The organism is Prevotella bivia DSM 20514, assembly GCF_000262545.1.
GTDB classification, from domain to species: domain Bacteria; phylum Bacteroidota; class Bacteroidia; order Bacteroidales; family Bacteroidaceae; genus Prevotella; species Prevotella bivia.
In genome coordinates this window covers 101500-216842 of record NZ_JH660660.1, presented here as the reverse complement: position 1 = coordinate 216842, position 115343 = coordinate 101500, and the positions used below count along the sequence as shown (strand labels likewise).

General features: G+C 39.1%; 98 protein-coding genes, 5 tRNA genes and 3 pseudogenes (1 of these 106 running past the window's edge). 53 read left to right on the top strand and 53 right to left on the bottom strand.

The window, feature by feature from the left end; translation table 11 throughout:
- Together PREBIDRAFT_RS03335 and PREBIDRAFT_RS03330 are read left to right on the top strand one after the other, a co-directional pair.
- Nucleotides 1-182, top strand: partial view of a bifunctional 3-deoxy-7-phosphoheptulonate synthase/chorismate mutase type II gene (locus PREBIDRAFT_RS03335; protein ID WP_004337708.1) — the final stretch only. The gene continues 886 nt to the left of window position 1, outside the view; the window shows 182 of its 1068 coding nt (coding positions 887-1068); its start codon lies beyond the left edge, outside the window; its stop codon occupies nucleotides 180-182.
- Between the two features lie 31 nt (nucleotides 183-213).
- Entirely contained in the window at nucleotides 214-1194 is a 981-nt protein-coding gene (locus PREBIDRAFT_RS03330; protein ID WP_004337709.1) for an endonuclease/exonuclease/phosphatase family protein, read from the top strand.
- On the opposite strand, the gene PREBIDRAFT_RS03325 is transcribed toward PREBIDRAFT_RS03330, so the two are convergent.
- Nucleotides 1187-1996 carry a DUF4359 domain-containing protein gene (locus PREBIDRAFT_RS03325; RefSeq protein ID WP_004337711.1) on the bottom strand — a complete coding sequence of 270 codons (810 nt, stop codon included), beginning with the start codon at nucleotides 1994-1996 and terminating at the stop codon, nucleotides 1187-1189. The two genes, PREBIDRAFT_RS03330 and PREBIDRAFT_RS03325, sit on opposite strands and share 8 nt — an antisense overlap.
- A gap of 357 nt (nucleotides 1997-2353) precedes the next feature.
- Between PREBIDRAFT_RS03325 and ffh the strand changes: the two genes are divergently transcribed.
- The 8 genes from ffh to PREBIDRAFT_RS03285 all read left to right on the top strand — a co-directional run bounded on the left by ffh (nucleotide 2354) and on the right by PREBIDRAFT_RS03285 (nucleotide 8970).
- Nucleotides 2354-3715, top strand: a complete 1362-nt coding sequence (gene ffh, locus PREBIDRAFT_RS03320; protein ID WP_004337712.1) for a signal recognition particle protein — start codon at nucleotides 2354-2356, stop codon at nucleotides 3713-3715.
- 23 nt (nucleotides 3716-3738) lie between these two features.
- Nucleotides 3739-4623: a bifunctional methylenetetrahydrofolate dehydrogenase/methenyltetrahydrofolate cyclohydrolase FolD gene (folD, locus tag PREBIDRAFT_RS03315; RefSeq protein WP_004337714.1), complete on the top strand. Its 885-nt coding sequence runs from the start codon at nucleotides 3739-3741 to the stop codon at nucleotides 4621-4623.
- A gap of 18 nt (nucleotides 4624-4641) precedes the next feature.
- Entirely contained in the window at nucleotides 4642-4821 is a 180-nt protein-coding gene (locus PREBIDRAFT_RS03310; RefSeq protein ID WP_004337715.1) for a tetratricopeptide repeat protein, read from the top strand.
- 12 nt (nucleotides 4822-4833) lie between these two features.
- On the top strand, nucleotides 4834-5067 hold the full coding sequence (locus PREBIDRAFT_RS03305) for a 4Fe-4S dicluster domain-containing protein (protein ID WP_036863003.1): 234 nt from the start codon (nucleotides 4834-4836) through the stop codon (nucleotides 5065-5067).
- Nucleotides 5068-5069: 2 nt separating this feature from the next.
- Nucleotides 5070-6158 carry a 3-methyl-2-oxobutanoate dehydrogenase subunit VorB gene (locus PREBIDRAFT_RS03300; RefSeq protein ID WP_004337719.1) on the top strand — a complete coding sequence of 363 codons (1089 nt, stop codon included), beginning with the start codon at nucleotides 5070-5072 and terminating at the stop codon, nucleotides 6156-6158.
- Nucleotides 6159-6166: 8 nt separating this feature from the next.
- On the top strand, nucleotides 6167-6934 hold the full coding sequence (locus tag PREBIDRAFT_RS03295) for a thiamine pyrophosphate-dependent enzyme (RefSeq protein ID WP_004337720.1): 768 nt from the start codon (nucleotides 6167-6169) through the stop codon (nucleotides 6932-6934).
- Nucleotides 6935-7018: 84 nt separating this feature from the next.
- A complete protein-coding gene (locus tag PREBIDRAFT_RS03290) occupies nucleotides 7019-7561 on the top strand; it encodes a 2-oxoacid:acceptor oxidoreductase family protein (protein ID WP_004337722.1) in 543 nt (180 codons plus the stop codon).
- Nucleotides 7562-7857: 296 nt separating this feature from the next.
- Nucleotides 7858-8970, top strand: coding sequence for an OmpA family protein (locus PREBIDRAFT_RS03285; protein ID WP_036875444.1), 1113 nt, complete (start codon nucleotides 7858-7860; stop codon nucleotides 8968-8970).
- Nucleotides 8971-9308: 338 nt separating this feature from the next.
- On the opposite strand, the gene tnpC is transcribed toward PREBIDRAFT_RS03285, so the two are convergent.
- From tnpC to rfbA, 5 genes are all read right to left on the bottom strand, one after another.
- Entirely contained in the window at nucleotides 9309-10733 is a 1425-nt protein-coding gene (tnpC, locus tag PREBIDRAFT_RS03280) for an IS66 family transposase (protein WP_244864321.1), read from the bottom strand.
- A 149-nt stretch (nucleotides 10734-10882) separates the two neighbouring features.
- On the bottom strand, nucleotides 10883-11290 hold the full coding sequence (gene tnpB / locus PREBIDRAFT_RS03275; RefSeq protein WP_004339191.1) for an IS66 family insertion sequence element accessory protein TnpB: 408 nt from the start codon (nucleotides 11288-11290) through the stop codon (nucleotides 10883-10885).
- A gap of 249 nt (nucleotides 11291-11539) precedes the next feature.
- A complete protein-coding gene (locus PREBIDRAFT_RS03270; protein ID WP_004336528.1) occupies nucleotides 11540-11965 on the bottom strand; it encodes a BT0820 family HAD-type phosphatase in 426 nt (141 codons plus the stop codon).
- 6 nt (nucleotides 11966-11971) lie between these two features.
- The gene (locus tag PREBIDRAFT_RS03265; RefSeq protein WP_004336527.1) at nucleotides 11972-14470 is read right to left on the bottom strand and encodes a GumC family protein; all 2499 of its coding nucleotides are present in this window, start codon (nucleotides 14468-14470) and stop codon (nucleotides 11972-11974) included.
- Nucleotides 14471-14504: 34 nt separating this feature from the next.
- Nucleotides 14505-15383, bottom strand: a complete 879-nt coding sequence (rfbA, locus tag PREBIDRAFT_RS03260; RefSeq protein ID WP_004336526.1) for a glucose-1-phosphate thymidylyltransferase RfbA — start codon at nucleotides 15381-15383, stop codon at nucleotides 14505-14507.
- A gap of 290 nt (nucleotides 15384-15673) precedes the next feature.
- Here rfbA and PREBIDRAFT_RS03255 point away from each other — a divergent pair, with 290 nt between their 5' ends.
- From PREBIDRAFT_RS03255 to rny, 4 genes are all read left to right on the top strand, one after another.
- Nucleotides 15674-16306 carry a hypothetical protein gene (locus PREBIDRAFT_RS03255; protein ID WP_004336525.1) on the top strand — a complete coding sequence of 211 codons (633 nt, stop codon included), beginning with the start codon at nucleotides 15674-15676 and terminating at the stop codon, nucleotides 16304-16306.
- 65 nt (nucleotides 16307-16371) lie between these two features.
- Nucleotides 16372-16665 carry a hypothetical protein gene (locus PREBIDRAFT_RS03250; RefSeq protein ID WP_004336524.1) on the top strand — a complete coding sequence of 98 codons (294 nt, stop codon included), beginning with the start codon at nucleotides 16372-16374 and terminating at the stop codon, nucleotides 16663-16665.
- 18 nt (nucleotides 16666-16683) lie between these two features.
- On the top strand, nucleotides 16684-16974 hold the full coding sequence (locus PREBIDRAFT_RS03245) for a cell division protein ZapA (protein WP_004336523.1): 291 nt from the start codon (nucleotides 16684-16686) through the stop codon (nucleotides 16972-16974).
- Nucleotides 16975-17011: 37 nt separating this feature from the next.
- Nucleotides 17012-18553, top strand: coding sequence for a ribonuclease Y (gene rny / locus PREBIDRAFT_RS03240; protein WP_004336522.1), 1542 nt, complete (start codon nucleotides 17012-17014; stop codon nucleotides 18551-18553).
- A 150-nt stretch (nucleotides 18554-18703) separates the two neighbouring features.
- On the opposite strand, the gene PREBIDRAFT_RS03235 is transcribed toward rny, so the two are convergent.
- The 4 genes from PREBIDRAFT_RS03235 to PREBIDRAFT_RS03220 all read right to left on the bottom strand — a co-directional run bounded on the left by PREBIDRAFT_RS03235 (nucleotide 18704) and on the right by PREBIDRAFT_RS03220 (nucleotide 23607).
- Nucleotides 18704-19879: an ABC transporter permease gene (locus PREBIDRAFT_RS03235; protein ID WP_004336521.1), complete on the bottom strand. Its 1176-nt coding sequence runs from the start codon at nucleotides 19877-19879 to the stop codon at nucleotides 18704-18706.
- 4 nt (nucleotides 19880-19883) lie between these two features.
- Complete coding sequence (locus tag PREBIDRAFT_RS03230) at nucleotides 19884-21056, bottom strand: ABC transporter permease (protein WP_004336520.1); 1173 nt, start codon at nucleotides 21054-21056, stop codon at nucleotides 19884-19886.
- 7 nt (nucleotides 21057-21063) lie between these two features.
- Nucleotides 21064-22047: an HlyD family secretion protein gene (locus PREBIDRAFT_RS03225; protein WP_004336519.1), complete on the bottom strand. Its 984-nt coding sequence runs from the start codon at nucleotides 22045-22047 to the stop codon at nucleotides 21064-21066.
- Between the two features lie 63 nt (nucleotides 22048-22110).
- Nucleotides 22111-23607 (bottom strand): TolC family protein, encoded by a 1497-nt coding sequence (locus PREBIDRAFT_RS03220; protein WP_004336518.1) that lies wholly within the window; start codon nucleotides 23605-23607, stop codon nucleotides 22111-22113.
- A 188-nt stretch (nucleotides 23608-23795) separates the two neighbouring features.
- On the opposite strand from PREBIDRAFT_RS03220, the gene PREBIDRAFT_RS03210 reads away from it, so the two are divergent.
- The 3 genes from PREBIDRAFT_RS03210 to PREBIDRAFT_RS03200 all read left to right on the top strand — a co-directional run bounded on the left by PREBIDRAFT_RS03210 (nucleotide 23796) and on the right by PREBIDRAFT_RS03200 (nucleotide 26776).
- The gene (locus PREBIDRAFT_RS03210; RefSeq protein WP_004339184.1) at nucleotides 23796-24014 is read left to right on the top strand and encodes a DUF4492 domain-containing protein; all 219 of its coding nucleotides are present in this window, start codon (nucleotides 23796-23798) and stop codon (nucleotides 24012-24014) included.
- A gap of 87 nt (nucleotides 24015-24101) precedes the next feature.
- Nucleotides 24102-25637: a cytochrome ubiquinol oxidase subunit I gene (locus PREBIDRAFT_RS03205; protein ID WP_004336516.1), complete on the top strand. Its 1536-nt coding sequence runs from the start codon at nucleotides 24102-24104 to the stop codon at nucleotides 25635-25637.
- On the top strand, nucleotides 25634-26776 hold the full coding sequence (locus PREBIDRAFT_RS03200; RefSeq protein ID WP_004336515.1) for a cytochrome d ubiquinol oxidase subunit II: 1143 nt from the start codon (nucleotides 25634-25636) through the stop codon (nucleotides 26774-26776). The genes PREBIDRAFT_RS03205 and PREBIDRAFT_RS03200 overlap by 4 nt, the downstream gene beginning before the upstream one ends.
- A 304-nt stretch (nucleotides 26777-27080) precedes the next feature.
- Here the strand turns inward: PREBIDRAFT_RS03200 and PREBIDRAFT_RS03195 are convergent, their stop codons facing one another.
- The 5 genes from PREBIDRAFT_RS03195 to PREBIDRAFT_RS03175 form a co-directional block, all read right to left on the bottom strand.
- Complete coding sequence (locus PREBIDRAFT_RS03195; RefSeq protein WP_004339183.1) at nucleotides 27081-28382, bottom strand: IS1380 family transposase; 1302 nt, start codon at nucleotides 28380-28382, stop codon at nucleotides 27081-27083.
- A 489-nt stretch (nucleotides 28383-28871) separates the two neighbouring features.
- Nucleotides 28872-29210: a hypothetical protein gene (locus PREBIDRAFT_RS03190; RefSeq protein ID WP_004337283.1), complete on the bottom strand. Its 339-nt coding sequence runs from the start codon at nucleotides 29208-29210 to the stop codon at nucleotides 28872-28874.
- Nucleotides 29211-29275: 65 nt separating this feature from the next.
- Complete coding sequence (locus PREBIDRAFT_RS03185; RefSeq protein ID WP_004337285.1) at nucleotides 29276-31858, bottom strand: golvesin C-terminal-like domain-containing protein; 2583 nt, start codon at nucleotides 31856-31858, stop codon at nucleotides 29276-29278.
- A 1-nt stretch (nucleotide 31859) separates the two neighbouring features.
- Nucleotides 31860-32405, bottom strand: a complete 546-nt coding sequence (locus PREBIDRAFT_RS03180; protein ID WP_004337286.1) for a 1-acyl-sn-glycerol-3-phosphate acyltransferase — start codon at nucleotides 32403-32405, stop codon at nucleotides 31860-31862.
- 18 nt (nucleotides 32406-32423) lie between these two features.
- Nucleotides 32424-32696 carry a hypothetical protein gene (locus tag PREBIDRAFT_RS03175; RefSeq protein WP_004337288.1) on the bottom strand — a complete coding sequence of 91 codons (273 nt, stop codon included), beginning with the start codon at nucleotides 32694-32696 and terminating at the stop codon, nucleotides 32424-32426.
- Nucleotides 32697-32896: 200 nt separating this feature from the next.
- Between PREBIDRAFT_RS03175 and PREBIDRAFT_RS03170 the strand changes: the two genes are divergently transcribed.
- Nucleotides 32897-34540 (top strand): diphosphate--fructose-6-phosphate 1-phosphotransferase, encoded by a 1644-nt coding sequence (locus PREBIDRAFT_RS03170; protein ID WP_004337289.1) that lies wholly within the window; start codon nucleotides 32897-32899, stop codon nucleotides 34538-34540.
- 166 nt (nucleotides 34541-34706) lie between these two features.
- Entirely contained in the window at nucleotides 34707-35594 is an 888-nt protein-coding gene (locus tag PREBIDRAFT_RS03165) for a glycoside hydrolase family 25 protein (RefSeq protein WP_004339181.1), read from the top strand.
- Here the strand turns inward: PREBIDRAFT_RS03165 and prmA are convergent.
- Nucleotides 35518-36387 carry a 50S ribosomal protein L11 methyltransferase gene (gene prmA, locus PREBIDRAFT_RS03160; protein ID WP_004337291.1) on the bottom strand — a complete coding sequence of 290 codons (870 nt, stop codon included), beginning with the start codon at nucleotides 36385-36387 and terminating at the stop codon, nucleotides 35518-35520. The genes PREBIDRAFT_RS03165 and prmA overlap by 77 nt on opposite strands.
- Before the next feature lie 163 nt (nucleotides 36388-36550).
- On the opposite strand from prmA, the gene PREBIDRAFT_RS03155 reads away from it, so the two are divergent.
- The gene (locus PREBIDRAFT_RS03155; protein WP_004337292.1) at nucleotides 36551-37543 is read left to right on the top strand and encodes a hypothetical protein; all 993 of its coding nucleotides are present in this window, start codon (nucleotides 36551-36553) and stop codon (nucleotides 37541-37543) included.
- Between the two features lie 91 nt (nucleotides 37544-37634).
- Nucleotides 37635-39278 carry an OmpP1/FadL family transporter gene (locus tag PREBIDRAFT_RS03150; RefSeq protein WP_004337294.1) on the top strand — a complete coding sequence of 548 codons (1644 nt, stop codon included), beginning with the start codon at nucleotides 37635-37637 and terminating at the stop codon, nucleotides 39276-39278.
- Nucleotides 39279-39660: 382 nt separating this feature from the next.
- Here PREBIDRAFT_RS03150 and PREBIDRAFT_RS03145 read toward each other — a convergent pair whose 3' ends face one another.
- Nucleotides 39661-40053, bottom strand: coding sequence for a hypothetical protein (locus PREBIDRAFT_RS03145; protein WP_004337296.1), 393 nt, complete (start codon nucleotides 40051-40053; stop codon nucleotides 39661-39663).
- Nucleotides 40054-40167: 114 nt separating this feature from the next.
- Between PREBIDRAFT_RS03145 and lepA the strand changes: the two genes are divergently transcribed.
- Nucleotides 40168-41949, top strand: coding sequence for a translation elongation factor 4 (gene lepA / locus PREBIDRAFT_RS03140; protein ID WP_004337298.1), 1782 nt, complete (start codon nucleotides 40168-40170; stop codon nucleotides 41947-41949).
- A 45-nt stretch (nucleotides 41950-41994) separates the two neighbouring features.
- The gene (locus tag PREBIDRAFT_RS03135; protein ID WP_004339180.1) at nucleotides 41995-42594 is read left to right on the top strand and encodes a Crp/Fnr family transcriptional regulator; all 600 of its coding nucleotides are present in this window, start codon (nucleotides 41995-41997) and stop codon (nucleotides 42592-42594) included.
- 126 nt (nucleotides 42595-42720) lie between these two features.
- Here the strand turns inward: PREBIDRAFT_RS03135 and PREBIDRAFT_RS03130 are convergent, their stop codons facing one another.
- From PREBIDRAFT_RS03130 to PREBIDRAFT_RS03120, 3 genes are all read right to left on the bottom strand, one after another.
- Nucleotides 42721-44382: an AMP-binding protein gene (locus PREBIDRAFT_RS03130; RefSeq protein ID WP_004337301.1), complete on the bottom strand. Its 1662-nt coding sequence runs from the start codon at nucleotides 44380-44382 to the stop codon at nucleotides 42721-42723.
- Between the two features lie 227 nt (nucleotides 44383-44609).
- On the bottom strand, nucleotides 44610-45857 hold the full coding sequence (locus PREBIDRAFT_RS03125) for an ABC transporter permease (protein WP_004337303.1): 1248 nt from the start codon (nucleotides 45855-45857) through the stop codon (nucleotides 44610-44612).
- Between the two features lie 72 nt (nucleotides 45858-45929).
- A complete protein-coding gene (locus PREBIDRAFT_RS03120; protein ID WP_004337305.1) occupies nucleotides 45930-47132 on the bottom strand; it encodes a pyridoxal phosphate-dependent aminotransferase in 1203 nt (400 codons plus the stop codon).
- A 219-nt stretch (nucleotides 47133-47351) separates the two neighbouring features.
- On the opposite strand from PREBIDRAFT_RS03120, the gene PREBIDRAFT_RS03115 reads away from it, so the two are divergent.
- The 3 genes from PREBIDRAFT_RS03115 to PREBIDRAFT_RS11365 are packed head-to-tail and all read left to right on the top strand — an operon-like array spanning nucleotide 47352 to nucleotide 48699.
- The gene (locus tag PREBIDRAFT_RS03115; RefSeq protein WP_004337307.1) at nucleotides 47352-47831 is read left to right on the top strand and encodes a DUF4494 domain-containing protein; all 480 of its coding nucleotides are present in this window, start codon (nucleotides 47352-47354) and stop codon (nucleotides 47829-47831) included.
- Between the two features lie 36 nt (nucleotides 47832-47867).
- On the top strand, nucleotides 47868-48539 hold the full coding sequence (locus tag PREBIDRAFT_RS03110) for a YggS family pyridoxal phosphate-dependent enzyme (RefSeq protein WP_004339176.1): 672 nt from the start codon (nucleotides 47868-47870) through the stop codon (nucleotides 48537-48539).
- Nucleotides 48540-48552: 13 nt separating this feature from the next.
- On the top strand, nucleotides 48553-48699 hold the full coding sequence (locus tag PREBIDRAFT_RS11365; RefSeq protein WP_004337312.1) for a GNAT family protein: 147 nt from the start codon (nucleotides 48553-48555) through the stop codon (nucleotides 48697-48699).
- Nucleotides 48700-48754: 55 nt separating this feature from the next.
- On the opposite strand, the gene aroC is transcribed toward PREBIDRAFT_RS11365, so the two are convergent.
- Nucleotides 48755-49840: a chorismate synthase gene (aroC, locus tag PREBIDRAFT_RS03105; protein WP_004337314.1), complete on the bottom strand. Its 1086-nt coding sequence runs from the start codon at nucleotides 49838-49840 to the stop codon at nucleotides 48755-48757.
- 13 nt (nucleotides 49841-49853) lie between these two features.
- Complete coding sequence (locus PREBIDRAFT_RS03100) at nucleotides 49854-50459, bottom strand: FKBP-type peptidyl-prolyl cis-trans isomerase (protein ID WP_004337315.1); 606 nt, start codon at nucleotides 50457-50459, stop codon at nucleotides 49854-49856.
- A 149-nt stretch (nucleotides 50460-50608) separates the two neighbouring features.
- On the opposite strand from PREBIDRAFT_RS03100, the gene PREBIDRAFT_RS03095 reads away from it, so the two are divergent.
- The gene (locus PREBIDRAFT_RS03095; RefSeq protein ID WP_004339174.1) at nucleotides 50609-51910 is read left to right on the top strand and encodes an IS1380 family transposase; all 1302 of its coding nucleotides are present in this window, start codon (nucleotides 50609-50611) and stop codon (nucleotides 51908-51910) included.
- 277 nt (nucleotides 51911-52187) lie between these two features.
- On the opposite strand, the pseudogene PREBIDRAFT_RS11870 reads toward PREBIDRAFT_RS03095, so the two are convergent.
- A pseudogene (locus tag PREBIDRAFT_RS11870) lies at nucleotides 52188-52445 on the bottom strand (helicase); the annotation flags it as partial.
- 531 nt (nucleotides 52446-52976) lie between these two features.
- Here PREBIDRAFT_RS11870 and PREBIDRAFT_RS03090 point away from each other — a divergent pair.
- The 4 genes and pseudogenes from PREBIDRAFT_RS03090 to PREBIDRAFT_RS03070 all read left to right on the top strand — a co-directional run.
- Nucleotides 52977-54497, top strand: coding sequence for a hypothetical protein (locus tag PREBIDRAFT_RS03090; protein WP_004336974.1), 1521 nt, complete (start codon nucleotides 52977-52979; stop codon nucleotides 54495-54497).
- A gap of 888 nt (nucleotides 54498-55385) precedes the next feature.
- Complete coding sequence (locus tag PREBIDRAFT_RS03080) at nucleotides 55386-57518, top strand: RHS repeat domain-containing protein (RefSeq protein WP_004336972.1); 2133 nt, start codon at nucleotides 55386-55388, stop codon at nucleotides 57516-57518.
- A gap of 4 nt (nucleotides 57519-57522) precedes the next feature.
- Nucleotides 57523-58038: a hypothetical protein gene (locus tag PREBIDRAFT_RS03075; protein ID WP_004336970.1), complete on the top strand. Its 516-nt coding sequence runs from the start codon at nucleotides 57523-57525 to the stop codon at nucleotides 58036-58038.
- Nucleotides 58039-58218: 180 nt separating this feature from the next.
- A pseudogene (locus tag PREBIDRAFT_RS03070) lies at nucleotides 58219-59526 on the top strand (RHS repeat domain-containing protein); the annotation flags it as partial.
- A 638-nt stretch (nucleotides 59527-60164) separates the two neighbouring features.
- Here the strand turns inward: PREBIDRAFT_RS03070 and PREBIDRAFT_RS03060 are convergent.
- Entirely contained in the window at nucleotides 60165-61466 is a 1302-nt protein-coding gene (locus PREBIDRAFT_RS03060) for an IS1380 family transposase (protein WP_004339170.1), read from the bottom strand.
- A 175-nt stretch (nucleotides 61467-61641) separates the two neighbouring features.
- Between PREBIDRAFT_RS03060 and PREBIDRAFT_RS03055 the strand changes: the two are divergent.
- Together PREBIDRAFT_RS03055 and PREBIDRAFT_RS03050 are read left to right on the top strand one after the other, a co-directional pair.
- Nucleotides 61642-62226 (top strand): annotated as a pseudogene (locus PREBIDRAFT_RS03055) (RHS repeat domain-containing protein); the annotation flags it as partial.
- Between the two features lie 577 nt (nucleotides 62227-62803).
- Nucleotides 62804-63538 (top strand): hypothetical protein, encoded by a 735-nt coding sequence (locus tag PREBIDRAFT_RS03050; RefSeq protein ID WP_004339169.1) that lies wholly within the window; start codon nucleotides 62804-62806, stop codon nucleotides 63536-63538.
- Between the two features lie 136 nt (nucleotides 63539-63674).
- Here PREBIDRAFT_RS03050 and PREBIDRAFT_RS11865 read toward each other — a convergent pair whose 3' ends face one another.
- Nucleotides 63675-63818: a transposase gene (locus PREBIDRAFT_RS11865; RefSeq protein WP_021668843.1), complete on the bottom strand. Its 144-nt coding sequence runs from the start codon at nucleotides 63816-63818 to the stop codon at nucleotides 63675-63677.
- On the opposite strand from PREBIDRAFT_RS11865, the gene PREBIDRAFT_RS11570 reads away from it, so the two are divergent.
- The 3 genes from PREBIDRAFT_RS11570 (at nucleotide 63765) to PREBIDRAFT_RS03030 (ending at nucleotide 66474) form a co-directional block, all read left to right on the top strand.
- Nucleotides 63765-64202 (top strand): hypothetical protein, encoded by a 438-nt coding sequence (locus PREBIDRAFT_RS11570; RefSeq protein ID WP_004339168.1) that lies wholly within the window; start codon nucleotides 63765-63767, stop codon nucleotides 64200-64202. The two genes, PREBIDRAFT_RS11865 and PREBIDRAFT_RS11570, sit on opposite strands and share 54 nt — an antisense overlap.
- Nucleotides 64203-64581: 379 nt before the next feature.
- On the top strand, nucleotides 64582-65883 hold the full coding sequence (locus PREBIDRAFT_RS03035) for an IS1380 family transposase (protein ID WP_004339166.1): 1302 nt from the start codon (nucleotides 64582-64584) through the stop codon (nucleotides 65881-65883).
- A 180-nt stretch (nucleotides 65884-66063) separates the two neighbouring features.
- Complete coding sequence (locus tag PREBIDRAFT_RS03030) at nucleotides 66064-66474, top strand: OsmC family protein (protein WP_004338446.1); 411 nt, start codon at nucleotides 66064-66066, stop codon at nucleotides 66472-66474.
- 165 nt (nucleotides 66475-66639) lie between these two features.
- Here the strand turns inward: PREBIDRAFT_RS03030 and PREBIDRAFT_RS03025 are convergent, their stop codons facing one another.
- A complete protein-coding gene (locus tag PREBIDRAFT_RS03025; RefSeq protein ID WP_004338445.1) occupies nucleotides 66640-68001 on the bottom strand; it encodes a dipeptidase in 1362 nt (453 codons plus the stop codon).
- A gap of 367 nt (nucleotides 68002-68368) precedes the next feature.
- Between PREBIDRAFT_RS03025 and fabD the strand changes: the two genes are divergently transcribed.
- The 3 genes from fabD (at nucleotide 68369) to PREBIDRAFT_RS03010 (ending at nucleotide 71413) form a co-directional block, all read left to right on the top strand.
- On the top strand, nucleotides 68369-69253 hold the full coding sequence (gene fabD / locus PREBIDRAFT_RS03020; RefSeq protein WP_004338443.1) for an ACP S-malonyltransferase: 885 nt from the start codon (nucleotides 68369-68371) through the stop codon (nucleotides 69251-69253).
- 67 nt (nucleotides 69254-69320) lie between these two features.
- The gene (locus tag PREBIDRAFT_RS03015; RefSeq protein ID WP_004338440.1) at nucleotides 69321-70991 is read left to right on the top strand and encodes an alpha-amylase family glycosyl hydrolase; all 1671 of its coding nucleotides are present in this window, start codon (nucleotides 69321-69323) and stop codon (nucleotides 70989-70991) included.
- The gene (locus PREBIDRAFT_RS03010) at nucleotides 70991-71413 is read left to right on the top strand and encodes an alanyl-tRNA editing protein (protein ID WP_004338438.1); all 423 of its coding nucleotides are present in this window, start codon (nucleotides 70991-70993) and stop codon (nucleotides 71411-71413) included. Before PREBIDRAFT_RS03015 ends, PREBIDRAFT_RS03010 begins: the two co-directional genes overlap by 1 nt.
- A gap of 609 nt (nucleotides 71414-72022) precedes the next feature.
- On the opposite strand, the gene PREBIDRAFT_RS03005 is transcribed toward PREBIDRAFT_RS03010, so the two are convergent.
- Together PREBIDRAFT_RS03005 and PREBIDRAFT_RS03000 are read right to left on the bottom strand one after the other, a co-directional pair.
- A complete protein-coding gene (locus PREBIDRAFT_RS03005) occupies nucleotides 72023-73597 on the bottom strand; it encodes an Rne/Rng family ribonuclease (RefSeq protein WP_004338436.1) in 1575 nt (524 codons plus the stop codon).
- A 289-nt stretch (nucleotides 73598-73886) separates the two neighbouring features.
- Complete coding sequence (locus PREBIDRAFT_RS03000; protein ID WP_004338435.1) at nucleotides 73887-74165, bottom strand: HU family DNA-binding protein; 279 nt, start codon at nucleotides 74163-74165, stop codon at nucleotides 73887-73889.
- Nucleotides 74166-74347: 182 nt separating this feature from the next.
- On the opposite strand from PREBIDRAFT_RS03000, the gene coaW reads away from it, so the two are divergent.
- A complete protein-coding gene (gene coaW / locus PREBIDRAFT_RS02995) occupies nucleotides 74348-75196 on the top strand; it encodes a type II pantothenate kinase (RefSeq protein WP_004338432.1) in 849 nt (282 codons plus the stop codon).
- A 68-nt stretch (nucleotides 75197-75264) separates the two neighbouring features.
- On the opposite strand, the gene PREBIDRAFT_RS02990 is transcribed toward coaW, so the two are convergent.
- The 6 genes from PREBIDRAFT_RS02990 to PREBIDRAFT_RS02965 form a co-directional block, all read right to left on the bottom strand.
- Nucleotides 75265-77034, bottom strand: a complete 1770-nt coding sequence (locus PREBIDRAFT_RS02990; protein ID WP_004338430.1) for a DEAD/DEAH box helicase — start codon at nucleotides 77032-77034, stop codon at nucleotides 75265-75267.
- Nucleotides 77035-77110: 76 nt separating this feature from the next.
- Nucleotides 77111-78328 (bottom strand): LptF/LptG family permease, encoded by a 1218-nt coding sequence (locus PREBIDRAFT_RS02985; RefSeq protein ID WP_004338428.1) that lies wholly within the window; start codon nucleotides 78326-78328, stop codon nucleotides 77111-77113.
- A 19-nt stretch (nucleotides 78329-78347) separates the two neighbouring features.
- Nucleotides 78348-79475 carry a tRNA guanosine(34) transglycosylase Tgt gene (tgt, locus tag PREBIDRAFT_RS02980; protein ID WP_004338426.1) on the bottom strand — a complete coding sequence of 376 codons (1128 nt, stop codon included), beginning with the start codon at nucleotides 79473-79475 and terminating at the stop codon, nucleotides 78348-78350.
- Entirely contained in the window at nucleotides 79476-81944 is a 2469-nt protein-coding gene (gene lon, locus PREBIDRAFT_RS02975; RefSeq protein ID WP_004338424.1) for an endopeptidase La, read from the bottom strand.
- 82 nt (nucleotides 81945-82026) lie between these two features.
- Nucleotides 82027-82731 (bottom strand): tRNA1(Val) (adenine(37)-N6)-methyltransferase, encoded by a 705-nt coding sequence (locus tag PREBIDRAFT_RS02970; protein WP_004338422.1) that lies wholly within the window; start codon nucleotides 82729-82731, stop codon nucleotides 82027-82029.
- Between the two features lie 5 nt (nucleotides 82732-82736).
- On the bottom strand, nucleotides 82737-83765 hold the full coding sequence (locus PREBIDRAFT_RS02965; RefSeq protein WP_004338419.1) for a diacylglycerol/lipid kinase family protein: 1029 nt from the start codon (nucleotides 83763-83765) through the stop codon (nucleotides 82737-82739).
- A gap of 207 nt (nucleotides 83766-83972) precedes the next feature.
- Between PREBIDRAFT_RS02965 and spt the strand changes: the two genes are divergently transcribed.
- From spt to PREBIDRAFT_RS02950, 3 genes are all read left to right on the top strand, one after another.
- Complete coding sequence (gene spt, locus PREBIDRAFT_RS02960) at nucleotides 83973-85163, top strand: serine palmitoyltransferase (protein ID WP_004338417.1); 1191 nt, start codon at nucleotides 83973-83975, stop codon at nucleotides 85161-85163.
- Between the two features lie 256 nt (nucleotides 85164-85419).
- Entirely contained in the window at nucleotides 85420-86577 is a 1158-nt protein-coding gene (locus PREBIDRAFT_RS02955) for a penicillin-binding transpeptidase domain-containing protein (protein ID WP_004338416.1), read from the top strand.
- A 57-nt stretch (nucleotides 86578-86634) separates the two neighbouring features.
- The gene (locus tag PREBIDRAFT_RS02950) at nucleotides 86635-87855 is read left to right on the top strand and encodes an L-serine ammonia-lyase (protein WP_004338414.1); all 1221 of its coding nucleotides are present in this window, start codon (nucleotides 86635-86637) and stop codon (nucleotides 87853-87855) included.
- Between the two features lie 124 nt (nucleotides 87856-87979).
- Here the strand turns inward: PREBIDRAFT_RS02950 and pncB are convergent, their stop codons facing one another.
- From pncB to PREBIDRAFT_RS02925, 5 genes are all read right to left on the bottom strand, one after another.
- Nucleotides 87980-89185: a nicotinate phosphoribosyltransferase gene (pncB, locus tag PREBIDRAFT_RS02945; RefSeq protein ID WP_004339146.1), complete on the bottom strand. Its 1206-nt coding sequence runs from the start codon at nucleotides 89183-89185 to the stop codon at nucleotides 87980-87982.
- A 38-nt stretch (nucleotides 89186-89223) separates the two neighbouring features.
- Nucleotides 89224-90237: a methionyl-tRNA formyltransferase gene (fmt, locus tag PREBIDRAFT_RS02940; RefSeq protein WP_004338410.1), complete on the bottom strand. Its 1014-nt coding sequence runs from the start codon at nucleotides 90235-90237 to the stop codon at nucleotides 89224-89226.
- A gap of 47 nt (nucleotides 90238-90284) precedes the next feature.
- The gene (locus PREBIDRAFT_RS02935) at nucleotides 90285-92099 is read right to left on the bottom strand and encodes a chloride channel protein (protein ID WP_004338408.1); all 1815 of its coding nucleotides are present in this window, start codon (nucleotides 92097-92099) and stop codon (nucleotides 90285-90287) included.
- Between the two features lie 21 nt (nucleotides 92100-92120).
- Nucleotides 92121-92690 carry an L-threonylcarbamoyladenylate synthase gene (locus PREBIDRAFT_RS02930; RefSeq protein ID WP_004338407.1) on the bottom strand — a complete coding sequence of 190 codons (570 nt, stop codon included), beginning with the start codon at nucleotides 92688-92690 and terminating at the stop codon, nucleotides 92121-92123.
- Between the two features lie 151 nt (nucleotides 92691-92841).
- Nucleotides 92842-93819, bottom strand: coding sequence for an ROK family protein (locus tag PREBIDRAFT_RS02925; RefSeq protein ID WP_004338405.1), 978 nt, complete (start codon nucleotides 93817-93819; stop codon nucleotides 92842-92844).
- Between the two features lie 131 nt (nucleotides 93820-93950).
- Here PREBIDRAFT_RS02925 and PREBIDRAFT_RS02920 point away from each other — a divergent pair, with 131 nt between their 5' ends.
- The 10 genes from PREBIDRAFT_RS02920 to PREBIDRAFT_RS02875 all read left to right on the top strand — a co-directional run bounded on the left by PREBIDRAFT_RS02920 (nucleotide 93951) and on the right by PREBIDRAFT_RS02875 (nucleotide 105144).
- On the top strand, nucleotides 93951-94625 hold the full coding sequence (locus tag PREBIDRAFT_RS02920) for a LysE family translocator (RefSeq protein WP_004338404.1): 675 nt from the start codon (nucleotides 93951-93953) through the stop codon (nucleotides 94623-94625).
- A 28-nt stretch (nucleotides 94626-94653) separates the two neighbouring features.
- Complete coding sequence (locus PREBIDRAFT_RS02915) at nucleotides 94654-95265, top strand: DUF4924 family protein (protein WP_004338402.1); 612 nt, start codon at nucleotides 94654-94656, stop codon at nucleotides 95263-95265.
- A gap of 33 nt (nucleotides 95266-95298) precedes the next feature.
- Complete coding sequence (gene rfbD / locus PREBIDRAFT_RS02910; RefSeq protein ID WP_004338400.1) at nucleotides 95299-96171, top strand: dTDP-4-dehydrorhamnose reductase; 873 nt, start codon at nucleotides 95299-95301, stop codon at nucleotides 96169-96171.
- 1 nt (nucleotide 96172) lies between these two features.
- The gene (locus PREBIDRAFT_RS02905; RefSeq protein ID WP_004338398.1) at nucleotides 96173-97741 is read left to right on the top strand and encodes a peptide chain release factor 3; all 1569 of its coding nucleotides are present in this window, start codon (nucleotides 96173-96175) and stop codon (nucleotides 97739-97741) included.
- Nucleotides 97742-98785: 1044 nt separating this feature from the next.
- Nucleotides 98786-99031: a hypothetical protein gene (locus PREBIDRAFT_RS02900; protein ID WP_004339139.1), complete on the top strand. Its 246-nt coding sequence runs from the start codon at nucleotides 98786-98788 to the stop codon at nucleotides 99029-99031.
- A 93-nt stretch (nucleotides 99032-99124) separates the two neighbouring features.
- Nucleotides 99125-100744, top strand: coding sequence for a hypothetical protein (locus PREBIDRAFT_RS02895; RefSeq protein WP_004339136.1), 1620 nt, complete (start codon nucleotides 99125-99127; stop codon nucleotides 100742-100744).
- A 420-nt stretch (nucleotides 100745-101164) separates the two neighbouring features.
- The gene (locus tag PREBIDRAFT_RS02890) at nucleotides 101165-101623 is read left to right on the top strand and encodes an NfeD family protein (protein WP_036864288.1); all 459 of its coding nucleotides are present in this window, start codon (nucleotides 101165-101167) and stop codon (nucleotides 101621-101623) included.
- A 16-nt stretch (nucleotides 101624-101639) separates the two neighbouring features.
- Entirely contained in the window at nucleotides 101640-102593 is a 954-nt protein-coding gene (locus PREBIDRAFT_RS02885) for an SPFH domain-containing protein (protein ID WP_004338260.1), read from the top strand.
- An 8-nt stretch (nucleotides 102594-102601) separates the two neighbouring features.
- Entirely contained in the window at nucleotides 102602-103726 is a 1125-nt protein-coding gene (locus PREBIDRAFT_RS02880; protein WP_004338261.1) for a UDP-N-acetyl glucosamine 2-epimerase, read from the top strand.
- A gap of 26 nt (nucleotides 103727-103752) precedes the next feature.
- Nucleotides 103753-105144: an MATE family efflux transporter gene (locus tag PREBIDRAFT_RS02875; RefSeq protein WP_004338262.1), complete on the top strand. Its 1392-nt coding sequence runs from the start codon at nucleotides 103753-103755 to the stop codon at nucleotides 105142-105144.
- A gap of 131 nt (nucleotides 105145-105275) precedes the next feature.
- Here the strand turns inward: PREBIDRAFT_RS02875 and PREBIDRAFT_RS02870 are convergent, their stop codons facing one another.
- The 14 genes from PREBIDRAFT_RS02870 to PREBIDRAFT_RS02805 all read right to left on the bottom strand — a co-directional run bounded on the left by PREBIDRAFT_RS02870 (nucleotide 105276) and on the right by PREBIDRAFT_RS02805 (nucleotide 114976).
- A complete protein-coding gene (locus PREBIDRAFT_RS02870; protein ID WP_004338263.1) occupies nucleotides 105276-106154 on the bottom strand; it encodes a M48 family metallopeptidase in 879 nt (292 codons plus the stop codon).
- A 137-nt stretch (nucleotides 106155-106291) separates the two neighbouring features.
- Nucleotides 106292-107650 carry an MFS transporter gene (locus PREBIDRAFT_RS02865; RefSeq protein WP_004338264.1) on the bottom strand — a complete coding sequence of 453 codons (1359 nt, stop codon included), beginning with the start codon at nucleotides 107648-107650 and terminating at the stop codon, nucleotides 106292-106294.
- Between the two features lie 15 nt (nucleotides 107651-107665).
- Complete coding sequence (locus tag PREBIDRAFT_RS02860; protein ID WP_004338265.1) at nucleotides 107666-108988, bottom strand: SpoIID/LytB domain-containing protein; 1323 nt, start codon at nucleotides 108986-108988, stop codon at nucleotides 107666-107668.
- 15 nt (nucleotides 108989-109003) lie between these two features.
- A complete protein-coding gene (locus PREBIDRAFT_RS02855) occupies nucleotides 109004-109924 on the bottom strand; it encodes a DUF4922 domain-containing protein (protein ID WP_004338267.1) in 921 nt (306 codons plus the stop codon).
- A gap of 20 nt (nucleotides 109925-109944) precedes the next feature.
- The gene (locus PREBIDRAFT_RS02850; protein WP_004338268.1) at nucleotides 109945-111429 is read right to left on the bottom strand and encodes a glycosyltransferase family 2 protein; all 1485 of its coding nucleotides are present in this window, start codon (nucleotides 111427-111429) and stop codon (nucleotides 109945-109947) included.
- Between the two features lie 102 nt (nucleotides 111430-111531).
- The gene (locus tag PREBIDRAFT_RS02845; protein WP_004339130.1) at nucleotides 111532-112053 is read right to left on the bottom strand and encodes a 4'-phosphopantetheinyl transferase family protein; all 522 of its coding nucleotides are present in this window, start codon (nucleotides 112051-112053) and stop codon (nucleotides 111532-111534) included.
- Nucleotides 112040-113365: a gliding motility-associated protein GldE gene (gene gldE, locus PREBIDRAFT_RS02840; RefSeq protein WP_004338270.1), complete on the bottom strand. Its 1326-nt coding sequence runs from the start codon at nucleotides 113363-113365 to the stop codon at nucleotides 112040-112042. The genes PREBIDRAFT_RS02845 and gldE overlap by 14 nt, the downstream gene beginning before the upstream one ends.
- Nucleotides 113365-113778: a single-stranded DNA-binding protein gene (locus PREBIDRAFT_RS02835; RefSeq protein ID WP_004338272.1), complete on the bottom strand. Its 414-nt coding sequence runs from the start codon at nucleotides 113776-113778 to the stop codon at nucleotides 113365-113367. The genes gldE and PREBIDRAFT_RS02835 overlap by 1 nt, the downstream gene beginning before the upstream one ends.
- A gap of 64 nt (nucleotides 113779-113842) precedes the next feature.
- The gene (locus tag PREBIDRAFT_RS02830; RefSeq protein WP_004338273.1) at nucleotides 113843-114382 is read right to left on the bottom strand and encodes a hypothetical protein; all 540 of its coding nucleotides are present in this window, start codon (nucleotides 114380-114382) and stop codon (nucleotides 113843-113845) included.
- A 33-nt stretch (nucleotides 114383-114415) separates the two neighbouring features.
- Nucleotides 114416-114488, bottom strand: a tRNA-Gly gene (locus PREBIDRAFT_RS02825).
- 45 nt (nucleotides 114489-114533) lie between these two features.
- Nucleotides 114534-114616, bottom strand: a tRNA-Leu gene (locus tag PREBIDRAFT_RS02820).
- A 43-nt stretch (nucleotides 114617-114659) separates the two neighbouring features.
- A tRNA-Leu gene (locus PREBIDRAFT_RS02815) sits at nucleotides 114660-114739 on the bottom strand.
- A gap of 45 nt (nucleotides 114740-114784) precedes the next feature.
- Nucleotides 114785-114857, bottom strand: a tRNA-Gly gene (locus PREBIDRAFT_RS02810).
- A 45-nt stretch (nucleotides 114858-114902) separates the two neighbouring features.
- Nucleotides 114903-114976, bottom strand: a tRNA-Pro gene (locus PREBIDRAFT_RS02805).
- Between the last annotated feature and the right edge of the window lie 367 nt (nucleotides 114977-115343).

Below are 115343 nucleotides of genomic sequence, written 5' to 3'. Positions count from 1 at the left end.
GTACTTACAAGAAAGAGCATAATATGACGGTGTTACAGTCGAATAGATACAAGGAAATATTAGAAAAGCGTGGAGCGCAAGCCAGTCTTTGTGGTATGGACGGGCAGTTTGCAGCACAGGTTTTCGAGTTAATCCATGAAGAAAGTATTCGCCAACAATTAGCCATTATCAATCAGAGATAAGGCTGGAAGTAGCAAAAAAATATGGGGATAAATGAAACTTCTTTTATACATACTGTTATACCTACTCTTCCCGCTGGGCGGTATTGCTCAAACACGGTTTACTATTGTAGAGTTGAACACGGAAAATATGTTTGACGTGCGGCATGATACTTTGAAGCACGATGAAGAGTTTTTACCCGATGGCTTGCGCCATTGGAGTAAGGCTAAATATTGGGAAAAACTTAACAATATAGGAAAAACCATTCTCTCGTGCGGAAAGGATAGCACAAGATGGTCAGTACCTGACGTGGTGGGCTTGTGTGAAGTGGAAAACGATACTGTATTGTTCGATCTTACCAAACGTTCGCTACTTAGAAAAGCACGCTATGAATATGTAATGACGCAGTCGGCCGATGAGCGTGGCATAGATGTAGCTTTGCTTTATTCCCCTTTCTCCTTTCGATTGCTGAAGGCGGATACCATTCGCATAATTCCTATGAAAGGTATGAAGCCCACGCGCGACATCTTGCATGTAATGGGGGAGATACCTAGCAGCGACACGCTACATGTGTTTTTGGTACATGCGCCAAGCAGGTCGGGTGGGGAATTACAGACGCGCCCATACAGGTTGCATATAGCAAAGCAATTAGCATGCTCCATAGATTCCATTAAAGCTATAGATGTTCATGCTAAGATGTTGATAATGGGCGACTTTAATGACTATTCCGATTCGCCTTCTTTACAGAAACTCTATGTACATAATATGCTAGATGTTTCAGCCAACGCACAAGGCACACATGGTGCGAAAGCCACTTATCGTTATCAAGGCGAGTGGGGTAGCTTGGATCATATCTTAGTGTCGGGCAACTTGCTCTCTAACGTTAAGGACTGCTATATCAATGATGCACCTTTCCTTTTAGAGCCTGATACGAAATACGGCGGTGTTAAGCCACGTCGCAATTATAATGGTATGCGTTATAATCATGGCTTCAGCGATCATTTGCCGTTGGTACTAAAGTTAGTGTTTAAATAGAATTGATCAAGCCTTTGATCGTTTGTTTTATTTTATCATCGGTTTGAATATCTGTTTCGCCTTGGACGCGCTTGCTAATCTCTTGTTCTATATCTTGCTTATCTATCGTAAAAACATGGGTTAGAATGCCTACTGAAATGATCTTTTCCTGCCCATCAATATTGATTTTACCAATAGAGCAAATACCGTAGTTATCTACCTGTAGTAAGTGATCAATAGACGACTGAATGGTTCTTTCTATAGTCGACAATAGCATTGTAGCAAAGGCTTGCCCAATATCGCCAAAGCTAGAAGTCTTATCTATCTGGTTTGTAGCATCGTTCATGGTTTGCGTTACCACATTCGCTAATGCTTGTTTATGGTCGTCCTTGGTAGGGCAAGTGAAGCATAGCAGTAGGATCATAACTACAAGTACCACGAGCGAGATAAGACACCCGTGCGTTTGCTTCTTTTTAGGAGCATTATAAGGGGCTTCGTATGCGCTACTCCTGTTGCTTTTATATACGGGCTTAGCTTTCACAAAAGGGACTTCTTCTTGGATAGCTTCTGCTTCTATTGTTTGTAAAGGTTCTCCTATGAACTGTTGGCTAGTAGTATCCTCTGTACTACTACTTTCTCTTGCTGTGTTTTCGGCTATTGTAGCTTCGAGAAGAGGGCGTAATTCTTCAACTTGCCAAGCTGGTATCCACGTTTCGCCATTGGTAGGCATTACTAGTGTGGTAGTATCAAGGTTGCGCTCTTTTAGTTCGTTGAGTGTGTAAGGTCCTCGCTTTTCGTTTTTAATGCTTATGTAGTATTCCATTTTTCTTTGCTTTTTTGCTTGCAAATTTATTAATTTTTTGGCAGTTGCTATGAGGTTTTTGCTTATTTATTGACTTACGTATCAAATATCAAAACGTTTTTGGGATAGTACGCTGTTTTCTTATTTTACATAAAAAGTACCTTAACTTTGTAATGAGAGTTGCTAGTGCAGGCGAATTTATGCCACTAAAGCTGATTAAAGAGAAATATTTAGAGCTGCTATAGACTGTGTACGTATTTCAATCATGGTATAGAATTAAAATATATAAAAAAGGTGGGAATGTATTTGAATTTTGCTTCTGTTTTTATTATCTTTGCGAATATATTTTCGAAATAAATAAGTATACTTTTAAAAACAATGTTTGAAAATCTAAGTGACCGTCTTGAACGCTCGTTTAAAATCCTTAAAGGTGAAGGTAAAATTACAGAGATAAATGTAGCAGAAACATTAAAGGATGTGCGCAGAGCACTACTTGATGCCGATGTGAACTATAAAGTAGCAAAGTCGTTTACAGATACCGTAAAAACTAAAGCACTTGGAATGAATGTGCTTACGGCTGTGAAGCCTGGACAGTTGATGGTGAAGTTGGTACACGACGAGCTGGCAGATTTGATGGGTGGAGAGGCTGTAGGCTTAAAGCTTACAAGTCGTCCTGCTATTATTTTGATGAGTGGCTTGCAAGGTTCGGGTAAGACAACTTTTACAGGTAAACTTGCAAACATGCTCAAAGCTAAGGAGCATAAGACCCCATTGCTTGTGGCATGTGATGTTTATCGTCCAGCAGCTATTGAGCAGTTGAAAGTAGTGGGTGAGCAGGTGAATGTACCTGTATATAGCGAACCTGAAAATAAAAATGTGAATGAGATCGCTACTCATGCGATAGCAGAAGCAAAGGCTAAGGGGAATGATGTTGTAATCATTGATACGGCTGGTCGTTTGGCTATTGATGAGGACATGATGAACGAGATAGAAAGCTTGAAAAATCATGTTAATCCTGATGAAACCTTGTTTGTTGTTGACTCAATGACAGGTCAGGATGCAGTAAATACAGCAAAGGAATTTAATGATCGCTTAGACTTTAATGGTGTTGTTCTTACCAAGCTTGATGGTGATACTCGTGGTGGTGCTGCGCTCTCTATTAGAACAGTCGTAACAAAGCCTATCAAGTTTATCGGAACAGGCGAAAAGATGGAGGCTATAGATGTGTTCCATCCTGAGCGTATGGCTGACCGTATTTTGGGTATGGGAGATGTTGTTTCGCTTGTTGAACGTGCGCAAGAGCAGTTTGATGAGGAAGAAGCAAAACGCTTGCAAAAGAAGATACAAAAGAATAAGTTCGACTTTAACGACTTCTACAACCAGATACAACAGATTAAGAAGATGGGTAACTTGAAAGACTTAGCTGCTATGATTCCTGGGGTAGGTAAAGCAATTAGAGACGTTGATATAGATGATAATGCATTTAAAGGCATTGAAGCCATTATACAGAGTATGACTCCTAAAGAGCGTACCAACCCTGAAATATTAAACAATGTGCGTAAACAGCGTATTGCAAAGGGGTCGGGTACGAATCTTCAAGAGGTGAACCGCTTAGTAAAACAGTTTGACCAGACTCGTAAAATGATGAAGATGGTCACTGGATCGAAAATGGCTGGCATGATGAGTAAGATGAAAGACTTAAAGAATATGCCTAATATGCCAAATATGCCTAAACTATAAATCTTTAAATAAAATATAACTATATGGGATATCAATTGATCGATGGCAAGGCTACAGCTACCGCCATTAAACAACAAATTGCCGAGGAGGTGAAAGGCATCTTATCCAAAGGTGGTAAGCAGCCTCATTTGGCAGCAGTCCTTGTAGGACATGATGGAGGTAGTGAGACTTATGTTAAAAACAAGGTGCTCGCATGTGAACAATGTGGATTTAAATCTACTTTAATTCGATTTGAAGCAGATGTAACCGAAGAGGAGCTTCTAGCTTGTGTCGGTCAGTTGAATAAGGACAATGATGTCGATGGCTTTATTGTTCAGTTGCCTTTACCAAAGCATATTGATGAGCAAAAGATCATTATGGCTATCGACTATCGCAAAGATGTAGATGGGTTTCATCCTATCAATGTGGGTAGAATGGCAATAGGTCTCCCATGTTTTATTTCAGCAACACCATTGGGTATCCTCACATTACTACAACATTACAATATTCCTACTTCTGGAAAGAAGTGTGTGATATTGGGCAGAAGTAATATTGTGGGTAAGCCAATGGCACAGCTTATGATACAGAAACATTTAGGTGATGCTACCGTTACGGTGTGTCATTCACGTTCAAAAACATTAAAGGAGGAATGTCGAGAGGCAGATATTATTATTGCTGCTATCGGTGTTCCTAATTTTGTAACAGAAGATATGGTGAAGGAGGGTGCAGTAGTAATTGATGTGGGTACAACAAGAGTGCCTGATGCTACGGCAAAGAATGGATTTAAACTAACAGGTGATGTTAAGTTTGATGAGGTTGCACCTCATTGTTCTTACATTACTCCAGTGCCTGGTGGAGTAGGTCCGATGACAATTTGCTCTCTAATGAAAAACACTTTATCGGCTGGAAAGAAAGAATTTTATCAATAAAAAAACACGAGCGAACTTATGACAGCAGAAGAATATTATCAGCAAGGCAATGATTACCGAAGACGTGGTGATTGGCAAAACGCAATGAATAGCTATATGGAAGCTATTGAGTTGGATCCTAAATCGCCAGCGGTGGAGGCTAAGCAAATGTTGGAAGATATGTTCAACTTCTATAATAAGGACGCTTATAATCCTTAAATTTTAAAAACAATGAGCAAGATGAAAGGTGCTATCGTAATCGATACTGACCGCTGTAAAGGTTGTCAGCTCTGTCTTGTGGCTTGTCCTAAAGATGTCATTGCGGTAGTTAAGAAAAAAGTGAATGCGCATGGTTATGCATACATGGTTTCGGAGAGGCCAGATGATTGCATAGGTTGCACAACGTGTGCTGTGGTGTGTCCAGATGGTTGTATCACAGTTTATAGAAAAAAAGTGGAGGAATAATTATGGCAGAAAAAGAAATTAAATTGATGAAGGGTAATGAAGCCATTGCACATGCTGCCATAAGATGTGGTGCTGATGCGTATTTCGGCTATCCTATTACCCCACAAAGTGAAGTTATTGAGACACTTGCAGCTTTAAAGCCTTGGGAAACAACTGGTATGGTTGTATTGCAAGCTGAGAGCGAAGTGGCTTCTATTAATATGGTATATGGTGGTGCAGGTGCAGGTAAGCGTGTGCTAACATCATCATCATCGCCAGGTATTGCTTTGATGCAAGAGGGTATTAGCTATTTGGCTGGTGCTGAGCTTCCTGGTGTTTTTGTGAATGTTATGCGCGGTGGTCCTGGTCTAGGTACTATTCAGCCAAGTCAGAGCGATTATTTCCAAGCAACTCGTGGTGGTGGTAATGGCGACTATTATGTTATCGTGTTAGCTCCTAACTCTGTGCAGGAAATGGCAGACTTTGTTGACTTAGCATTCGAACTTGCATTTAAGTATCGCAACCCTGCTATGATATTGTCTGATGGTGTAATCGGTCAGATGATGGAAAAAGTAGTTTTGCCTCCTATAAAGCCTCGTCGTACAGAGGAAGAAGTAATAAAGGAGTGTCCATGGGCTACATTTGGTAAAGCTAAGGGGCGTACTCCTAACATCATTACTTCTTTGGAACTGAAGCCAGAGGTAATGGAAGTTAGAAACATTCATCTTCAGAATAAATACAAAGAAATTCAAGAAAATGAATGTCGCTATGAAACTTATAATTGCGAAGATGCTGATTACATCATCGTAAGTTTTGGTAGTGCTGCACGTATTGGTGAGAAAGCTATGAGCATTGCTCGTAAGCAAGGTATTAAGGTAGGATTGTTCCGTCCTATTACATTGTGGCCTTTCCCAACTAAGCAATTGGTGGAAGTAGCTAAGAATGCTAAGGGTATTCTTGTGAATGAAATCAATGCTGGTCAGATGGTAGAGGATGTACGTTTAGCAATTAATGGTGCTATCCCAGTGGAACACTTTGGACGTCTTGGCGGTATTGTACCAGATCCAGAAGAAGTAGTAGCAGCACTAAAAGAAAAGTTGATTAAAGAATAGGAGGTATTATGGCTGAAAATATTATTGCACCAGAGAACTTGGTGTATAAGAAACCAACATTGATGAACAATGAAACTATGCATTATTGTCCAGGTTGTTCACATGGTGTTGTACATAAATTGGTAGCAGAAGTTATTGAGGAAATGGGTATGGCAGAGAAAACTATTGGTGTTTCACCTGTAGGTTGTGCTGTATTTGCTTATAGATACTTAGATATTGATTGGCAGGAGGCTCCTCATGGTCGTGCTCCTGCGTTGGCTACAGGTATTAAGCGTGTATGGCCAGATCGCTTGGTATTTACCTATCAAGGTGATGGCGACTTAGCTTGTATTGGTACAGCAGAAACTATTCACGCTTTGAATCGTGGTGAAAATATCACGATTATCTTTATTAACAATGCTATTTATGGTATGACAGGTGGTCAGATGGCACCAACAACTTTGATTGGTCAGAAGACTGCAACATGTCCTTATGGGCGTGATCCTGAAATCCATGGATACCCATTGAATATGACACAAATTGCTAGTCAGCTAGAAGGAACTTGTTATGTTTCACGTCAAAGCGTAGATAACATGGCTTCTATCAATAAGGCTAAGAAGGCTATTCGTAAAGCATTCGAGGCTAGTATGCAAGGAAAAGGTAGTTCATTAGTAGAGATTGTTTCTACATGTAATAGTGGATGGAAACTTTCTCCAGCTAAGGCTAACGAATGGATGCGCGAGAATATGTTCCCTAAGTATGTAAAAGGCGACCTTAAAGATACAACAGGTCTTTAATATTATTAGAAGAATGGAATCCATTTATAATTTTACTATAGATGGTGATATTCTTAATATACAAAAGATTAAAAAAGAAAAAATATGAAGACTGAAATCATAATAAGTGGATTTGGAGGACAGGGTGTTTTATCCATGGGTAAAATTCTTGCTTATTCAGGTCTGATGGAAGGTAAAGAAGTTACTTGGATGCCAGCTTATGGGCCAGAGCAACGTGGCGGTACTGCCAATGTTACTGTTATTGTAAGCGACCAACGTATTTCTTCTCCAATTTTAAGTAAATATGATGTGGCTATTGTTCTCAATCAGCCATCACTAGATAAGTTTGAAGAAAAAGTTAAACCAGGTGGTATTCTCATTTATGAGGGCAATGGTATTATTAATCCACCAAAACGTACTGATATTCAAATTTATCGTATAAACGCAGTGGAGAAAGCTGCAGAGTTGAAAAACTCAAAAGTTTTCAATATGATAGTTCTTGGTGGCTTACTTGGGGTTTGCCCAGTGGTAAGCAATGACGGACTACAGAAAGCTCTATATAAAACTCTTCCAGAGCGCCATCATGGATTAATTCCATTGAATATGGAGGCTGTAGAAGCAGGAAAGAGTATTATGAAGAAGCAATAAACTAGATTTTTTATAACTCTCTAATTTGTTGAAGGACCTTAAGCTGTGAAGCTATGAGGTCCTTTTTATGTATATGTATAATACGTGATTTGTATATATATAATGTAACTATACGTGTGTATGAATGTGAATATTTTACGTTTTTTTTATTCTATAATTCCTTATAATATGGCATTTTTAGCGGATATACATAAACTTTTGTTATAATAATTTGGCTGTCTCATTAATTTTTTATTCCTTTGTGGAATATTTTAAATAGGCAAACAAATTATAAATATAAATTAATTCAGAGAAACATGAAAAAATTAAGTTTAATGTTAGCTGCTTTATCTATGGCAGCTTCAGTTTCTGCACAGACTGTAGCAGAAAGTAAAACTTTTGACAACTGGTACATTGGTATCAATGGTGGTGTTGCTACCAAGACAACACAGAATAGCTGGTTGAAGAATTTGAACCCAAATGCAGGTCTTCGCATTGGTCGTTATTTCACTCCAGTATTTGGCTTGGCTTTAGAAAGCAATGCATACTTCTCAAACAAGCCATTTGAATCTAATGGTACTGTTGTTCGTTTTATCAATACATCATTGTTAGGTACAACAAACTTGACTAACTGGATTGCAGGCTACAAGGGTGAGCCACGTGCTTTTGAAGTGAGTGCAGTTTATGGTCTTGGTTGGGGTCATACTTTTAATAGTCATAAGCTAGCTAATTCTAATGTAGCAACATCTAAACTCGCACTTGACTTTGCATTTAACTTTGGCAAAAATAAAGAGTGGCAAGTATACATTGAACCATCAATTGTTTATGCGTTAAATGGTTCTGTAGATAGCTACAAAGGTTGGAATGAAGTAACAGTAGGTACGACTAAGATTAGTACCCCAGCATCTACACCTTTCTATGGTAATGAGAAGGTTCAGTACAATATCAACCGCTCTATGGTTCAGTTGAATGCTGGTTTGATCTACAAGTTTAAGAACTCTAACGGTACTCACAACTTTACTATCGTAACTCCACGTGATCAGGCTGAGATCGATGCTTTGAACGCACAGATTAACGAACTACGTAACCGTAAGCCAGAAGTTATCACTAAGGAGATTGTTAAGGAAGTTCCTGCTGTTAAGGAATTCACAGTATCTGACTTAGTATTCGTAACATTCGCTCAGGGCAAGTCTATTTTGACTAAGGAAGCTAAGGCTGCTCTCGGTAACATCAAGGAAGGTGTACACGTACAGGTTGTTGGTACAGCTTCTCCAGAAGGTTCAGCAGAAATTAACCAAAAGATTTCTCAAAATCGTGCTAATGTTGTTGCTGATTACCTACGTGGTCGTGGTGTTATCGTTGATGAAGCAACAGGTAAGGGCGTACAGGGTACAACTTCTAACCGTCTTGCTGTAGTTTACGTTAAGTAAATTAAGATATACCAAGCAAAAATCTGTAATAAGTAATTATTACATTAAAAATAAAGTCCTCAGTGCTCGTTGCATTGAGGACTTTTTATTTACCTTTTTTTCTTTTTATTGCTTCTATATGAAAAACTTGTTTTTATATTCGTGTCTTGTTTGCTAATAGGCAATGAGGACTGTCCGCTAAAACGCTCTCATACTTTAGTTATTAACCACTCTAACTCTGAGGAGAAAGATGAAAATAGTAGGAAAAAAGCTGGGATAATATGTAAGCATCCAATATTAGCCGACTTTCACACCAACAAATAACCCTTATACGTCTGGCAGCATATAAGGGTTATTTGTTATTTGAAGTTTGAAGGTAGCATTTTCGTGAGTTCCTCCTCCGTCATATCGGGCAGGGGCTTTGAAAGGATTTCCTTCATCCATTTGTATGGCTCTATGTCTGCTTCCCTGCAACATGCCATGAAGGTATAGAAGATGGCGTTGTTCTCCGCTCCCTCATTGTTACCACAGAACAGGTAGTTCTTTCTTCCAAGCGTGATGGGCCTAATGGCCTGTTCCATAAGGTTGTTGTCTATGTTGAAGCGTCCGTCCTGCACATACCTACCTATGCGTATCCATACGGCGAAGGCATAACGCAGCGCCTTCTCCATAGCTTCGCCTGGGGTGTACTGTTTGTGTACATCCAACATATAGGTCTCCAAATACTTAAGAATGGGGTAAGCTTTAGCCTTTCGTTCTGTCTCCACTTCCTCGGGTGGTGCTTTCTTGTGTTTGAGGTTTTCCTCCAACTCATAAAGCGTGGCTATCGTTTCGATGATATGGGCGGCGTTCTTATCGTCAGTCGCCAGATGTTCGAACTTACGTCTCACATGTGCCATACATCCTAACAGCACGATGCCCTGAACGTTCTCAAACCTGCTGTAGACCTCATACCCATCAGACTGTATGGCACCCTGGTAGCCCTTGAAGAGTTCATTTGCCACAGCGCCCGACCGCGCCCCGTCCTTCCAATGGAAGAACACACCCTGGGAGTGCATGGCGTCACGCACGCCCCACAGGTATCCCTTGCGCGTCTTTCCCTTGCGGTCGGCAACCTGCACGCTGGTCTCGTCAACCTGAAGGTAAGAACTTTGCAGGATCTGTCTTACTTGAAGTTTGTAAAGTGGATAAAGTGCATCGGCGGCATTGTGAACCCAGCTGTTGACGGTTGAGGTGGGGATGTTCACGCCCAGTTCCTTCCATCTTTCACATTGCCTATACTCGGGCTGGTGATAGGCGAACTTGGCGGTGATGATTTCGGCGAGCAGGGAAGCGTCGGCAAAACAATCCACTGCTTGCTTTTTCAAGGGGGCGTTCAGGATGTCGACCTTCGCATCCGTTGGCCGGGCTTCCTTTAGGCGGCAGATGACACGATCTTCTACCCTGACATAAAAGGATGAGGGACGCAGACACAGATGCTCACTTCTGTCATGTCCGATGATAGCCATGCGCTCAGCATCATAATCCTCTGGGTATATCTCCGTCACCTGTCGCTCTATGTTCTCGGGAACATAGGAGGCGTAGGCCGTACCCTTTCTGGAAGGGCGGCTCACACGGCGTGATGACCTGCGTTGTCCGGACTGCTGTTTTATCTCCTTGATGATGGGAAGGGCTTCTACCCGAGCCAGAGAACCCTCTTTGGCCCACTGCTCGTCAAAAAGCGTACCCGTCCAGTCGCTTGCACTCTCAGGCAGGCGTTTCTCGCTGCGCCTGCCAAATACCATGCGCTCAAGTTCAAGAATACGACGGGACTTTTGTTCCAGCTCAGCATCCTTAACCTTAAGCTCAGCATCCCTTTGCTCAAGAAGTTTAACAACAGCTTCCCGAGTGAGAGAATGGTAGTCAGATGTCATTGTGCAATAAGGCATATCCATTACATTATCAGTTCTTTATACAATGTAAAGGTGCGAAAAATATCTGACACTGGCAAGAAAATACTAAGATTTGTTGTATCTTTTCTTCGGTAGCAATTAGGATTTATACCTTCAATATAGAGTACCAGTTCGTCCCAGCGAAGTTCATAAAATCCAGTTCTCGCCCGTATGATTTTAGGACTCAGGCAACCCTGTACCATCTGTTTATGATAGACGACAAAACCACAGCGTTCCCAGTGCAGCAATTTGATTCGGTTACGGGATCGATTGTAGAAAACGTAGACAACACCATCAGAAGGATTGAAGTCATTGCTACGTACCAATTGGGACAGGCGAAGAATACCCTGACGCATATCCACAGGAGTGCAACAAGCCCGAAAAACATTTGTTTCGTTGAGTACAAACATAAGTTTTTCGGGCAAAGGTAGTAAAGCAAGAATGCTACACAAAGGCGGCTAATATTGGATGCTTACGATAATATCTCTGCTAACAGGAGCGTAGGATAGTATCTATAAAAGAGACTGGTGCTATATGATTTCCAAGAACAAAGCTATAAAAAAGGGTTCGGTGTTAAAACCAAACCCTTTTAGGTGCTATTTAAAGTCCAACAAGTAGAGTAATATAGCTTATCTTTCTACTTATACTTTATTGCTTTTTTATAATTGCCACCAATGTTTTTTCTTTGGTGTATTGTAATTCTGAATGTTCAATGGCGACATTTGTCTAGTTGCCCAAGTCTCATGATTTTTAATCATGTGATAGATAGTTCCCCAATCAGGTAATCCTCCAAAATTTCTGTCATCTATAAACAGGTCAGCCTTTAGTTTACGAGAGAAATGATTATTATTATGCTGCTCTTCTTCTGGATAATCCTTATTAACAGCATAAAACTCTACACCTCTTTCACGACACCAATCTACAGCCTCTTGCAATAGTTCCCCCTCTCTTACTGTCCACAAGATAAGGCGATGTCCATCTTTAATTAGTTCCTTAAGCGTTTCGGTAGCGAAAGGAATTTCGCTACCGATTTTAGGATATTTATGTTCTACAACTGTTCCATCAAAATCTATTGCTATGACCATAAAATGTTATTTTTTAATAGAATCATCGTTCTTATTACTGTAATGGCTATTACTATAGTTTCCATAGCTACCATAGTTTCCATAGCTACTATATTGTTTAGAACCATATTTCCCATAACGCCCATACTTACCGTAACCATATTCGTAGCCATACTTTTTCTTAGAAAAGTCTATGCCATTAAGAACAAGCGATATCTTTGGTAATTTTTTATTTTCAGCAAATTCGTTGATCATACCAAAGGTAGACTTAGGAGTATAGTCGGCACGACATAGGTAAACCGTAGCATTCGCAACGCGTGCGATTTGTAACGTGTCGGTAACCAAGCCTACAGGAGCAGTATCAATGATGATATAATCATATTTCTCTTTTAAAATATTAAATATATCATCAAGAGATTGACGTGCAGTAAGCTCTGCTGGGTTAGGAGGAACTGGTCCTGACATCAAAAGTTCAAGGTTTCCATGTACGCCAGAAGGTAAAATTTGTGCTTCTATATCTTCGCGAGTAGGATCATGCTTAACCAACAAATTGGTTATACCATGTTTGTGATCATTAATATTGAATAGTTCTGCCAAACGTGGTCGGCGAATATCAAGCCCTACTAAGATGACTTTTTTACCAAGTAAAGCAAAGCTCATCGCAAGGTTTGAAGCTATGAAAGTTTTACCTTCGCCAGAAGTAGAAGAAGTAAAGAGAATAACTTTTTCACCTTCTTGTAGCATGAATTGTAAGTTCGTGCGCATAGAACGGAAAATCTCTTCCATCTGATTATTCTGATTTTCATGTACAACGATATTAGCTTTACCCTTTGCTTTGTTGCTTGCAACTGCAACATCAGCAAGGATAGGCAAACGTGTAAGCTTAGTAACATCCTCATGTCCTTCAATTTTATAGCGTAATAGGCTAATTAAGAATAGCACGAGAGCAGGTATCAGTAGACCTATCAAAGCGGCACTAGCTAATATCATAGATGCTTGTGGACTAACTTGCCCAACAAGCTCTGGGTCATCAAGCAACTTACCCTTATCGGCTGTTGCTGCAAGAGAAATGTTATTCTCTTCACGTTTTTGTAGCAGCATAAGGTAAAGTCCTGATTTCACTTCTTGTTGTCTACCTATCTGGGTTAGATCTTTCTCCTGTTTTGGAGCTTCAGCTACCGCATCGCTATATTTATTATATTGACTAGCAAGTGCGTCTCTTTGAATTAAAAGACTTCTCTTAGCAGCATTAATAGCATCTTTTATGTTTCTATTTAGACTTCTGATTTGATCAGTTAATGGCTGAACTACAGGAGAACTTTCAGACGCACTTCTCAATAAACGGTTGCGTTCTAGTACTAACTCATTATAGCGATCGATTAATTTTGTTGAGCTTTCATCTTGTAAACCTACATTTGAGGGTATTACCTGAGTAAGGTTTCTAGATGATTTTTCTATTTCAGAAGAAATTGTGTTAAACAATTCTATCTGTGTTTGAAGATCAACTAATTTTTCTTCCGATGCATTTTGATTTTCAAAAGATTTGGCTGAACTAGCTTCAAGTGCTATCATACCATTCTCTTGCTTATATTGTTGTAGTTCTCCCTCTGTTTTTCCAAGTTCTGCATTTATTTTACCTAAGCGCTCATTGATAAACTTTTCTGTGCGAAGTGCAATAGCATTCTTGTCCTCATTAGCTTGTAGATTATACTCAAAAATTAATTGCTTTAGGTAATCTATAGAGCGTTGAGGGATTGCATCGGTAATTTGGAGTTGAGCAATAGAGGACGCTTTTGCATCTTGAGCTACTTGTAAAACTCTAGTATATTGAGCCGCTGCACTCTTAGGAGAATTTACTATTACCATCTCAAATTGACCATCTCTTAATCCCTGTCCATTATTATTTGCAGTAAGGGTAATATTACCAGCTTGAGTAGCAATAGTGGTTGGTAGGCTAGCTACCTTTTTTGTAATAGTATAGGGTCCTTTGTAGGCGTTTTCATCGATTGGTACATAGTATGAACCAGTTACCTCATAGTAATTTCCTATACGCTTAATAGTTAAAGAAATAGGTGCATTCAATTTCTCTAAATGTGCCGAATCTACATCTACAGTAATAGGTTGATTCTTATAGAAACTAAGTTCTTTTATTCTACCTTCTATGGTATAGGTAGTGTATAGTTTTAAACGCCTAACAGCTGCTGTTGCTAGTGATCGTGAGGTTAGGATTTCCATTTCATTGTCCAAACCGTTGGAGTTTGAGATAGTTCCTAAGTTACTTGTATATTTTATAGATGAACTTCTGTTATTATCAGCATCCTTTACAAGCAATTTTGCTGTTATTTGATACGTAGGAGTGGCATATCGTAAAAAGACTTTGGCTAGTCCTATGCAAATAATAAGCGACAAAATGAACCAATACCAATTTAAGACTATTGTTTTATAAATAGCCTGAAAATTGATAAAGCTTTGTTCTTCTTGCGCGCTATAATCGCTTTTACGGTCAATGGCATTATTCTCTTCCATGTTTTCTATTGATTTCTTTCAGTGTTTATTCTATTTATTTCTCGTTAGCTAAGCGAATAAGATACTTTCCATATTCGTTTTTTGCCATAGGCTCAGCCTCTTTAAGAAGATGTTCTTTTGTTATCCAGCCTTTTTTATATGCAATCTCTTCTAAACATGCTATCTTGAGTCCCTGTCGTTTCTCTATACATTCTATAAAGGTGCTAGCTTCTGACAAACTATCATGTGTTCCTGTATCAAGCCATGCAAAACCTCTTTGTAATGTTTGTACCATCAAAGAATTCTTTGCCAGATATTCTTGATTTACAGTTGTTATTTCAAGCTCTCCACGCGCGGATGGCTTAATATGCTTAGCTATTTCCACTACACTGTTAGGATAAAAATATAATCCTACTACAGCGTAATTGCTCTTTGGATGTTCAGGCTTTTCTTCAATGCTTAAACAGTTACCATCTTTATCAAACTCTGCAACACCATATCTTTCAGGGTCATTTACATAATATCCAAAGACTGTTGCTTTATTATTTTCTTCAACTCGTTTAACACTTTGACGCAGTAATTGACTGAAACCTGCTCCATAGAATATGTTATCTCCAAGCACTAAGCAAACACTATCATCGCCTATGAACTTCTCGCCAATGATAAAAGCTTGCGCTAAACCATCAGGAGAGGGTTGTTCTGCATATTGGAAGTTGACTCCATACGCACTACCATCTCCTAGCAAGCGTTTAAAGCCAGGTAAATCATATGGTGTAGATATGATTAAAATGTCCTTAATTCCTGCTAGCATCAAAACTGATACAGGATAATAAATCATTGGCTTGTCAAAAATTGGGATAAGCTGCTTGCTTATACCCTTGGTAATAGGGTAGAGACGAGTGCCTGATCCCCCTGCTAAAACGATACCTTTCATATCTTTTCTCTTACTTTGATGTTTGTCTTAAAGATGTTTTTAAAAGAGGTTAAGTACTACTTCCCTAGAACAGGTCAATGGAAAAGCATTTACGGTTATTACAAAACCTCTTAAAAGGGTTCTTAATATAGTATATATATGTTCGCAAAGGTAATAAAATAATATCTGAAATAAAAGATTATGAAAGAAAAAAAAGGTCGCTTCTATAATTTATTGCTCGAAATTATTAACTTTGCATACAGAATGTTGTTTTAAAATAATATTATTGTTAATAAACTTATATACAAAAAATGGGATTTTTTTCTAAACTCTTTAATAAAAATGAAGAAGGCTCACAAGGTGTTGGTGGTATGGAAGACTACATGACCCTCGTTCGAGTATATTTTCAAGCATCATTAGCAAGTCATCTAGGTATTACCAATTTAGCAATGTTGCCAGACTTGAGAACTTATAAGCAAACCTTTCATATCCCTACCGTGAATAATAAGTTGGGAGTAGGTGAGAAAGCAAGCGTTAGTAAGACTATGAAAAATATTTATCAATTGGATGATAATTTCTTTTCTGAAATTGATAAAAGTATAAAGAAAAACTGTAAGAAGATCCAAGATATTCAAACTTATCTTATACAATTTCAAGGTTATACGCAAGAATTAATGATGCTTATAGGCAACCTTATGAAATTTAAGTTGCGCGTTCCTGGTTTTTTCAAGAAGGTGATTTATTCAATGACAGCAAAGACTGTAAATGACATTTTTGAGAAAAATGATTATTCTGACCCTGGTGTTATTAAATCGGTTTTAGCTGTACGCCAGTATAATAAACGCTTGGGCTTCTCACAGAAGTGGACTACTGACTTTATTCATCAGATCGTTCTTTTGGCAAAGAAAGAACCTAAAGCTGCTGAAGAAAATAAGCCTAAATAAATATATCTGAATAATTTGCTTAAATTAAAACTTTAATGTAACTTTGTCGTCAAAAAGATATAGGTATGAATGCAAATGAGAAGATCTTGAATACGTTTGCTACTAGGGTACGCCAACTAATCCTCCAATATTCATCAGTGAAGAAAGAGAATAGTGAATTGTACGCTATGGTTGATGAGCGTGATCAAGAAATATTAAAATTGCAAAAGCAATTAGCTCAAGCGCAATCTGATTATCAATCTTTGAAATTGGCGCGGATGATAGAAGTTTCTGATGGCGACATGGAAGTTGCGCAAAAGCGTGTGGCAAAATTGATTAGAGATGTCAACAAGTGTATTACGTTATTGAGTGAAAAGTGATAAGAAAGAAGATAAGCTATGGAAGGTAATAAGTTACATATTCGATTACATGTTTATGATACAGAGCTTTCTGTAAATTGCCCACGAGAAGATGAGGAATATTATCGTTCTGCTGCTAAGCTTATTACAGAAACAGTTAATACATACTCTATTCACTTTAAAGGAAAAAAGTCGGATAAAGAGATCCTTTATATGGCAATGCTTGATGTTGCATTGCAGCTAAAGCAAAATGAGGTAAGAAACGATACTGCACCTTATACTGACTTATTGAACAAGCTTATGCCAGAAATAGAAGAGACACTTACGTAAATAAAAAAGAAAACTATATAATATAAAAACATTATAAATGAGTCCAATAGTAATTACTATTATAGCTATAATCTGTCTTATTGCAGGTTGTGTAGGAGGTTTTGCTTTCTTTAGATATATTCTAACGGGAAAGTATAAAGAAACCCTTGAAAAAGCAGAGAAAGATGCAGAAGTTCTCAAAGAGAAAAAATTGTTAGAGGTTAAGGAAAAGTTTCTTAATAAGAAATGCGAGTTAGAAGCTGAAGTTCAGCAACGTAATCAGAAGATACAGCAGAACGAAAATCGCCTAAAGCAACGTGAGATTTCTTTAAATCAGCGTCAAGAAGATTTAAGTCGTCGCAAACAAGAAGTTGAACAACAGCAACTTCGTATCGATAACGAAAAGAAACTACTTCAAGTAAAGCAGCAAGACCTTGAAAAGATGCAAGGTTTAGAACGTGCTAAGCTAGAAGAACTTTCTGGTTTGAGTGCAGAAGAAGCCAAGGGACGATTAATTGAGAGTTTGAAAGATCAAGCTAAGTTAGATGCAGCTTCATACATTAATGAAATTGTAGACGAAGCTAAGCTTAATGCTAACCAGCAAGCTAAGAAAATTGTTGTGCAAACCATCCAACGTATTGCAACAGAAACTGCTATAGAGAATTCTGTTAGTGTGTTTCACATTGATAATGACGAGGTGAAGGGGCGTATAATTGGTCGTGAAGGTCGTAATATTCGTGCGTTGGAAGCTGCTACAGGTGTTGAAATTGTTGTTGATGACACTCCAGAAGCTATCGTTATTTCTGCTTTCGATCCTGTTCGTCGTGAGATTTGCCGTTTAGCTCTTCACCAGTTGGTTTCTGATGGTCGTATCCACCCAGCTCGTATAGAGGAGGTTGTTGCTAAAGTGAAGAAGCAGCTTGATAATGAAATTATTGAAACAGGTAAACGTACTGCCATTGACCTTGGTATTCACGGTCTTCATCCAGAGCTTATTCGTATCATAGGTAAGATGAAGTATCGTTCTTCTTACGGTCAAAACCTTTTACAGCATGCTCGTGAAACAGCTAATCTCTGTGCTGTAATGGCTAGCGAGCTAGGTTTAAATCCTAAGAAGGCTAAACGTGCAGGTTTGCTTCATGATATAGGTAAGGTTCCAGATGAAGAAACCGAATTGCCTCATGCGCTTTATGGTGGCAAGATTGCAGAGAAATATAAGGAGAAACCTGATGTATGCAATGCTATCGCTGCCCACCATGATGAAATAGAGATGACGACTTTACTTGCTCCTATTGTTCAGGTATGTGATGCCATTTCTGGTGCTCGTCCTGGTGCTCGTCGTGAAATAGTAGAGGCATATATCAAGCGTTTGAACGATCTTGAGGCCATAGCAATGAGCTATCCTGGTGTTACTAAGACCTATGCTATTCAGGCAGGTCGAGAACTTCGCGTTATCGTTGGTGCCGATAAGATAGACGATCTTGATAGCGAGAAGTTAAGTTCTGAGATCGCAGAGAAGATACAAAACGAAATGACTTATCCTGGACAAGTTAAGATCACTGTTATTCGTGAGACTCGTTCGGTAGCTTATGCAAAATAATCGTTAATACGATTTTTATTTCCAAACACCATAGAAGAGGAGTACTTATAAAAAGTGCTTCTCTTTTTCTATTTTAATATCGCACTTTTTACCTTAGAAAAAGTGCGTTTTAGAGTATCTTTACGGGGTGTATTTTATTGCTCCTCCAAATTACTTTCTATACCCATTCAGCATTTTATAATGGCAGATAAGCACGATAAAGAAGTAGGCAAATGTCTGAATCCATAGGTATCTGCAATAGGGGAGAACATCATTAAGAGAGCCACCTAATGCTGCTAATGTGAGATAGCCACGAATACCAAAAGTAGATGGGATTAGCCAACTAACACCTTGCCAGAATCCAGGAATATTACTTAATGGCCAACTTACCCCCGACATAAAAAGAAAAGGAATAGATGTAAAAACAATAATAAGCATTACGTTCTCTCTTAAACGAACGAAAAGAGATATGATCATGGCGAAGAAAATAGCTGCTAGTAAATAAGGCACTAGTAAGCAAATGAGTGGTAACGGTTCTGCCAACATCGTAAAGCCAAAAAAATGAGGTACAGCTATAGTTATATAGGATGCTAAAACAGTAAAAATGGTGAAATAAGCTACAGTCTTTGCCGAGATCAGTGTATATACGCCACCTATTGATTGACCAATTTTTAGATAGGCTTTATCCTTTTTTTCACTCATTGTTCCTGCTGATAAACCAATGCCCAGCATCAAAGTTTGTTGTAAGATCAATATTAAAACACCTGGTAAGATAGCATTTCCATAGCCCTCTGTGGTATTATAAATAGACTTTTCTTCTACATGTATAGGTTCTGTATTTAATTCTTCATCCCATTCAGTAAAACTGAAGGTCTTCGGCTTTTGGATGCTTTTATTCTGTTCAAGCGATACACTTAGTGCCGATTGGTAGATAGCTTTATACGTAAGCATTAAACTCATATCGCAATAAATGCTGATAGTACTTTGCCCTCCTCTATTAAGCTTCTTATCATAATCTTGTGGAAAGTATAACACACCTCTTACGACTTGCTTTCCTATTAATGCCTTTGCTTCTTCTAGATTATTGCAATAATAAGTGGCTTCTACCGTTGGAGAAGCATTAAAAGCACGCACAAATTCTTGTGATGATTTGCTATGTGCCATATCAACTACAGCCACAGGAACATCTCTTACCACCTCATTATTATAAATCCAAGAGTAGAGTAGAGGATACCCCAATGGTACTAAGAATACAAACATTAATATACCTTCATCGGTAAAGATAAACTTAAACTCTTTAGCAAGTAAGCGAAAGAATAAATCTATGGTTTTGATAATTGTCCTCATGGTATTATGGTATATATACGAAGCTCTTCATAGCTCGTTTAATATTGAATACTACAAGAAGTGGTAAGCTAGCGAAGATTACCAGCATCATCACATTATACCATATATTGCTAATAGGGTATCCATTAAAGATGCTAACTTGATAAATCATCCAATAATGGCGTAAAGGAACTGTTTGTGCCACACCTTGTATGAATGGATCCATACTAAAGAGTGGAAAGGTAGCTCCACAAGCAGAGAAACCTATAACCGCCCATAGTGAACAGATACTCATTGCCATGCGTAAGGATGGGATTAACCCAAATATGAACACCCCAAAGCCCATAGATGATACAACAGTCAATACGACCAAACAGAAAATTCTTAACCCTCCACCTGCATGAGGGAAACACAGATAGCTATAAATGTACCATTCAAAGCCAAAAAATAATATAAGGAAAACTAAAAAAAGTGGCAATAGTTTTCCTATTAATGCTACTATAATATTATCGTGCGCTAGACGTAACCATACTTTAGATTTTTCAAACTTCAATTCCTTTCCTATAGTATATACCGTTAGAAGAAGCATAAATAGGATCAAAATGCCAGGTATCATAATTGCACTTAGGTAAACATTATAATTCATCCAAGGGTTTTGTATCATATGTACATCTAGTGCTATGGGCTGTAAAAAAGTTCTTATCTCATCTGGAGTTTTTCCTAGCATTGAAAGTTTTCCTGCCCCTACAGCTGCTGAGATCAAAGTCGTTATAGTCTTTAAGTCCTTGAAAGTCATACCACCAGCTACAAGCGTTACACTACTATAATAAAACGAAATGGTGGGTTGTCGTTTTGCGAGAAGTTCTTCGGTAGTACCTTTGGGAATCAATAAATAAGCATATACCTCCCCTCGTTGCACTGCTTCTCGTGCTATTGTTGTGTTAGCATAGTAAGATGCTATCTTCGTTCCTTGAAACGCATCGAGTTTCATGAGCATCTTTTGTGTGGTAGGTGTTCGGTCATTATCAACAACTCCGATGGGTAATTGTCCTGGTTGTCCCTCATACATCAGCGAAGTAAAGAAACTTATAGTTAGCAATGGAAAGATGATGGCACATACAAAGTAGATGGGATTTCTATACATAAATCCCATTTCTCTAACCGAAATTCTCCATATGCTACGAATGATCTGCCTCATCCTTTGTTTATTTCATAATTAACGACATACCTTTTAGTAATCCCTTCACCTTCGTGGTTGGTTTTGCCTTTACCTCAAAGGTTTTTAAATCATACTGACCATTTGTCTTTGTAGCTTTCCATACGGCGTATGCTCCTTCATCTTTCATAGAAGTAACCACCATCGTTATTTCCCTATTGAGTGCAGGAACAAAAGCTCTAAAGGTAGTCCCTATCTTCATTCCTTCAAGCTGATCTTCACGTATATTAAATGTACCCGAAATGTCATTGGTAAGCAAAATACTCATAATAGGGCTTCCAAAGCCAACCAATTCCCCCTCTTTAGGATAAATTTCAGATACCTCACCGTCTGCTGTAGCCCGCTGAACAGTCTCTTTCAAGATCGATTTTACTACATCTATAGCCGATTTAGCTGCTTGTGCTTGTTTCTTTGCAGCTTCCTTTGCTTGATTTCTTGCACCTTTTTTAAGAAGTTCCCAATTCGATTTTGCTACCTCTACACCAGCTTTTGTTGTTTCAAAAGCTGCTAGTGCCTCGTCTTTCTTTTGGGCACTCATTACCCCTTCATCATATAAACGCTGCATACGGTTATAAGTTTTTTCTGCTATATTTCTAGCTGCAATAGTTTGCTGATATACCTGATAGGCTGCATCTACAGCCTCCTTACGAGTTGGAGCTGCGGTTAGTTCGCTTAAAGCATCGGTAGCACCAGCAGCAGCCTCGGCAACTTTTTCTTGAGCATTTGCCTCAGGAATAGCCAAAATGGCTAGTATATCGCCCTTATGAACGAAGTCGCCTTCCTTTACCTTAATGCTTGTAATACGTCCAGGAAGCTTACATGCTACACGATATTCGCCCACTTCTACCTCACCTTGAATAACCTCTTTAGGCTTACTCATCGTAAAATGACCTATTAATCCAGCCGTTACCACTACAGCTGCAAAACTTAATACCGCTAAGAATATATTTCTTTTTTGTGATTTAGCACTCATTTTTTTATTATTTAATTCTGAAAAAAGTTAGCCATCGGCTCATTCTCTCTCAATTCTTATTTTTCAATTATCAATTGTTCCCAACGCTTTTTGTAAGCCTGTTTGAGCCAATCTTACCGCAATTTCAGCATCCACAATAGCCGTTTTTGCTGTTTGCCATACCGTTTGAGCCGTCATAATATCGGTAACAGTCATAACACCCTCCTTAAAGCCGATGTTAGCACATCGAAGGTTTTCCTCTGCAGCTTGCATATTTTTTTGTGCAGTAGCAAGTTGTTTTTGGGCATCCTTTAAGCGGAAGCGGTTTTGATGAATCTCTAGGTTTATCTTTTGTTGAGCGTCTTGAAGCTCTAAAGTAGCAATACTTGTTGCCGTTTTAGCAGCTCTTACCTTGTATTTACCTTCTCCCCAATTCCATATAGGAACATGTACGGCTATGCCAATATTCCATAGGTCAGAAAACTTATTTTGAAATCCATTAAAGAGATTTGGGTTCATTACCGAATATCCACCTGTTAGGAGTACATGAGGTAGATATAGCGAACGTACAAGTTTTGTGTTCTGCTTACTTAGGTCAATTGCGCTTTGCAATAATCTTAACTCGGGGCGACGTTCACGTATCACAGAGTCCGACGAGTTCACTTCGTCTATATTCTCAAGGAGAACGATTGTCTGTGCTTGTTCATCTTGTAATTTTAGTTCAGGATTTAGATCAATACCACACAGTTCGCAAAGAGCCATTTTCGCAATCGATTCACCACTTTGTATCTTTGAAATCTGCAAGTCTGCCATATTTACAGCCACAGCTACTTTTAGTCCATCTGCTCTTGTTGCCACACCCGCATTGATCATTTTCTGCACATCATCGCTTAGCTTTTTAGCTAAATCTCGATAGCTTGTGGCAAGCATCTCTTTCTTTTTCAGTGAAACAGCAAGCCAGTAAGCATTATCAACCGCATATAAAACCACTTGACGTTTTAGTGCCATCGTATTATCAGCTACTGTTTCTCCTATCGCTGCTATGTCATTAGCTGCTTTGATAGCCCCCCCCATATAAATAGGTTGTGAAAATAAAATTCCAGCGCTATATACATCTTTTGTATCGGATCTAAAAGCCTCTTTTATCTCATTACCTATATTATTACCAGCCTGAGCAAGTGGAGTAGTAAGATTACCTAATACCTGCCCTAGCCGCTGAGCTGTGTTTGCAGATATTATACCTTGTTTTGCCAGTGAAGTAAGATTGTTCCCTATGGCTGTGCCTAATCCTCCAAACGCATTAGTGCCAAGGTTTGATAGTAGGTTCTTCTGATCTTTATTTAAGAGGGAAATTTCTCTTGAAAAATGTTCATAGCCTGCTAATCCGCTCACTCGTGGCAAATATTTTGCCTTTGCCACCTTATGTGTATTCTCAGCAATTTCTTTTGCAAACTGTGAAATTTGTAGTTGTTTATTATTTTGTAATGCTAGTCTACGACATTCTGTTAGGGACATCGTGCTTTGAGCTGATGCCCCTATAAAAGTCCCTCCTAGCATTATGAACACTATTAACTTACTCATTTATACATACTTCTTTATCGCCATCAAAGGTAATGATCTTTGCTCTCAAGACAAAATAAAAACTATAGTTATACGTTTATTTCTGTTAATATCTGTAATTTTCGAGAGATTTAGACCATTGTACAGAAAAAAAGAGTTATTTTTGCCCATTAATTTGAATAAAATACAAAACAATAATATTTTCATTTATGCGAAAAGATAGTTTTTGGTATCGTTTTTTTGACTTGTATTATGATGGTTTTTGCCACATGACACTCGGTAAAACTTTATGGGCTATTATTATTATTAAGCTTTTTATTATGTTTGCGATACTACGTGTCTTTTTCTTCCCTAATTTTTTAAAGGAGAATACAATAAAAGGCAATGAAGCTAATTTTATTGAAAAGGAGTTGATTAAACGTCAATAGTCCTCATATTTGCAGCATACTTTATGAATGATTTGAACAAACAAATAGTAGTAATAAATAATTTTAAAAACTTAAGTTTAACAAGGAATGGAACATTTACTTTTAGCAATTGATCCAGGTACAGTCGATTGGTCGCGTGCTCAGTTTGCACTCACCTCGATGTATCATTGGTTATTTGTGCCCTTAACATTAGGTTTAGCCGTTGTAATGGGAATTATGGAAACGTGCTATTATCGCACGGGTAAAGAAGAATGGCGTATTGCAGCTAAATTTTGGCAGCGCATCTTCGGAATTAACTTTGCCATTGGCGTGGCAACAGGTATTATTCTCGAGTTCGAATTTGGTACAAACTGGAGTAATTATTCGTGGTTTGTTGGTGACATTTTCGGTGCTCCTCTCGCTGTTGAAGGTATCTTAGCCTTCTTTATGGAGTCAACCTTTGTAGCAGTGATGTTCTTTGGTTGGAAGAAGGTTTCAAAAGGTTTTCATTTAGCATCAACGTGGCTCACGGGTTTAGGTGCTACTATCTCTGCTTGGTGGATACTTGTTGCAAATGCTTGGATGCAAGATCCTGTAGGATGCAGCTTTAATCCAGAGACAATGCGCAACGAAATGACCTCTTTCTTAGATGTAGCATTAAGCCCATTCGCTGTAGATAAGTTTTTCCACACCGTAACTTCATCATGGTTACTTGGTGCATGTTTCACCGTTAGTGTAGCTTCTTATTATCTATTGCGCAAGAAGCATCTAGATCTTGCTAGAAAGAGTATGAAAATTGGAGCCATAGTTGGTCTTGTAGCATCATTGCTTGCAGCATATACTGGTGATAACTCTGCTTTTATGGTGGCTAAGGCACAACCAATGAAGCTTGCTGCAATGGAAGGTCTTTATAAAGGTGGAAAGGCGCAAAGCCTAACAGCTGTCGCTGGGATTAGTCCAATAGCACAGAACGATTGTTTGCTTAAAGCAGAGCCTTCTCAACGCATTGCAATTCCAAATATGCTGTCATTATTGGCTACTCGCACTATGAATGGTTTTGTGCCAGGTGTTCAGGATATTATAAATGGATATACAGATTATCAAGGTATACAACATCCCTCTTTACAGGAAAAGATCACCCGTGGACGTAATGCTATTCAGGCTTTGAAAGATTTCCGTGAAGGGAAGAACAAAGAGGCTAATCGTAAGATATTAGAGAATGATATGAAGTTCTTTGGTTATGGTTATATTAAGGACGCTTCACAGACTATTCCCAATATAACTATCACTTTCTGGGCATTCCGCATAATGGTAGGCTTAGGCTTTGCCTTTATCCTAGTGTTTGCTATTATTCTCTTCTTCGTATATAAGAAGGATATAACAAAACCTAACTGGTTGCATAAAATAGGTATTGCACTTATTCCATTAGCTTATATTGCTAGCCAAAGTGGCTGGGTAGTAGCCGAAGTGGGTCGTCAGCCATGGACTATTCAAGATATGCTGCCAACATGGGTATCTGTGAGTGATGTTTCAAGTGGTGGCGTAGCATTCACCTTCTTCCTATTCCTCGTATTGTTCACAGCGATGCTTGCAGTAGAGGTTAGTATTATGTGTAAACAAATTAAAAAAGGACCAGAACTATGACATACGATTTTTTACAGCATTATTGGTGGTTTATCATCTCATTGCTAGGATCACTATTAGTGTTTTTGATGTTTGTACAAGGTGCAAATTCTATGATTTTCCAACTCGGCAAAGATGAGATTGAGCGTCGTTTAGTAATCAACTCTACAGGTAGAAAATGGGAATTCACTTTCACAACCCTTGTAACCTTTGGTGGTGCTTTCTTTGCATCGTTCCCACTGTTCTATAGTACAAGCTTCGGTAGTGCTTATTGGGTATGGGTGGCAATTTTGCTAACTTTCATTTTACAGGCAGTAAGTTACGAATATCAGAATAAGGCTGGCAATCTTTTGGGTGTCCGCACTTTTCAGATATGCTTAATTCTTAATGGTATTTTAGGTCCGTTATTGTTGGGTGGTGCTGTAGCAACATTCTTCACTGGATCCAATTTTATTGTAGAGAAGAGTAACCTTGTTGGTGGATTTCACCCCGTTATCTCTCATTGGGCTAATGCCTCTCGCGGTCTTGACGTGTTGTTAAATCCTTGGGTAGTTATCTTCGGTATCGCTGTTGTTTTCTTAGCTCGTATCTTGGGCACATTATATATTAACAACAATGTACATGATGATGCTATTCGTGGTCGTGTGAAGAAGCAACTTCTTATAAACACCGTTCTCTTCTTATTGTTCTTCTTACCATTCTTGGTAAAGACATTGTTTGGTGACGGTTATGCAGTTAACGAGGCTGGTGTTATCGCACTAGAGCCAATGAAGTATCTTAACAACCTCCTTGCAATGTGGCCATTGCTTTGCCTATTGCTCATTGGTGTAGTACTTTTATTATTTGGAATCGTGAAGACCATCTTAAAGCCTTCTTACGTTCATGGTATTTGGTCAGCAGGCATCGGTGTTGTGTTGGTTGTGCTTGTACTCTTCCTTATTGCAGGATGGAACGGTACAGCTTATTATCCTTCTACTGCCGACTTACAAAGTTCACTAACTATCCAAAATAGCTCTTCAAGCGAATTTACGTTGAAGGCAATGTTCTACGTTAGTTTCCTTGTACCTTTTGTTCTTGCATATATTGTTTATGCATGGCGTAAGATCGATTTCGGTGGTATCTCTAAAAAGGATGTTACTAGCGAAGAAGAGGCTTACTAAGTTAAAATCGCTATATTAAACAAAGGCTTACATCCTTATTTTGATGTACCCTCGAAGGTTGGATGTTCAATTGAACATTAATTATTTAATTCTCTATAATGAGCTCGGTATTTTACCGAGCTCATTCCATTTAATCCCTTAATTCCGCAGTATTTTTTCTTGTGAGAAAATTTTATATGTTGAGGTGTCTTTTGGGGACTCTATATGTTGATGTGAGGTGCTTTGGTGTTTCTTGGGTCTTTTCTAAGCATAAAATCCCCCACCCAAACCAATGGGGAATATTAAAACCACAAAGAAGTGATGTTTATTCAATGAAGACCTCAAAGTAGTAGGTTTTATTTGTATACAGGTTCAGAACGTGCTGCCTTCCCGTTCTCACCCATTTTGCTGGCACGCTGACAAAATGGAGGATAAAGGCTTTCAGCCTGCTTGTCTTTTTCAATGGCTTGACCTTTTCGCTGATATGACGGACGAGATAGAGATAGAAGTTCTTCAGCATGGCGGTAACCATCATGAAAACCATGTTCTCAGCCATAAAGGAAAAGGGCAGATGTGCCCAGCCGAAGTCATTGTTCTGTATGTCGAAGTTCTTTTCACCCGCTCCACGTTCATTATAAAACGTAATGATGTCCTTCTCGGTAGACACCCAGTCGTTGGTGAGGATACAGCGGTATGTGTATATTACTCCGAACATATCCGTCTGCTCACTGCCATCCTTGCCTTTCAAAGGACTACGCTGTACGACGAGCCTGTATGACTTTCCTTCTATCAAGCTGTCTATGCTGACGGATGTGACATCGCATTTCTCATAGCCAACCTCAACGTCTTTCCATTCCTTCAACTGTTGGAAATTCTCGTAGCGACTGCCGCAGTTGGCAGCACGAATGTAGAACGTGTTGCAGCGCTGCTCTACGGTTTGGATGATTTCCTTTGAGAACGACCCGCAGTCAGCACGGAAACGCTCTATTACCACACCAAGTTCTGAGGTTACACGGTCCATAATGCGACGGAGCGTGTCCTCCTGATGGAATTTCACATTGGTGTTTCCGTCACGGTTCTCACCTCCGACTATGATTCCCCCAATGGAAGCCCAACCAGGAAAATAGCCAAGGTCCTGCTTATAAGAATACTTAGCATCGAACTTGTGGGCTGGAACGAACTGGTGGTCAAAGTCCAGGTCAACATGGCTGCCCACCTTTATAAGCCCCATTCTCCGTATCATCCGTAATAGTAAGGTGTTCAGCTTCTCTGCCGTGTTGAAACTATACGACTTGTCGGAGGTTTCGCTCTTATAAATAATGTTCTCTTCAGCAAGCTCCTTTAGTCCGCGCCCCACAGTGTCGGCACCGGGTAACAGCGTATCAGGTCTCTGCTTGAACTGCCCTATAAGTGCATTGATGTCCTCAAGGCATTCTCCACCACAAAGGTAGCTGAAGAAGAGAGAGCCGAAAATACTTCCATGGCTGAATGCCTTGCCGCTACTTCCACGTTTGCCCAATACGGATTCGGTAAGTTTTTCAAAGCCCAACTTTGAGAAAACGTCCATAATGTGATAAATTCCACCGAAAGAAGTGATATTCTCGTTTTTAATTGCTACCTTTGTCATGTCAGATATTTGCTTACTTGTTATGTTTACAGCACTAAGATAGGTGAAATTTCTGACATATCCAAGTGTTTTGAGAACTTTGTTTCTCAGGCACTTGGAGTTCTTACAAGAATTTATGCTGCGGAATTAAGGTAATCTTAATTTTATTCTATTCTTTCTTCATAATTCTTTCGTTTCTTAAATGACTTAATAGCCCCCGAAAGTTGGACATAACAACTTTCGGAGGGCACTTCAATTTGGATATGAGCCTTTTTGGGATATATATAAGTGTGTATTTTGTTTTACTGCTGTCCGATAAAATGTGTACTTTTGCCCATAGTCATTTTGAATTTTGTTTAGAGACTACAAAGTAACTAAAAAGGGCTGATTCCTAATGAAGGAGTCAGCCCTAAATTTATAGGGTATCAAAAAGTTTTATCGGACAGCAATAAATAAAATATTTATCTAAGGCTTCGATTCTTATAAATCTAAATCAGCGTAAGCCTCTTTTTATTCGGTTGTAGATGTTTGTTCTTCTTCTCTTGCTGGTGTAGGATGTTGCTTGCACCATTCCTTGTAAAGTTTTACGAGATTATTAAGTCCTAGCGCCTTCATATCGGTGTTATAAACAACATCAAGGCATAGATCAAGCAATTCTTTGTTATTGCCCTTTTCCGACTCGAGTAAGCTGCGCACATTCAGCTTTAACCTATCGAGCGTTTCTTCGTCAACGATGCCTGTAGAATCGACTAATCCTTTAAAGAGGGCATACTTTCTTATTACTTCTAAGTAGGCATCGTTTATAGCAATGCTTCTAGTGCCACTTGTGTTTGCTTGAATTTTATACATAGTCTTCATCTTTTAGTAAGGAAGCATCAGCATTTTGCTTTAATACCGCCTTATGTTTAACAATCTTATTGAAGGAGATATGCTAAGATACCTCGCATAATCTTATTTCTAGTGTTAGCATCCTTGATACATTCCAATGGGAAAGCCATTGAGAATGTTCTGTAATCGACACCTTTATAAGCTACAGCAGCATTGTTACCATCGGCATACGCCATTACTGCTATTGCAGTGTTGTTAGCAGGAAGGATATTGTCAGGTGTGTAAGCTCCGTAGTGATCGGCATTAATCGTACGATAAATATCAAAGCTAGTGCCAAGTCCTTTTATCATAGCCGAGTAGTTATTAAGGTTGCTACCTGCATAAGTAATTTTCAAATTATTGGCGAGCCACTGTTTTTCAGCTTCTAACTTCATATCTGATGCAAGGTAAGCACCGTTTACAAAGAGGTTGCCATGATGTTGTAAATAATTGCTTATTTGTTGTTGCATAGCTGGGCGGAAAGCCTTGTAATAATATAGGCTATGACCATCATCTTTCTCCAATCCTAAGTCAATATCTACAGCATCGTAATCGGTAAGACGGACTAAGCCATTTTCAACAGCTTTTCCCGAACAGCTAACAACGTTATATCTACCAGCCGTCTGAATGGCTTCGGCATGTGTGCGAACATAGTTGAAATCGTTACCAGCAACCATTTTGCCTACCAATTCTTCACCTCCATAGCCTAAAGCTCCTGCTCCTTCTTTACCAGCAGATCGTGGATCGAAGTTACTTTGTTGTCCACTCCAACCTATCGTTTTGCCATAAGTAACACCAGGATCAGCTTCTAAGTTGAACCCTTGACTACCTATTGAATCGATGATAGCTGGCGATGACAAACGATTGAAGCCATTTACCACCAACACTGTCTGCTTAGCGTCAGGATGATTATAAGCAGATAACACCTCTGTAGGGAAACTTTCACCACCACGATTACATGCTGTAATACGGAAGCTGTAAAGCTTACCCATTTGCATCTCTATTTCGCAAGAGGTTCCGCTGATATTAATGCCATTGTCAAAACCACCATTGCCGATAGCCGTATATACATTATAAGATGTAGGAACGGCAGTAGGTTCGTATGGATCGTTTACCGCATTCCATTGCAGACGTACCTTGTTAGCCCCGACTCGCTTTAGGCGGAACAGTATAGGAGCTAGTGGTTGGACGGTGTAAGAAGTGTTATGCATACTGGCTTCATAGCGTAATATCGTCTTATAGATAGAGCGTGCAACAACAAACTTAAAGTTAGGATCTTGTCCCAGCTTCATATCGTTAAAGTTTTGATGGGACATCGTCTCTAGGATCATAGATGGTACATCAGGTAAGCGTGTCTCGCTATAGTTGCGATCCCTTACCGATCGTGTGTTCCAGTTAATATGGAATACTTGGTCTATATCCTTTTTAAGATTGCTGACCATATTTTCAGCAAGCGTTTTTGAAACACTACGCGAGAGATCTTCACCAAGATGGTCGTCGCCTTCTTGTGTTGTATAAATACCTAAAGTGCCAACATAACTACCGTTAGGTGCAATGCCTGCATCGCTATGGATAGCCAGCGAGAGGTCGATAGGCACTTTTTTACCTTTCCCAGGGACATACGTAGAACCAGCAGCCAGCCAATTGGTCATAAGCGAGCGTGCATTGATATCATCGTTATAGTCGTTGCTACCATTGCTCTTGCTCACAATATCCCATGGTGCACCAGCCCATTGGGCGTAGTAGCGTGCGCCTTCTAAAGTACGAGGCAACCCACTAGTGGTGCCACCACGCACGATATTGCCCATACCACCACCAAAGCGCACGGCATCGGCAGTAATCACACCTCTATGCGAGCTATGATTAGTAAGCACAACAGAGTTGAGAATACTGCTGCCTGCATCGAAATCGAAAGTGCCTAGATATACCCATGTGCCACCTCCCATCTTCTGATTTACCTTAAAATGGGTTGCTTGCCCTTTGTGGAAAACAATGTATTCAGCATCGTCCACACTCTTCTTCTGCGTTTGGTAACTTACATACACGGCATATTTTCCAGCCTCTGTAATAGTGGGTTGGTAAGTTATAGAACTTAACTTATTGTCGCGTTTACGTGCTTTGATCTTTCTTGCAGTGCCAGCAGTAAATGGATTCTCACCATCACGATAAGTACCATGATGAAAAGCAAAGCCAGGATCGGAACTATCTTTCCAGTCTTTCTTGTCGTTAACTTCTTTGTAGTTGCTTAAATGGCTATCGTTATCCACAATAATTTCGTTTAATTGCCAATCGCGTTCACGAGGTGTGAACACCACAGCACCCGCATTTTGAAGCATTGGAATAAGATAAGGGATAACGATGGTTGGTGTAAATAAGTCCTCGGTTGTAGAAAAAAGGATAGGGCGTTGCCATTTCCATACCCCTTTACCAGCATCATAATATCTTCCGTGTGATGCCCATAAAGAAATGTGTCGGTTTTCTAAACCATTATCAATAGTGTTTGGCTTAGATACATTTTGTACCCATGGCGCTCCATCGTATTCGTTAGAACCCCATGTGGTTTTGTTTTGTGCTTGAGAGCTTAAACTTGCTAAGACAGTAGTTAAGGCTATCAGCCAAGTTTTCTTCATTCTAAATTTCTCCTATTGAAAATTTCTCAGGAAATTTTCCTTTGAAGTTTTTAAAATAGAGCTTTATTTCTTTCATCTGTTCTTCCACGTTCCCATTGGGCATAATCATCTTTGTACAGTGAATGGTCTTAGATTGATAATCAAGCGCATACAGTACAATAGGAATATTAGCCTTAAGGGCTATAAAGTAGAACCCTTTTTTCCACTCAGGATTAAGCGAGCGAGTACCCTCAGGGGTAACACAAAGCTGAAAGTGAGGAGTACTTTCGGCTAAATCGGCTAAACGATCAGTCATGCTGCTATGTCGGCTACGCCATACAGGTATCCCCCCTAACTTCTTAAAGAAACTTCCTAGTGGTCCAATGAACCACTCTTTTTTCATCAAAAATTTACTATTTAAGCCTTCGGCACGAGTATAAAGCTGACCTAAGATAAAGTCCCAATTGCTAGTGTGTGGGGCTAAACAAATAATGCACTTGTCTGGAAGAGGGATGTTTACAAACTTCTCCCATCCTAACAGTTTATATAAAATAAATCGTGATAACATTCAATAAGGCTACTTCGTTTAGACAAGATTACTTATTTGATCAACAATCTCATTGGCTTCCTTATTAAACTTATCTTTAAGATCTTTGAAATATTTCTTAGCAGACATACCAGGCTCTACATGCGATACACGACGAATATAATCATCATGCATAACAATTATTGTTGATAGTAGTGCGTTCACATCTTCTGTGTGGGCTTTGTTACCATAAAGAGAAGCAGCTACTCCTTCTGCAAATAAATCACTAGTAATATAGTTGATTGTCCGTTTTAAATCTCTTTTGTTACTCATAATTTTTATCCTTTGCTCTAATTTTTTATTTAAATACTCTCCAAAGATAAGCAAAAATTATAATAAAGGAAGAAAGCGTGAGAAAAAACTTTCGAGTTTTAGCTTTTTAAGCATTTGCGTCTAATTATCACAGAAAAAAGCAGTACTTTTGCAGTAGGAAGAAAATTTTTAAAAATATCCAAACTTAAAAGAATTCATTTATGGAAATTAGTGCATTGCAAAAAGAAAGAGCAGGCTATCAACCTAAGTTGCCAATAGCTCTACAAGGTGCAGTAAAGGTAAAAGAAGGTGCTCCAACACAGAGCGTTGACAATCAGGAAGACATTAAGAAATTGTTCCCAAACACTTATGGTATGCCTCTAGTAGAGTTTGAACCTGCTACAGAAGCTAACAATGCCAAGATGAATGTTGGTGTAATCCTATCTGGTGGTCAGGCTCCTGGTGGACACAACGTTATCTCTGGTCTTTTTGATGAAATCAAGAAGTTGAACCCAGAAAACCGCCTATTTGGTTTTTTAATGGGGCCTGGTGGTTTGGTAGATCACAAGTATATGGAGATTACGGCAGAAAACCTTCAGGCATATCGTAACACTGGTGGTTTTGATATGATTGGTTCTGGTCGTACAAAGCTAGAGAAGGAAGAGCAGTTTGAAAAAGGATTGGAAATTATTCGTGAGCTAGATATTAAGGCTATCGTTATCATTGGTGGCGACGACTCTAATACTAACGCTTGTGTGCTCGCTGAATATTATGCAGCAAAGAAATATGGTGTACAGGTTATCGGTTGTCCTAAGACGATTGATGGAGACTTAAAGAACGATCAGATTGAGACTTCTTTCGGTTTCGATACAGCTACAAAGACATACGCTGAACTTATTGGTAACATTGAGCGCGATTGTAATTCTGCTCGTAAGTACTGGCACTTTATTAAGTTGATGGGACGTTCAGCTTCTCACATCGCTCTTGAATGTGCTTTGCAGACACAACCTAATATTTGCCTTGTATCTGAAGAGGTAGAGGCTAAGGATATGTCATTGAATGCTATCGTAGAAGATATTGCCAGCACTGTAGCTTATCGTGCTAGTCAGGGTAACAACTTCGGTGTTGTTCTTATTCCAGAAGGGTTGATAGAATTTGTACCTGCTATTGGTCGTTTAATCCAAGAGTTGAACGATTTGTTGGCTGCTCACGGAGCTGAATACTTAAACCTTGATAAGGCTGCTCAACGTGAATACATCTTGACTCATCTTTCTGCCGAGAATAAGGCTACTTTCGAAACATTGCCAGAAGGTGTTGCTCGTCAGCTTTCTTTGGATCGCGACCCTCATGGAAATGTTCAGGTTTCATTGATCGAAACTGAAAAGTTGATTTCTGAAATGGTAGGTGCTAAGCTTGCTGAATGGAAGAAAGAAGGCAAGTATGAAGGTAAGTTCTCTGCATTACACCATTTCTTTGGCTATGAAGGTCGTTGTGCTGCACCATCTAATTTTGATGCAGACTACTGTTATGCACTAGGTTCTTCAGCTGCTCAGCTTATCGCTAACGGTAAAACTGGTTATATGGCTATCGTTAAAAACACTACTGCTGGCACCGACAAGTGGCTTGCTGGAGGTGTGCCTATCACAATGATGATGAATATGGAGAAGCGTAATGGCGAAATGAAGCCAGTTATCCGTAAGGCGCTTGTAGAACTTGACGGTGCTCCTTTCAAGGCACTTGTTGCACAACGTGAGAAGTGGGCTAAGGAAACTTGCTATGTTTACCCAGGTCCTATTCAGTATTGGGGTCCTTCTTCAGTTTGCGATTTAACAACAAAAACTTTGTTACTTGAGCAAACCAAGTAATAAAATGCTATAATGGAAGAATAGATTGGGGAGAGTATCCCCTTTCTCTATTCTTCTTTTCTGCTTTTACCTAGAGTAGTGATACTATATAAAAATGGTAAAATCCTTTATATAAAAACAGAAAATCTATTTTAATATAAAATACTGACACTATAAAAAACAGCGAATGGCGAGAGAAACTCCTTTTTTTGTTCGTCGTCTAAAGCGCTTCCTAAAATCACTACCTTTGTGGGGTAAGTGGTGTTGGGGAATAACTATAGGTGTGTTTTATTGTGCCATTGTTTATATCTATCTAGTAGCTCCAACAGGGTTCCGTTGGCGCGCTATTTATGGAGAACCCAACTATCCTAAAGGTTATAATATTCGCGGCATTGATGTGAGCCGTTATCAAGGTAATATTAATTGGAATCGTTTGCGAAATGCTTTGATAGATGCTACCCCCGTTCGCTTTATCTTTATAAAATCGACACAAGGTGATAGCTATATTGACCCTAAATTCAGATCAAATTTCTTTGAAGCAAAAGAGAACGGCTTCTTGCGAGGGGTATATCATTTTTGGAGTAATAAGGTTTCGGCTCGACGACAAGCTTACTTTTTTCTAGCAATGGTAAAGCTACAGCCTGGTGATTTTCCACCTGTACTTGACGTGGAAAATAAACCTAAGGATATGACAACTGAAGACTTTCAGCAAAACATTCTTACATGGTTGCATATCGTAGAGGACAGATACCATGTAAAGCCCATCATTTATACCTATTACAAATTTAAGCAACAATATTTATCTGATCAACGCTTTGATGACTATCCGTATTGGATAGCCCATTATTACGTTAATCAGATGGAATACAAAGGGCGATGGAAGATATGGCAACATACTGATGCAGGTAAGTTGCCAGGAATTAAAGGTTATGTCGATCTGAATATTTACAATGGAAGCTATTATGATATGCAACAAATGCTGATACCAGAACCAGCTCCTATTGATTCTTCTGCAATATCAGACAGCACCAGTTATGATTCACTTGGCGTTCAATCTCCGAGAGATTCAGCGTAGCAGCCTTTTCCATTAAAAGGCTTGCATCTTCTTCATAAAAACCACTTAATATAATCCTTCCGTTTACTGCTAATATCTCGGTAAAACATTCTAAATCGTCTAATAGAATGTTTCTGTTAATATTGGCAAGCACTATATCAAATACACCACATACATGCGATAGCACCTTCTTGTCGCCTTCTAGCACATCTATGCTAACAGCATTGATTGCTGCATTGTGCATTGCATTTTTCACACTCCATTCGTCTATATCGTAACTTATTACCTCCTTTGCTCCAAGTTTTGCACTTACGATACTTAGGATACCTGTTCCACAGCCACAGTCGAGTACACGCTTGTCGCTTAAATCAAGGTCGAAAAGTTTGCCTACAATCATTTGTGTAGTCTCATGAGTACCAGTTCCAAAGGCTTGTTTAGCGTCGATATAGATATGAATAGGTAAGTTCTTTCTATATTGATTTTCAAAGGTTTCTTCTTCGTTGTTAAAGCAAGAGATAATACATTTGTCTGCTATAATAATAGGTTTAAAACCATTCTTCTCCCACTCCTCATTCCAGTTTTTATCTTCCACTTCATTAGTTTCAAAGTTGATACTAGTATTCTCTAATGGGATCATAGTTAAAATGTTTTTCAATTCATCTTCATGATAGTTTTCCACCTGACAATAACCCAGCAAAGGCTCGCTATCATCTGTAAAAGATTCAAAACCACAATCGCCTGCAAACGCCATAATTAAGTCTCGAGCAGTCTGACTATCAGGAGATATAGTAAATTTTACTTGAACGTATTTCATTGTTTGTTAATTAATCTCTGCAAAAGTATAAAAAATAGGGAAAAACCTATCACAGATTAGGGAAAATCCGTATATTTGCATAGTATCCAATATGTATTTTTGTAAATAAAACCATTAGGATAGAACTTTTTATACAAAGAAATAAATAAAAACAGAGGGCAATATGAAACGGAATGTACTTCTTTTAGCATTAGTAGGTCTTATGCCTATGCTTGCTGTAGCTCAAGACGATATGTACTTTTATACAAATGGCGATGCTGATAAGGTCGCAACTCCTGTAAAGAAGATTGTTCCTACAGCGAAAGCACCAACTTATTATAGCGGTATTAACAAGAGCGATGACGAATATAATCGTCGTGGCAAGTTTAGAAGTTATTATCAAGTTATTGGTAAAGACTCTCTAGGCAACGAAATAGTGGAATATACCAAAGAGGGTAAAGATGGTCGCTATCAAGTTACCGACACCGTTTACAGCAATTACATACGCTATGCTACCCGTGAGGATGACGATTTCGCTTACAGTCGCCGTATGAGTCGTTTTGATGGCTACTATGGTGCCTATTACGATCCATGGTTTGCTAGCGCTTTCTATGACCCATTCTATTATGGTAGTCGTTGGGGCTGGCGCTCTTCTTTCTATGATGGCTGGTACGATCCTTGGTATAGTGCTTACTATGGTGGTTGGTATGGCTCTCCTTATTATTATAGTGGCTGGCATCGTCCATATTATGGCTATTATGGTTGGGGTGGTTATCCTTACTATGGTTATTACTATAGTCGTCCTTACTATAGAGGTGTTTATACTACCTATAGTGGTCATACTGGCACTGCTAACCATTGGAGAAGTGGTGGTAGCTTTGGTGGAGCTACCCGCTCTTATAGTAATAGTCGCAGCACTTTCAGTACTAGTCGCAGTAGCTTTGGCAATAATAATAGTCGCTTTGGTACCTTTGGTGGTCATCGAGGATCTTTTGACAATACACGGTCAAACACGCCTACCTATTCACAACCTTCTCAACAACCTTCACGTAGTACTTTCAGTGGTGGTAGCTTTGGTGGTGCAACTCGTAGTGGTTTCAATGGAGGCAGTGGCGGTAGCTTTGGTGGGTCATCACGTAGCACTTTCGGTGGTGGCAAGTTTGGAGGACACCGTTAATAATAGAAATCTATTTCCCCCTTTTTCAGCGAGGGGGGATTTTTGTATATCATAAGAAAAATAATATTCAGAATCGTAAATTCTTTACAGTATGAAAAAGAAATATTACTTCTTTGCAGCAGCACTGTTGATAGCAATGTCGGCGAATGCACAAGAAACTTATCAGAATGCAAAACTTACGACTCAAGATCTTAACGGAACAGCTCGCTATATAGGTATGGGCGGTGCGCTTGAGGCTCTTGGTGCAGATGTCTCTACAATCAGCAGCAACCCTGCTGGTATAGGCCTTTTTCGTCACAATAATATTAGTGTGAGTGGTGGTTTAGTAGTGCAAGGCAATGGTACAGCGTTTAGTAATGGTAAGAAAACCAATGCTAGCTTCGATCAGATAGGTGGTGTATATTCTATGCGCACAGGTCGTACGTCTTATCTTAACTTTGGCTTCAACTATCATAAGGGGCGCAATTTCGATTATATCCTTAATGCAGCTAATGCATTGAATGGTAGCTCGCTTAATAATCAGTCGTATGCAAAAGGAGAATTAGGTAGTGAGGGGAAAGGTGGTTATTATGTAGACCTCGATAGAAGTAAACCTCAAAATGATAAAAGGAGAGATTTTATAGGATATTCTACACCTACTAGTACAGATAATGCTCTAAACTTTGATCAGCTAGACTATCTCAACTTTAATACCATTAATACTGAAAAAGCTACAGGTAATCATTATGGTTATAATGCTTCTGCATTCGACTTTAATCGTGCCTATACAGGCTATATTGGTAATTATGACTTTAACGTAAGTGGAAACCTTAATAACCGTGTTTACTTAGGTATAACCTTGGGTATTAAAGATGTTCACTATAAGAGCTATAGCGAATATTTCGAGCAGCTTGATAATGCCCAAATTGGCTATGCTAATGAAAAGAAAATTACTGGTAACGGTTTTGATATTACAGCAGGTATTATTGTTCGCCCAGTGGAAAGTTCAGCTTTCCGTATAGGTGCATACGTGAAGTCGCCTACTTGGTATGATCTTCGTGCAGAGAATAACACACAGATAGAAACAACAGAAGCTAGGGCATTAAATCTGTTTGGAAAAATTGGTAACACATACGACTATAAGTTCTTTACCCCTTGGAAGTTTGGTATATCGCTAGGTCATACCGTGGGCAATTACCTTGCTCTTGGTGCTACTTACGAATATGAAGATTATTCTACGATAAATTCTCGTGTCAATGATGGCGGTTACTACGATTGGTATTACGATGAATATAGAGAAACATCATCGCCAGATCGTATTATGAATAATCACACCAAGCAAGTGCTTCGTGGTGTAAGTACCTTGAAGCTAGGTGCAGAGTATAAGCCCGTAGAGAACCTCGCTATTCGCCTTGGTTACAACTATGTAAGTTCGGCATACAAGGAGAACGGACAGAAAGATCCTACCTTATCATCATTGGGTAATGCTTATTCTTCTGAAGCCGACTTCGTAAATTGGAAAGATATTAATCGCTTTACTGTAGGTTTAGGCTATCAGATAAAGAAGTTTAATATTGATCTAGCTTATCAGTATAGTGCGCAGAAGGGCGATTTCTACCCATTCTCAAATCTTCCTGCAATATCATACACCACGGGTACAGGTGCTACAGCTAAGACTACTCCAAACTTTGCCAGTGCAACAAAGGTGGAGAACAATCGTAGTCAGTTTTTGCTAACACTCGGTTATCAGTTTTAGAGTCGCACAAAAGGAAAAATAGTAATGCAAATGCCGATAATGCGTATGTAATATTCTGTTAATTCGTAGAAAATATTTAACAACGACCCAATACATCATCTTTTTAAGTATAAAAGGTGATGTATTGCGGAGTAAAAGGTCATCTTTTGGAAGGCAAAAGATGACCTTTTGCTCTTTAAAAGATGACCTTTTTATTTTATACTTTTAAGTTGTTGCTAATCAATTGAATACGTTGTTTATTCTTTTACTTATTTGGATAATAGATATAAGTAAAAATAGTTTACTTTACTGGTTCTCTTACTAGAGGTTTGCTTATTAGATATACTGTGAGCTAATATGATTTTTGAAAGTATAAGATGTTGGCATCTTACTCTCTGTTAAATCATAAATCCTTAGATGTAAACTTCTCGTCTAATAGTATTTGTTGTGGATTAGCTGTAGAACGATAAGTGTATTGGAAATTAAAGCCTGCATCCTTGTAGGCTTTCATAGAAGTTTCAGCACGTAAGGCATTGGATAGCATTTTGCGTAGCTGGGGCTTCTGTTTATTGATAATTTCAGCATTGTCGGCTAGTCCCGAAAATTTGTAGTAATAATGAAGTGTTGTTGTGGCTTTATCAAACACCATACTGTCCATACTTGTGTTATTCACAATAGGGGTAGGACACCTCTTTTGAGTGTATTCCTGACACTCCTTTGCTGCACGTTCTTTCAAATCGGTTTGGCACGAAATAGCCAATGCGGCAACGCCTAATAATAATAAATATTTTCTCATTCCTTGCTTTTTGATGGCAAAGTTAGTTTATTTCATAGAAAAAGCAAAAGTGAATTCTAGTTTTCCGTTTTTTATTGCTATTTTTGCAAGCATTATATACGAGAATATACACTGATGCAACATATAAGAAACTTCTGCATTATAGCTCACATCGACCATGGTAAATCAACTTTGGCCGATAGACTGTTAGAGCATACAAATACGATCCAAATTACAGAGGGGCAGATGCTCGATAATATGGATTTGGAAAAAGAGCGTGGCATTACGATTAAGAGTCATGCTATACAGATGGAATACGAAAAAGATGGGAGCAAATATGTTCTTAACTTGATAGATACTCCGGGACACGTCGATTTCTCATACGAGGTATCGCGAAGCATTGCTGCGTGCGAAGGTGCATTGCTGATAGTTGATGCTACGCAAGGTGTCCAGGCGCAAACGATCTCTAACCTTTATATGGCTATTGATCATAATTTAGAGATTATTCCAGTGATCAATAAGATAGATATGCCTAATGCTATGCCAGAGGAGGTAGAGGACGAGATTGTAGACCTCATTGGCTGTGATCCGTCTGATATTATCCGCGCAAGTGGTAAAACAGGTGAGGGTGTTGATGCTATCCTTGATGCTATTGTAGAGAAAGTGCCTGCTCCAACAGGCGACCCTAAAGCTCCGTTACAAGCAATGGTGTTCGACTCTATCTTCAACTCTTTCCGAGGCATTATTACCCTATGTAAAGTGGTAAATGGTGTGATACGAAAGGGCGATAAGGTAAAGTTTGTACAAACAGGAATGGAATATGATGCCGACGAAGTAGGAGTTCTGAAGATGGATATGAAACCAACGAAAGAATTATCTACTGGTGAGGTAGGCTATATTATTTCAGGTATTAAGAATGCTACAGAAGTGAAAGTGGGTGATACGATAACCCATATTGATCAACCTTGCAAGAATGCTATTGCTGGTTTCCAAGAAGTGAAACCTATGGTGTTTGCAGGTGTTTACCCTATTGATCCTAACGATTATGAAGGCTTACGATCTTCGTTAGAGAAACTTCAGCTAAATGATGCTTCGCTCACCTTTATGCCTGAGAGTTCGCAAGCGCTTGGCTTTGGTTTTCGCTGTGGTTTCTTGGGATTGTTGCACATGGAAATTGTGCAAGAACGTTTAGATAGAGAGTTCAATATGGATGTTATCACCACTGTACCTAATGTTAGCTATAAGGTGTACGATAAGCAGGGAGTGGAAAAAGAGGTACACAATCCTTCTGGTTTGCCAGAGCAAACGATGATAGAACATATAGAAGAACCATATATCAAGGCTTCTATCATTACCACTGCCGACTTTATTGGTCCTATTATGACGCTCTGTTTGGATAAGCGTGGTGAGCTAGTAAGCCAAAATTATGTGAGTGGTAATCGGCTAGAATTGATTTTTATGATACCATTGGGCGAAATTGTGATCGACTTTTATGATAAGCTGAAGAGTATTTCAAAAGGCTATGCCTCATTCGATTATCATATAGACTCTTTCCGTCCGTCTAAGCTGGCTAAGCTTGATATTTTGTTGAATGGTGAACCCGTAGATGCGCTCTCAACTTTAACACACGAGACAAATGCTGTAACCTTTGGGCGTCGAATTTGTGAGAAATTGAAAGATCTCATTCCTCGCCAGCAATTCGATATTGCCATTCAGGCTGCCATTGGTGCCAAGATCATAGCACGCGAAACCATAAAACAGGTGCGTAAGGATGTAACCGCAAAATGTTATGGTGGTGATGTTAGTCGTAAGCGAAAACTATTGGAGAAGCAGAAGAAAGGTAAGAAGCGCATGAAGCAGGTGGGAAATGTACAAGTACCACAAAAAGCTTTCCTTGCAGTTTTGAAGCTTGACTAAACATGAAAATATAGAATATATTTTTTATTTTTGGAGGAACTTAGAATGCGTATAGATGATATAAGCGAAACTAGAAATGTTGCTAGAGAACTAGCAAGAAAGTATAGTACCATGACTCACGATGAGTTGAAAGTGCTTGAGAGTATTCTTGAGCCGATGCACTTTTCAAAAGGACAAATGATACTTAAAGAGGGAGAAGTGTGTAAGCATATCTACTATATAGAGCATGGACTAATACGCCAATTTTATTTTAAGAAAGGTAAACAAATTACAGAACATTTAGGTGTGGATCGTTCTATATTTATGTGTATAGAGAGCCTATTTCGTGAAGAACCAACATCTTTACAAGTAGAAGCTATAGAACCAACAATGGTTTATGCTATACCTAAGTTGCGCCTAGAGCAAGTGGCACTTCATAATGTAAATATTCAGATCCTATATAGAAAGATTTTAGAGGAAAGCTTGATTATTTCTCAAGTTCATGCCGACCTTGTGCGTTTTGAAACAGCCCAAGATAGGTATAAGCGACTTTGCAAACTAAGTCCACAAGTTATTTTACGCGCACCATTGGTTTATATTGCTAGTTATCTTCAGATGACTCCTGAAACATTGAGCCGTGTACGTTCATCTACTTTATTAGAATAAGTTTTTTCTTATCGTGTCTTTTCTGTGGAAACTTAGACACTTGTATAAAGCAAATGATACTAAAAATCCCACTAACTGCTTCGTAAAGCTAGTAGTGGGATTTCTTTTATTTATTTTGCATTTTACTTATTTGTATAAGTAACGCTTGATAGATTTCTTTGGTGTTTTTTGGAATTCTTCTTTACGAACTTCAAACTCTGCAACCTTACAATAAGTAGGCATTATAGTGTTAAGTTGAGTTCTGTTCTCTTCCATTAATTTGTTTATATCTTCTTCATTTAGCCCTAAGGTCTTAGCCTCTTCGTAGTCTGGATAAACCAAACCTACTAATTTCTCATCACGCTGTACAACCAAGCACTCTGCAACAAGATTAAGAGAATTAAGTGCGTCCTCAATTTCCTCAGGATAGATATTCTGACCATTACTTCCAAGTAGCATATTCTTAGAGCGTCCACGAATGAAAACATTGCCGTCAGCGTCCATTGTTCCTAAGTCGCCTGTATGGAACCAACCATTTTTATCAATAGCTTGAGCTGTAGCTTCTTCATTCTTGTAATAGCCTAGCAATACATTAGGACCTTTCGTTAAAATTTCTCCTTCAATATTTTCAGGATCAGAGCTATCAATTCTTACCTCTTGATGATAAGCAGCTTGACCGCAAGATCCCTTTACAAATGTTTGCCAATCACGATAACAAATAATAGGCGCACACTCGGTAGCACCATAGCCTACAGTATAAGGGAAATTGATATTGTGCAAGAAGTCTTCTACCTCTTTACTTAATGCAGCTCCACCTATGATAATCTGATAAAGATTACCACCAAAGGCATTATAAACTTCTTCACGGATCTTCTCCTTTACCTTCTTGCTAAGTACAGGTAGTTTTAGCAAGAATTGCATCTTGTGGCTTTGGATTTTAGGGAATACTCGCTTACGAATAATCTTCTCAATAACCAAAGGTACAGCAATCATCAAGCTAGGCTTTACATCTTTTAAAGCTTGGGAGATAATAGCAGGAGATGGCATACGTGTTAAAAAGAAAACATGTACACCTGAAATAAACTCAAAGAGGAATTCAAAAGCCATACCATACATGTGAGCCATAGGTAGGATACTAATAATATTATCCCCTGGTTTTAGTTTATGTCCAAGAACATGCTTACCAAAATCAGCATTGCTCCATATTGCCCGATAAGGTATCATTACACCTTTTGAATGCCCAGTAGTACCACTCGTATAATTGATTAGTGCTAGCTCGTCAGGACTTTGTTCTTTATAATAATGTACATGTTCTGCACGGAAATATTTTGGATATTTACGTCCAAACATCTCATTTAAGTGTTCGCGTGCATAAGTAAGCTTATCGGTTCGGCTTATTACAATAGAGTAGTCGGGAATGTAGATAATACCCTCTAGTTCTGGCATTTGGGCAGCATCAACTTGTGTTGCAACAACATCGCCTACAAAAAGAAGCTTTGATCCAGAGTGATTTACAATGTGATGAATTTGGTCTGGGGTAAATTCATGAAGGATGGGTACAGCAACCGCACCATAAGTTAATACAGCAAGAAAAGCAGCAGCCCATGCTGCAGAGTTACGCCCACATAGTGCAATCTTATCACCTCTCTGTACGCCACTAGCTTCAAACATAATGTGTAGCTTCTCTATCTTTCTTGCTACATCGTGATATTGTAAGGTTTTACCTTTATAATCTGTGAGTGAGTCAAGATCCCAATGATCAATGATAGACTTCTCTATTAATTCGTTAAAACTTGGAATATTCTCCATTATATATACCTTAGAGTTAGTGTGCAAAGCTATAGAATAGTAGTTTTTATTAGCTTTTATATAGCCACAATGGCAGTTGTGCCTTTTGGCTTATTGCACAAAATTCTTATTTTAGTGCAAAGATACTCTATTTTTTGCACAAATCAAAAAAACGTGTGCATTAAAAGTGGATGAATCAAGAAAAAGAGTGTTTAGTAATAAACAATGTTCATGCAAAGACTTGATAATTACTCATAATGCATCGACTTGGCAGGATTTATTCTGCTCACTAAATAGCTAGGTGCGATTAGCACCAAAACGCATATTATTAAGGTTACAATATTTAGTGCTATAATAAGTAGCATATTAACCTCTGTAGGTATAGTGTTTACATAATAAGTTTGTGGATCAAGCTTAATAAAACCTGTATATTTTTGTAGTAATACTACCCCAAGTCCTATTATATTTCCTAATAATAATCCTTTGCCTATCACAAATGTAGCAAACCATAAGAAAACATATCTTATCTGCTTGTTTCTACAGCCGAGTGCCTTCATAATACCAATCATTTGGGTACGTTCTAGGATAATAATAAGTAAGCCTGACACCATTGTAACCCCTGCTACAGCTATCATTAACCCAAGAATAATCCACACGTTCATATCCATTAGGTCAAGCCAAGAAAAAATTTGTGGATATTGGCTTATAACATCTGACGAAGAGTAGGTATTGCCGTATTTATCCTTGGTGTTTTTAACAAGATGTAAAACATTATTTGCATCAATAGGGAGCTTGCTAAAATCTTTTATCAATAGCTCTACACCTCCATATTGATCTTCGTTCCAACCATTTAGCTTCTGAGTAGTGTAAATGTCAGTGAAGCAGATTTGTGAGTCAAACTGCTTCATATTCGTAGCATAGATACCTACAATCTTAAAGTTGCGAGTGCGTACACCTTGGTCATTTAAGAAATAAGCAAAGATTTTATTGCCAATATGTAAGTTAAGCTTCTTTGCTATCGTTTCCGAAATGACGATTTTATTATGGCTCTCTATATCTGAAAACTTGGGCATTTCGCCCTCAACAAGGTTGTTTTTTATGAAAGCTTGATCGTATTCTGGTCCGATACCTTTAAATATTACACCAAGGAAATCGCTGTCTGTTTTCAAAACTCCTTCTGTGTAAGCATATCGCTCTACATGTTTTACACCGTCCACTTGCTTTAATTTCTTTATTAAATCTTGATTAATAGCAATTGGAACTTGATCGGCACCTTCAAGGGTTAGAAAATTTGTAACGATGATATGACTACCAAAGCCAATAACTTTGTCTCTAATAGAATGTTTAAAACCTAATACTACGCAAACGGAGATGATCATTACTGATAAGCCAATAGCTACTCCAAGAGTAGCTATTCTGATGGCAGGTTTTGAAACCTTATTATTTTGATCTCCTCCTGTGTAGATCTTTTTTGCTATATAGAGAGGAAAATTCATTGGCTTTATATTGTGTGGCGTGTTCTGATAAACATTATTATTAGGACACGCCTATTTATTATAATTTGTTTTTTATTTATTAGTTCTACCAGGGTATTGTTCCAACGCTTTTTCAAGGATAATCAAAGCGCGCTTCAAGTCTTCACACTTTAAGACATAAGCCATTCTCACTTGATCAATACCCGCTCCTGGGGTAGTGTAGAAACCACTTGCTGGAGCCATCATTACGGTTTCACCTTCGTAATTAAATTCTTCCAAGCACCAGCGGCAGAATTGCTCGGCATTATCTACAGGCAATTTCGCTACGGTGTAGAAAGCTCCCTTTGGAATAGGGGTATAAACACCATTTATCTTATTCAAACCTTCTGTTAAGCAATTTCTTCTTTCTAAGTATTCGTCAAAGATACCACGGAAATACTCTTTAGGTGCTTCAAGGCTAGCTTCTGCAACAATTTGACCAATCAAAGGAGGTGAGAGGCGAGCTTGACAGAATTTCATTACGGTCTTCTTTACGGTTTCGTTCTTTGTAATCAAAGCACCAATACGGATACCGCACTCGCTATAACGCTTAGATACAGAGTCTATAAGAATGACATTCTCCTGTATACCTTCCAAGTTCATGGCTGACACAAATGGAGAGTTGGTGTAGATATATTCGCGATACACCTCGTCAGAGAATAAGAAAAGGTCGTATTTCTTAACAAGATCGCGTATCTGGTTCATCTCTTCTTGCGTGTAAACGTAACCTGTTGGATTGTTAGGGTTACAGATCATGATCGCTTTGGTACGTTCGTTGATCATCTCCTCAAACTTTTCAACCTTTGGTAATGCGAAACCATCTTCAATAGAAGTAGGAATAGTACGGATTTTAGCTCCTACCTGAACGGCAAAAGCCATATAGTTAGCGTATGCAGGTTCAGGAAGAATAACTTCGTCGCTAGGGTTTAGACATGCCATAAAAGCATACATCACAGCTTCCGAACCGCCTGTAGTAATGATAATATCATCAGCCGTTACATTGATGTCATACTCTTTATAGTAACTACAAAGCTTTTCACGATAAGAGGCATAGCCCTGTGAGGGAGAATATTCTAATACTGTTCGGTCTATCTTCTTTAATGCGTCAAGTCCACATTGTGGAGTGGGCAAGTCTGGTTGACCAATATTAAGATGATATACTTTTACACCGCGCTGTTTAGCAGCAGTAGCAAGAGGAGCCAATTTACGAATTGGCGATTCGGGCATTTCGATACCACGAACTGAGATCTTTGGCATAGCCTTAAAATTTAAGTTTATATTTAATGTTTATTTTCCTTTTAATTGAAGCATTATAATCAATACCTTTGTTGTCTTGCAAAGATATATAAAAAAAATATTTTAATGCCATAATTCCAATTTTAACGTAATATTTTTACTACTTTTGCATTGTTATCAGCTTATTTTAGGGTCGGTAATATTTTCTAAAGTGAAACAACATAAATAAAAATAATAAAGATGAGAACAAGAACAGCCAATTGGTTTGAAATAAGAGTGAGATACGACAAGACAATGGAAGATGGTCAGAACAAAAAAGTTACTGAACAGTATGTTGTTGATGCTTATACTTTCTCTGAAGCAGAAGCTGAGATTACCAAAGAAATGTCGCACTATATCAGTGGTGAATTTGAGATTAAAGCCATTACTCCTGCTCTCTATGGTGAAGTGTTCTTTAGTGATAGCGATACTGACGATAAGTGGTTTAAGGCTAAATTATCGTTTATCACCATTGATGAGAAGACTGAAAAAGAAAAGCGTTCTGTAACGACTCGTCTTGTTCAGGCTGGCTCGGTAAACAGTGCTGTGAAGAATGTAGAAGAAGTGATGGGTGCTGGATTGCTCGATTATTCCATTGTTGCTATCACAGAAACCAAAATAATGGATGTTTTTGAACATCAAAATATAAGTAAATCTGCCGATCAAGCTACTACAGAATGAGCTTTATCAGCATAACACTATTAATTGATTAAGAAAATGTACGATGTAGTAACCAACTTGCATAGCGTATTAAACAAATTACCTAATGGTGTTAGGCTCATTGCCATTAGCAAATATCACCCTAACGAATATATTGAAGCTGCATACGCTGAGGGGCAGCGTGTGTTTGGCGAAAGCCAAGTGCAAGAACTTTCTCAAAAGGTGGAAACCTTACCAAAAGATATAGAATGGCACTTTATAGGACATTTACAGACAAATAAGGTGAAGTATATTGTGCCTTATATCTCTATGATAGAGGCTGTCGATTCGGTGAAACTCCTCCGTGAAATAGAAAAGCAAGCTGCTAAACATGATCGTGTGGTTAATGTATTGTTAGAGCTTCATATAGCCCAAGAGGAAAGTAAGTATGGGTTTTCTTTCGACGACTGTAGAGCTCTGCTAGAGAGTGGGGAATGGAAGAAAATGCCTCATGTTCATATCTCTGGTTTGATGATGATGGCTTCCAATGTGGGCGATGAAGCACAAATACGTAAGGAAATGCTTTCTGCTGCTGATTTCTTTGATGAGGTAAAGCAAAAATATTTTGCTGATGATTCAGCGTTTAAAGAGCGATCATGGGGTATGAGTCATGATTATCAGATAGCAGTGCAGTGCAGATCGACGATGGTTCGCATAGGCACGACCATCTTTGGCCCTCGTATTTACTAAGAAAGAGCTGTGGATGATTTATTTTCAGGCAAAGGCGTTTCATGAACTCACTGTTGATGAACTATATGCTATCTTAAAGCTAAGATCCGAGGTTTTTATTGTTGAGCAACAATGTGTTTATCAAGATGTAGACGGTATTGATAAATTACTAAACGACTAATGATTTGATAAAGAGAAAGAGTATTAAGGCTTATTGCTTAGTACTCTTTTTTCTTTTATTTATGCATCGGAATAGTCGATTGCTGATACAGAATAGCATCTAGGATCACCATAGCCGCCATTGCTTCTACAATGGGCACAGCGCGAGGAAGTACACAAGGATCGTGTCTACCTTGCACTTTGATCTTTACTTCTTCACCTTGCTTATTAATAGTTTGCTGTTCGGTAAGAATGGTAGAAACTGGTTTGAAAGCTACTCTAAAGTAGATGTCTTCCCCGTTGCTAATACCCCCTTGAATACCTCCGCTATGATTGGTAACAGTGCTAACAGCATTGTTGGTAGAGGTAAATATGTCATTTTGCTGACTTCCACGCCACGAACATCCGTTAAAGCCTTCACCATACTCAAAGCCTTTTACGGCATTGATAGTAAGCATCGCATTACCTAGCATCGCATGAAGTTTACCAAATTCAGGCTCGCCTAAACCAACAGGGCATCCTTTAATAACACATGCTATTACACCACCAATAGTGTCACCAGCTTCTTTTACCTCGCTTATGAGTTGTTCCATTTCTATAGCTTTTACAGGGTCAGGGCAACGAACAGCGTTTTGCTCTATCTCTGCAAAGTTGAACTTGTGGTAATCTCTGCTCACAGCTAGTTTGCCTACTTGTGCAGTATAAGCATTGAGGCTAATGCCATACTCCTTCAATACTAATTTAGCCAATGCGCCAGCTACTACACGTGCGATGGTAATGCGAGCCGATGTACGTCCACCTCCACGATAATCTCTGTTACCATATTTCTTATAATAGGTATAGTCGGCATGTGAAGGGCGAAATAAATCTCGGATATTGTCGTAATCATTAGAATGCTGATTAGTATTGCGAACGAGAAATCCGATAGGTGCACCTGTCGATTTGCCCTCAAAAATACCACTAAGAAACTCCACCGTATCAGCTTCTTTCCTATCTGTAGTAATATTACTCTGACCTGGGCGACGTCTTGCCATCTCGTTTTGCACAAAAGCCATATCAATGGTAATGCCTGCTGGCATGCCATCAATAATACCTCCTACAGCCTCTCCGTGGCTTTCACCAAAGGTGGTTATCGTATAGAAATTACCAAAGGTATTTCTCATTAGCTCTTACCTATCAGTTACAACCACAACCGCAGTTTCCATCGCCATTGCCGCCACAGTTACAGCTTCCGCCTTCATTGCTACAGCCACAACCGCAGCTTCCGCCACAACCACATGAAGATGAGCTGTTCATCTGTTGGAAGAAATTGTCCACTTCGTCTTGATCAGCTTCACGATTTAGCAACATGTGTCCCTTAAACTTTAAGTCCATACCAGCCAATGGGTGATTAAGATCTACAGTAACCTTATCTTCTGTAATTTCAGTTACCTTACCTAAGAAGCGTTGACCTTCCTCGTTTTGCAAAGGAACGACAGCACCTACAAATACGCTTTGAGTGTCTAGCTGTCCATCTTGTTCAAACATTGATCTGTCGAAAACCATTACACTCTTTGCATCATGTTCACCGTAAGCCTCTTCCTTAGTTAAGAATAGCTCAAAGTCGGTATCATCTTTGATGTCCCTTATTTTATCCTCAAACGACTTGATAACCATATCGCTATCTGTATAGAAAGACATTGGCTTATCTTCTTCTGTCTTTTCTATAAATGTTTCAGTGCCATTTTCTATAGCATATAACTCGTATGATGCAATAATGAGTCTGTAATTCTTATTTTCCATTTCTTTTTTTATTATACCCTTAATTCCGCAGCATAAATTCTTGTAAGAACTCCAAGTGCCTGAGAAACAAAGTTCTCAAAACACTTGGATATGTCAGAAATTTCACCTATCTTGGTGCTGTAAACATAACAAGTAAGCAAATATCTGACATGACAAAGGTAGCAATTAAAAACGAGTATATCACTTCTTTCGGTGGAATTTATCACATTATGGACGTTTTCTCAAAGTTGGGCTTTGAAAAACTTACCGAATCCGTATTGGGCAAACGTGGAAGTAGCGGCAAGGCATTCAGCCATGGAAGTATTTTCGGCTCTCTCTTCTTCAGCTACCTTTGTGGTGGAGAATGCCTTGAGGACATCAATGCACTTATAGGGCAGTTCAAGCAGAGACCTGATACGCTGTTACCCGGTGCCGACACAGTTGGGCGCGGACTGAAGGAGCTTGCTGAAGAGAACATTATTTACAAGAGCGAAATCTCCGGCAAGTCTTACAGTTTCAACACGGCAGAGAAGCTGAACACCTTACTATTACGGATGATACGGAGGATGGGGCTTATAAAGGTGGGCAGCCATGTTGACCTGGACTTTGACCACCAGTTCGTTCCAGCCCACAAGTTCGATGCTAAGTATTCTTATAAGCAGGACCTTGGCTATTTTCCTGGTTGGGCTTCCATTGGGGGAATCATAGTCGGAGGTGAGAACCGTGACGGAAACACCAATGTGAAATTCCATCAGGAGGACACGCTCCGTCGCATTATGGACCGTGTAACCTCAGAACTTGGTGTGGTAATAGAGCGTTTCCGTGCTGACTGCGGGTCGTTCTCAAAGGAAATCATCCAAACCGTAGAGCAGCGCTGCAACACGTTCTACATTCGTGCTGCCAACTGCGGCAGTCGCTACGAGAATTTCCAACAGTTGAAGGAATGGAAAGACGTTGAGGTTGGCTATGAGAAATGCGATGTCACATCCATCAGCATAGACAGCTTGATAGAAGGAAAGTCATACAGGCTCGTCGTACAGCGTAGTCCTTTGAAAGGCAAGGATGGCAGTGAGCAGACGGATATGTTCGGAGTAATATACACATACCGCTGTATCCTCACCAACGACTGGGTGTCTACCGAGAAGGACATCATTACGTTTTATAATGAACGTGGAGCGGGTGAAAAGAACTTCGACATACAGAACAATGACTTCGGCTGGTCACATCTTCCATTTTCCTTTATGGCTGAGAACATGGTTTTCATGATGGTTACCGCCATGCTGAAGAACTTCTATCTCTATCTCGTCCGTCATATCAGCGAAAAGGTCAAGCCATTGAAAAAGACAAGCAGGCTGAAAGCCTTTATCCTCCATTTTGTCAGCGTGCCAGCAAAATGGGTGAGAACGGGAAGGCAGAACGTTCTGAACCTGTATACAAATAAAACCTACTACTCAGAAGTCTTCCTTGAATAAACAGTATTTCTTTGTGGTTTTAATATTCCCCATTGGTTTGGGTGGGGGATTTTATGCTTAGAAAAAAACCAAGAAACACCGAAGCACCTCATATCAACATATAGAGTCCCAAAAAGACACCTCAACATATAAAATTTTCTCACAAGAAAAAATACTGCGGAATTAAGGTTATCAATTTAAGTGCTCTTTGAAGTAATGCAGAATAAAGAAAGGGTAAGAAACTCGCTCGTTTCCAAATCGTAACCCATTTATCCTTTATTCATTCTTACTCTATTGATTATCTGAAAGATATAAATTTATTGAATCTTTTGCGGGCGTAGTCAGTTGCAATGAGCATCTTTGCCTTTTCCTCGCTCTCACTCAGTGGTGCACGCCCCAAGAGTGTGGCATTGCCCGTCTTGGCGAACTCCATCAGTTTGCCGATAAATTCTTCCTGCTCTGGCGTGGGCGGTATGTTGTGCAGTATCTCGTTTTTCTCGGGACGGTCGATACCGATGTCCTTTGCCGTGCGGAAATCGCAAATCTCCGCATAGAAGTATTAGTTTGAAATGTTACTTCTTGATTACAAGCAAGATAGAAATAGAAGTATATTCAAGGGTGAACGAATAAGAAACGAGCGGTATTCCTTTCATTTCTTCGTTATGCGATAAAATGAGATCTCTCTTGTTTCTGCGACAAAGATAATGTTTTCAGTCAAAATAAACGAAGAAATTTCGCATAAAATATTGAATGTAAAGAATGAGGTGTGACTCTTGACGCAAATCACCCCGATTATTCCTCGTAAAATGTTTCTGTATGTTAAAAATGCGCCATTCTCGAAAATTTCTCTCTTATTTTCTTGCATGTTTTCTTTAGATTGCATACATTTGCGACATAACGTATAAAGCGATTGATTATGATGCACTTATGTACGTATATATACACTTTTCTCATTGTAGCCAAGGTTCTTCCGATTCGTAGCGTTTGATTTTGAGTAGGAATGTGTATGATTCCTACTGACAACTACTTTCTACTAACTCTATTAAGAACAAACTATTAGTCCTAACTTTATAATCATAATCAGCGTATGAAACACTTTTTACCCGCTTTCATAGCTTTATTTATATGCGTTCCCTCGCAGGAGAGTCGTGCCCAGTCTCCCGGCGGCGTTCCCTCACCTCAGGCATGGTTCAGGGCTGTTCCCACCGGTAATTTCTTAACGGGTAGTTATAGATGGAAGGATTTGGCAGGCGACTCCATCCGTCTTGTTTCACGAAGCAAGAAAAACCTTTCCAAGACAGGGGCTGCCTCTCAGCCTTTCTCTTTGACACACAGTTTTAATTTTCATCCTGCCCTTTATTTCCCCACACGAGACAGTTTGGCAGAGTTTACCCTTAATTATACCTCTCTTCCTGCCGGTACCATCGTTGGTGTCTTTGCTCCCACGATGAAGAGCGTATCGACTGATGCCACGCTGTATGAAGTCTCAGGGCGCAAAGGAGAAGGAAGAGCCGTCAATAAGGATCAGGTTCACCACATACAGAGTGGCGATGCCCTTGACTACGGCAAGGAAACCGGTGAAGACCTTTTACAAGGCAACGCAGAGCAAGAAAGCAGGGAAAGTTTCATAGCACGACTACCTAGAACCGTTTCCTATCTATGGGGAAACCGTCCTACCCATTCCGTTTGGGGAGAAGCCACACGTACGGTCATCACCCTTGGCATTACCCATGCCAAGTCCGATAGCCGCTTCTCTGAATCTTTTGCCGATGCCCTAATGGGTGGGAACGAGTTGGAGGGCTATATTCCCGAATTGGTTGTCTTCTCCCGTATGCTCACCCCTTCGGAGCGACTGCGTGTAGAGAGCAGTCTTGCCCTAAGACACGGTATCACGCTGAAAGGTTCCTATCTTGACGGCAAGGGAAATCTCATTTGGGATGCGGCGCACAATGCACCCTATCACCATCGTGTTACGGGTATCATCAGGGACGACGGCAATGCGCTCGCACAGTTCCTCTCCACAACCAGTTATGAGGAATCTCCCCGATACAGCATAGACAAGAATGGCGACTCTTTCTACGAGGGAAGTCCCTATAATCTTTCTTCCTCCCAACGTCTGCTTGTTCTCGGACGGGAATACGGTAGTAAGATGCAAGATGAAGGCTATCTTCTTTGGGGTGATGACGGCAAGCCAACACAACTCAATACACTTCCAGAAGATAGCCTTTGGCATCTTTCAGGCAGGACATGGCTGGCACAGACCAATTTCAAAGAAGAAGCAGACACCTCACAGGTCAGATGGCACTCACAGGATTTTACCATCACGCGGAAAGGATTCACCGATCACCTTGTACGAAAAGGTGACGGTGCATCAGCATCTATCATTTCCGCTCCGCTTATATCAGAAGATGGTTCTCTTGAATTTATCTGCCCTACAAAATTCCCATCGTTTGAGATCCATGGAAAGGAAATGTTTCCTCTGAAGGAACTTCTTCTTACCATAGTCACCCAAGTGGTACTAGCCAAAAGAATGATCAAACAGCTTCATGGCAACAGCCACCATCAAAGCAGGACATTAGTACTGCAAAGAGAACGGAATATGTCATAGGAATGGGAAGTAAATTAATATATCGATATGATAAATCGGGAGTTAATGCAGTATTCCCTATTTCAATTTTTAAATAATATTGCCATAATGTTAAAACATTTCATATATATAATATCTTTGTGCTTCTGCATATCTGCAGAAGCACAAAGATTGAATAAAGAAGTTTTATATGATGATGCTATATGCAGACTGCATAAAATTCTGTTGCAAGCTTCATATTTAAATACTTCTGATACTCTTTATATTATTCTAAATGACAAGAGTATTAAAGTAAAAAAAGTAAATATAATTTCTAATGACTTTCCGCAACTTAGAGTAGGAGAAAGTCGTTCTATATATATACTAGACACAATGGAATCTCATGGCAAAAAACTATGTATACATTTTAATATATGTCAGTTAATACAGGAGTCTATTTCAAAACGCCGAATAGTTTCATCAGGATGTTTCGTATTTTTTTATAAAGTAAGAAAGAGCAAGTATTATTACTATACTTATAAAGATTATGGGATTTAGTCGGTAATGCTCTAAATCGGGAGTAATCCCAATAACTACCTGATTCTTAAAGAATGAGCATTAAGGTTCAAAATATGATGTCATACACTCTAAAATATGACGTCTCAATCTGACAGATATGACGTCTAATTCTGGTAAAAATGACGTCTCATTTTAGTAAATATGACGTCATAAACAAAAGAGTAAAAGACGTGGTACGAAAACGCAAGCTACAATAGCGATAGAGAACAGAATGTATAATATTAAAACTACAAGTCTATGGTAAACCACATATAGATTGTTTGAACTTACCAAGGGTATGTCCCAACACCCTTATATGGGTATTAAAAGCCGCAAGCAATAAACAGAAAAAAACAACGTTAAATAATTGATATGTGTGGAGGAAAAGACATCATCGAGCAGCGCACCTACCTGAAGTATTGCAACGGTGCTGAGACCTTCTACAGCTACGACCCTGCACGCAGACGATTGCAGAACCTCGTGGTGAATGCCAAGGCAGGTACTATTATGGACAATGCCTACAGCTACGACGCAGTGAGCAACGTGCTCGGTATTAAGAACAATGCTCCACTCCCACAGAGTGGCAAGGCAGGCGGACAGATGAGGCATAGTTATACTTACGACCCATTGTATCGTTTGGCAAGCGCAACAGGTACTTATAAGGGAACGGACAAGAAAGCCGCTTCTTATACGTTATCTATGGGCTACGACAACATGCATCGTATCACAAGCAAGAAGCAACATCTCTCGCAGACAGGTGTGCAGTTTGACGGCACGCTCAATGCAGGCTATGACCTCACCTATACTTACGGCAAGGATGCGGGCAGAAAGTTCCAGCTTGATAATGTTCGCGACATCAACTACCGCACGGAGGAGACCCCGACGGACAGCACGAACATCAACAACGGACACAAGTACACCTATGATGCCAACGGAAACCTTGTCTATATCAATACCTCTCGTGTAAAGAAAGACGGCAAGGAAGATGAAAAGGCAAGTGAGCAGAAGTACCGTTGGGACGAGGAGAATCGCTTGTTGGCTGCCGATGAGAATGGTTTTGTGAGCAACTATTGGTACGATGCTGATGGCGAGCGCACAGTGAAGACCAGTGGCGAAAACGAAGCCATATACGTAAACTCCGAGTTCTCGGGTGGCAACACCGGTACGGCACGCTTCTCACTCTATGTCAGCCCATACTTGGTTGCAGGACAAGGTGGTAAGTACACCAAGCACATCTATGTGGGCAGCCAGCGTATCGTCAGCAAGCTTGGCGATTTGGCAAGTTACGGTGCAGACCCAAGACGAATACCATACGCAGGCAATGAAGCGGATGGCTTGACGGTGGACTACAAGGCAAAGTACAACCGGCAGCTCCAATCCATCAAGGACAACTACAAGGCGTTTGACCAACCTTATAATGGTAAGGACAATGACGACTACGTGAATGGTCAGGGATTCTGTTGCAACGATGGCACGCCAGAGGCAACACAGGCAAGGGCTATGGCACGCACAAGGGCTGCAAACGGCAACTTCAAGCCGAATGACGACTACGAGAAGATGCAGTTCTACTATCACCCCGACCACTTGGGCAGCTCAAGCTACATCACCAATCTTGACGGCGAGGTGGCTCAGCATATCGAATATGTGCCATTCGGCGAAATATTCATTGAGGAACGCAACAACTCATGGAATACACCTTACCTCTTCAACGCCAAGGAGTTTGATGAGGAGACGGGTATATACTACTATGGTGCGAGGTACTATGAACCGAGGTTGAGTCTGTGGATGAGTACGGACCATATGGAAGAAAAGTATCCTGATATTTCATCTTATACTTATTGCCATAACAATCCAATTACTTTAATAGATCCTAATGGTATGACGGATTATTATAATTTAAACGGAAAGCTTGTAAGAAATGTTGATGATGGGAAAACTGATAGAATTATGTTACTGATAAATAGTAAGAAGGATGATAAAGTTAACGCTGCAATTGAACAAGGTACATTTATAAAAGTACCTTCAAATAAAGTTGTAGACAAAATGGAAGAGGCATATAATTTGACAGAGAACACAGGAAAAGAACATGGATTTAGAGTAGGAAATAAAGGAACTATATCAACGATGGTTTCTGGGAGAGAAACAGAAATTGGTCCAGACGAATGGAAGCCTGCGGTATCAAGTATTGTGGAACAAGGAGATCTTGTCTCATATGATGTTCATACTCATCCTAAACCAAAATATGAACAGGGTAGTCAAACCATTCCATTTAATAATATGCCATCTGAAACAGATCAAATGAATACAGTAGGTAATCAGCCAAGTGTTGTCCTTGGGTACTATTTCCAGGAAACTCGAAATGTAAATACCTTTGGTAGCGGGCAGACGGATGTAAGTTTACATCGTTCTATCTGTTTCTACAACAAAAATGGTGCTATTAATTCGGAAGAGATAAGGTTTTCTGATTTTAAATCAGCAGTAAAAAAGATCAACAAGGAACAATAGGCATATGAGGGTTCTTTTATTTATAGCCCTTTTTGTATGGAATACTGCAATTAGGGCGCAAACTGCAAAATTAACAGATATGGGAACATATTGGATGTTTAAATCATATGTAAGTATAGCCATGCCTGATGGAAATTTCTTATATCAATATCCTTCTTATATGTTCCCTCTTCCTAAAACATTAAAATGGTATACGGAAATACCAGGGAAATTAATGTTTATATTGGACAAGAAACAAACCATTTTTGTGGAAATCATTAATACCGAAATACTAAATGATACGACATATATTCCTTCTGAAGATTTTATGATAGATATTATATCCGAAAAATTCTCTTATCTCCGACATGAAAGAAATTATAAAGCCATATCTTCTCTTTTGGAGAAAATAGATTATCATAAGAAGAGTTATTGGTTGTTGCAACAAAATAATTGTAGGATATTATTATTTAATTTCCAAAAGTCCAATCTTACCAAGACTCTCAGATTGTTGCGAAGTATACAGATACAAAAAGGATGATGTTTATAAAGTATTATAAAGGAAAATTATAATCATTACCCTTATATGGGTATTAATAGCCGTGAGCAATAAACAGGAAAGAACGACGTTAAATAATTGATAACCATAAACAATTAAAGAGTATGATAGAATTTGAAGTAAAATCAAAAAAGCAGCATATATCGGTGAACATAAGAGACAGACCCAAGACGCATTCCTTATGCAGGCAATGAGGTTGATGGCTTGACGGTGGACTACAAGAAAAAATATGGCGAGCAGTTGCAGGCTATCAAGGAAAATTACAAGGCGTTTGACCAACCTTATAACGGTAAGGACAACGACGACTACGTAAACGGTCAAGGCTTCTGCTGCAACGATGGTACACCGGAGGCAGCACAGGCTCGTACAATGGCACGCACAAGAGCTGTAAACGGCAACTTTAAGCCCAACGACGACTACGAGAAGATGCAGTTCTTCTACCACCCTGACCACTTGGGCAGCAGCAGTTACATCACTAATCTTGACGGCGAAGTATTGCAGCACATTGAGTATGTACCGTTCGGCGAAGTGTTCATAGAAGAACGCAACAACACCTGGAATACCCCTTATCTCTTTAATGCCAAGGAATTTGACGAGGAGACGGGTATGTATTACTATGGTGCAAGATACTATGAACCGAGGCTGAGTTTGTGGATGAGTTGCGATCCTATGCAGGAATTAAAAGTATGTATTTGTTCTTATACTTATTGTATTAGTAACCCTATAGTTTATACCGATCCAACAGGATGTCTAGAAAGTACTGATGTTAAAAGAAACTCTAACGGAACCTATACCGTTGTAAATGCCAAAAATGATGGTGACAATAATATTTATCTTGTGAACGGGAAAGGTAAGAGAACAGGGAAAATTATTGGAACAACGTTGAGACCATACGATTTTATGGGAACGGACAATCAAAATGGAGCTTTTCATTTTAATGCGAAGGAAACAGGAGTAACCTTTGACATCAGCAAGTTAACTGTATCCGGGACTGTAAAAACAGAAAATGCAACATATTCTGTTTACAATGCAAATGCCCAAAGGCTTCTTGACTGGGGGCAGAGTCTTTTCAAGTCCGAACTACAACTTAAAAGCCCCTTGACTTTTTATGGAGAATTAGAAGTTCTAAGGTCGCTATCAGCCAATAATGCTGCACTTGATGTAAAAGTGAGTTTTGGGCAACACCCTTATACAGCTATAAATGCGGGCACTAATAGTAATGGTACTCCTAAAATAACTACACTAAGAGCAATGGGGAATATGATTTTTGGTGCAAATGTCCATTCAACAAAACCATACTTGTTAGGAACACCAAATTGGTATTATTCTAAGGTTATGGGAGAGGTTGGAAAATATAATCAAAGTCAAAACTCGGGATTAGGTTATAACAAAGGCTTCCCTTATTTCGGAGAACACACTTACTCTGGAAGTTATATATATTATGGGTATTATGGGAAGTTTTATAAATAAGACCATCGTATTTTTCGTGTGTTTATTCTTGCTTAGTGGATGTTTCCCCAGTTTTCGTCCTCAAAAGAAAGTACGTTGTCGAATAAACGTAAAAAATGGTACATTTGTATTGGTAGATTATGTTGGTACACTTGATAGAGACTTCCCCTCTGAAGTTTATTTTGTTAGAGATAAAGACTCCGTTTTAGTACATAAGGGATATAGAACGAAAAATATGAGCGTAAAAGATAATACTCTTATCATATATTTGAAAGGAGAAGTTTTGTACCATCGTTGTAAGATTAATGATTATAGTATAATGACATCTTTATATAATTAAAATAACAATAGCATTTAACATCCATATAAGGGTAACGGACAATACCCATATATGGGTGTTCATCATTACCCTTATATGGGTATTAAAAGCCGTGAGCAATAAACAGGAAAGAAAGACGTTAAATAATTGACAACCATAAACAATAAGAATTCCTTAATTCCGCAGTATTTTTTCTTGTGAGAAAATTTTATATGTTGAGGTGTCTTTTTGGGACTCTATATGTTGATATGAGGTGCTTCGGTGTTTCTTGGTTTTTTTCTAAGCATAAAATCCCCCACCCAAACCAATGGGGAATATTAAAACCACAAAGAAATACTGTTTATTCAAGGAAGACTTCTGAGTAGTAGGTTTTATTTGTATACAGGTTCAGAACGTTCTGCCTTCCCGTTCTCACCCATTTTGCTGGCACGCTGACAAAATGGAGGATAAAGGCTTTCAGCCTGCTTGTCTTTTTCAATGGCTTGACCTTATCGCTGATATGACGGACGAGATAGAGATAGAAGTTCTTCAGCATGGCGGTAACCATCATGAAAACCATGTTCTCAGCCATAAAGGAAAATGGAAGATGTGACCAGCCGAAGTCATTGTTCTGTATGTCGAAGTTCTTTTCACCCGCTCCACGTTCATTATAAAACGTAATGATGTCCTTCTCGGTAGACACCCAGTCGTTGGTGAGGATACAGCGGTATGTGTATATTACTCCGAACATATCCGTCTGCTCACTGCCATCCTTGCCTTTCAAAGGACTACGCTGTACGACGAGCCTGTATGACTTTCCTTCTATCAAGCTGTCTATGCTGATGGATGTGACATCGCATTTCTCATAGCCAACCTCAACGTCTTTCCATTCCTTCAACTGTTGGAAATTCTCGTAGCGACTGCCGCAGTTGGCAGCACGAATGTAGAACGTGTTGCAGCGCTGCTCTACGGTTTGGATGATTTCCTTTGAGAACGACCCGCAGTCAGCACGGAAACGCTCTATTACCACACCAAGTTCTGAGGTTACACGGTCCATAATGCGACGGAGCGTGTCTTCTTGATGGAATCTCACATTGGTGTTTCCGTCACGGTTCTCACCTCCGACTATGATTCCCCCAATGGAAGCCCAACCAGGAAAATAGCCAAGGTCCTGCTTATAAGAATACTTAGCATCGAACTTGTGGGCTGGAACGAACTGGTGGTCAAAGTCCAGGTCAACATGGCTGCCCACCTTTATAAGCCCCATTCTCCGTATCATCCGTAATAGTAAGGTGTTCAGCTTCTCTGCTGTGTTGAAACTATACGACTTGTCGGAGGTTTCGCTCTTATAGACAATACTTTTCTCGGCAAGTTCCTTTAGTCCGCGCCCAACTGTGTCGGCACCGGGTAACAGCGTATCAGGTCTCTGCTTGAACTGCCCTATAAGTGCATTGATGTCCTCAAGGCATTCTCCACCACAAAGGTAGCTGAAGAAGAGAGAGCCGAAAATACTTCCATGGCTGAATGCCTTGCCGCTACTTCCACGTTTGCCCAATACGGATTCGGTAAGTTTTTCAAAGCCCAACTTTGAGAAAACGTCCATAATGTGATAAATTCCACCGAAAGAAGTGATATTCTCGTTTTTAATTGCTACCTTTGTCATGTCAGATATTTGCTTACTTGTTATGTTTACAGCACCAAGATAGGTGAATTTTCTGACATATCCAAGTGTTTTGAGAACTTTGTTTCTCAGGCACTTGGAGTTCTTACAAGAATTTATGCTGCGGAATTAAGGGTAAAATCAAAAAAGCAGCCTATAACGGTAAGTACAAGAGACAGACCCAAGACGAATACCATACGCAGGCAATGAGGCTGATGGTGTAACCGTAGACTATAAGGCAAAATATAGTCAGCAACTGCAATCCATCAAGGACAACTACAAGGCGTTTGACATCCCATATAACGGTCAGGACAATAACGACTATGTAAACGGTCAGGGCTTCTGTTGCAACGACGGTACGCCCGAAGCTGCACAAGCACGTGCTATGGCACGAACAAAGGCTGCCAATGGTAACTTCAAGCCGAATGAAAAGTACGAGAAGATGCAGTTCTACTACCATCCCGACCATTTGGGCAGCAGTAGCTACATCACCAACCTTGACGGAGAAGTATTACAGCATATCGAATATGTACCATTTGGAGAGGTGTTCATTGAAGAACGCAACAACACTTGGAACACACCTTATCTCTTCAACGCTAAAGAATTTGATGAGGAGACAGGTATGTACTACTATGGTGCAAGGTACTATGAGCCGAGGTTGAGTTTGTGGATGAGTACAGATCCGTTGCAGGAAAAATTTGTAGATGCTAGTCCGTATGTATATTGTTTGCAAAACCCTATCATAATCTTGGATTATAATGGAGCTGATACTGTTTTTGTAAATTCATGGGGGACGGAAGCCAAAAGAATTTCAAGCAAAAATAATGTTACATTTGTACACAATTTAAAAGCCAAGAATATTCAAACAAAAAATCTAAGCGGAAAATCTCACATTGGATGGATTGAAGCAGATATGCCTGGAGTTATAAATTACAATGAAGGCAATATTGATTTGTCTTCGTCAAAATATCAAAAATATGATTACCTTATAGCTGCAGAAGTTTCTTATTTCAACCAAAACAAAAATATGGGAATTACCCCGAAGCATACTAATGGACTTTATATAAATAATCCTAGTTCAATACCAAACTTAGATCCAGATATTGTAAAAGCTATTATTATGCAAGAAACTCGCATAGGAACAGCCCCTGGACGTGGCTTAAATAATGCCAAAAGTGATATTATGCAAGCAAATGTTTGGTATTCTGCGAGTTCAAACGATTGGAACGATTCGAAATCACAATTTGGTCTTCGGAAAATGGGAGGGGCAACACCGCAATTATCCGTTCATGCAGGTATAGGAATTTTATATCAAAAGGGACTACGTTCAGACGGGAAAAATGTCTATTTTAAAGGATGGCAAATTGCTATACAGAGATATAATGGTGCGGAGTAAAAAATTATCTACAAAAGGTGAATACATACATAAGTCATATGAAATAAATGTTAACAATCAGAACCATAGCTTTTATGGTTCTGATTATAAAAGAAGATATATGTACAGATTTTTTTTACTATTTTGTTTTATAAGCGGCATCAACAGCTATTATAATGCAAAAGGCTTATCTCACAATATAAGTCAAGACTTTGTAAGAGACACAATCTATACAACCTTTGAAAAATATGATAGGACCGTTGTGAGATATGAAAATAAAATTGTTAATCATATAAAACAAAAGGTTGTTATAATAGCAAAAGACAGAAATAATATCTGTAAGTCAGAAATTCTTTTTGTGGGGAGTATTCTTAATTCAGATAATGACACTATATCCTTTTTAAAAAAAGAAGATACATTTGGGCTAAAAGAAAGTCCTCATTCATCTGGAAATATTATTGTGTATAAAAATAGAATAAGACAAGGGTATTACTCAAATTTCTCCAAAGGTTTTTTTGTAAAAGTTGAAGATAATATTTTACATATAAAGGATGTAATGGAAGAAGATTTGAATGGGCAGCCTGTTCTTGGAATCCTCAATTTAATAAACTTTAAGGAGGAGATACCTCACAGCGTTTTTATATATATAAATCAAGATGATGGAGACGAATATGTTTTTCATAAATATAATGATAAATAAGTTTCCTACAATTTAAAGTGGTAATTGTATTAATAGATATAATCGCGCATCTCCCCCACGAGGCGAAGACAATATCTATAGCAAACATCCCAGTGGCTAACGATAAATAAAAGGGTTCTACTGTAATTAGTGTGAGTTAACATATGTCTAGACCACCATAGAAGAATAGAATCGCTATCCGATAGCGTTCGGCAGTACCATATCCTCTGCCGATGGTCTTGATTTCTTGAATCGATCCGTTGGTTCTCTCGGCTTTGCCGTTGTTGGCACCAGTAACCATGGCTCTAATGATGCCTTTGAGGTAGTTCCTGATGACAAATTAAATAAGAATGTTAATGGAGTCACGTTAGGTGGAAATTATATTCAAGTAAAAAAATCTCGGGAAGGTACAGAAACCGGTGCTCATGAAATTGCCCATGCAATGGGAGTTGTCCATTCAAGCAAAGGTTTGATGACAGCAGAGTCTTCTAGTTCCTTTCGGAATAAAGAACTAGATAAAGGTAGCATTAAGGATATGATACAATATCCGCTAAAGGGGAAGGTGAATAGTGAATATAATCAAGAAAAAGGACAAATTCCTGCTGGAAAAGGAACCCTTAGAAATAACTCTCCATTCAGCATAAAAGATTTGCAACGAGGTAAGATTAAATCTAAAGAATTATAGCTATGCGTTTAATTAATTATTTATTATTAAATATAATGGCACTTCTATGTGCTATCATATTTAATTCATGTATATCCAACTATAGGAATGTGGAATATAATCTTCCTACTTCTACGAGAAGTGCATTTATTTTAGATACAATTCATATTAATAATCCTATTATTATTGAATATAAAAATATACGATATGTTGTGGATACCTCAATAGATTCTATCCCCATGAAGAATATAAATTACTTTATAGAAAACCTTAATTCCGCAGCATAAATTCTTGTAAGAATTCCAAGTGCCTGAGAAACAAAGTTCTCAAAACACTTGGATATGTCAGAAATTTCACCTATCTTGGTGCTGTAAACATAACAAGTAAGCAAATATCTGACATGACAAAGGTAGCAATTAAAAACGAGAATATCACTTCTTTCAGTGGAATTTATCACATTATGGACGTTTTCTCAAAGTTGGGCTTTGAAAAACTTACCGAATCCGTATTGGGCAAACGTGGAAGTAGCGGCAAGGCATTCAGCCATGGAAGTATTTTCGGCTCTCTCTTCTTCAGCTACCTTTGTGGTGGAGAATGCCTTGAGGGCATCAATGCACTTATAGGGCAGTTCAAGCAGAGACCTGATACGCTGTTACCCGGTGCCGACACAGTTGGGCGCGGACTGAAGGAGCTTGCTGAAGAGAACATTATTTACAAGAGCGAAATCTCCGGCAAGTCTTACAGTTTCAACACGGCAGAGAAGCTGAACACCTTACTATTACGGATGATACGGAGAATGGGGCTTATAAAGGTGGGCAGCCATGTTGACCTGGACTTTGACCACCAGTTCGTTCCAGCCCACAAGTTCGATGCTAAGTATTCTTATAAGCAGGACCTTGGCTATTTTCCTGGTTGGGCTTCCATTGGGGGAATCATAGTCGGAGGTGAGAACCGTGACGGAAACACCAATGTAAGATTCCATCAAGAAGACACGCTCCGTCGCATTATGGACCGTGTAACCTCAGAACTTGGTGTGGTAATAGAGCGTTTCCGTGCCGACTGCGGGTCGTTCTCAAAGGAAATCATCCAAACCGTAGAGCAGCGCTGCAACACGTTCTACATTCGTGCTGCCAACTGCGGCAGTCGCTACGAGAATTTCCAACAGTTGAAGGAATGGAAAGACGTTGAGGTTGGCTATGAGAAATGCGATGTCACATCCATCAGCATAGACAGCTTGATAGAAGGAAAGTCATACAGGCTTGTCGTACAGCGTAGTCCTTTGAAAGGCAAGGATGGCAGTGAGCAGACGGATATGTTCGGAGTAATATACACATACCGCTGTATCCTCACCAACGACTGGGTGTCTACCGAGAAGGACATCATTACGTTTTATAATGAACGTGGAGCGGGTGAAAAGAACTTCGACATACAGAACAATGACTTCGGCTGGTCACATCTTCCATTTTCCTTTATGGCTGAGAATATGGTTTTCATGATGGTTACCGCTATGCTGAAGAACTTCTATCTCTATCTCGTCCGTCATATCAGCGAAAAGGTCAAGCCATTGAAAAAGACAAGCAGGCTGAAAGCCTTTATCCTCCATTTTGTCAGCGTGCCAGCAAAATGGGTGAGAACGGGAAGGCAGAACGTTCTGAACCTGTATACAAATAAAACCTACTACTCAGAAGTCTTCCTTGAATAAACAGTATTTCTTTGTGGTTTTAATATTCCCCATTGGTTTGGGTGGGGGATTTTATGCTTAGAAAAAACCCAAGAAACACCGAAGCACCTCATATCAACATATAGAGTCCCAAAAAGACACCTCAACATATAAAATTTTCTCACAAGAAAAAATACTGCGGAATTAAGGATACATACAATTATGGCTACAACAAAAGTTGTTTATCAAGGTAACTACCGGTTTGAAGCTACGCAGCTAGCTTCTGGTGAAAAGTTTCATTCAGATATGCCCACCTCTGCTGGTGGTAAAGGCGAGTATCAAAATCCTGCCGACATGTTAGGTACTGCAGTTATTTATTGCACTATGACTACTATGGCAATGGCAGCAGAGAAAAGGGGGCTTTCTTTCGAAGGTTCATACGCAGAGCTTGGTAATATAGAGGAAAATTCAAAACAGATTATTATAACAAGTATTGAAATTACTTTCCACTTGCGAGCAGAATACGATGATGCAACTCGCAAGCGTCTTGAACATTTTGCCCACAATGCCTGCTATGTAGGCAATACAATTTCTGCCGAGAAGAAGTTTACTTTCATCTATGATGTAAAGTAAAAGGATAGGGAATAACATAAAAATGCGGAGAAGGAAAGTTCTTTCTCCGCATTTTTCCGTTACTTTGTGTTCTTGGGATTCAAAATATTTTGTTGATATTATTTTTTAAAGAAATGAGGTTACTCCGTCTTTAAGTAATATCACATCTTACATTCTCTTTGCTTGCTACACCTTGTCAAACTCAGCATGGAAGTTGATTACAGCCTCAATGCCTTTCCAAAAGATTTCTAGTGGCATATTCTCATTAGGCGAGTGGATAGCATTCGACTCTAATCCAAAGCCCATGAGGATAGTCTTCACACCGAGGATCTTCTCAAAGGTAGAGATAATAGGGATACTACCACCACGGCGCACTGCTAGTGGACGCTTACCAAACGCAGCTTCAAAGCCACGCTCTGCTGCCTTGTAAGCAGGTAAGTCGATAGGACAGACATACCCCTGACCACCATGTAATGACTGGATATTTACTTTCACCGACTTAGGTGCAATCTTCTGGAAATAGTCCACTACCAATTGCCCTATCTTCTCATGATCCTGATGAGGCACTAACCGGCAAGAGATCTTAGCGTAAGCTTTTGAAGGGATAACCGTCTTTGAACCTTCACCTTGGTAACCGCCCCAAATGCCACAAACATCGAACGATGGTCGGAAACCATTGCGTTCTATAGTACTGTAACCTTTTTCACCAAACAATTCCTCCACATCAAGAGCTTGTTTATATTTCTCTTCGTTGAAAGGTATCTGTGCCACCATCTTACGCTCTTCCTCTGGAATATCCTCCACATCGTTATAAAAGCCAGGGAAAGTGATTTTGCCGTCAGCATCAAGGCTATTGGTAATCATCTTGCAAAGTTCGTAGATAGGGTTAGCCACCGCACCGCCAAAGTGTCCTGAATGGAGATCGTGGTTAGGACCTGTTACCTCTATCTGCCAATAAGCCAAGCCACGCAAACCTGTGGTAAGTGAAGGCAAATCGGCAGAAAGCATACTTGTATCCGACACTAAAATTATATCACTCTTCAAAAGTTCCTTATGTTTTGTGCAGAAATTGCTCAAGCTCGGCGACCCTATCTCCTCCTCACCCTCTAGGATAAACTTAATATTATGCTTTAGCAAGTTGTTTTTTACCACATATTCAAAGGCTTTCGCTTGAATAAACGATTGTCCCTTATCATCATCAGCACCACGTGCCCAAATGTGTCCATTACGCACTATAGGTTCGAATGGTTCACTCTTCCAAAGGTCAAATGGTTCGGCAGGCATCACATCATAATGCCCATATATGAGGATGGTTTTAGCTGCTGTGTCAACGATTTTTTCGCCATACACCACAGGATTACCTTCTGTTGGCATAATTTCAGCCTTATCTACACCAGCCATTAGTAACAGTTCTTTCCAACGTTCTGCACAGCGCAGCATATCCTTGCCATGCTTTTCTGGTTGAGCACTTACGCTAGGGATACGGATAAGCGAAAAAAGCTCCTCTAATATGCGCCCTTCATTCTCTTTAATATATTCTTTAATCATATTATTTGGTCTAAAGATTTTAGTTCTGTAGTGCAAATATACCTACAAGTTTTGATAGTTGCAAGTCAAAGCTAAGGAATTGAATTTGTAAAGGTCATCTTTTACATAGCAAAAGGTCATGTATTGCGGTATGAAAGATAACCTATTAGAATAATCTAAGAAGATTTTTTAACAAAAGAAATTCTATTTAACTTTCTGTATAGTAGAAAGTATCCGCTTAGTGGCTTATCGCTTTTTCTATAAAGCTAAAAGGGTACTATAACATCCTTGCTGATATTTAAAACTGTGTAAGCCATATAATCGCCATATTTTTACTAACTTTGTACTCATTAATGAGATATTAATTATAAAGCAAAAATAAGTAAGAATGAAAGCATTTGTATTCCCAGGTCAAGGCTCGCAGTTTGTGGGTATGGGCAAAGATCTTTATGAAAGTAATGAGTTGGCTAAGCAGCTATTTGATAAAGCAGATGAAATTTTAGGCTTTAAGATAACAGAAATTATGTTTGCTGGTACTGATGAGCAGCTAAAGGAAACTAAGGTAACACAGCCTGCAGTATTCTTGCACAGTGTTATTTCGGCTTTGTGTCAGGGTGAAGCCTTTGCTCCTGCAATGGTTGCTGGACACTCTCTTGGCGAATTTTCTGCCCTCGTAGCAGCTGGTGCATTGAGCTTTGAAGATGGTTTGAAGCTTGTTGCTGCTCGTGCTAATGCTATGCAGAAAGCTTGTGAGCAAAACCCTGGAACTATGGCTGCTATTATTGGTTTGGCAGATGAGAAAGTAGTAGAGATTTGCCAGCAGGTAAGTGCAGAAGGTAAGGTAGTAGTTGCTGCCAACTTTAATTGCCCTGGTCAGTTGGTTATCTCTGGTTCTACAGAAGGTATCAATGCAGCTTGTGAACTGTTGAAGGCAGCGGGTGCTAAACGTGCGTTGCCATTGAAAGTGGGCGGTGCGTTCCATTCTCCACTGATGCAACCAGCTAAAGATGAGCTTCAAGCAGCTATCGAGGTGACATCGTTTAATGTACCTAAATGTCCTGTTTATCAGAATGTAGACGCTAAGGCACATACTGATGCAGCAGAGATTAAGGCTAACTTGATAGCACAGCTTACTTCAAGTGTTCGTTGGACAGAGAGCGTGCAGAATATGATTGCTGCAGGTGCAGCAGAATTTATTGAGTGTGGTCCTGGCACAGCATTGCAAGGTATGATTGGGCGCATTGATAAGAGTGTAACAGCACATAGCTTGTAAAATATTTGATTTAGGAGTTAAAGTCATAGCCTTATTTAGTAGCTATGGTTTTAGCTCTTTTTTTATTATGTTCGTTATCTACCAAATATTTACCCGCACCTTTAGTAATAAGAATACATCTTGTATTGAGAATGGTTCTATAGAAACAAATGGTGTAGGGAAAATGAATGATTTCACACCAAAGGTGCTGAATAAAATAAAGAAAGGTGGCTTCACACACGTATGGTTTACGGGTGTTATTCGCCATGCCACTACTACCGATTATTCGGCATTTGGCATTCCAAAACAGCATACACAGGTGGTAAAGGGTAAGGCTGGGTCGCCATACGCCATCACCGACTACTATGATATTGACCCTGATATTGCAGAGGATATAACGCATAGAATGGAAGAGTTTGAGGCACTGATAGAACGTACCCACAAGCAAGAACTAAAGGTTATTATCGACTTTGTGCCTAATCATGTTGCGCGTGAATATAAGAGCGTTACAGCTCCAGAATGTGTTAATGATTTAGGAGCAGACGATGATGTAAATAAGCATTTCGATCCACAAAACAATTTCTATTATTGTCCTCAAACGGTATTAGACTTATCTGATATTATAAGTCCTGCAAATATAGAACCTTATACAGAGTATCCCGCAAAATGTACAGGTAATGACCACTTTGATGCTAAACCTAGTAATAATGATTGGTATGAGACCGTAAAGTTGAACTACGGAATTGACTATTGCGACCTTGGTGGGAGAAGTGAACATTTTACCCCCATTCCTTCTACTTGGCTGAAGATGACAGATATTCTTTTATTTTGGGCTGCAAAAGGAATAGATGGTTTCCGTTGCGATATGGCTGAGATGGTGCCTGCTGCTTTTTGGAAATATGCAACGGCGAAAGTAAAGGAACATTTTCCGAATGTTATCTTTATTGGCGAGGTGTACGCCCCTAATCAATACCGAAATTACCTAGCAGCAGGGTTCAACTATCTATACGATAAAGTGGGAATGTACGATTGTCTTCGTGATGTGATGTGTGGTTATCGTCCAGCTTCTGATATTACCAGTGCCTGGCAAAGTGTAGATGATATTCACGACCACATGCTCAACTTCCTTGAAAATCATGATGAACAGCGTATTGCCTCTGATTTCTTTGCGGGTGATGCCAAAAAGGGCATTCCTGCCTTAATGGTTGCAGCCTTGTTCCAATCCAACCCTATGATGATCTATGCAGGACAAGAGTTTGGAGAAAAAGGGATGGCAAAGGAAGGTTTTTCGGGGATTGATGGTAGGTCTACTATCTTTGATTATTGGAATACACCGACCGTGATGAAAGCCTTTTATAACATAGGAAGATTGTCACCACAGCAACGCTATATTCGTGATACTTACTATAAAATATTAAGGCTCTGTAATGAAGAAACAGCTATTAGTGAAGGGCTTACCTATGATCTTATGTATGCTAATTTTGATAAGCTTACGTTTGATACAAGCAAATTGTTTGCATTTATGCGAAAGAAGGACAAGGACCTATTACTTATTGTAGCCAATTTTGATAAAGAAGCACAGGAAGTATCGGTAACAATACCTGAACACGCAATAGAATTTTTGAGAATAAGGCAAAACTTTTATTTGATGACAGACTTATTGACTGGCGAAAGTATAGATGCTGTAATATCGCCAAATGGAGAAATAAAGATGTTGGTAAGTGGTTATAATGGTAGAATTTGGAAAATTACAATGTAATGGAAGAATATACTTTTAATGAACATGGTAAGGACGAATTTCCGCCCTCACACACAACGGAATATCTCCTAAATCAGTTGATGTTCAGAATGTTTGGTTGTGATCGTAGTAGTAATGCACACTTTGAACGGAAGAAAAGCAAGATGACTTTTACCCTTGATCACAAGCCTGATCGAAAAGAGGAGAAAACCATTGTTGAGGAGATGGTGCGCTTAATAGAAGAAGATATGCCCGTTACTTATGAGGTAGTTGATCGTGATCATATTCCAGAAGGTATTGACTTGACTCGATTACCCGAAGATGTATCTAAAATGTTGCGCATTGCTCGTATTGGTGATTATGACATTTGTCCTTGTCTTGGTAAGCATGTAAAATCGATAGCACAAATCGGTAAGTTTGAATTATTGGGAACCAACTACTAGGAAAATAGAAGTCCCTTTAATAAAATCTATATAATCATCATTACCATTTGTTTTAAATAGTAATTCCCCCCACATTATCTAAACATTTAGAATATTTATCTTTCATTTGACTAACTTAAAAAATATTTTAGGTAACTTTTTCATAAAAAAGCCTTTGTAAAGATACAAATATGTCATTATATTCACAAGAAAATCTATTAAATTATGTTGCACTTGCTATATCAGTATACCAATTTGGGAATTGTATTAATGATGTAACCCGCTTTAGATAGAAAAAATGGACTTGAACGGATTGATAACACGGATGTTTGAATTTTCCATGCTTGCTTATGTTTCCTTATCACTAGGGATGATTCTGCAAGTTAATTGGTTGGGATACATTTCACAAGTATTTGTTGTAATATCGCTATTTTATTGCTGGAAATTACTCAAAAACATAAAATCTATAGCATCAATCAATTGGGGAATACGAATAAAATTCTTTTTATCCGTGGTATTAAACTTATGGTGCATAATTGCAACTTTCGCAATTTAGGATTAGGGTATTTATACAAAGCATACTAAAAAAATCAGGTTATAAACTATTCTTATAACCTGATTTTCATTATTTTACTTAATCTTGTCTGTTTCTTCCTTCATATCAATAATTTGTTTATCTGCATCATAAAATTCGTATTGCAGATAAGCCAGTTTTTGAGAAGGAATAACGTGAACACCCATTCCATATTGCATTTGCCACTTGCGCTTTATAGAGATAAAACCCTTATTGATGTAGGCAGCTACATAGGGATGAACATGTAAATAGAACTTCTTTACTCCGAACTTATTAACTAGTCGGTCTATCTTATGCTCTAGTTGATCTGTAAATAATATGCTAGCTCTTACCTTTCCTGTTCCAAAACAAGTTGGGCAAGTTTCGTCAACATCAACATCCATTGCTGGGCGTACACGTTGGCGTGTAATCTGCATTAATCCAAACTTACTCAATGGTAAGATGTTATGACGAGCACGGTCTTGTTGCATATTCTTGCTCATTCGCTCGTATAGCATTTGTCGATCTTCTGCAAGATTCATATCAATGAAATCAACAACGATAATTCCTCCCATATCGCGTAGGCGAAGTTGGCGAGCAAGCTCATCAGCAGCACCAAGATTGGTATCAAGCGCATTCTGCTCTTGCCCTTTTTCCTTTGCTCTGTTTCCACTATTCACATCGACAACGTGCATAGCCTCGGTGTGTTCTATAATAAGATAACAGCCGTGTCCGTAATTAATAGTTTTACCAAAGCTCGACTTAATTTGTCTTGTAATGTCGAAGTTATCAAATATTGGTAACTTTCCTGTGTATTGCTTTACGATACTTGCCTTCTCTGGGGCTATCATTGTGATATAATGTCGTACAGCCGTACAAATTTCTTCATCATTCACATAAATGTTTTCATAAGTAGGATTGAAGAGGTCGCGTATCATAGCAACAGCTCTACCTGTCTCTTCAAAAACAAGTTGTGGACGGTCTTGTGTTTTTTGAACTTTGGTGATAACATCATTCCAGCGTTTTAGCAAGATTTGCATCTCTGCATCTAACTCGGCTACACGTTTGCCTTCAGCAACAGTGCGCACGATAACACCAAAGTTTTTGGGAGTAATGCTTCTAATAAGTTGTTTTAAGCGTGCTCTTTCTTCACCACTCTTTATCTTTGAGGATACACTTATCTTATTTCCAAATGGAAGTAAAACAATGTAGCGACCCGCAAATGAGATTTCTCCTGTTAAGCGTGGTCCTTTTGTAGAGATTGGCTCTTTAACAACTTGTACTAATACCTCTTGCCCTACTTGTACTGCATCTTTAATAGTACCATCCTTGTCAATATCAGGTTGTGCTGCGGCTTTTTGAATAGGGTAGAGACGTTTACGATCGCTTTGTACCTGCTTGAGGTACTTTGCATAAGAATTAAACTGACTTCCTAGGTCTAAGTAATGGAGAAAAGCGTCGCGCTCATAGCCTACATTAACAAAGCAGGCATTGAGTCCTGGCATTAGTTTTTTTACCTTTGCCACATAGATGTTGCCTACAGAGAAATTAGCCTCTCGGGGCTCACGTTGGTATTCTACCAGCTTCTTATCCTCAAGTAGCGCTATTGATATCTCTTTACTTTGGGCATCAATAATAATTTCGCTTGTCATTATCCTTACTTTAATTCTTTATTCTCGCTTCACGAGAATATAAAAGTTATAAAAAAGCGAGACGTGTCGTCGCATCTTAGGGAAAAGAATTATGCGCGAAGACATGCCCCGTTTTTCATTTTGAAAGTCTCACAACTAAGTGCTTTCAGCCTTTTAGGGGATTACTTGCTCTTATGTCTGTTCTTTCTTAATCTCTTTTTACGCTTGTGCGTAGCCATCTTGTGTCCCTTTTTCTTCTTTCCGTTTGGCATAGCTTTAAAATGTTTAAATTGTTATTATTATATTATTTTTATTTCTTCATATCCTCAATAAAAGTCTTAGCAGGCTTAAAACTTGGGAAGTCATGAGCAGGAATAGTAATCGTAGTGTTCTTTGAAATATTACGAGCTGTTTTTTCTGCACGATGCTTTACAATGAAGCTGCCGAAACCACGTAGGTATACATTTTCTTTCTTATCAAGAAGGCTATCTTTAATAGCATCCATGAAAGACTCGACAACGGCTGAAACATCTTTCTTAGAGATGCCTGTTTCTGTAGCAATCTCGTTTATGATATCTGCTTTAGTCATTTTGATTTTATTGTTTTATAATTTATTTCTTAACTTACTTATCGTAACGGTGTGCAAAGGTATTCATTTTCAGCTAAATATGGAAATCTTTTTTGCTATTTTTTGGAAAATCTATGAACATTATTTCTTTATTCTCATGAATTTTGTAACTTTGCCTTGCTATATATGAAAACATTAGACAGATGAAAATATCAATAGGTATAGATGTGGGAATTTCTACTACTAAGATTGTAGGAATTCAAAATGGAAAGGTAGTAAAGCCTACGCGCATCAGAGCTACCGACCCTATTACTTCACTTTATGGTGCATTTGGTAAATATCTATATGACAATAAGATAGATCTTTCAGTAATAGATAAAGTTATGCTAACGGGGGTAGGGGCTGCATATATCAACAAACCAGTATATGGGCTGCCAACTTATAAGGCAGATGAGTTTCTTGCAGATGGACTTGGTGCTCAATATGAGTCGAATTTGCAGAGAATGATAGTTGTCTCTATGGGGACTGGAACCTCTTTAGTAAGATGCGAAGGAAGTGAGATAAAACATATAGGTGGTATTGGTATTGGTGGAGGTACTTTGAGTGGATTATCGCGTTTATTGTTGCAAACCGATGATGTTCATGATTTAGTTTCTTTAGCTATGAAGGGGGATATATCACATATCAACCTTCAAATTAAGGATATTTCGTCAAAGCCTTTACCAGGGTTACCTATGGATGCTACAGCTTCGCTTTTTGCAAATGCACAGGCTACCGCTAGTAGAGAAGATATAGCATTGGGGCTAATATGTATGGTATTACAGTCAATTGGATCAGCAACTATCCTTAGCGCACTAAACACAGATATAAGGGATTTTGTATTGATAGGAAATCTTACACTATTACCACAGTGTAAATATATTTTCCCTTTAATGGAAAAAATATATGATGTGCGTTTCCTTATTCCAAAATATTCAGAGTTTTGCACTACTATTGGAGTCGCATTGCAAGCTGATATGATAGACAAAGATGATAAAAGTAGGATTCTATAACGTTATCTTTACCGCATAAGAAAATAGTAATGGGTAACTTCACACATATAGAAGTTACCCATTACTATTTATTTCTTACCAAATCCTTTCAGCCATTTCAAAGGCTTTTTGATCAATGCTTTTATGCCACTTTCTTTTGGCGCATTGTTAGGAAGTTCTTCACGAATATCATATTTTGTGCTTCTTCTTGGCTTCTGATTGTCTTGATCAAAACGCTTTTTATTCTGCTTCTTCTTAGGCTTATTGTTATTCTTTGTTTTAGCCTCTTTGTTTTCAGCATTATTTACCTGTTTACGCTCATTGTTATTAGCCTGCTTATTATTATGCTTGATATTATTTTCACGAGCCTTATTATTCTTTTCTGAAGCTCCATTATTTTTTTCACGAAGTTCATTATTGCCTTTTGGGTCTTTGTTACGTCTTTGCTTTTGACGATTGTTATTACGCGACTTGCCTTGTTCTGCTGTAGCACCAACCTCTGGAATGTTGCCTTTATCTTGAACTTTTTCAGACTTTTTCTCAGAAGTTTGTGGCTTATGTTGCTCTTTTTCGTCAGTAGGTGCTGGTTGCTCTTGACGGTTCTTTACACGGCGATAGTTACTCTTTTTATCCTTGTGGCTTTGTTGATCGCGATCGTGACGACGACGGTTTTTAGCTTTTTTATTTTTGCTTGGTCTACCATTCGATTTGTATTCAGGACCTTCGCCTAAAGCTTCAGGTAATCTATTTTTCTCTATTGTCTTCTCTAAGAACGACTCTATCTGTTGGAAGTAATAAATATCATCTCCATTGACGAAAGTAATGGCAACACCATCACGGTCAGCTCTAGCTGTACGCCCAATACGATGAACATAATCTTCAACATCGTGGGGTACATCATAGTTGATTACCATTGTAATGTCGTCAATATCAATACCACGTGCAACAATATCGGTTGCAACAAGTACATCTATTTGTCCACTCTTAAACTTGAACATTACATCATCGCGCTGTGCTTGATCCAAATCAGAATGCATTTCACCGCAATTAATATGCTTTCTATTTAATGAAGAAGCAATTTGCTTAACCTTCTGTTTTGAACCAGAGAAGATGATAACACGGTGCAAATCGCCAGCTTTAAAGATATCCTTGATTATCTCTATTTTCTGAGTTTCATAACAAACATAAGCAGACTGTTGTATCTTTTCTGCTGGTTTGCTGACTGCTAATTTCACCATCTCGGGCTCTTTTAGCAAAGTTTTTGCAAGATCCTCTATCTTGCTAGGCATAGTAGCCGAGAACATAATAGTTTGGCAAGTACTTGGAAGTTTCTTTGCAATAGTCTTAATATCTTCTGAGAAGCCCATATCAAGCATACGGTCAGCCTCATCTAAAACGAAGAAGCTTACTTTTGATAAATCAACATTTCCTAGAGAAATATGTGAAATAAAGCGACCTGGTGTTGCTATAATAACATCAGCTCCTAACGCAAGACTCTTAATCTCTTGATCGTAACGGTTACCATCATTACCACCATAGACTGCTACGCAAGATACTCCATTCAGATAATAAGAGAATCCCTGCATACCTTGGTCAATCTGTTGTGCCAACTCGCGTGTTGGAGACATAATAAGACAGTTGATAGCATCCTCTGGATAACCACCATCAGCAAGTTTTGAAAGAATAGGTAGGAGGTAAGCTGCTGTCTTACCTGTACCAGTTTGTGCTACGGCAAGGATATCCTTACCTTTTAAAATGTGAGGAATACACTGTTCTTGAACAGGTGTACACTCATCAAAATGCATATCGTATAATGCGTCAAGCACATTATCATTTAAATCTAATTCATCAAAATACATAAGTTACTTTGTTGTTGTGCCACCGTTATCCTCGCTTTTTGGTGACAAATATTTTTTTAAATTTCTTTTTCTAGCATTAGCTAGGTGCATATCTATAGCAATAATATGCTATAAAGGCAAAAATTACGTTAGGTATCCATGCAGCTAATATTGGTGGAGTATTAGCTTGTATAGCAAACGTTGCCGACACTGTTTGCAACAAGATATAGCCAAAACTCAATCCTAAACCGATACCTAAGTATAATCCCATTCCACCTTTACGCTTTCTTGCAGATAATGACAAGCCTATAATAGTAAGAATGAAAGCAGAGAACGACATGGCTATTCGTTTATGGAACTCTATCTCATATTGTACTACATTGCTTGCTCCTCTGCTTGTTTGCTTAGAGATATAGTTAAGTAGTTCAGGCGAGGTAAATGTTTCTTGTTGCCCTTTTGAATAAACTAAATCGGTTGGCTCCATTAAAAGCATGGTATCTTTCTCAGTACCAGTTGTAATATGCTCTTTTAAGCCACGTAGTATACGGATCTTGTAATTGCTTACTTTCCAATGATACTTAGTATCTGCTACCGTATCATATTGTATTTCCATAGCTGTCATGTGGCTTACGATCTTCTTATTCTCAAACTTTACTAAAGAGAACCCATACCCACGTTTGTAATGATCATCATAGTGCTGAATATACGCTACTGTATTCTTTGCCACTTGTAACTGAACATTTTCAGCTGAAGTATTTTTTTTGTTATTACGATACAGCGACTCAAAATTTTGTCTTATCACTGTTCCATGAGGAATAACAAAGCTATTCAGATAGAAAGTAAGAACAGAAATGAGAATACATGAAATCATGTAAGGGCGCATTAATCGCTTAAACGATACACCAGCAGCTAACATTGCTATTACTTCCGAATTACCTGCAAGCTTTGAGGTAAAGAATATTACCGCAATAAATACAAATAAAGGCGAAAACAAATTAGAATAATAAGGAATAAAATTAGCGTAGTAATCGAAGATTATCGCACGCCATGGCGCGTGATATTGCGTGAACTTTGAAAGATTTTCATTAAAGTCGAACACAATAGCAATAGAGATGATCAATAGAATCGCAAAGATATAGGTACCTATAAACTTCTTAATAATGTACCAATCAAGTGTTCCTATCCAATTGGAAGGGAGCAAATGCTTCGCTACTTCCCATACTTTCCGTAAAAAAGGAAGCTTGTTGAAAACCTTTTTCTTCAGTCCTTGTAGAAAGCTTTTAATGATACTTATAATCTTCTTAATCTGTTGCATAATCTCAAGAATACGACCACTAAATTCTTCGTCCTAACTGTTCTATGATAGATGTTTTCCATTGAACAAAATCACCTGCCTCAATATGCTGTCGTGCATCTGTTACAAGGCGCAAATAAAAGGCAAGATTGTGAATACTAGCTATCTGCATAGCTAATAGTTCACCAGCCTTAAATAGATGGTGTAGATAAGCCTTTGTTGTTATCACATCAATATCACAACCATCTGGATCGACAGGGGAGAAATCGGCTTCCCATTTCTTATTGCGCATGTTCATTGTACCGTTATATGTAAATAGCATAGCATTACGCCCATTACGTGTTGGCATAACGCAATCGAACATATCTACACCACGCTCAATAGCTTCTAAGATATTCTGTGGTGTTCCCACTCCCATCAAGTAGCGAGGCTTGTCTTTAGGGAGAATTTCGTTTACCACTTCTATCATTTCATACATCACCTCCGTAGGTTCACCTACGGCTAATCCACCAATAGCATTACCATCAGCCCCTTTATCGGCAACAAATTTTGCTGCTTCTTGACGTAAATCCTTATAAGTACAACCTTGTACTATAGGAAAAAGACTCTGACTATATCCATAAAGTGGAGCTGTTTCATCTAAGCGTTTAATACAACGATCTAACCAACGCTGGGTTAGTCCGAGACTATTTTTTGCATACTCATACGAACTTTTTCCCGGAGGACATTCATCGAAAGCCATTATAATATCTGCTCCGATAATGCGCTCGGTATCCATCACACCCTCTGGAGTGAAGAAGTGCTTAGAGCCATCTATATGACTTCTAAACTCACAACCCTCCTCCGATAGTTTACGAATACCTGTTAAAGAAAATACTTGAAAGCCACCCGAGTCGGTAAGAATAGGACGCTCCCAACCATTAAATTTATGTAAACCTCCAGCAGATTTCAATATATCAAGTCCTGGTCGGAGATAAAGATGATAGGTATTACCCAAAATAATTTGAGCTTTTACCTGCTTTCTTAACTCTTCGAAATGAACACCTTTTACCGACCCTACCGTACCCACAGGCATAAAGATAGGAGTTTTTATCTGTCCATGGTCAGTAGTAATGATACCAGCTCTAGCATTACTGGCAGTGTCTGTATGTTGAAGTTCAAATTTCATTTATTTCTTTTCTTTTTCTTCTTCTTCGATAGTAAAGTCTATAGGACTATCTACCTTCTCATCACTAAGTGCAAAGTCCCACACTTGTTGTACATTTTCAACATAGTGGAAAGTAAGTCCCTTACGGTAAACCTCTTGTATTTCCTCTATATCTTTTTGGTTCAAAGAACACATTACTATATCAGTAATACCAGCACGTTTAGCAGCTAAGATTTTCTCTTTGATACCTCCCACAGGTAGAACCTTGCCACGAAGGGTTATCTCTCCAGTCATTGCAGTATTCTTACGTACCTTGCGCTGGGTAAGGGCAGAGGCAATACTAGTAGCAATGGTTATGCCAGCAGAAGGGCCGTCTTTAGGGGTTGCACCCTCTGGAACATGGATATGAATATTCCATTGTTCAAGCACTCGATAGTCAACCCCCAATTTATTAATATGTGCCTTTACATATTCTAATGCTATGATTGCTGATTCTTTCATAACATCACCAAGATTACCTGTGATAGTTAACTTACCAGGCTTTCCTTTTGATAATGATGTTTCGACAAACAAAATCTCACCACCAACACTTGTCCATGCCAAACCTGTTACTACGCCAGCATACTCATTACCTTGATAAATATCGCGTGAGAAAGGTGGCTTACCAATCAAGTCCTCTATATTAGCTGGAGTAATCTTGTTATAGAGCATTACATCATCAAGTGCTTGCTTGTAAGCTATCTTACGAAGTGCTTTATTTATCTGCTTTTCTAGCTGACGAACCCCACTCTCACGTGTATAACTTTCAATTATTTTCTCAAGTGCTGCCTTTGCAAATTTTGGCTGAACATCTAATGTGTTAAGACCTGTATTTTCAAGTTCTTTAGGTATTAAATGGCGTTTTGCTATTTCTATCTTTTCCTCTGTGATATAGCCCGATACATTAATAATTTCCATACGATCGAGCAATGGTTGAGGAATAGTGTTCAGATCGTTTGCTGTTGCAATAAACAACACTTTTGAAAGATCATAGTCTAAGTCGAGATAATTATCATGAAAAGCATTGTTTTGTTCAGGATCAAGCACCTCAAGCAAGGCAGAAGAAGGATCACCGTTTAATGTATTTTGAGTAACCTTGTCTATTTCATCTAGTATAAAAACAGGATTTGACGCTCCTGCCTTTTGCAAACTCTTTATAATACGACCAGGCATTGCACCTATATAGGTCTTACGATGACCACGAATTTCCGATTCATCATGTACACCACCAAGGGAAACACGTACATACTTACGTTTCAGCGCATCGGCTACGCTCTTGCCAAGACTTGTTTTACCAACTCCTGGTGGTCCATAAAGACAAAGTATAGGCGACTTTAAATTACCACGCAAACGTAACACAGCAATATATTCCAATATACGTTCCTTTACCTTATCCATGCCATAGTGATCCTTATCTAAGATGCGCTTTGCACGTTTTAAGTCAAGATCGTCTTCTGTTACCTCATCCCATGGGAGCGAAACCATTGTTTGTAGGTAATTAATCTGAACGCTATAATCTGGACTTTGTGGGTTGAGAGTATCTAATTTGTCAAGCTCCTTAGTAAAAGTTTTTGCAATTTGCTCCGACCATTTCTTCTTACTAGCTCTCTCGATCAATTCTTTCTTTTCTGGCGAACCTTCACCAGCTCCTAGCTCTTCCTTGATATTCTTTATTTGCTGATGCAAAAAGTATTCACGCTGTTGTTCATCAAGATCCTCTCTTGTTTTCAATCGAATGTCTTGTTGTAGATGCTGATATTGGATTTCACGATTTAATATCCTCATTAAGCCAAACAAACGATCACGAAGAGTGGTTTCCTCAAGAAGCTTCATCTTCTCAGGTGTTGAGATTGGAAGATTGGTTGAAATATAATTGATTGCTGCAATAGGATTGCTAATATTGTCTAATGCAAAAGCAGAGTCGTCTGGTATTTCTTCGTTACCACGAATATACTCCTTAGCCACATTCTTTAGATCCTTTACAGCAGTCTTGAATACTATCTCTTCTTCTTCGCTTATTGTAATATTTTCTGGACTAGCTTCAGTAAAGCCTTTTACAAATGGTTTTGTAGTACTTACATTAGTAAGTTTACATCTACCCAAACCTTGAAGGATAGCCGTACGTGTGCCTTTTTCAAAGTTTGCAGGCATATCAAAAGCACGTACAAAACGAGCATAAATACCTGTTTCGTATAAATCTTGTTGTTTTGGATCGTTTATATTTGGATCTTTCTGACAAAATACAGCAAAGATAGTGTCAGGGTGTTGCTCTAAATATTTTACTAACTTTAGTGTTGGCTTCCTCCCCACAAGAATAGGCGAAAGAATACCTGGAAACATTACCAAATTACGTGTTATAAAGATGGGTACTTCGCCATCTACCTTTACATCAAGTTCTGGCAAGTCGCCTTCGTAATCGGTAAACATTTGAATAGAACTATTTTGTTTCATAGAGTTTTTATCCGAATTTTAGTGTGCAAAGGTACAAAATAAAAACGATTAGGGCTATTTTTTAGAGATCTTTATATCGTGCTTATTTTATATAGAAGTTAGCCGTAAGTTCTTGATACCATGTTGTCCGCTTACCATCTGCCTCATTGAGAATAACCGATTGCTCATTAATAGCAACCTTATCCCTTGTTTTCTGAAAACAGAGCAAACTCCTTTTCGCCTTTTTTGCACTAGGTTTAGTGAAAATATTAACGATGCTATTCACTTGAAAACCACTAAATATGGCTTCTGCCTTAAGAATAGAAACATTCTCTGCTGGAATAATAACCGAGAAGATACCTTTATCTTTTAGAATTTCTTTAGCATAACGCACTAGCTCTGCATACGACAGAGAGTCGGTATGACGAGCTATGGTTCTACTTTCAGATAGCGTTTTTAGTGAATTGATAAAATAGGGTGGGTTACAAACAACAGCATCAAATTCATTAGCATGCTTTTTACCATAAGTTTGCAAAGTTATTTGCTCTATGCTAACTCTTTCTATAAACGAAGAATTCCTTACATTATATAATGCGTCTTTAATAGCATTTTCATCAATATCTATACCTACAACTTTGGAGTTGGGAAATCGTTGTGCCATCATCAAAGCTATAAGCCCAGTGCCTGTGCCAATATCAAGTATGTTCAATCCTCCTTTAGCCCACGCTCCTAGCAGTACACCGTCTGTGCCTACTTTCATAGCACTATGTTCTTGTTCTATGTGAAATTGCTTAAATGAAAATCCCATTTTATTTATATTTTCAACTTATCTAATAGGGAATAATAGAGGCTTTGCATTCTTTTCCCCTTATTATTAACCCCTTGACGCAAATGTCCGAAGCTAGAAAAAACCTCTGATAAAGCTGTTTGAGCAACATTAGGCTTCATATCTTCAATATTGAAAGTTGGGTTCATCACAACGCGAATACCTTTAGGCACAATGCTTATATCTACATCTTGACTAGACTCAATAGGGTCGCCATCAAAATGGATTACCCCAGGTTTCTGTCTATGGATATGTACATGACTACACTTAAATGTTTTTACTTTATCGTTCTTGTCCAAAGTTTTGTTAAACATTTCTATAGCAACTTTTGCAGCATCAACAATACCAAATGGCTCAATGAGCGTAATATCAAGAAGTCCATCACTCATAGTCGCTTGTGGAGCAATATAGGCATTATTACCATATTGTGAAGCATTTGCTGCTGAAATCAAAAAAGCCTTGTGCTTCAAAGTTGCGCCATTGGTTTCTATTTCATACACTTCAGGTTTATAGGATAAGCCCACTTCCAATACTTTCTGTACATATGTCAATGCACCTCTCTTACCAGCTTTGGCAAACTGCATAGAAATAAAAGCGTCAAACCCCATACCACAAGTACAAAAGAAAGGATGATTATTAATAACACCATAGTCGAGACTCTTTATATCACATTGATTAATAATGTCGATACATTTCTTTACATTCATAGGTAAGCAAAGATGGCGAGCTAATCCATTACCCGAACCGCATGGTATTATTGCCATAGCTGTTTTTGTGTTAATAAGCGATCGACCCACTTCGTTGATAGTACCATCGCCTCCCACTGCTACTACTATGTCTACCTTTTCTTCTGTTGCCTGCTTAGCAATAAGCGAGGCATGTCCAGCATATTCTGTATTAACAAATTGATAATCAAACTTTTTTGTGTCAATACCCGCTTTAACATAGGATGGTATTTTGGCTTTGCTAACAGTACCTGATATAGGATTGATAATAAAAATGATTTTTTTCTTCATTTTGAAAAAAGTAGATATAAATTATATGATACAAATGTACAAAAAGCACTCTATATGTTTATTTATAGCTGTCAAAAAAATCATTAAATTCCACTTTTCTTGGCATTTAGGCATCTATATTCATACTAATTTAGTATCTTTGCAACCTAAAATTAAAGTGAAGTATATGTCTATGTGGCGAAAGTGCTACATATTATAAAGTACATAATGGGACAATTACAAGAAAGATTTAAAAGTTACACCCAGCCTCAAGAATACATGAAAGCAGGACTTTATCCTTATTTTCGTGAAATAACAAGTAAGCAAGGCACAGAGGTAACAGATATCGATGGAAAAAATATTTTGATGTTTGGTTCAAACGCTTATACAGGCTTACCAAACGATCCTCGAGTTATTGAAGCTGGATGCAAAGCTATGTTAAAGTACGGTTCGGGCTGTGCGGGTAGTCGTTTCTTGAATGGCACATTAGACTTGCATGTTCAACTAGAAAAAGAATTAGCATCTTTTGTTCATAAAGACGAAACATTGGTATTCTCAACTGGCTTTTCTGTAAATGCTGGTGTGCTGGCTGTTGTCGTTGGTCGTGGTGATTATATCATTTCTGATGATCGCGACCACGCTAGTATCGTTGATGGTCGCCGTTTGAGTTTTGCAACTCAGCTACGCTATAAGCACAACGATATGGACGATCTTGAACGCATCCTACAAAAGCTTCCAGACGAAGCTGTTAAGCTTATCGTTGTAGATGGTGTTTTCTCTATGGAAGGTGATGTTGCTAATCTTCCAAAGATCATAGAGCTAAAAAAGAAGTATAATTGCTCTGTAATGGTAGACGAGGCACATGGTTTGGGAGTATTTGGTAGCCAAGGTCGTGGTGTATGCGATCACTTTGGCTTAACCGAAGAGGTCGATCTTATTATGGGCACATTCTCTAAGAGTTTGGCTTCTATCGGAGGGTTCATAGCTGCAGATAAAGATACCATTAACTTCTTACGCCACAACTGCCGTACATATATCTTCTCGGCAAGTAATACTCCTGCTGCTACTGCATCAGCACTAGAAGCATTGCACATTTTGCAAAGTGAGCCAGAGCGTTTAGAACATCTTTGGAAAGTAACCAACTACGCACTAAAGCGTTTTCGCGAGGAAGGATTCGAGATAGGAGATACAGAGAGTCCTATTATTCCGCTATATGTACGCGATATTCACAAGACTTTCATCGTAACTAAAAAGGCATACGAAGCTGGTGTTTTTATCAATCCAGTAATTCCGCCAGCTTGTGCTCCAAAAGATACGCTCGTACGTTTTGCCCTAATGGCAACACACACTGAAGAGCAAGTAGAACGCGGTGTTCAAGCATTAGCTGAGATATTTAAAGCGGAAGGAATTATTAAATAGATAAGACTTTGCCAAGATAAATAGAAAAGAGAGAGAGAGTATTCTTTACACAAAGGAATTGTCTCTCTCTTTTGCTATGAGAGAGCTTTTGATACGTTTTTATCCAACTTATCAAAGAAAAAATAAGTATTCGATAAATTAATATTATTTAGATAGAAGATAAAAGGGAAGCCCATTTATTATTTGTACATTTGTTGCGTTATTTAGGGCAAAAAGAAAATTAAATGCAAACTTTCATACAAAGATTATTATTTAGATGAACATTATAAAAAAGTGGACAACTTCTTTAAAACTTTTCGTTATAGCCTTAGGACTTTCTTTCTCTTCAACCTCTACCAACGCACAAGAGTTTATCCTAGAAGCACCTACCACCCTTCACCCTTCATTGCAGGAACTTGGCACAGAATTAATGAAAAACAAGACAGGAAGTATTGTTGCTATTAATCCAGCAAATGGAGAAATTATATGTATGGTAACCAATTCTCCATTAGGTAGTAATGAAACATTGGCTGTTGCTACAGCATATCCTCCAGGCTCTGTTATTAAGCCAGCAAACGCACTAACTTTCTTGTCAGAAGGCATTGCTACAGCCAATACTCGGGTAGGATGCACCAATGGCTTTAGAGATGGAAATATTAAGGTGGGATGCCACAAACATTATTCTCCGCTTGCAATGGAAGATGCCATTGCTATATCATGTAATACATGGTTTCTAAAATCATACATAGGTATGCTTAATAATAAGAGGTATGCTTCCAAAGAAATCGCCATTACTGCATGGAATGAATACATGCGTAGTATGGGGCTGGGTAGTCCATTAGGTACTGACATTGCTAACGAAAAAGGAGGATTACTTGCTAATGTTAGCTATCTTAACCGTAGATATAAAAACGGATGGGATGCTAAAACGATTATGTGGGCAGGAATGGGACAAGGCGATATTACCGTAACTCCTTTACAACTTGCCAATCTTGCTGCTTCCATAGCTAATAGAGGATTTTTCTATACTCCTCATATCCATAAAGACTGTGATTGGAACCCTTTATCATCACGTTTCTTAAAGCAACATCAAACAATGGTTTCACCAATTTCCTACAATGTAGTGATTAATGGTATGAGAAAATGTGTTACAAAAGGCACTGCATCAGCTATTAACACACCACTATTTACTATTTGTGGGAAGACAGGTACCGCTGAAAATGCTGGTAAAGATCACTCGGTTTTTATAGGTTTTGCACCAATGACGAATCCTAAAGTAGCTATTTCAGTATATATAGAACATGGAGGCTGGGGATCAGATGTAGCAGCACCCATTGCAGCACTTATTATGGAAAAATACCTAAAGGGAAATCTTTCCGTTAAATCTCAAACAGTAGCAAAACGAATTATTAGCTTAAAAACCACAACGGAATAATATATTTTTGTAATTTTGCGTAGTAGTATTTTAGAAAAAATTAGAAAATAAATAAAAGTGGATTCATTAAGAGAAATTTTTAGAATTGGCATAGGTCCATCAAGTAGTCATACTATGGGACCAAGATGTGCGGCTAAGATCTTTAGCGAGAAGCATACCGATGCTCATCACTTCGAAGTTACACTCTATGGGAGTTTGGCTGCTACTGGTAAAGGGCATATGACAGATACAGCTGTTATTGAACCTTTAAAAGCGGTTGCACCTGTTGAGGTAAAATGGCTTCCAAAGACCTTTTTACCTTATCATCCTAATGGATTAGTGTTCAGAGCGTATAACGAGCGAAATAAAATAACCGACGAATGGACAGTATATAGCGTTGGAGGGGGAGCCTTGTCAGAGGGAAAAGGCGACAAGGATATGTTCAAAGTTAAGCCTGTCTATAAGCTAAGCACTATTAACGAAATTCAGCAATGGTGCGAATCGACAGGAAAAGGCTATTGGGAATATGTTGCTCAATGCGAAGATGAGGACTTTTGGGATTATCTCCGTGAAGTCTGGTATGCTATGAGAGCATCTGTAGAGCGTGGTTTAGATACCGAAGGAGCACTACCAGGACCTTTAAACCTTGCTCGTAAAGCATCTACTTACTATGTTAAAGCTCGTTCTTACAAAGCATCATTGCAGGGTAGGGGATTGGTTTACGCATACGCTTTAGCTGTTAGTGAAGAAAATGCCAGCGGTGGAACCATTGTTACAGCCCCTACTTGTGGTGCCTCTGGTGTGCTTCCTGCTGTCCTTTATCATTTGTCAAATGGACATAATTTTACAGAAACTAAAGTTTTACACGCGCTAGCTACAGCAGGATTATTTGGCAATGTAGCAAAAGCTAATGCTTCTATATCTGGGGCAGAAGTAGGGTGTCAGGGCGAAGTGGGTGTAGCTTGTGCCATGGCTTCGGCTGCTTCATGCCAATTGTTTGGTGGAAGTCCTGCACAAATAGAGTATGCTGCAGAAATGGGATTAGAACATCACTTAGGAATGACTTGCGATCCTGTTTGCGGACTTGTACAAATTCCTTGTATTGAGCGTAATGCCTTTGCGGCTTGTCGTGCTTTAGATGCTCAGTTATATGCCACCTTCAGCGATGGCTTACACCGTGTTTCTTACGATAGCGTTATTCAAGTTATGAAACAAACAGGCCATGATATTCCTTCACTCTATAAGGAAACAAGCACTGGCGGGTTGGCAAAAAGCTATGAAGATACTTTTAGTTTATAATATCAATACTGCATTAGGAGGGGAAAATAATTTCCTCTCTTATTTTTATTATTTATCATAATCGTTATTAGATTTTAAAAAATTACCAAAAGCGTTCTAAAATTTTCCCTTACTATTTCAACCTTTATTCTTCGTAATGAATAAGCTTCATAAAGCGTTCTATAACTTCAGCTTTACCAGTGTGCTTACCTTTATCCTCTGAGATCTTACATGTGTCATTATAATAGGGCCATGACTCTGTAATTTTTACAGCTACCAACTTAATAACAATATTTCTAGGTGTTACACCTTCAAAGTCATTTGTCAAGTGTGTTCCTATACCAAAGGAAGGAATAACTCTATTTTTTGCCACTTTATTTAATTCTATTGCGCGATCAGTATCTAGTGCATTTGAGAATATAACCTGCTTTGTCGCTGGGTCAATACCTAAAGATTTATACTTATTACAAATTTTATCTAGCTGCTCATAATTATCACCAGAGTCTACTCTAAGTCCTTTAAACATATGAGCAAAGTTCTCTGAAAAGTTGTAGGAGAAGATATCCCAACCAAAAGAGTCGTATAAATAGGTTCCTAGCGCACCTCGGAAAGTATGTCGCCAAGCCTCCATAGCAATATGGTTAGCCATTTGTGGACCAAACATTCCCCCAATAGCACAGATAAACTCATGCGCCATAGTGCCTACAGGAGTAATATCATACTTCATTGCCAAATATACATTACTAGTGCCAACAAAGCGACCTTCCCACTGCTTGCTATTTGCACAATCCGTGATAGCCCTAATAGCAGCATCTTCAGCTATCAAACTAGCTCTGCGCCTTGTACCAAAGTCGGAGAACACGCAACCCGACTCTAGCAAACGCTCTGCTTTATGGTAAGTCTTATCATATAGTTCTTGATAATCTAGTTCATCAGCTTGCCCATTAAACATATAGAAAAGCTCTGAAATAATAGCTAAAATTTTTACTTCAAGCAAAATAGTATCTGCCCAAAGTCCCTCTATTTCTAAGTGAAGATGCCCTTCCTCATTTTGCCAAACTTTCACCCACTCACGATGAAAGCGGAAACCACGCAAGTAAGTAAAAAACCATTCTGGTAAGTAAGAACACTTGCGGCGCATGAAATTAATCTCTTCTTCAGTAATGATAACATTCTCTAATAGTTCTATCTGGTGCTTTACTTCCTCGGCAAAGCCATAAGGGTAGATAGTATCATCACGATCTACGAATTGATAACAAACGTGTGCACGCGGATAATTGTCAATTACTGCGCAACACATTGATAACTTATACAAATCATCGTCTGTAAAATGATTGATTATTTGTCTCATTTTTAATCTCGTTTTTAAGGTTGCCAATAAATATTTTCCTATCCTAACTGGTAGCTAGAGATAGCTTGAAAACCATTCAAAAAAGCTTTTACTTCCATTCGTTTCTTACCCGAAATTTGCACATCAAGCAGTTCTAACATGAAATCAGCAGTATTTACATAAAGATGACTTTTCTCTACAACCAAAGACCCTGGCACTCTTGTTGCTTTAATCTCTGTTTTATGCGTGCGAAACACTTTCATAATCATTGGCTGTTTGGGCTGGGCTGCAGTGGTATCTATCAACTGCATCTTCGTCCATGTACCTGGATATGGACTCAAACCACGTACAAAGTCATATACCTTCTTAGCAGGCTGGTTCCAGTTTATTTCACACGTTTCTTTAAATATCTTCGGAGCTTGTGTAGTAGCCTCTGCTTCGTTTTGCTCAATACTGATTTTATCCAATACTGTTTTAAAATCAGTATCAGAATCAGGAATTGTTTCGCAAATAAGATCTATAGTCTTCATTGCCAAATCAGCTCCAAGACACATCAGACCATCGTATACATACTCTACATCAGCATCATCAGGAATAGGAAACTCGTGCTGAAGAATTATCTTACCAGTATCAATATCTTTATCAAGGAAGAAAGTGGTTACACCTGTCTTTGTCTCACCATTAATAATAGCCCAATTAATAGGTGCTGCACCACGATATTGTGGCAAAAGCGCAGCATGCACATTGAAAGTACCAAAGCGTGGCATATCCCAAACTACTTTTGGCAGCATACGAAAAGCCACTACAACTTGTAAATCGGCTTTATATGCAGCTAGTGCAGCATGAAATTCAGGATTTTTCATCTTCTCTGGTTGCAACACAGGAAGGTTGTGCGCTAGTGCGTATTGCTTTACTGGGGGAGCTTGCAACTGCTCTTGATGTCTGCCTACAGGCTTATCGGGTTGTGTTATCACAGCCACAACATTATAATTATTTTCTACTAACGCTTTCAATGACTCCACAGCAAACTCTGGAGTACCCATAAAAACTATGCGAAGATCTTCTTTTCTCATCAAAAATAAAATTAGGATAATTACTGTAAAATAGCTTGTTACCTTAATTATTCTGTACTATAATCGGCTACTAGTTTACGATAGTTATCAAACATTTTAACACGCGATATATATCCCACTAAAACATTATTCACATCAATAACAGGTAAGGTAATAGCACCAGTCTTTTCAAACACCTTCATAACTTCTTCCATCGGATCATTGACGCCAAGAGTTGCTAGTGGCGGGCTCATTAGTTGGCTTACCGTGAAGCGATGATAAAGTTCGGTACGAAACATGATATGACGGATTTTTACAATATCTATTTCGCCTAATAAAACGCCACTATCGTCTAAAACTGGGATATAACTTGTTAGACTTCCACTAATTACATGTATAAGTTTTCCCATCTCCATATCAGGAGAAACAGGCGTATATCTTCTATCAAGCATCTTATCCATTGTCATAAGTGTAAGTACAGAGCGGTCGGTATGATGCGTAAGCAATTTTCCTTGTCGAGCTAAACGCATAGCATAAATACTATGATGCTCGAAAATATTAATCGTCAAATAAGAGCTAATACTTACTATTAATAATGGAATAAAGAGCTGATACCCACCCGTAAGCTCAGCAATTAGAAAAATACCTGTAAGTGGAGCGTGCATAACACCCGACATAAGCGCAGCCATGCCATAAAGCGTAAAGTTCTTCTCGGGAACGTAAAGACCAACTTCTTGCATATTCCACACACGTGAGAAGAAGAAGCCAGCAAAACCTCCTATAAACAAAGTAGGTGCGAAAGTACCTCCACATCCACCAGAACCATTAGTAGCACTAGTAGCAAACACCTTGGTTATCATTACTAGTCCCACATAAAGAACTAAATATTTAGCATTGCCCGCAAACATAGATCCACGTAATACGCTTTGCCAATCTTCTACAGTTTTTCCCTCAATAAATACGCGCATACTATCATAGCCCTCACCATAAAGTGATGGGAATAAGAAAATAAGCGAAGACAGCACAAGCGCACCCACAAGGAGTTTGGTATAAGGATATTTAGAAAGTTTTCCAAAACCATCTTCACACCAAGTCATTACACGCATAAAATAAAGAGAAAGAAAGCCGCAGAAGATACCTAAAAGAATTGTTGCAGGAATACGATGAAGTTGCCATTCGTAATCGACATGAAAGGCGTACATGGAGCTTCCTCCCGTAAATAGATAAGAAAAACAAGTAGCTGTTACTGTTGCTATCAATATGGGTAACAGTGAAGCCATCGTAAGATCTACCATTAAGATCTCAAGTGTGAAAACAAGCCCTGCTATAGGAGCTTTAAAGATAGCCGACACTGCAGCTGCTCCACCACAGCCTACGAGCAACATCAATGTCCTATCGTCTAGTTTAAAGAGTTTTCCAAGATTACTACCTATGGCAGAACCTGTAAGCACAATAGGAGCTTCTGCTCCAACAGATCCACCAAAGCCAATAGTGATAGCTGAAGCCACGATAGAAGTCCAAGTATTATGCCCTTTTATCTTCGACTTGTTAGTTGCCAAAGCGTATAGTACACGGGTAATACCATGCGAAATACTATCGCGAACTACATACTTTATAAACAAGGTTGTAAGCCAAATACCAATAACAGGATAAAGTAGATAAAGCCAGTTAACATTGGTCATCTTAAAGCCTGAGGTAAGCAGCTCCTCTATTTCGCATATCATTGTATGTAAGACATAGGCAGCCACCGATGCCAAAACACCTACTAAAAAGGCAAGAATATATACGAACTGACGATCGGAAATAAACTCTGAACGCCATTTATCGAAACGATCTATTATACCTATTTGCGCTACTGTACTATTATCTTCTGTAATATCCATTTTGAGTGGGTATTTTTTATTTTATTTGCGAATGATATTCACAGTTCCATCAGCACTCAACTTAATGATACTAGAAGGTGTATGTGGTTCGTGTTCCTGACGTCGCGCAAAACAAACATAATCTACGCCCTCTAATATCTCTTGTGAAATATCTCCATAGTTCTGAGCTGCTTGCTCGCCACTTATATTGGCTGATGTGCTAACAATGGCTTTTTGAAAGCGAAAACAAAGCTCGTGTGAGAAAGGCTCTTTGGTAATGCGCATTCCGATAGATCCATCTTCTGCTATCAAATTGGGGGCTAAATTTACAGCATTATCGAGAATGAGCGTTGTAGGCTTAGTAACAGCCTCCATTAATTGCCAAGCCACATCAGGCACATTACGCACATAGCGTTGTAGTCTATTTTCGGAATCGACCAAGCAGATTAAAGCTTTAGAGTCGTCTCTACGTTTCAACTTATATACCTTTGCCACAGCCTCTGGATTAGTAGCATCGCACCCTATTCCCCAAACCGTGTCTGTAGGATAGAGGATTACTCCTCCTTGTCGCATCACTTCTATTGCTTTCTTAATATCGTCTTCTAGTTTCATAATTATCAATAAAAATAAATCACGCAAAGATAAAATAAAAAAGCGAGAACACAAAATAAAAAAAGCGAAAAGGAAATGTCATACTAGCATAAGCCTTTTCGCTTTAAACGTTTATTACAATTAGCTTCGCATAAAGCGAAGTCGTTTTTCTTTATAATTCCCAACCAATAGCTGAGGCACCAAGCACTGCTGCTGCTGCATCATCTAAAGAGCTTATTAAGAACTTAGGTTTGCCCTTGAATATCTTCAAAGCATGCTTCTCGTATGACTCAATGATAGGCTTCATAATCAAGTCGCCTGCCTTTGTTAGTCCACCAAAGAATATGAACGCTTCAGGAGAAGAGAAAGTAGCAAAGTCGGCACAAGCTTGTCCTAGCATATCACCCGTAAAAGCATATACTTCAAGGGCTAGTTTATCACCCTTACTTGCTGCGATTGACACATCAAGAGAGGTAATCTCTTCTGCTTTCATATCACGAAGAAGTGATGGCTCATCCGATTTCTCTAAAAATTCACGAGCTGTACGAGCTACACCTGTTGCTGAACAATAAGCCTCCAAACAACCTGTACGACCACAACCACAGCTACGACCTTCTTCACCACGAACCATTACTACATGACCTAGTTCTCCAGCAAAACCATCAGAGCCATATACCATTTTACCATCTACAACGATACCAGACCCAACACCAGTGCCGAGCGTTATCATGATAAAGTTTTTCATGCCACGTGCCACACCATATTGCATTTCGCCAATAGCAGCAGCGTTGGCATCATTTGTTAAACCCACAGGAATGTTCAACTTTTTAGAAAACATTTCTGCCAAAGGCACCACACCATCATGACCCCATGCCAAATTTGGTGCAAACTCTATTGTTCCACGGTAGAAATTACCATTAGGAGCACCTATACCCATAGCTTTAATCTGTCCTATACCACCTACTTTAGCTACAATAGGCTTTAGTGCTTCTACACCAGCAGCTACAAAATCATCAACAGTTTTATAAGCACCTGTTTTGATAGAGTTAGTTGCTAGCACCTGACCACGCTGATCAACGATCCCAAATACGGCATTTGTTCCGCCTAAATCTAGACCGATAACAAAGGGTTTTTGTTCTTGCATTTCCATACTTGCAATTAGTTTTTAGTTCAAAAATTATTTTCGCAAAGGTAGGAAAAAAGCCTAAATCCACAAACTTTTGATACTTATTTTTGCCTATGTCGCATATTTTTCGCAATTTTGCAGTTCAATTATATAATATGGAAATTCCTATTCAGTTAGATATACTCGATTTTGTATTCAAAGGTATCCTCATAGGCATCATTGCGTCGGCTCCTATGGGACCTGTTGGTATTCTTTGCATTCAGCGCACATTGAATAAAGGCAGATGGTATGGCTTTATTACAGGATTAGGAGCTACTTTAAGCGATGTTTTTTATGCCCTCATCGTAGGCTTTGGTATGAGTTTTATCATGAAGCCCTTGTCTAATCCTGCTTATCAATTCATTTTGCAGATAACAGGAAGTATATTATTACTCTTCTTTGGTATTTATTGCTTTGTTTCCAATCCCACAAAGAAAATACACAAGTCTGGAAAAAGCAAAGGAAGCATCTTACACAACGGCTTAACAGCTTTCGTTGTAACCATCTCTAATCCTCTTATTATATTTCTTTTCATGGCTACCTTCGCTCAATTTGCCTTTATCCAACCGGGCAAAACTTTTGAAATGATAGTAGGTTTCGCTGCAATACCAGTTGGAGCTATGCTTTGGTGGTATGGACTTACATGGCTCATTAGTAAGATTAAAGGTAAGTTTGATGAAAAAGGCATTCTCATCATCAATAAAATCATTGGTGCTATCGTAATATTGTTCTCACTCATCATATTATTTGGGACAGTATTCAATCTCTATCACCTACCCTCTTTTTATTAAAAACATTCGTTTAAAAACAAGATAAGTTATGTTTGTTGCTCAACAATTACGCGAGAAAAGTATAGCTGAATATCTGCTATATATGTGGCAGATTGAGGATGTTATTCGTGCATACGACTGTTCCTTAACGCGTATTCGTAAGGAATATATCGAGCGCTTCGAATACACCGAAGAGCAAAAGGAAGAAGAAGAAGACTGGTTTGGCGATCTTGTGCGTATGATGAAGCAAGAAGGTTGCCGCGAGGCGGGACATCTTCAGATCAACAAAGTAGTAATGCAAGCACTCACCGAGTTGCACGCAGAGCTGTTGCAATCGTCTAAATTTCCTTTCTACTCAGCCGAATATTACCGTGTACTGCCTTTCATCGTAGAACTTCGTGGTAAGACAAAGCGCGTGGCTGACACTATGGCACGCAAAGGTGATGATCAACTAAAGCAGGTAGCTGCCACCCTCGGACATAGCGAAATAGAAACTTGTTTCGACTTGCTCTATGGTGTGATGATGCTTCGCCTACAGCAGAAAGAGGTAACTGCAGCAACAACTACTGCACTTAAAGAAGTTAGTACCTTTATAGGAATGCTATCCGATTATTATATCAAAGATAAGACAGAGGGGCTAGACTTTGGCGAACAGAGCTAGACAAAAAATAAACATTTAAGAAATAACAGCTATATGAATATTCTTGTAACAGGAGCTAATGGACAGCTTGGCAACGAGATGCAATTAGTAGCTAAGCAGAGTAAAGACAACTATATATTCACCGATGTGTGCGATGGCTACACAAAGCTAGACATTACCAACCTCGACACAGTCCGCTCCATAGTAAAGCAGAATGATATTAAGTGTATCGTCAATTGTGCTGCATGGACTAATGTTGATGCTGCAGAAATAGCTGGCGACATCGTTGAAACACTCAACGCTACTGCACCTGAAAACCTTGCAAAAGCAATGAAAGAGGTCGATGGCTTACTCATTCACATTAGTACCGATTACGTTTTTGGTGGCGATCCTTACAACACACCTTGCAAGGAGGATCAAAAAGGTACACCAACTGGTGTTTATGGCTTAACAAAGCTTCATGGAGAACAGAAGATACAAGCTGTTGGTGGCAATTATATCATCATTCGCACAGCATGGCTCTACAGCGAGTTTGGCAAGAATTTCGTTAAGACAATGATCAACCTCACTGCCACTAAGCCACAACTCAAAGTGGTATTCGATCAGTGTGGCACACCAACCTATGCAGGCGATCTTGCTGACACCATCTTCACTATCCTAGAAAATCGTAAGTTTGAGGGCAATTCTGGTATTTATCACTTCTCAAATGAAGGGGTGTGTAGCTGGTTCGACTTTACCGTTAAGATAGCCGAGCTAGCAGGTAATACAACATGCGAGATTCTACCATGCCACAGCTGTGAGTTTCCCTCACCTGTTACTCGTCCCTCTTATTCTGTGCTTGATAAGACAAAAATAAAGAACACTTTTGGCATTAAAATACCCTATTGGACAAATTCGCTAAAGAAGTGTATAAACAGACTTTTATAGTATGAACGAAATAGAACGTAGGCGAACCTTCGCCATTATCTCTCACCCTGATGCAGGTAAGACTACCCTTACCGAGAAATTCTTGCTCTTCGGTGGACAAATCCAAGTAGCAGGAGCTGTAAAGAGCAATAAAATTAGAAAGACTGCTACATCCGACTGGATGGATATTGAAAAGCAGCGTGGTATCTCTGTATCTACCTCGGTCATGGAGTTCGATTACAATGACTATAAGGTAAATATCCTAGACACACCTGGTCACCAAGATTTTGCTGAAGATACCTACCGCACACTTACTGCTGTCGACTCGGCTATCATTGTTGTCGACTCGGCAAAGGGTGTCGAAGCACAAACTCGTAAGCTTATGGAAGTGTGCCGTATGCGCAACACGCCTGTAATAATCTTTATCAACAAGATGGATCGTGAAGGTCGTGATCCTTTCGATGTGTTGGATGAACTAGAGCAGGAATTACAAATCAAGGTGCGCCCGCTCTCATGGCCTATTGGACAAGGACAACACTTTAAGGGTGTTTACAATATTTACGAGCAGCAACTCAATCTTTTTACCCCTAACAAGCAACGTGTAACAGAGAAAGTAGAGGTAGACATTAACTCTACAGAACTTGACAATCAGGTGGGTACCGACTTTGCCAACAAGCTACGCGAAGACCTAGAGCTAGTAGACGGCGTTTATCCAATGTTTGAGGTCGACAACTATCGTAATGCCGAGGTAGCACCCGTGTTTTTTGGCTCTGCACTTAACAATTTTGGTGTTCAAGAACTCCTCAACTGCTTTGTACAGATAGCCCCAAGCCCTCGCCCTACTAAAGCGGAAGAGCGTATGGTAGAGCCAGAAGAAGAAAAATTCACTGGCTTTATTTTCAAAATTACGGCTAACATTGACCCCAACCATCGCTCATGTATAGCTTTCTGTAAGGTTTGTTCGGGCAAGTTCCAGCGCAACCAACCCTATCTCCATGTCCGCAATGGTAAAACGATACGTTTTTCCTCGCCTACTCAGTTTATGGCGCAGCGTAAGAGTACCGTCGACGAAGCTTACCCCGGTGATATTGTAGGTTTGCCTGATAGCGGAGGTGTTTTTAAAATTGGCGATACTCTTACAGAGGGAGAAGATCTCCACTTTAAAGGCTTACCAAGTTTTTCCCCAGAGTTATTCAAATATATAGAGAACGACGACCCTATGAAGTCGAAGCAATTCCTCAAAGGTATTGAGCAGCTAATGAACGAAGGAGTGGCACAATCGTTTGTCAATCAGTTTAACAATCGTCGTATCATAGGTACTGTTGGACAACTTCAATTCGAAGTTATCCAATACCGTTTAGAGCATGAATACAATGCCAAATGCCGCTGGGAACCTGTCCATTTACACAAAGCTTGTTGGGTGGAAGCCGACGACGAGAAAGAACTCGAAAACTTCAAAAAACGCAAATATCAATACATGGCAAAGGATATAGAGGGTCGCGATGTATTCCTTGCCGACTCTGGCTATGTTCTTAGTATGGCGCAACAAGACTTTGAACACATTAAATTCCATTTCACTAGCGAATTTTAAAAAAACAACAGAGCATACAAAAAAGGGAGAGAGCAGCAAAAAGCATCTTTTTGCTGCTCTCTCTTTCTGTATAATTAATACACATTATAGCTAAGACGGCTACTATAACTAAAAAGATCGTTTCTAAGTTCCAATAATATTCTGTTATCTCTTAGAAAATATTTAACAACAAATTAATAGGTCATCGTTTCCATTGCAAAACGTGATGTATTGAGGAGCTAAAGGTCATCTTCTGCTATATAAAAGATGACCTTTTGCATACTAAACAATGATCTTTTAGTTTTCCTATATTAAGTTATTGATAATCAACTAGATATTTTTTTGATTTTGCAAGTTTACTATAATTGACATAAGTAAAAATAGTTGACTTTATCTACTCTCACTATACGCTTGTTTGCTATCCAACTAATTTCTACTTGCTAAAAGAGAGCTTGTGTGTTTGGTTTCTACTTTTTGACGAAAGAGGCTTACTTTTCAAACGAAAAATAAGCAATGCCAAAACATCGGTATTGCGAACTAACTTTATATTCTATTTATATTTCTAGCACACATATTTATAATATAAGTCTTTTTATTCCTTTAAAAATTTGCTAGATTATAAAATACTTATTACCTTTGGAGGCAAATTAAAAACTAGAGGGATTGAAATCAGCTTTTTTACATCGCAACTTACAGTATTACTCCAAAAACTCTTTGGGGCAAGTTGTGCTGCAAAGAAAAACCAGTATTCTTTCTTTTTTTAACATAAATTATTTGGTAGTGCCAAATAATTTTGTACTCTCTCTCTCTCTCTCTCTCTCTCTAGAGCCAGGTCTAGTTTAACCTCCACATATACACTTTTTCCTACGCGCGCATACGCGCGTGAAAGCATTGGCTACAAAGGGTTTCACAAGGATTCCCTTTGTGGCTTTTTCCGTGTGTTTTGCGCTGTGCTTTTAAGCAAAATAAGAAAAAATAATTGCACCTTTTTGCTAAGATTTTTCGGTATAAATGCTAAGCTTTTTCGATATAAATGAAATTTAATAACAAATCTTCTATAGTAAAATGAACCAAAGAACTTTTCCAAAACCAGTTAGCGACACGCTTGACTATTCTTCAGCTAAAGCGCTTCTGCCTTACACTGCTCCACAGGTGAGCATCTTTAAGATAGCTTACGATCATACAATCTTGGCTGGCAGTCTTGCCAACGGAGACCACGAACCTTCTAAGGACGGTGGAGATCTTCCTGTAGCTAACGCAGTCTTCTCACGGGGATCAACCTTGTTTCCTGCTAAAGAGGAGGAAGAATAGCTTCGTAAATGACTCAAGCTGTATGGTATAGGCTTATACCAACAACAAGAGATAATTGTTTTTTTTATTTTCAACTATTAATTTTTAATTACAATGAACAAAAAAGTTTTAGTTCCTCTGTGCGCATCTATGGGCTTGCTCTTAGGTGCTTGTACACAGAATGAGACAGATGCTCTTTCGAGCGGGTTAACCACTTTCGTAGCTACAAACCCAGCTACTCGTACCTCAATGGCTACTGATGGCGGTGGTGCTTTCTTCTGGGAGAATGACGACCAGATTTGGGTAAAGGACAAGACCGATGCTTGGCAAAAGAGTGTAAACAAGGTAGAAGGTGGAAAGACGAACACCTACAACTTCCAGCTTGCAGGTAGCTACGATAAAACAGGTAGCTATACTGTACACTACACTGGTAAGAACAGCGCTTCAGCCGATCAAGTAACGATTGCTACAGCACAAACGCAAACCCTCCCTAACACCTCTACCCACCTAGGCGAGAGTGGCGACTGCGGTGTAGGCATTGCAGCAGGCAATACTTCTACGAATGCTACCTTTGGCTTCCACCTCTCGCACAAAGCTACTTGTCTCGTATTTGCTCCTTTCGCAAAGGGGCGTGAAGCAGCTAACTATAAGCTCACCAAGATCACCGTTAAATCGGACAACACCATTGCAGGTAACTATACCTTGTCTGCTCAAGGCTTAGCTATTAAGGACAATGAGCAAAAAGAAATCGTTCTCTCTACTCCAAACAACGATAATGCTGGTTTCCCCCTTTCTACCGATAAGAAAGACCTTGCAACCAATGGTGCTTATATGATGATCGCTCCAGGTACTCACAGCCTATCAGTAATCTATCACGTAGTAAATGCTACCAAGAACCTTGAAAAGGATGTTACCATCACTATCAATTCTTTCACCTACAACGGTGGCACCCACTATCGTGTGCCAGGCAACTTAGGCGTTCTTGCTCCAAACTCTGACGGCGATCACGTTGCATCTATTGACGGCGGCGACCTTGCAGAGTCATCTGATGTTCCTTCTCTTTACAGTGGTCACAATTATTATATGTGGGATGCAAAGGAGAACTATTGGTCTGGTCACGAGTGGAATGCTGTTACAGAAGTTTGGCAGCCAACAACGAATGATGCAACAAACGGAAATTATGCAAAGTCTAATGCTGATGGTTCTCGTTGGTACCACGAAGGTAGCGGTGATTTCGAGGCTTCCGTCAATTCTCTCTTCAGCCAGCTTCCTAACGCTAACGAAATGGCTTGGTACATAATGAGGGGTGATCCTCATTGGGATAATACTACTCGTTGGGAGGCATTCGGTAAGACTTATACTGGTGGTCTTTGGCTTAAGAAGCTCAGCGTTATCGCTCAAGAGCAAGGCAGGCAGCCTGCTAAAATGAAAACAGCAGCCCCTGATGGTGTTAATCTGCTTGCTACTACTAACTTCAATTTCAATTATTACAAAGTTGATCCTACTTCAGGCAAGCCAAATGATAGCGAGATTAGCAAGTATTTCTTCCTCCCTGCGTTGGGCTATTACAACAGCGGTCAGCTTTACGAGTGCGGTTCTCTCGGTACCTACTGGTCGTCGAGTGCTGACCCTAGCAATAGTAGTGAAGCTTACCGCCTGGCCTTCAGCAGTGATTTCGTGCTCATACGCGACATCGACCGCTACTACGGTATCGTGGCGCAGCCCTTCGAGTAGTCTCCCCCGATTGTTTTATTGATGAAAATAGAGCAGAAAATGATGATATAAAAGACTACTCCTTATCGTAGTGAAAAAAGTGCATTCACTTTCCCCGAAAAGTTAATGTACTTTTTGAAGAAAGTTAATACACTTCTTTCGCTATGGTAATATCCCTTTAATAGATATAGGGAAGCAATCATAAAAAAGGGACGTGGGTTTTGATGAAAACCCACGTCCCTTTTGATATAACACTAAGATCTCTTGATAAGGTTAACTAAAATAAAGCTTATCTGCTACCTATTTAATGTAATTCGTCAGACGCACATTTATTAATATATACAGCTATAACTTATTATAAACGATAAGTTTTTTTTCATTTTTTTTTGCCATCATCATTTTTTTCTTTACCTTTACATCGTAACATTAATTATAATGCCTATGTTTGATTATCTTGCGCAAAATCTTTGGTTAGTGTGGACGCTTGTAAGTTTGCTTTGTTTAATATTAGAACTTACTAGTGGCGATTTTTTTGTAATGTGCTTTGCTATTGGTGGCATTTTTACAGCCCTCCTCTCCCCTTTTGTGGATAGCTTAACCATTCAAATTATTACTTTTTCGGTATGTTCTGTGCTGAGTATTATTTTCGTGCGCCCTGTGATGCTCAAGTATTTTCATCGGCATGATAAAAATAGAGTAAGCAATGCCGATGCACTAATAGGCAGAGAGGGGCGTATTACTGAGCCTATTGAGGGTAATGGTTTTGGTAGAGTGCAGATAGATGGCGATTACTGGAAAGCTCGTAGTGTGGACGGTGTAGCCATAGCCTATGGGCAAGAAGTGAGGATCATCTCACGCGACTCTATCATCGTAACAGTGGAAAAATTATCAATTAACTAAAAACTTATTAATTCTTATGGAAATTACAGCTTACATTCTCATTGCGCTAGTGATACTAGCCATTGTAATTGTGAAAAAATCGTTGGTGATTATCTCGCAAAGTGAAACAAAAATTATAGAGCGATTGGGTAAATACTATGCAACGCTCCAGCCTGGCATCAATATTATTATTCCTTTTATTGATCATGCAAAGGAGATTGTTGCAATGCGATCGGGTAGATATGCTTATACTAGCTCGATCGACTTACGCGAGCAGGTATATGACTTCGATCGTCAAAACGTAATTACAAAGGATAATATCCAAATGCAGATCAATGCCCTGCTTTATTTCCAAATCGTTGATCCTTTTAAGGCTGTGTATGAGATTAACAATCTGCCTAACGCTATAGAGAAGCTTACCCAGACTACGCTTCGTAATATTATTGGTGAGCTAGAACTCGACCAAACCCTTACCTCGCGCGATACAATTAATACCAAACTGCGTTCAGTGTTAGACGATGCTACCAACAAATGGGGTATTAAGGTAAACCGTGTAGAACTACAAGATATTACCCCTCCTGAAAGCGTACTTCAAGCAATGGAGAAGCAGATGCAAGCTGAGCGTAATAAGCGTGCTACGATCCTTACGAGTGAGGGCGAGAAGCAAGCTGCTATTCTTAAATCAGAAGGTGAAAAGGCTTCAATGATTAATCGTGCAGAGGCTGATAAACAGCAGAAGATACTAACAGCAGAAGGTCAGGCACAAGCTCGTATCCGCAAAGCAGAAGCCGAAGCTGTGGCTATTCAGAAAATAACGGAAGCAGTGGGTCAAAGCACTAACCCTGCCAACTACCTCATTGCACAAAAGTATATCCAGATGCTTACCGAGCTTGCTAATAATGGTAATCAGAAAACGGTTTACCTACCTTTTGAAGCTTCTAACTTAATGGGTTCTATCGGTGGCATCAAGGATCTGTTTAAAGAAAAATAATAGTATACATGACAAGAAAGACATTAAATCTCTGCATCTTTTGTGGTGCGCGCCCTAACTTTATGAAGGTGGCACCTATTATTCGAGTTATTAATAAGCAAGCTAATGAGAATATAGCATATTCTCTTATTTATGCAGGAACAAAAAACGATCCTACACTAGAAGATAAGCTTTTTGAAGATCTTGAGATAGCACCTCCAACAATATACCTTGGCGCTGATAGCCAAAACCTTAATGAGCTTACAGGACAAGTAATGTCGAAGTTTGAGCTTTATCTTCAATCGCATCCTACCGATGTGGTCATCGTTGTAGACGACCTTGCCTCTACTATGGCCGCAGCCATTGTTACCAAGAAGCAAGCACTAACTTTGGTGCATATTGCTGCTGGCACACGCTCATTTGATATTACGATGCCAAAGGAAATCAATCGTTTGGTTATTGATGGCTTGTCGGATATTCTCTTCACTGCTGGTGTGAGCAATAACAGCATTGCTAATAAAGAGGGGGCAGAATTGTCGAAAGTATATATGGTGGGTAATATCTTAATAGATAATATCCGCAATAACAGAGATTTGATGGGCAATCTTAGCTTGTCGAAGATAAAGGAAGTAGCTGACCTAAATATTGAAGAGGGTAAGTTTATCTTGTTTACACTCAATCGCAAAAAGCTACTTAATGAAACTATTGAGTTAGAAAAACTATTGAGAGCTTTAGTAGAGGGCGGAAAACATACGCCTATCGTAGCCCCATTGCGCGACACGGCAGCTAGCATCGTAAAGGAAGTAGCAAAAAGGGGCAATATCGACTTGTCGAATTTCCACATCGTATCGCCATTTGGCTTCCTCGACTTTGGCTATATCAGCGCACATGCTATGGGTGTGGTAACCGACTCGGGCAACGTAGCCGAAGAAGCCACCTTTAATAGCGTGCCATGTATTACGCTCAACAGCTATACCGAACACATTGAGACTGTAACAGTAGGATCGAATGTGTTAGTAGGCGAAGATCCTGATACTCTCCGTAAGATGGTGGGCGATATGGTAAGCAATCAATGGAAAAAATCGGGCATACCCGATCGCTGGGATGGTCGCTCGGCTGAACGTATCATACAAATACTACTAGAGATGAAATAACTATATGACAAATAAAGCCAACAACCATGCATCATAACGTAGATAATTATACCTACTTAACACAAGGTCCCCTTCACCGCGTTATTATTGATATGGCTATACCCACTATTATCTCGATGCTTGCTACTGGTCTTTATAATATAGTCGACACTTACTTTGTAGGAAAGCTTACTACACAAGATACAGCTGCTGTGGGTATTGTATTCTCACTGATGTTTTTTATTCAAGCTGTGGGCTTCTTCTTTGGGCATGGTTCGGGCAATTACATCTCGAGAGAGTTGGGAGCTAAACGCCATAAAAATGCTGATATAATGGCATCTACGGGCTTCTTCTTCTCATTTTGCTTTGGTATGCTCATCACCGCCTTTGGAGAAATTTTTCGCATACCGCTAGCTCATTTTTTAGGTAGTACCCCTACCACGATGCCCTATATATTGAAGTTTATGTCGATTATCCTTCTAGGTGCTCCCTTTGTAACCTCTTCCTTAACGCTGAATAATCAGATGCGTTTACAAGGAAATGCCTCTTATGCTATGTATGGTATCATTGCAGGTGTAGTGATAACAGTGGTGTTAGATCCTATCTTAATCTTCACTTGTGGAATGGGTATCAGAGGAGCTGCTTTTGCTACGATCATTGGGCAAATAGCATCGTGGGGTATTCTCGTATATATGACACACATCGGAGAGAATATCGGTATCTACTTTAAGAATATGAAGCCATCGCTAAGAGCATTAAAAGAGATTTTCCTCGGTGGAAGTCCTTCGCTTATGCGACAAGGATTGGCAAGTATTGCCACCATGGCATTAAACGTAGCTGCTAGCCATTATGGCGACTCTGCTATTGCTGCCATGAGTATTGTTACACGCATTAGTATGCTTGTGTTTGCTGTCGTGGTGGGATTGGGTCAAGGTTTCCAACCCGTTTGTGGTTTTTGCTATGGTGCAAAACTATATAGACGGCTCACCGATGCCTTTACATTTACCGTGATGATAGGCACTGTGTTTTTAGTAATTTGCTCTGTGTTTGGACTGTTTTTTAGTAGTTCGGTGATAGGTATATTCCGCAATGATCCTGAAGTAATCAAAGTGGGTGTTGTGGCGTTGCGCTATCAGTTGATAAGTCTACCCTTAAACGCATTTATCCTCGTAAGCAATATGCTAGCACAAACTTGTAGAAAGCCTTGGCGTGCCAACTTCCTTGCCGCTGCTCGTCAAGGACTTTTCTTTGTACCACTCATGATTATCTTGCCTAATATGTGGGGATTGTTGGGAGTAGAGATTTGTCAGAGTGTGAGCGATGTTTTTTCGTTTATCGCTACAGTGCCTATTATCTACTACACTTTTAAAGAATTTAAGCGTGAAGATTTGGCTTTACAAACAGCAAGCAGTAATTATAAAGGAGAAGATAACAAATAACATTAGAAACACTTTTTACACATACACAAAAAGCAAAAGCAACTATTTTCCTCTTGCTGATGCAGGCATCATAGGGAAAATAGTTGCTCTTCTTATATGCTGACTATGAAATCTTGTGTATCTCTCTTTTGTTAGTATTTTGTTCGGGTAGAAGTAGTGCGCTTCACACTCTTTGTAGACGTTGTTTTTGTAGTAGTGCCTTTAGCTGCTTGATAATATTTTAGAGCCTCTGGCATCCACTTCTGAATATTGGCAATACGGCGTTCATCAGAAGGGTGGTCACTAAAGAATTCAGAACTGCTGCTTTTGGTAGCTGCTGCCATACGCTGCCAAAAAGGTACTGCACTTTGTGGATCATAACCTGCCATAGCAGCAAAAATAAGCCCCATATAGTCGGCTTCACTTTCATCTGAACGGCTATACTTGAGGTTACGGAAAGAGAAATATCCACTTGCCACTTGAGCTGCAATATCGCCTACTCCATTGCCGACAGTAGAATTAAGTACTGTACCTAAAATACTGGTGCCGATAGACTGATTATTCTGCTTTGTCCATTGCTCTGCACTATGCTTAGCCACAGCATGAGCAATTTCATGTCCTAATACAACTGCAAGGCTAGCCTCATTTTGCGTATAAGGAAAAATACCTTCATAAACAACGATCTTACCACCAGGCATACAGAAAGCATTAGCTTGCTTATCTTGAATAAGATTGAACTCCCATACAAAGTTTTGTATCTCGTTAGCATAACCATTGTTACGAAGATAGGTTTCAACAGCTGTTGCCAGACGATGCCCGACACGTTCTACCATTTTGGTATTGGCAGTGTTAGTAGATTTTTTTGCAGAAGCCATAAACTTAGAATACTCTTCACTACTTAAACTCAATATTCGAGCATCAGAAACACCAATTCGGTGGGTTCTACCTGTAAGAGGCACTTTCTCTGTAGTACCACATGATGCTAATGTTGCTAACATAGCACCTACCAAAAAAAACTTTATCTTCTTCATTTCTCTCTATTTATTAATATAATGTCTAACAAAAGTACACTTTTTTCTTGTAGTTTCAACGATGTATCCTTATTTTTTTGAAATAGGCAGTAATAAAGCTGCAACCTTATCGAAAAGAAAAAACTTATCTAAAATTATTAGGAGATTCTTTCTTCGTTGAAAACTTCTATTCTGCGAAGTTTTGTAAATTGCTTCAATTTGCTGTTCAGTTCTTCGGTGATAGGGAGTATCTTCATGCAGAAGAGCGAGATCCCCCCCATTAAGAAAATAAATGTGAATACTTGGCGATAACTAAAATATTCTATTAGTAATCCTACGAAAAAACTTGATATTAAGAATGACAATCCTAAGAAAGATGCTCCTACTGAGTATGTAAAAGTAGGGTGTTTACCGTGTGTAAGATAAAGAAGCATAAGCGCATAGATGATAATGGCATAACCTGTGCATAGATGATCGAGGAGAACACATAGCGATACAATGACCATCGACGAATTGAAAGAGAAACTAAGATAAACAAAGCATAGTTTTGGAAGCACAAGTGCCAAGACCATAGACCATTTTAAAGCGATTACCCCACGTTTGCGCACTTTAAGAAAGCCAAAGACAGCACCTAGTGTAAGCCCTACAAAGCCTAAAGAACCTTGAATAAAAGCTACTTCTTGCGGAGAAAAGCCGAGTCCACCGCTACTGCCTGTGTCAAAGAGAAAAGAAGTGATGATACGTAAAAACATCATTTCGGGCAAGAGGAAAAGCAGTAGAAAAAGTAGCTGGTGCATATAGTCGTGGCGTGCCCTCACCATGTTCTTTACATCAATGATCCATGTTTTAGTAAGGTGAATATTTATGGGGAGTTGTGCCTTAACGTATGCTTCGGGTATGACAAAATAATGATAGAGACAGAGCAGCAAAGAAAATACTCCAAGACTATAAAATATAGTAATCCAAGATGATCTCACCAAACGCGTGATAACCTCAAGATTGCCAATAGCCACCAATGGGAGGGTAAAGGCAATAATAATAGATGAAAGATAAGCTATGGTGCGCACTCCCATAAAAGCTGATCGACGCCTATAATTAGCACTTCTTTTGTAAAAACGTTCTATGGCTATATCATGGAACGATGCTACCACCGCAATGACAAAAAGGAAACTTAGGGAGAGGCCATAACAATGAGGATTGGGTATGGACATAGCAATGCCTATGAGGCTTGAGCCAATAACAAACTGACAAAGTAATATCCAATAGCGTTTGCTTTCGAAACTTAACACAAACCGACCTAAGAATGGACGGAAGATGAAAGGGAGGATAAGCCAAGAGTTAGCAACTACAATATCGCTATTATCAATACCTAGCTGACTAAAGAATACAGTGGAAGTCATAAATAGCACCACATAAGGCACACCTCGCATCATATAAAGCGAGAAAAGCCATAACCAGTGGTTATGCCAAGCATCCACAAGTGGTATTCCATTAATAACGTCATTGTCGATTTTCATATTTCTTTACTCCTATTAATAGAGTTGTGTAAGTGCTGACCCCACATAATAATGGGCAAGAATAGTTTGATAATCATAGCCGTTAGCACCCATGACAGCAGCACCTATTTGACAAAGTCCAACACCATGTCCCCACCCTGCCCCTATGAGCTTGAAAAGTTGTGGAACATCATTAACTACCTCAGTAGTTTCGACTACAAAGGCTGAACTATATAGGTGCGACTCGCTCAAAGCTCGCCTTATCTCCAGTTCTTTGCCTATAACCATAGTGCGTTGAGAGCCAACTATCTCTAGCTCGTAAATACGACCGCTATCTCCACGTTTTAAAGGATTGAGTGCAAGTATATTTCCAAAGCCTATACCTAGTTTATGCTCTAGCAAGGTGCTAACTTCTGTTTGTGTATATTTCACAGTCCACCGATAGAAGTCGGAAGTTTCTTGATCATAGTCATTAAGAACTTGCCGCAACACCTCCTTATCATCGGTATTGCAGAAAGCATTAGGGCTTGTTTTAATCCATTTCTTAGCAGTTTCTTCATCGGTTAAATCTGGCAAAACTTTGCTCGCTTTTGGCTTAATATCTGCAACAGCTTTTAGGTAAGGATACTTAATATTATCCCAGCAATATTCAAAGCTCTCCGACACTCCACCACAACACTTAGAGAAGCGCGCATCACATATCTTGTTATCGTAAGTAAGTACCTCGCCTCGTGTGGCTGCTACGGCTTGTTTAACATAGGAACTTGTCATGCGTCCTATACCCTGATAGCGTTGACAATGATCATCGGCACAGACATCAAAAAGGGTGTGATCGGTGCGATCATACCAACGAATAATTTTCTGAGGAGTTTCAATAAAGTCGTGATGCTGGTGGGCAATATTTGCTCTCTTTCTATTCTCAATCTGAGAAAGCAACCAACTGCGCGAAATAACAGCGTGTGCCTTGAGCAGTTCAAGCGAGGAGGTCGCACTCATTTCACTAGATATAACACTCGTAAGATAATCCTCTACTTTTATTTCATTAATGGCATAAAGCCTTTCACCATCAACAATAATGCGTAAACTGCCACGGAATGTTTGACTTTCTTTCCGCTGCCAATGGAATTTTACACCGATAACAACATCTTGTAGGGTAAAGCTAGCACTATCATCAATAGGCGTAAACAGTAATTCAGCATACTCGCAACCCTCCCAAAAGATCTTACCCGAAACAAAGTGGGCAGAATAGTTGCCTAATATTGTCTTGCTATTTACCATAAAAGCATTGGTAAGCGTGAAAGAAAGCAACTTCCCACTTACAATGCCTACTGCTACTATGGGTTCGTTTGTATATACCATTATCTTATTTTGCGTTTAATGCTTACGCAATGTATCTAAAACTTTAACCACAACTTCTTCTGGTAAGGTTACCTCTTTGAGAATAGCACTAGCTTGTGCTAGAGTGATTGTATCGAAATCGTTTTTGAGTGGCAGAATAAGCAGTCCAGCCATGTCTATAGCACCAGGACTTACCAAACACTGAGCATTTCCCTCTGCAAAGTAACAATCAGGTCGATGCTTAAAGCGCGGGAAGATGAGAACGACTAGTTCGCCTTTCTCTTTCCAAACCACTACATTCATCATCGGCTCGATATCATTTTCAGGCAATGGTAGTGCATCATATATTTTATTAAACAAAACCACACAACTATCAATATCATAGCTTGTTATTGCAATAACAGGGCAAGCATAATGAGTAATATAAGACAATTTTGCCTTACTTAGAGATAAGATCGTTTCAGAAGTGGAACTCAAGTTTTCCCACTCTTGATACATAGGAATGATGCTTTTAGTACCTGCCTGAAAATGGAGATGATCAGGCGCACTAGCTCCACAGTGTGGACCATTGTAGAATACTAAGCCCTCATCGTACTCATCTATAAAGAGTAGCATATCTATGAAATGCTCCTTAATTTGTTGAAGCTCGTGTATGCATGAAGGTATAGTAAAGTGTTCGGGAAGAATAGGGAATGGATTAATAAGAATATCAAAATGACTGTTGAAATCTTTCACTATCTGCTCCTTAGGGCGATTAGCTGCACACAAAAAACAAGGACGTTTTGCCAATGTGGTTTTGTCGATATTTGCACCAGTACTGACTAGACGAGCAGGGTTAAACTGTGCCTTTAGCAGGCCCAATTGCTTCACCTCAACATGCTTTAAGTCATCAAACCGCTGCTTTGTGTCTTGCCACAAAGCTAATTGCTCTTCGTAAAAAGGCTTCAAACTACCCATTTCTTTTAACTTTTACGTTATTATTTAACCTTGTTTCTTTGCTGGCGAGCCTTTAGCTCTATCGTGCGAATACGGTCTTTGTAAAGGTTATTGGCATTTACCTTATCAACACTTAAAGCTGCATCGCTATTACCTTCCCAACGACGGCATAGATAGAGTTCATCATAAATACGTGCTATGCGATACTCACGGCTAACAGCTAAGCCCATAGCGTAATCTTCGCCATAGCTAGTGTTTGGAAACTTCAACTCACAGACCACAGGAGTGAAGAATGCGCGTGGTGCACCCAAACCATTAATGCGCAAGGCATTGTTGCAGCCATTATCCTCCGTCCACTCCTTGTGATCAATAAGTCCAGGAGGAAGGGTGTTAAGTTGGAAGTCGCACATACGATAAGAGCCTATGAGCATAGCTGCTTTTTGATCGTAGAACTGATCAACAATATGCTGCAATACATCATCGGCAGAATAAAGGTCATCGCTATCTAACTGAATAGCAAATTTGCCACACAGTTCGCTATCTAGTGCATAATTCCAACATCCACCAATACCTAGATCGAAACGCTCTGGCACTAAGTGTATGATGCGATCATCAGCCACAGCTAGTGTTTCTATAGCTTCAGTAGTGCCATCAGTGGAATGATTATCTACTACTATTACATTAAACTTGAAATTAGCCTTTTGAGTAATAACCGAGCGAATAGCATCGGTAATAGTTTTTACACGATTGAAAACAGGAATTACCACAGAGGCTTCCACTGGAAAAGAATAGCCTTCAAAGCTAGGTGTACGATATTGTGCAACATCAATCCATGCACCAATCTTACGAAGATGCGCAGTAGCAGCTTTCTCCATCTCTATTTGCACCTCACGATTGCGTGGATTAACATAGTCGAATTGTTTCTCACCACTCTTACGAAGATCAAGTGCTTGCTCTGTATATAAACATTCATCGAGGTGAAAAAGTTCACCTTGACGACTCAAAGCCAAACGCAAACTATACCAACCAGCATACTCATAGCTTTCCGTTTCCTCCTTTGCCCATATTTTTAATGCATCGGCTTTGATCAATACGACAGAACCAAAATCGAAGTCATCACGAATACTTCCTATTTGATAGTCGATAACAGGATGCTTTACAAGTTTGTTATCTTCCATTGAGAAACGATCGCAATATACCATAACAGCATCGGTAGATACTGCAACTGCAAGCAATCGCTCAATAGCATTGCTACCAATGGTTAACTTTCCTTTATTAAAACAAAATAATAGGTATTCGCTATTGGTATGTTCAGCCATTAGCTTCATATTAGCAGTTGAAAATATATCATCTACTAATATGGTGTCTATATTTATTAATGATGTTGATTTCTGTTCAATACTTCGAGAAAAAAACACTGTTACGCTATTTACCTTAACACAACTTTGTGCATCCGCTATTACTGCTTCAAGATTAGCATCCTCAATAAATGGAAGGAAACAATCTACTTTTATATTCTTTTCCATAGGTAATTTATTTACACTACAAAAGTATATATTTTTTAGCAAACAATCAAAAGGCTATGGTAAAAGCTATAATAGAACAGTGTGGAGATTTATCCAATAAAGCTATTCCCAAACGTAGGTAAGTAAATATTCTTCAACAGAACGAAGAGAAACAGATAGACTATTATTCGATCGTAGGTCATAAATCGTTGCAGCTTGCGGATCCACTTTCATCTCTTGATAACCTAAATGTAAAACAGATCGAAGTTTGTAGAGACTTTCCTTAGCACACCAAGCATAGAGAATATCACTGGTTTGAGTAAAAGGTTCGTCTGCACGCAAAAATCGCTTGGCTATTTTCTGTATTCTCTCGCTTTGGTATTCTATATCAATGCCCACTTTATAAGTCTTGGATAATATCACTGCAGCCCATCCCTGTGTGTGCGATATGCTGATGTTGTAGCCCTCTACTAATGGTTTACCATCCTCATTATGAGCTATCTCAACATCCGCTTGTAGAAGCTTTCTCAGTAGGGATTTAACAGCAAAGCTTTCAGCTTCTCTACCCTTTCCCACAATAGGAAGAATACCTATAACGATATCTGTTGTTGGAACGTAGAGAATTTCAAGATTATTGTGCATCATCGTCGATTGGGCGTACAGTAACCTTGATTTTACTTATTCTTCTGCCATCAAGTTCAAGCACTTCAAATAAGTAATTTTTATAGGTTATTTGTTCATGAACAATAGGGAAATTACCTTTCAACTCAAGCAACAAGCCTGCCAGCGAATCAGCTTCCCCTTCTATTTCTGCAAATTCCTCATCGTCTATCTTTAATATTTTCGTAAAATCGCTTAATAGTGTCTTTCCTTCAAAGAGGTAAGTATTGGCATTGAGACGAGCATAGGTATTCTCGTCTTCGTCAAATTCGTCATTAATTTCACCAACAATCTCTTCGAGAATATCTTCTAGTGTTACAATACCACTTGTACCTCCAAACTCATCAACAACAGTTGCAATATGCACTTTATTAGCTTGGAAATCGCGCAACAAATCATCAATTTTCTTTGTTTCAGGCACAAAATAAGGAGGACGAGTTAGGCTTTGCCATCTAAAGCCACTTGCTTTCGACAAGTGAGGCAACAAGTCTTTAATATAGAGAATACCTCTAACATTGTCAATACTATCTTGATAAACTGGTATTCGAGAATAATTATTATCAATAATACTTTGTAAAACCTCTGCATAAGTGCTGCGAATATCAAGGGCTACGATGTCTTGGCGACTCGTCATAATCTCTTTAGCTGTTTCATCACCAAAACGAATAATACCACGAAGCATACTCTGCTCTTCCTTTAAATCATCTTGATCGGTTAATTCAAGGGCTTGTTCTAACTCACCAACTGACAGTTGATGACTCTCCTTCTCAATCACTCTACCAGCAAAGGCACCACTTTTCAAGAGAAAAAACTCCAATGGTAGAAAGAATTTGCGAAGTAATATTAATGCTCCTGCACCACGACGGCAGAAAGATAAGGGATTTATCCTACTATAAACCTTTGGCATAATCTCACCAAATAACAACAGGATAAAGGTTAGCAAAACAGTTACACACAACAATTCTAGCCACTCGGCTTTAAAGGTAACCAGTTTGTTGATGATATAATTGCATAGCAAAATAATAGTTACATTTACTAAGTTGTTAAGAATCAATATTGTGGCAAGTGTTCGTTCACTATCTTCTCGTAGCTCTTTTACCTTAGCATCTGCACTAAATTTATCGGGATCAAGTTCATCTAAATCCTTCGGAGTAAGACTAAAAAATGCTATTTCTGATCCACTAGCAAAGCCCGAACACAGCAGTAATAATGCAGCAATAACTACCGCTACAATAATATCTGATTCTAAAGTATGAAATTCAACATACGAAGAAATACTTACTAGCAGGTCTGTCATTAGAATGGCAATTTAGATTTATATTCTTCTACATGGCTACTACCATTAGAAGTCGTAGAATTAGTAGTTACTTCTGTCATTTTACGAGGAGCAGATAACCACTCCAAATTTTCTGCATAAACTTCAGTTATTGTTCTACGCACTCCCTTTTTATCATCATAAGAACGACTGCGAATTCTACCTTCTATAAATATTTTATCGCCTTTATGAATATATTTCTCAGTATACTTCGCCAAATTCTTAAACAAGACGATATTGTGCCAATCAGTACGATCAGGAACTTGTGTACCGTTTGGCAATACATAACCACGCTCTGTTGTTGCTAATGTGAAAGAAGCAACGCATTCATCAGCTTCAAAATAACGTATTTCAGGATCTTTCCCTACGTTACCTATCAACATTACCTTATTCATAAAACACCAGAAACTAGGAAGCGAACGCATAGAAGCAAACTAAAAGTTTACTTCCCCCCAATATTTACTTCCAAAGACCTAAATATTTAAACTTGAAATTCTTTCCTTTAGCAGAAGGAAATTGGCTACGACTATCAACACGCGTTTTGAGATAATCCACTAAACGCTGATAGCAATCCCAACCTGAAATAGCCTTACAACGAGCTACAAAGGTAGTATCACGATATTCATGCTTACCTGTAGATGGGATCATCACTACACGCTTAAATGTAAGCTCGCCTTCATACCACCCTTCTCTTTCTGCGGTCAAATTCTGAACAGCTAGGCTCTCCTTCTTCTGATTTATGACAGCTGCAGGACGTATAGCTTTTTTATTCTTAAAGTCATCCATCGTTTCCGCTTCAGTCTTAATAACAATAAAATAGACACGTGGACGTACTTTATAGCGCTTTGGATAGAAGATGTCATTAGATGCATAACTCCTTATATCCGTCTCCAAATCTCTTGTAATCTGTATATCGGGAATTGAACTTAAAAAATCTAATGCCTCATCCGCATTATGTACTAAAACTTCACTATCAAAATATCTGATGTATAAATTCATGTGGATAATGCTTTGTTTTTCTGTAATAAAAAGAGCGGCAAACGAGACTCGAACTCGCGACCCCGACCTTGGCAAGGTCGTGCTCTACCAACTGAGCTATTGCCGCAATTAAATCTATAATAGTAAGTAATTACTTACAAATTTGTCTATGTGAAGAGGAGGAGACTCGAACTCCCACGAAACAATTTTCACTACCCCCTCAAAGTAGCGCGTCTACCATTCCGCCACCTCTCCAACATATATACTATGTATCTTTGGATACTTTAAATAAGTTCTGTGCCCAGAACAGGACTCGAACCTGCACGTTATAAACACACGCACCTGAAACGTGCGCGTCTACCATTCCGCCACCTGGGCTTGTAACAAGATTCTTAAACTTATTTGTGTTTCAATAAAAAAAAGAGCGGCAAACGAGACTCGAACTCGCGACCCCGACCTTGGCAAGGTCGTGCTCTACCAACTGAGCTATTGCCGCATTCTTTTAAGTCGACTTCCCACTAGAAGCTTTGACTAAATTTTGTCGGGGCGACAGGATTCGAACCTGCGGCCGCCTGGTCCCAAACCAGGAGCGCTACCGGGCTGCGCTACACCCCGCTGCATTCTTCTTTGCTTTATCACAAACACTAAGACTTTTAATATTAAGTGATAACTCATTTCTGAATTGCGAGTGCAAAGTTAAGCAATTATTCTATTCCCACAAATATTTTACAAGAAAAAATCTCAAAAAAACGCATTTTTCTTTACCAAACCAGAAGTTAAGGGTAAATTCACCTTAATATATAAGTATAACTCAAAGAAATATACGACATAAAAGAAAAGAAAAACAAATCAGAAATCCCATAACTCGTAATATGTATTACCTACTCTAGGTATTAGCCATTGAGAAAATAAAGGGTCAGTCGTAAAACCCAGTTGCAACTCCTCCCCTCATGCACATAATTTCATAAGTGTTTGCTATCTG

Coding starts and splice junctions, on each gene's coding strand:
- PREBIDRAFT_RS02915 (WP_004338402.1), top strand. CDS start 94,654: ATGTTTGTTGCTCAACAATTACGCGAGAAAAGTATAGCTGAATATCTG.
- PREBIDRAFT_RS03135 (WP_004339180.1), top strand. CDS start 41,995: ATGCGTATAGATGATATAAGCGAAACTAGAAATGTTGCTAGAGAACTA.
- PREBIDRAFT_RS02955 (WP_004338416.1), top strand. CDS start 85,420: ATGAACATTATAAAAAAGTGGACAACTTCTTTAAAACTTTTCGTTATA.
- PREBIDRAFT_RS03185 (WP_004337285.1), bottom strand. CDS start 31,858: ATGAAGAAAACTTGGCTGATAGCCTTAACTACTGTCTTAGCAAGTTTA.
- PREBIDRAFT_RS03330 (WP_004337709.1), top strand. CDS start 214: ATGAAACTTCTTTTATACATACTGTTATACCTACTCTTCCCGCTGGGC.
- PREBIDRAFT_RS02930 (WP_004338407.1), bottom strand. CDS start 92,690: ATGAAACTAGAAGACGATATTAAGAAAGCAATAGAAGTGATGCGACAA.
- PREBIDRAFT_RS03300 (WP_004337719.1), top strand. CDS start 5,070: ATGGCAGAAAAAGAAATTAAATTGATGAAGGGTAATGAAGCCATTGCA.
- PREBIDRAFT_RS03265 (WP_004336527.1), bottom strand. CDS start 14,470: ATGGAAGAGAATAATGCCATTGACCGTAAAAGCGATTATAGCGCGCAA.
- PREBIDRAFT_RS03325 (WP_004337711.1), bottom strand. CDS start 1,996: ATGGAATACTACATAAGCATTAAAAACGAAAAGCGAGGACCTTACACA.
- PREBIDRAFT_RS03030 (WP_004338446.1), top strand. CDS start 66,064: ATGGCTACAACAAAAGTTGTTTATCAAGGTAACTACCGGTTTGAAGCT.
- PREBIDRAFT_RS03080 (WP_004336972.1), top strand. CDS start 55,386: ATGTGTGGAGGAAAAGACATCATCGAGCAGCGCACCTACCTGAAGTAT.
- PREBIDRAFT_RS03130 (WP_004337301.1), bottom strand. CDS start 44,382: ATGGAGAATATTCCAAGTTTTAACGAATTAATAGAGAAGTCTATCATT.
- PREBIDRAFT_RS03295 (WP_004337720.1), top strand. CDS start 6,167: ATGGCTGAAAATATTATTGCACCAGAGAACTTGGTGTATAAGAAACCA.
- PREBIDRAFT_RS03210 (WP_004339184.1), top strand. CDS start 23,796: ATGCGAAAAGATAGTTTTTGGTATCGTTTTTTTGACTTGTATTATGAT.
- PREBIDRAFT_RS03310 (WP_004337715.1), top strand. CDS start 4,642: ATGACAGCAGAAGAATATTATCAGCAAGGCAATGATTACCGAAGACGT.
- PREBIDRAFT_RS03165 (WP_004339181.1), top strand. CDS start 34,707: ATGGCGAGAGAAACTCCTTTTTTTGTTCGTCGTCTAAAGCGCTTCCTA.
- PREBIDRAFT_RS02895 (WP_004339136.1), top strand. CDS start 99,125: ATGAACAAAAAAGTTTTAGTTCCTCTGTGCGCATCTATGGGCTTGCTC.
- gldE (WP_004338270.1), bottom strand. CDS start 113,365: ATGACAGACCTGCTAGTAAGTATTTCTTCGTATGTTGAATTTCATACT.
- PREBIDRAFT_RS03245 (WP_004336523.1), top strand. CDS start 16,684: ATGGAAGGTAATAAGTTACATATTCGATTACATGTTTATGATACAGAG.
- PREBIDRAFT_RS03205 (WP_004336516.1), top strand. CDS start 24,102: ATGGAACATTTACTTTTAGCAATTGATCCAGGTACAGTCGATTGGTCG.
- PREBIDRAFT_RS03050 (WP_004339169.1), top strand. CDS start 62,804: ATGTCTATTTTAAAGGATGGCAAATTGCTATACAGAGATATAATGGTG.
- PREBIDRAFT_RS02875 (WP_004338262.1), top strand. CDS start 103,753: ATGCATCATAACGTAGATAATTATACCTACTTAACACAAGGTCCCCTT.
- aroC (WP_004337314.1), bottom strand. CDS start 49,840: ATGAGAAATACCTTTGGTAATTTCTATACGATAACCACCTTTGGTGAA.
- PREBIDRAFT_RS02860 (WP_004338265.1), bottom strand. CDS start 108,988: ATGGTATATACAAACGAACCCATAGTAGCAGTAGGCATTGTAAGTGGG.
- lepA (WP_004337298.1), top strand. CDS start 40,168: ATGCAACATATAAGAAACTTCTGCATTATAGCTCACATCGACCATGGT.
- PREBIDRAFT_RS03145 (WP_004337296.1), bottom strand. CDS start 40,053: ATGAGAAAATATTTATTATTATTAGGCGTTGCCGCATTGGCTATTTCG.
- PREBIDRAFT_RS02845 (WP_004339130.1), bottom strand. CDS start 112,053: ATGATGCACAATAATCTTGAAATTCTCTACGTTCCAACAACAGATATC.
- PREBIDRAFT_RS03125 (WP_004337303.1), bottom strand. CDS start 45,857: ATGAATTTTCCTCTCTATATAGCAAAAAAGATCTACACAGGAGGAGAT.
- PREBIDRAFT_RS03120 (WP_004337305.1), bottom strand. CDS start 47,132: ATGCCAAAGATCTCAGTTCGTGGTATCGAAATGCCCGAATCGCCAATT.
- fmt (WP_004338410.1), bottom strand. CDS start 90,237: ATGAGAAAAGAAGATCTTCGCATAGTTTTTATGGGTACTCCAGAGTTT.
- PREBIDRAFT_RS03100 (WP_004337315.1), bottom strand. CDS start 50,459: ATGGAAAATAAGAATTACAGACTCATTATTGCATCATACGAGTTATAT.
- PREBIDRAFT_RS03115 (WP_004337307.1), top strand. CDS start 47,352: ATGAGAACAAGAACAGCCAATTGGTTTGAAATAAGAGTGAGATACGAC.
- PREBIDRAFT_RS02830 (WP_004338273.1), bottom strand. CDS start 114,382: ATGAATTTATACATCAGATATTTTGATAGTGAAGTTTTAGTACATAAT.
- PREBIDRAFT_RS03180 (WP_004337286.1), bottom strand. CDS start 32,405: ATGTTATCACGATTTATTTTATATAAACTGTTAGGATGGGAGAAGTTT.
- PREBIDRAFT_RS03250 (WP_004336524.1), top strand. CDS start 16,372: ATGAATGCAAATGAGAAGATCTTGAATACGTTTGCTACTAGGGTACGC.
- PREBIDRAFT_RS03235 (WP_004336521.1), bottom strand. CDS start 19,879: ATGAGGACAATTATCAAAACCATAGATTTATTCTTTCGCTTACTTGCT.
- PREBIDRAFT_RS03005 (WP_004338436.1), bottom strand. CDS start 73,597: ATGACAAGCGAAATTATTATTGATGCCCAAAGTAAAGAGATATCAATA.
- rny (WP_004336522.1), top strand. CDS start 17,012: ATGAGTCCAATAGTAATTACTATTATAGCTATAATCTGTCTTATTGCA.
- spt (WP_004338417.1), top strand. CDS start 83,973: ATGGGACAATTACAAGAAAGATTTAAAAGTTACACCCAGCCTCAAGAA.
- tnpC (WP_244864321.1), bottom strand. CDS start 10,733: ATGGTATTTGGCAGGCGCAGCGAGAAACGCCTGCCTGAGAGTGCAAGC.
- PREBIDRAFT_RS03025 (WP_004338445.1), bottom strand. CDS start 68,001: ATGATTAAAGAATATATTAAAGAGAATGAAGGGCGCATATTAGAGGAG.
- PREBIDRAFT_RS03255 (WP_004336525.1), top strand. CDS start 15,674: ATGGGATTTTTTTCTAAACTCTTTAATAAAAATGAAGAAGGCTCACAA.
- ffh (WP_004337712.1), top strand. CDS start 2,354: ATGTTTGAAAATCTAAGTGACCGTCTTGAACGCTCGTTTAAAATCCTT.
- PREBIDRAFT_RS02985 (WP_004338428.1), bottom strand. CDS start 78,328: ATGCAACAGATTAAGAAGATTATAAGTATCATTAAAAGCTTTCTACAA.
- PREBIDRAFT_RS03035 (WP_004339166.1), top strand. CDS start 64,582: ATGACAAAGGTAGCAATTAAAAACGAGAATATCACTTCTTTCAGTGGA.
- PREBIDRAFT_RS02865 (WP_004338264.1), bottom strand. CDS start 107,650: ATGAAAATCGACAATGACGTTATTAATGGAATACCACTTGTGGATGCT.
- PREBIDRAFT_RS02905 (WP_004338398.1), top strand. CDS start 96,173: ATGAACGAAATAGAACGTAGGCGAACCTTCGCCATTATCTCTCACCCT.
- lon (WP_004338424.1), bottom strand. CDS start 81,944: ATGAAACAAAATAGTTCTATTCAAATGTTTACCGATTACGAAGGCGAC.
- PREBIDRAFT_RS03270 (WP_004336528.1), bottom strand. CDS start 11,965: ATGGTCATAGCAATAGATTTTGATGGAACAGTTGTAGAACATAAATAT.
- PREBIDRAFT_RS03110 (WP_004339176.1), top strand. CDS start 47,868: ATGTACGATGTAGTAACCAACTTGCATAGCGTATTAAACAAATTACCT.
- PREBIDRAFT_RS02890 (WP_036864288.1), top strand. CDS start 101,165: ATGTTTGATTATCTTGCGCAAAATCTTTGGTTAGTGTGGACGCTTGTA.
- fabD (WP_004338443.1), top strand. CDS start 68,369: ATGAAAGCATTTGTATTCCCAGGTCAAGGCTCGCAGTTTGTGGGTATG.
- PREBIDRAFT_RS03090 (WP_004336974.1), top strand. CDS start 52,977: ATGAAACACTTTTTACCCGCTTTCATAGCTTTATTTATATGCGTTCCC.
- PREBIDRAFT_RS03015 (WP_004338440.1), top strand. CDS start 69,321: ATGTTCGTTATCTACCAAATATTTACCCGCACCTTTAGTAATAAGAAT.
- rfbA (WP_004336526.1), bottom strand. CDS start 15,383: ATGAAAGGTATCGTTTTAGCAGGGGGATCAGGCACTCGTCTCTACCCT.
- PREBIDRAFT_RS02900 (WP_004339139.1), top strand. CDS start 98,786: ATGAACCAAAGAACTTTTCCAAAACCAGTTAGCGACACGCTTGACTAT.
- pncB (WP_004339146.1), bottom strand. CDS start 89,185: ATGAGACAAATAATCAATCATTTTACAGACGATGATTTGTATAAGTTA.
- PREBIDRAFT_RS03060 (WP_004339170.1), bottom strand. CDS start 61,466: ATGACAAAGGTAGCAATTAAAAACGAGAATATCACTTCTTTCGGTGGA.
- PREBIDRAFT_RS02880 (WP_004338261.1), top strand. CDS start 102,602: ATGACAAGAAAGACATTAAATCTCTGCATCTTTTGTGGTGCGCGCCCT.
- PREBIDRAFT_RS02920 (WP_004338404.1), top strand. CDS start 93,951: ATGGAAATTCCTATTCAGTTAGATATACTCGATTTTGTATTCAAAGGT.
- PREBIDRAFT_RS03095 (WP_004339174.1), top strand. CDS start 50,609: ATGACAAAGGTAGCAATTAAAAACGAGTATATCACTTCTTTCGGTGGA.
- PREBIDRAFT_RS03010 (WP_004338438.1), top strand. CDS start 70,991: ATGGAAGAATATACTTTTAATGAACATGGTAAGGACGAATTTCCGCCC.
- PREBIDRAFT_RS03175 (WP_004337288.1), bottom strand. CDS start 32,696: ATGAGTAACAAAAGAGATTTAAAACGGACAATCAACTATATTACTAGT.
- PREBIDRAFT_RS03225 (WP_004336519.1), bottom strand. CDS start 22,047: ATGAGTGCTAAATCACAAAAAAGAAATATATTCTTAGCGGTATTAAGT.
- rfbD (WP_004338400.1), top strand. CDS start 95,299: ATGAATATTCTTGTAACAGGAGCTAATGGACAGCTTGGCAACGAGATG.
- tnpB (WP_004339191.1), bottom strand. CDS start 11,290: ATGTTTGTACTCAACGAAACAAATGTTTTTCGGGCTTGTTGCACTCCT.
- PREBIDRAFT_RS02990 (WP_004338430.1), bottom strand. CDS start 77,034: ATGTATTTTGATGAATTAGATTTAAATGATAATGTGCTTGACGCATTA.
- PREBIDRAFT_RS03170 (WP_004337289.1), top strand. CDS start 32,897: ATGGAAATTAGTGCATTGCAAAAAGAAAGAGCAGGCTATCAACCTAAG.
- PREBIDRAFT_RS11865 (WP_021668843.1), bottom strand. CDS start 63,818: ATGGTTACTGGTGCCAACAACGGCAAAGCCGAGAGAACCAACGGATCG.
- PREBIDRAFT_RS03155 (WP_004337292.1), top strand. CDS start 36,551: ATGAAACGGAATGTACTTCTTTTAGCATTAGTAGGTCTTATGCCTATG.
- PREBIDRAFT_RS03000 (WP_004338435.1), bottom strand. CDS start 74,165: ATGACTAAAGCAGATATCATAAACGAGATTGCTACAGAAACAGGCATC.
- PREBIDRAFT_RS02870 (WP_004338263.1), bottom strand. CDS start 106,154: ATGAAGAAGATAAAGTTTTTTTTGGTAGGTGCTATGTTAGCAACATTA.
- PREBIDRAFT_RS03200 (WP_004336515.1), top strand. CDS start 25,634: ATGACATACGATTTTTTACAGCATTATTGGTGGTTTATCATCTCATTG.
- PREBIDRAFT_RS02855 (WP_004338267.1), bottom strand. CDS start 109,924: ATGGGTAGTTTGAAGCCTTTTTACGAAGAGCAATTAGCTTTGTGGCAA.
- PREBIDRAFT_RS03195 (WP_004339183.1), bottom strand. CDS start 28,382: ATGACAAAGGTAGCAATTAAAAACGAGAATATCACTTCTTTCGGTGGA.
- tgt (WP_004338426.1), bottom strand. CDS start 79,475: ATGAAATTTGAACTTCAACATACAGACACTGCCAGTAATGCTAGAGCT.
- coaW (WP_004338432.1), top strand. CDS start 74,348: ATGAAAATATCAATAGGTATAGATGTGGGAATTTCTACTACTAAGATT.
- PREBIDRAFT_RS03230 (WP_004336520.1), bottom strand. CDS start 21,056: ATGAGGCAGATCATTCGTAGCATATGGAGAATTTCGGTTAGAGAAATG.
- PREBIDRAFT_RS02935 (WP_004338408.1), bottom strand. CDS start 92,099: ATGGATATTACAGAAGATAATAGTACAGTAGCGCAAATAGGTATAATA.
- PREBIDRAFT_RS03150 (WP_004337294.1), top strand. CDS start 37,635: ATGAAAAAGAAATATTACTTCTTTGCAGCAGCACTGTTGATAGCAATG.
- PREBIDRAFT_RS02850 (WP_004338268.1), bottom strand. CDS start 111,429: ATGGAAAAGAATATAAAAGTAGATTGTTTCCTTCCATTTATTGAGGAT.
- PREBIDRAFT_RS03290 (WP_004337722.1), top strand. CDS start 7,019: ATGAAGACTGAAATCATAATAAGTGGATTTGGAGGACAGGGTGTTTTA.
- PREBIDRAFT_RS02835 (WP_004338272.1), bottom strand. CDS start 113,778: ATGAATAAGGTAATGTTGATAGGTAACGTAGGGAAAGATCCTGAAATA.
- PREBIDRAFT_RS02925 (WP_004338405.1), bottom strand. CDS start 93,819: ATGGAAATGCAAGAACAAAAACCCTTTGTTATCGGTCTAGATTTAGGC.
- PREBIDRAFT_RS02970 (WP_004338422.1), bottom strand. CDS start 82,731: ATGGGATTTTCATTTAAGCAATTTCACATAGAACAAGAACATAGTGCT.
- PREBIDRAFT_RS03075 (WP_004336970.1), top strand. CDS start 57,523: ATGAGGGTTCTTTTATTTATAGCCCTTTTTGTATGGAATACTGCAATT.
- PREBIDRAFT_RS11365 (WP_004337312.1), top strand. CDS start 48,553: ATGATTTATTTTCAGGCAAAGGCGTTTCATGAACTCACTGTTGATGAA.
- prmA (WP_004337291.1), bottom strand. CDS start 36,387: ATGAAATACGTTCAAGTAAAATTTACTATATCTCCTGATAGTCAGACT.
- PREBIDRAFT_RS03190 (WP_004337283.1), bottom strand. CDS start 29,210: ATGTATAAAATTCAAGCAAACACAAGTGGCACTAGAAGCATTGCTATA.
- PREBIDRAFT_RS02965 (WP_004338419.1), bottom strand. CDS start 83,765: ATGAAGAAAAAAATCATTTTTATTATCAATCCTATATCAGGTACTGTT.
- PREBIDRAFT_RS02885 (WP_004338260.1), top strand. CDS start 101,640: ATGGAAATTACAGCTTACATTCTCATTGCGCTAGTGATACTAGCCATT.
- folD (WP_004337714.1), top strand. CDS start 3,739: ATGGGATATCAATTGATCGATGGCAAGGCTACAGCTACCGCCATTAAA.
- PREBIDRAFT_RS03285 (WP_036875444.1), top strand. CDS start 7,858: ATGAAAAAATTAAGTTTAATGTTAGCTGCTTTATCTATGGCAGCTTCA.
- PREBIDRAFT_RS03220 (WP_004336518.1), bottom strand. CDS start 23,607: ATGAGTAAGTTAATAGTGTTCATAATGCTAGGAGGGACTTTTATAGGG.
- PREBIDRAFT_RS03305 (WP_036863003.1), top strand. CDS start 4,834: ATGAGCAAGATGAAAGGTGCTATCGTAATCGATACTGACCGCTGTAAA.